Raw genomic sequence first — 108,827 nt, forward strand, 5'->3', positions numbered from 1 at the left:
CCCCGCTGGTGTCGTCGAAGTACAGGTGCGAGTGCGGGTAGGCGATTTCGACGTTTGCGTCTTCGAGCCGTCGCCAGACGTTCGTCTGGACCCTCGAACGTGCGGCGAGCAGTTTGTACGGTTCAGTCACCCAGTACCGGAGCGTCAGCAACACGCCGTGGTCTGCGAAGTTGTTGATGTACACAGTCGGCGAGGCGGGGTATCGAGCCGCGCCGACGCGGATGTCCGGCCCGCCGGAGATAACGTTGTCAACTTCCCGAGCCGCCGCTTCGATGAGGGTCCGCGCGGCGGCGATGTCACTCTCGTACGTGACCAGGACGTCGAGTGACAGCCGTGTCCGTGAGTCCTCCGCCGAGTAATTGATAACGTCCCGCTGGCGGATCTCCCCGTTGGGGATGACGAGAAACGTATTGTCGAGCGTGAACATCTTCGTGTGTCTGAGCGTGATGTCCTCGACGAAGCCTCGCTGGCCAGTGTCGGCGAGTTCGATCATATCACCGATCTCGTAGGGCTGGTCGGCCAGCAGGAACATGCCGGAGATGTAACTGCCGAGGATCGGGGCGAGCACGACACCAACCACGGCCGAGAAGATAGCGACGGACAGACCGATATCCGTTAGCCGCAAGCCGTAGATGTTCAGAATGGTCAACAACGCGAAGATATACACACTGGCACGGATGCCGCGCAGTGCCGTTCGGGTGAGACTTGGCCGCCGGAACTGCTGGGCGACACGTCGCCCGAGTAGGCGGACGAGAAGCCTTGAAACGACGATTGCCAGCCCGACGACGATCAGGGACTCCCCGATGTTCACCACCCACATCGGAATATCGAAGGGCAACAGCCCGCCGATGTCGGTAGCCACTTCGGTCGCGGTTTCGGTCGGTGTCGGAGTGGGTGTCTGTAAGGGCCAGACAGGGCCAAAACGCATGCCATGGAATCGACACCGCCCCGAGAAAAGGGTTCCCCTCCCGAACTACTTATACTGTCAGCTGTAACTATTTCAAGACATCCGCCACCCCGAGGTGGCGAAATTCTTCACAGACTTACAGCCGACAGTATTACCCCTCGCGGCCCGTCTGAAACAATATGTCTCGCAATGACATTTCGGTGATCCTTTCAGACGACCGACCACCGGTCGATACGCTGGCAGTCGGTGTCTCTGAGTACGGTCTAGCCGGCCTCACGGCCGTCGATTATCTCTCCGACCAGGACTCGATGCGAGAGGTCGGTCATCTGCGGACGCCGGGACCGCCGTTCATTACCCCATTCGAGAACGGAACCCCGAGACATCACACGCGGCTGTATGTCGACGAAGCAGCGTCGTTTGCAGTCTTAGTCGGCGAACGGTTCGTGCCACCAGCCCAAGCCAAGTCGCTTGCCAAGGCAATCACGACTGCCGGGGAAAAACTGGACGCTTCGAACATTACGATGCTCACCGGCGTCCCCATCGCGCACGGACCCGACGACCACGCCCCGTTTTACATCGCAACGCCAGCGTATCGGGAAGCGTATCTCGACGATACCGACATCAGGCCGATGGGGAGCGGGTTCCTCGACGGACTGAGTGCGGAGCTTGTCACCATGGGTATCGACGGCTCGCTTTCGACCGGCGTTTTCACAACGCCGACACATCCGCAAGCGCCCGATGCTGCGGCCGCAATCAGACTGCTCACCGCGCTGAAAGAGACCCATGCGATCCAGATCGACACCGGTCCGCTAGAGGCCTTTGCCGCGAATATCGAAGCCCACTATCAGGCACTCGCTGAGCGGATGGAAGCCGCCGATTCCGACCGAATGTCTGATGACCGAATGTATATGTAATTGCTAAAATTTGGAACGTTCATCCATGTTTTCGTGGATTAAAACTATACCAATTCCACATTGTGCGTGAACAATAAAACATTTCGCCGACACCTTTTTCAGCGTACAGCGCGTTCCTTTCCTTGATGACCTCCACCGAAATCTATACGACTAGCGCGGTCGACTCAGACCCACCGCCACAGACGCGGTCCAAGACATCGCTGTTTTGCCCCCACTGCGGTCACGAGAGCGCAGTGACGGGCGACTGGACCGCCGAAGCAACGGAACACAGTCTACAGCTCCGGTGTCCGGACTGTGACACCGTCGTCCAACAGCGGTAGGACCACTACTTGACCTCCTCCCACGCCTTCAGGCGTGGGATTCCCGCGGCACCGCACCGCTAGGTTGGGAGTTTCAGGTTTGTAGCCAGGTCGGCATGACCGGACTCCTGGCGGGGCCAAGCCGCCGTTACTCCTATCCCCGGTATGGGGATTCAGAGTTACCGTGTGTCGGAATCCACAGCCAGCGGCCCGAAAGGGATTCTTTTGGACGTAGCGTGGCCCGAATCCCGATATTATCCGTTTATCTGGGCGGCTGATCCGCCTCGGTGTGGTCATGCATACGGTGTCACCGGTTATAAAACTCCGGCTGAGTGAGGCTACAGGCGAAGCTGCCGGGTTGTCGGCTTCATCCACACCCCTGAAGGGGTGGGCTTTCGCCTTGCTCCCGCTGTAATTACTCCTCATCCTCTGTAGACGAGGGGCCGTCAAGACTCTCAGCGGGCGGATTCACTTTGATGAACTCAACGACGAGATACACCACTGAGATGACGGCCAGTATGAGCAAGAAACCCGCTTCTGAAGAACTCTGCAGACTCACTCCAAGGGTGGAAAGCGTTGCAACGAGTACGGCGGTACACCGACGGATCGTCTGGCGGAGGAGGGCAGTGTCGTCCATACGTGGCTTCTTCACTGCCAGCAACAAGAACCTTCGACCCCGCTTTCCGTCGCCGGGACCCGTCCTGCTGGATGCGGAAAAGACAGCAGTCCGCCTCATACTGTTGGCTGTGACTATTTTAAGATATTCGCCACCCCGGGTGGCGAAATTCTTTACAGACTTACAGCCGACAGTATCAGTACTCGTGGATTCCGTCGTCAGTGACGACCGTATCAAGCAGGTGCGTCGGCGTGGCGTCGTAGGCCGGGTTTGCGACCTCGAACCCCTCCGCGGGCTCCCGGAGTACCTCAGATGGTGACCGGATCTCGTTTTCGAAGGCGAAGGCCCCGTCGACGTACTTTGCGGCGGCCCCGACGACCGTCACCGGCACGTCGTTGTCCGCCGCCGCCGTCGCAATCGGATAGGTGCCGATGCGGTTGTACAGCGTGTCGTCGACGATGCAGTCCATGCCGACGAGCACGCGGTCGACCTGTGACATGAAGTGGCCGGCGGCGCTGTCGACGATGAGCGTGACGTCGACGCCGTCACGGTCAGAGAGGTGTCGCGTCATCTTTCGACCGAGGAAGCGTGGTCGCGACTCCGTCACGTACACCTCGAAGCTGTGGCCGGCCTCGATGGCGTCGTCGATGGCCGCAAGGACGGTCGAGGAGAAGTCGTGGGTCAACAGCACGTCGTCGTCGGCGATCTCCGACACGGCGCGTGCAGCGGCGCGGTCTTTCGACGACTCCACCGAGTCGACAACGTCGTCGATAGCCGCGGTAGTCAGTTCCTTGGCAGTCGCCACATCGTCGGGGTCCGCATCCGAGACAGTGGTCACAATTTTGTGCTGAGTGGTATGGAGAGAGGCGTGTGAGGGGTTCGCCCGCCGGAGGGCGCTGCTGTTCCGGTCGAGCGAGCGGAGGTAGTCCTCGACCGTCGGGTACTCCCTGTCAGTCAGGTCCCGGAGCGCCTGGGCGGCTTTGACTGCGACCACGGAGGAACTGTGGGTCTGCATCTCCGAGATCTCCTCGACAGTCTCGTCTATCATACCGGTGGCTGTGAGTTGAACCGATATGTGTCTTCCCCTCGCCGTCGAACAGCATTTAACGCCGTCTCACATTAGGGGTGATAGACGGTCATGGGACGGTTCAGCACTGACACAGCCGGAATGACAGAGGGCATCGGCGTCGCCGTACTCATCGGACTGACACTACTCGTGACGGCTATCGTCGGGCTGAACGTCCTCGTCATCGAGGACGACGACAGCGGTGGCCCGCAGGCGAATTTCAGCTACGACTACGTCGAGGACAACGAACTGCTCATCGTCACACACGCTCGCGGCGACGAGTTCGAGGCGGGGAACGTCGAATTCGAAGGGCCGAGCAGAACGGTCACCTGGGCGCAGGTGGCGAACCGGGAGCCTGACGCGATGATTGGCCGGGGCGATATCGCACAGTTAAGCAGCGGGAACGCCTACGAGCGGCGGGTGGGTGCCCGGGACACGATTACGATATACCACAACGCGAGCGGGAACCGGACCCAGCTAGACCAGTGGGACGGCGCGAACTGACGGCGGTACTGCTGTAGACCAGTCAGTCCGCCGAAGCGACGGTCTCACGGTCGCTCTGTGCTGGCCGACCGAACCAGTCGTCGAAGGAGAGCGGCCCGGCACCCATCGTAAACACCGCCGAGGCCATTCCGAACAGCGTGATGTGTGCGAGTACCGGGTCGTCAGGCAGGCCGAACAGCGTCGTGGTGAACAGGACAAAGGAGACGGCCGCGGCCCCACGAGTCATGAACCCGAAGATCAAGACCAGACCGACCAGCATCTCGGTCAGGCCGGCCCCGAGCACCCACATCCCGGGGTCGACGGGGACGACGGCGGTGAGGTCGTACTTTTCGACGACCAAGAGCGCCTGGCCGGGGTCGGCGAGTTTCTGGAACAGTCCGAGGTAGATGAACGTCACACCCATGCCGACCCGGACGATGACCGGGACGTACTCGCGGTACGGTGCCGTCGCCGAGTCGAGAAAGCCCTTGAGATAGTGGACCGGGTCGACACGGCCGTAGTAGGTCCCGTCGGTGCTGGCGACCTGCTGGAGCATGTGGTCGGCGCTCGGGCGACCACCGCCCAGAATCAACAGTGCCAGAAAGGCCGGGACGTACTCCATAGCGAGAACGACGCCCGGGTCGACGGTCAGTGCCCACCCGTAAGTCAATAGCCCGATAGTCGTGACGATACGGGTCGCGAGCCCGAACAGGAGTGTGAACCCCAGCCCGATAAACAGGGCACGGACGAGCGGGTTCGTGGTCGGGTCAAACGTTACTGTGGGAGCGAACAGGTATCCCTGGAAGCCAGCGCCGACGAGCGGCAGCCCCACGCTGAGTCGGAGCATCCACGGGACGAGGTCCGCGTAGCCGACGAGTACGTCCCGGAGGATGACGATGTCCGCAATCGTCGGCCGAACCCAGAGGTACGTCGCGAGTCCGACGGTCACGGCCACGCCCGAGATGACGAAAACGGCCGCGTTCACCGGGTTCGACAGCACGGATATCGCAAACGCCACCGCGTCGAGGGCCTCCCCCGGCCCCCCGGTCACGTAGTCGACGTGCGCCGCCGCGGGTCGCGAAAAGAGAGTGAGAACGAGCGCGACAGTTCCGGCGAGACTCGGGATACGCGTCTTCATGCCTGACAATTCGTGGGCTAGCTACCTAATCCTTCGTTCGTTCCCTGCCGGTTCGACAGCCCACCTCTGTAGGCGGTGGAATTATATCTACGCCTCCACTACTTATACGGCAGTGAGCGTCAACATCGAGACACAGATCGTCGAACGCGGGGACGACGAACACGTCGACGCGGCGTGGCGGCTCAAGGAAAACATCCGCGAATCCGACGGGGTCCTGCGACAGCGGCGGGGGTTCTTTCGCGACGCCTACCGACGGTCGACCACCTATCTCTACATCGACCGGTCCAAGGACCGCCTCATCGGCTTCGCCGCGGTTCGACGCGACGGCTACATTCTCTTTCTCGCAGTCGACGACGAGTACAGGGGCCACGGCTTCGGCAAGCGACTCGTCGCTCGCGTCGCCGAGGACTACGGCAGCGTGACCTGCCACGCCCGGGCGACGAATCGGGAGGCTATCGGCTTCTACAAACACATCGGCTTCGAGATCCGGCGGCGCATCGACAACTACTACGAGGACGGCGGCGACGCCTACTACCTCAAGCTCGGCGAGGACTCGATTACGGACAAACTGTCGAAGTTCCTGCGTAGCTAAGCGAACGCTTTTCAAGGGACCTCCCCAACGAGGTAGCCGATGGAAGAGCGGACCCGCGCGTACCTCCGTGGCCGGTTCGGCGATCACTACCGACAGGCGTCCGTAACGCCGCCGCCGGCCGCGAACGAACGTGAATGGGGGTTCATTCCCTGGACCGACGGCCCCGGCGAGACGATGGTCCGCCATCGCTCGCTGCTGGACCTCGGCGAGATCGAGGACTTCCTCGGCCGCCGGAAGCCCCGCCACGTCTACTTCTCCGCGGGCCGCTACGACGAACCGAGCGCCTCGACGATGTCGGACAAGGGCTGGCGCTCCTCGGACCTCGTGTTCGACCTCGACGCCGACCACCTGCCCTCCGTGGTGCTTGGCGAGGACAGCTACGCCGAGATGCTCGCTAAGTGCAAGGACGCACTACTCAGGCTGCTCGACTTTCTGGAGGACGATTTCGGGTTTGAAGACCTGACGGTCGTGTTCTCCGGCGGTCGTGGCTACCACGTCCACGTCCGCGACGAGCGCATCCGTCACCTCGAACGGGACGCGCGCCGGGAGATCGTCGACTACGTCCGCGGTATCGGCCTGGAGTTCGACGAACTGGTCGACGAGGAGTCCGTCGCCGGCACGGCCGGCCGGTCCAGTCCGGCACAGAAGCGGACGCTCTCGACGGAGGGCGGCTGGAGCGCCCGCGCGCACCGGCATATGCTTGCCGTCGTCGACGACCTGCTCGAGATGGACGAGGCGGACGCCCTCGAACAACTGCAGGAGTACGACGGCATCGGCGAGGGGAAGGCGACCGCGGCGCTGAACGCGGCCCGGTCGAACTACGAACAGCTGGAAGCCGGCAACATCGACGTCCACCCCGCGTTCTACCAGCTGGCGAAGATTCTCCTGCACGAAGTTGTCGCGGCGGACAACGCGCCGATAGACGAACCGGTGACGACGGACACGAACCGGCTCATTCGCCTGCCCGGCTCGCTGCACGGCGGCAGCGGGCTGGAAGTCCAGCGCATCGACCGCGGGGATATCGACGCGTTCGACCCGCTGGTCGACCCCGTTCCGGAGACGTTCCGGGGCCACGACATCACCGTCGAGGTGACCGACGGCGGCCTCGTCGAACTGGATGGCGATAGCTTTACACTGGAGGCGGGTAATCAGACTGTACCAGAGCACGTGGGCGTGTTTCTCATGGCCCGCGGGCGTGCTGAGAAGGGGAAGGAATGAACGTAGACGAGCTACAGTCCGTCCAATCGCGGGAACGCCAGACCGACCAGCTCCAGCAGCTGCGCGAGACGTTCTACGAGGACGCCGGGCAGTTCATTCAACAGCTTCGGTCGGAGCGCGACCGCGCGGCCGAGCGCGCCGAGGACCCGTTCGACTCGCCCGAGGTCAACCGCCTGACTGACGATATTAAGACTGCCGAACAGACCGTCGAAGCCGTCTACGAACGGCGCGTCGGCAAGATCGTGAAGATGGCGTCGCTGGCCGCGGCGGACATGCCGACCGAGGACGACGGCCTCACACGCGAGGAGCGGGACCTGTTCGAGACGATGGTCGAGGCTATCGAGTCCAACCGGGGCCACGTCCTTGACGTCATCGCGGGGGAAGCCCCGACCGGCGCGGTCGGCGACGAGCCGAAATCCGACGAGCGACAGGCCCCCGACCCGGAGCCACGCCAAACGGCGAACGAACCGGCAGCCGACACGGCCGACCCGCCCGAGCCGCCATCGACGCCAGACACGGGTGTCGACGCGGCTGACATGATGGGCAGCGGCGGGGACCAGTCGGAGCCCGCGGAGGAACCCGACACACCGACGCCGCCGCCCGACCTGGATACGGGCAGCAATCCCACTGCCGACAGTCAGCCCGACCAAGCAGACGTGCCGGCCGCCGGTGACGACGTGCCGGTTCCTCCGGCCGAGCCCGGCGTTGAGTCCGACCCCGGCCCGGCGGCGGACCCGGCGCACGCCGACAGCGGACCGCAGTCACCAGCCGGTTCAGACACCGCTGGGACCGCCGACGTGGACCGACGGACGGTCCGCATCACGGACGACGTGGGCGAGATATTCGGCGTCGACCAGCGCGAGTACGACCTCTCGACGGACGACGTGGTGACGCTGCCGGCCGACAACGCCGACCCGCTGGTCGAACAGGACGCCGCCGAACCGTTAGAATAAGCCGACGCGATGGGCTGGAACAGGCCGCTGTGCGAAGTACCGCCCGACACTCTGTTCTGTGACAGCGATGGACTATTTGTGGACAGTCGTGCAGTTGATACGTATGAACACGCACGTCCGCATCGTCGTCGCGCTGCTCCTCGGCGTCCTTGCGTTTGCCGTCACGACCGTCTCGGTGACCGCCGGCTTCGAACCGCAGATAGAGTTCTCACTGCTCATCGGCCTCCCGGTAGGCGTGTCGGCCGGTCTGACCGGACTGTTCGCCGGCTACGTCCTGCTGTGGCACCGCGACCGAGCGGCGGCGGGCGAACTCTCCGACCGCGCGGCCCGCCTCCGACTGGCCGCGTTGGCGACCATCGCGGACTTCGTCGTGGTCACTGCGGCCGGCGTTGCGCTCTACGTGTTCGGCAATAGGGGCCTCGGTATCAGCCTGCTCGTCGCGGGGCTCCCGGTGACACTGCCCCTCGCTGCCGCCGTCAGCTACGTCCTGGCCGGTGGCAGCCGTAACGAACAGGGCGGGCTCCGGACGCGGTAACCACGGTCGGAGCAGCAGATTCGGCCGCCGACGCTCGTTACGGCTCCGGGCGCGAGCCGAGCGTGAGTTCGACTGTTTCCTGTGTCCCGTCGCGCTCGACCAGCACGTCGACCGTCTCGCCGGGGCTGGTCTCTAGCGCGAGGAAGCTTCCAAGCGCCTGCCGCGTCGGCGTCGGCGTGTCGTTCATCTGTCTGACCACGTCACCGCCAGTGGGAATCTCCGTCCCCGAAATCGTCGTCTCCCCGTCGCTTCCTTGTAGGACGCCCGCCGCTGGCCCACCACTGACGACACGGGTGATGTACACCCCGGACCCGGGGTCTAAGTTGTTCGCCTCGGCGATCCGCGGCGACACGCTCTGGAGGCCAACACCCATGTACGGATGGTCGTAGTCGCCGGTCTGGATAAGCGACGGCACGACACGCTGGGCGAGCGGGGCCGAGATGGCAAAGGCGACGTTGTCGCCGCCGCCGGAGTTGATGACACCGACCACGTCGCCCTCAAGCGTGACCAGCGGCCCGCCGCTGTTCCCCGGGTTGACCGGTGCGTCGGTCTGGACCGCGTCCGCGATGGAGAAGTTGTTCGCGCTCTGGAGCGTGCGGTCGACGCCGCTGACGATGCCCGCGGACACCGAGCCGGAGAGGCCAAACGGGTTCCCGATAGCGACGACTTCGGTCCCGACTGTCGGCTCGGTCTTCACAAACGAGAGGGGCGTCACGTCCGGTGTCGCGCCGATGCGGAGGACGGCCAGGTCGCTGTACACGTCCGCGCCGACGACGGAAGCGGAACGCCAGCCGGTGTCGGCAAAGCGGACGTAGTACTCGTCCCCGCCCGCGACGACGTGTTCGTTTGTGACGATGTGTTCGTCGTCGATGAGGAAGCCGCTCCCCTGCCCACCACGCGAGTCTTCGGCGTACACCCTGATCGAGACGACGGCATCAGCGACCTCTTGATAGACGTCGGTGTAGACGCTGTCGGACTGCACGACCGCGTCGGCCGCCCCCGACTGGTCGGGGGCGGTACCGTCCGAATTGCTGCTGGTCCCGGGGCTCTGACAGCCAGCCGTGGCCGCGACGGCCGTCCCGAGGGCCCCTAACATCGCCCGGCGCGTGAAAGACTGTTTCATACTGGGGCGTAGGCCTGGGCTGCGAAAAAGGCACGGTCGGGTCTCTCTACCGCACCCGGGTGCTCGATTGCGGTGTGTCGTGACTTTCAGTTCGGCCCCGAAGACGGGCACAAACTACAATCGTCCCGATAGCATACGGGGGGGCATGGCAGAGGATTCATCGGGAACGAAAACGCCGACGCCGGGGTTCGTGTTGCCCGGTCTGCGATGTGGTGTCGAGATGGCACTCGTCGGGACAATCGTACTGCTCATCGGCCTCCCGACCGAGGAGCCGATACGGCTGGGAATCGTCTTCCTGTCGGCCCTACTGGCGATGACTGTGGTACTGTTCTGGGCGGTCGGCCGACATATGCGACGCTGGATCCGCTACGCACAGGGAAAGCCGACCCGGACGACGCCGTTCGACTGAGGGAAGTGTCTGAGCCAGGCCGGCCAACAGTGCGGCCGATGCCGGCTAGGTTAATAACAAAACTGGGTTTATTTATTAATCAATCCCACTTAGAGCGCAGGTTTTAGCAGTTGAATTAATAAGAACGGGTAGCCTAGCACCGGTAATGACGGAGTCCGGCGGCTGTTCGGATGGCGATGGATGTAGTTGCTCGAATGCCGATAATCACCCGACAGCAACGGACTCGCACGATGGGAGCCACATCGCACAGCTGTCCGTCCCGGAGATGGACTGTCCCTCCTGTGCGGGAAAGGTAGAGTCGAGCGTCCGCGAACTGGCGGGCATCGAGGCCGTCGACCCGCAGGTAGCGACGGGTCGGCTCACCGTCGAGTACGACGAGGCCGAGACGGACGTGGACGCGATAGCGGCGCGCGTCGAGGCGGCGGGCTACAGCGTCGCAGACGACGGCGGCGAGACGCTCCGGTTCGGCGTCCCGGAGATGGACTGTGCATCCTGTGCCGGCAAGGTCGAAAGCGCGCTGGGGAGGGTTGACGGTCTCAGAGCCGTCGAAACGCGTCCGACTACCGGGACGGCCGTCGTCACGTACGACCGGAACGCGACGACGGAGGGCGACCTCGTGGCGGCAATCGAGAGCGCCGGGTACGAGGTCACGGAGACGACAGGCGAGGACGACACGGCGACCGGGCAGACGGACGAAAACGGCTCGCTCTGGACCAGTTCGCGGGCGCTGAAGACGTGGGTCAGCGGCGTGTTCGTCGCCGTCGGCCTCCTCTTCGAGTTCCTGCTGGCCGGCGCGAACACGCAGGTCGGAAGCGTCTTCGGGTCGCCACTGCACGTCGCCGACGTTCTGTTTCTCATCGCGGTCGCGACGGGCGGCCAGGAAATCCTGCGTGGCGGCTACTACTCACTGCGCAACCGGAACCTGGACATCGACCTGCTGATGTCCATCGCCATCCTGGGCGCGCTCACCGCCAGTCTGGCCTTCGGCGAGGCGCTGTACTTCGAGGCCGCGACGCTGGCGTTCCTGTTCAGCGTCGCGGAACTGCTGGAGCGCTACTCGATGGACCGCGCCCGAAACTCGCTTGCGGAACTGATGGATCTCTCGCCCGACGAGGCGACGGTCCTGCGGGACGGCGAGGAGGTGACGGTCTCCGTCGACGACGTGCAGGTCGGCGATGTCGTCGTCATCAGGCCCGGCGAGAAGATACCGATGGACGGCGAGGTCATCGACGGGACCAGCGCGGTCAATCAGGCTCCGATCACCGGCGAGAGCGTCCCAGTCGACAAGACCGAGGGCGACGAGGTGTACGCCGGGACAATCAACGAGGAGGGGTATCTGGAAGTACAGGTCACGGCGGCGGCCAGCGACAACACCCTCTCGCGCATCGTTCAGATGGTCGAGGACGCCCAGTCGAACAAGACCGAGCGCGAGCAGTTCGTCGAGCGCTTCTCGGCGTACTACACGCCAGTCGTCGTCGCCTTCGCCGTCCTCGTGACGCTGACGACCCCCGCCGTGCTCGGCGTGGCGTGGTCGACCGCCGTCGTGTACGGCCTGACCCTGCTTGTGCTGGCCTGTCCCTGTGCGTTCGTCATCTCGACGCCCGTTTCGGTCGTCTCGGGCATCACCAGCGCCGCGAAGAACGGCGTGCTCATCAAGGGCGGCAACCACCTCGAAGCGATGGGCGCGGTCGACGTGGTGGCCTTCGACAAGACCGGCACGCTGACGAAAGGCGAACTGACCGTCACCGACGTGATCCCGCTGAACGGGAACACCGAGGATGAAGTCCTGCAGTGCGCCCGTGGGCTCGAACAGCGCAGCGAACACCCCATCGGCGAGGCCATTGTCGCTGAGGCGGGGACCGCTGGCGTGGAGAGCGCCGATGTCGACGACTTCGAGAGCATCACCGGCAAGGGCGTCCGGGCAGACATCGACGGGACGCCCCACTACGCCGGGAAGCCGGGGCTGTTTGACGACCTCGGCTTCGATCTCTCACACGTCCACGCCACTACCGATGGCGGTGTCGTCACGAAAACGGCCCAGCAGCTCTGTGAGCGCAACAACTGCATAGACTTGCTGGAAGACACTGTTCCCGAACTCCAGGCCGAGGGGAAGACGGTCGTCATCGTTGGCACGGAAGACGAGATCGAGGGGATCATCGCCGTCGCCGACGAGGTGCGCCCGGAAGCGGAGGCCACAGTCTCCCGGCTCCGCGACCTGGGCGTCGAACGGACGGTGATGCTCACCGGCGACAACGAGCGCACTGCTGGGGCTATCGCTCGGGAAGTGGGTGTCGACGACTACCGGGCGGAACTCCTGCCGGACGAGAAAGTCGCCGCTATCGACGGCCTCGTCGAGGAGTACGAGGAGGGGGTAGCGATGATCGGAGACGGTATCAACGACGCCCCGGCGCTGGCGAGCGCGACCGTCGGCGTCGCGATGGGGGCCGCCGGAACAGACACGGCCCTCGAAACGGCTGATATCGCCCTCATGAGCGACGACCTCTCGAAGCTCCCGTACCTGTACGAACTGGCCAACGACGCCAACGGCGTCATCCGCCAGAACATCTGGGCCAGTCTCGCGGTCAAGGCCGGCCTTGCACTCGCTGTACCGTTCGGCCTCGTCCCCATCTGGGTCGCCGTGCTCGCGGGCGACGCCGGCATGACGACGGCCGTGACCGGGAACGCGATGCGGCTCTCGCGAATCCGCCCGGACGAAAACGACGAATCCTAGCCCGGCCCGGTGTACTATTAAGTATGCGCCGGGAGTAGCGTGCATCCGACATGGAACTCACATGGTACGGCCATTCGACGTGGCACGTAACAGTCGACGACACCGAATTGCTCATCGACCCGTTCTTCGATAACCCCAAGACGGACACGGACCCCGAGGAACTGGACCCGGACTACGTGTTGCTGACCCACGGCCACGCCGACCACATCGGCGACGTGGACCGCTACGAGGGCTGTGGGCTCGTGGCCACGCCGGAAATCGTCGAGTACTGCGAGGACAACTTCGGTGACTTCGACGCCGTCGGTGGCATGGGGATGAACCTCGGCGGCACCGTCGAAATCGGCGACGCGTTCGTCACGATGCACCGGGCTGACCACACGAACGGCATGGAAACCAGCTACGGCGCGAGCGGCGGGATGCCGGGCGGGTTCATCATCTCCGATACGAAGCCGACACAGGTCAGCGACGCGGAGTCGACGACGTTCTACCACGCCGGCGACACCGGTCTCATGACGGAGATGCGCGACGTCATCGGGCCGTTCCTCGAACCGGACGCTGCGGCGGTGCCGGTCGGCGACCACTTCACGATGGGGCCGATGCAGGCCGCCGTCGCCGTCGACTGGCTGGACGTCGACCACGCGTTCCCGATGCACTACGACACGTTCCCACCAATCGAAATCGAAACGCAAGACTTCGTGAACGAGGTCAAAGGCACCGGTAGCGACGCCGAGGTCCACGTCCTCGACGGCGACGAAACGTTCGAACTCTAGTCCGGTCGTTCCACGTCGGTCACGGTAAACCGCGCGCCGCCCGCCTCGCTGTCATCGACGGACAGCGACCAGCCGTGTTCTTTCGCGATCCGGTTGGCGATGTAGAGCCCGAACCCGCTGTTTTGTTTCTCTGATGCGTACCCCGCTTCGAGCACCCGCTCCGGTGGCGAGACGTCGACACCAGGCCCGTCGTCCGCGACGAAAAAGCCCGAAGACGTGGCACCGACGCGAATCGCGACGTCGGGGCCGCCGTGTTCGACGGCGTTCGAGAGCAGAATCTCGAGAAACAGGCGCATCGACTCCGCGTCCGCCAGCAGTCTCCTGTCCGATGTCACTTCGAGCGATGCGGCTTCGAGCGATAGCGAACTCCACACGTCCCAGACGACCGTCGAGAGCCACTGTTGTTCGGGCTCGAACGCTGGCGAGTCGCTCGACGCCAGCGAGACGACCTTGTCGACGATACCGGAGAGCTGGTCGATAGAACGCTCCACAGCGTCGATGTGTTCGTCGTCGGCCTCGACCTGCGAGAGATGGCCGGTCGACACCTGGAGTTCGTTTCGGAGTTCGTGTGCGGCCAGCAGCGCCACCTTCCGGAGACGTTCGTTCTGTTGTCTGAGGAGACGTTCGCGCTCTTTCTGGTCGGTGATATCCTGCGTGATACCGATGAGGCCGATTAGCTCGTCGGTCTCGTCGTACCAGGGGATCTTCGACGTTTGGAGGTGTTTCCCCATCGACGGCGAGAACTCGTGGACGTCGAGGACGTCGGCCCCGTCGTTGATGACTTGCAGGTCGTCGCCGCGTGCTGCATCCAGATACGTCGCCCCGGCGGGGAGTCCGTCTTCGTCCCGCCGGCCGAGCAGTTCCGGCGGGGCGTACGACGAATCGTTGAGCAACAGATAGTGCCGGTCATCGTCTTTCACGTACAGGTGCTCGGAGTACCGTTCGAACATCGTGGCGAGAATCGTCTCCGGCCGGGAAGCCGGTCGGGCGGCCATCGTCTCGCTGTCTTCGAGTGCTGCACCGACTGCGGCTGCCAGTTCCGGCGACCCAAGATCGCCGTCGACCGTCCGAATGTGATCTCCACGGTCCGCCTCACTGCCGTACATGATCACCGGGAGGTTCGGGTAGAGCCCGGTGGCTGCCGCCGCCAGATGACCGCCCGCCATCCCTCCACACGTCACCGGGACGACGAGGCAGTCAACCGCGGTACGTAGCAGTGTCGTATCGACGCATTCGGGCTCTGTCGTCTCGACCGTTGCGTCGATTGCTGCCTGTTCAAGTGCCGCCCGTAACTGCTCTCCGGCAGTAGTCTCGGCAGCGATGAGGAGGACTGTCGGCGGGGACATCAACACGCCCATGATTTGTCCCGGGATTGTAAATAAGTTTAGCAGTCATGTTGAAAATAAAACAGGATACAACAGCGGAACGACCCCTCCGGCCGATACTGGACACCGCTGCCCGAAGCAACCAGCCGACTTCCGGATTGCCCCGTTACGTGAACTGAAATGCTCGCTATAGGCCCATCTCATGTCACGATGGTTGTCTCCCGACCAGAGAACAGTGGCGTGATATTCGAGACAACGGGCCGTTGACGGGGCAGTCGATAGTCAATACTGACACACACTTGAAAGGATTCACAACATCCGAGTATCCGGGCGGCGTATAGTCAGGTGTGTCCGAAACGTACGTGTGCGCCCGATGCCAGGACGCCGTCGAGCGGAACTTCGAGGTTCGGTCGATCATCAGGACCTGCAGCGAGTGCGGCGAGAACGGTCGGTTCCTCCACAGGTCGCTGGTCGAGTCACTTTCCGAGATCGCCACAGAGGACCAGCCGGACGGCTGGGATCAGATGACACTGGACGAGCGGTTCGAAGCGGCGCTCAAAGAGGGGCTCATCACGGTCACACGGACGTAAGTCTGTGCCGCCACGCTGACGACTCCGTTCGGTTCTGACGGCGCCTAGTTCTGCCGGCGACCTGCTTCGGCGGCGTTCGTCAGTCGACCCGCTACCCGACGTCACTGTCGTCGGTTTCTCACACTGTTGGCTGTGACTACTGTACGATGTTCGTGGTGGCGAAATTCGGGACAGTCTCAGTCCCACTTCGCGCCGGGGTTCGTCACCGCGCCGTTCGCCGCGGAGCCGAAGTCGCTGTGGTACTTCGCCAGCACGCCGCTGTCGTACGTCGGTTCAGGGTCGTAGTCTTCGAGGCGCTGCTCGATCTCCTCGTCGGTGAGGTCGACCGACAGTTCGTGGTCGTCGATGTCGATGGTGACGGTATCGCCGTCCTCCAGCGCGGCGATGGGGCCGCCGACGAACGCCTCGGGGGCGACGTGGCCGATAGAGAAGCCCCGAGTCGCGCCGGAGAAGCGGCCGTCGGTGAACAGCGCCACGTCTTCGGCGTGACCCTGGCCGGCGACGGCTGAGGTCACGCCCAGCATCTCGCGCATGCCGGGGCCGCCCTGTGGCCCCTCGTTGCGGATACAGATCACGTCGCCGGACTCGACGCGGCCTTCCTGCACGTACTCCATAGCCCCCTCCTCCTGTTCGAACACGCGGACCGGACCCTCGTGATGGAGGTGGTCCTCGCCCGTGATCTTGATGACCGAACCGTCGGGCGCGAGGTTGCCCGAGAGGATGCGGATCGCGCCGCGCTCGTGGATCGGGTCCTCGACCGTGTGGAGGTAGTCCACATCGAGGTCTTCGACTGCCGGCGGGTCGATGTGTTCGAGTTCTTCCTCGATTGTGTTGCCAGTGACGGTGAGTGCGTCGCCGTGGAGCAGGCCGGCGTCGTTCAGCGCCTTCAGCACGACCGGGACGCCGCCGACCTCGTGGAGGTCGTTCATGACCTTCTCGCCGCCGGGCTGGAGGTCGGCGATCTTGGGCGTGCGGGCGCTGATCTCGTTGAACGTCTCGATATCGAGGTCGATGCCGGCCTCCGCCGCGAGCGCGAGCAGGTGGAGAACGGCGTTGGTCGACCCGCCGACCGCGACCTGCAGGGCGATGGCGTTCTCGAACGATTCGCGGGTGAGGAAATCCGAGGGGCTGCGGCGTTCCTGCACCACCTCGACGGCGAGTTCGCCGGCCCGGCGGGCCTCCTCGTAGCGGGACTCGTGTTCGGCCGGCGGAGAGGCCGACCCCAGCGGCGCGAAGCCGAGCGCTTCGGAGATAGACGCCATCGTGTTGGCGGTGAACATCCCGCCACAGGAGCCCGCACCGGGGCAGGCGTGGCGTTCCATCTCGTCGAGTTCGCCCTCGCTCATCTCTCCGTCGGCGACCGCGCCCACACCTTCGAAGACGTTCTGGATAGTGACCTCGCGGCCGTCGTGCTCGCCGGGCATGATAGAGCCGCCGTAGAGGAAGACGCTGGGCAGGTCCGTCCGGATTGCGGCCATCATCATCCCGGGCATGTTCTTGTCACAGCCGCCGATGGTAACGATACCGTCCATGCGCTCGCCGAAGGTGACGAGTTCGACGGAGTCTGCGATTATCTCGCGGGAGATGAGCGACGCCTTCATCCCCTCGGTCCCCATCGAGATGGCATCGGAGATTGTGATGGTCCCGAACTCGATCGGCATCCCTTCGGTGTCGTCGATACCCTCGTAGGCAGCGTCAGCCACGTCGTCGAGATGGACGTTACATGGCGTGATGTCGGCGGCGGGGTTCGCGATGCCGATCATCGGCGAGGAGAGGTCCTCGTCGTCGTAGCCCATCGCGCGGAACATCGCGCGGTGGGGGGCTTTCTCGTATCCCTCCGTCACCTCGGTACTCCGCAGGTCCGGGTCTTTTTCCGGACGTTCTTGCCGCTCCTGATTGCTCATATGTGAGCGTCGCCGTGAGCAACCTTAAATAACTTGTACTCGCGCTAACGTCCCACATGAGAGCACGGCGAAACCCACCGGTGACAGCAGGTTCTTTTTCCTCGGGGACTTCCGCCGCGGTATGCCGACGGTCACGACCGCCGCGCGACTCCACTTCGGGTTTCAGAACCTCTCGCTCGCCCACGAGCGCCTCTACGGCGGCGTCGGGCTTGCCCTCGACGAGCCGCGGCTGACCGTCGAGGCGACACGAGCCGACACGGTCCAGTGTGACGACCCGGCGACCGAACCGTACGTCCGACGCGTCGTCGACGCGCTCGGCGTCCCCGGCGCTGCTGTCTCCGTCGAGGAGCGGTTCCCGCGACACGTCGGCCTCGGGAGCGGCACACAGCTCTCGCTGGCGACGCTCATCGCCGTCGTTCGGGCCTACGACCGGACCGCTGACGCACGGACATACGCGCCGCAACTGGGCCGGGGCGGCCGGAGCGGCGTCGGCGTGGCCGCGTTTGAATCGGGTGGGTTCGTCATCGACGGCGGGCACCCGACGGAGCGGTTCACGGCCGAACCCCCAGCGGAAGGCGACTGGGATGTGCCGCCAGTGCTGGCCCATCACCACGTCCCCGCACACTGGCGTTTTGTTATCGTCGTCCCGGACACCGACCCCGGGCAGAGCGGGAGTGCGGAAGACCAGAGTATGCGGCAGGCCGTTGAGCGCGCCGACCCCGGCATCGCCGACGAGATTTCGACGTTACTGACTCGCCGGGTTCTTCCTGCGATTGCTACCAGAGACCACGACGACTTCGGGCAGGCCGCGGCGCGGCTGGGCCGACTCAACGGCGCGTGGTACGCTGACGAACAGGGCGGCGTCTACCGCCCGCCAGCCGGCGCACTCGTCGATTCACTGGCGAGCGCCCCGGTCATCTCCGGGGCCGGCCAGAGCTCTTGGGGGCCAACCGTCTGGGGACTGACGACAGCGGACTACGAATCAGAGGCCCGTGACGCGGGTGTGCTGGCACTCGATGCGGCCGATGTCGACGGAACGGTTCGCGTTGTCGCGCCCCGGAACACCGGTGCGTCGCTGACTGAATAGGGACCAAGCGGCGGGCCGTTCAGTACCAGTCGCCAGAACTAACGACGATGCTTGCAGCCGCCAGTGCGGTTATCAGTCTCGCCAGCGAATCCTCGGCGATGACTGCATTGTTCTCACCGCTGGAACTCCGCGAGACGACAGTCCCGAATCGCGTCATGGTCTCTCCAATGTGCCAGTACTCCTGTGAGGCCCGCGACGGCCTCGCCACCGACTGGCACCGCACCCACCTCGGCTCTCGTGCCGTCGGCGGTGCAGGTCTGGTCATGACTGAAGCGACCGCCGTCGAAGCTCGCGGCCGTATCTCGCCGGAGGACCTGGGTATCTGGAGCGACGAGCACGCGGCGGCGCTGGAACCGATTACAGAGTTCATCACTGAACAGGACAGCGTGCCGGGCATCCAGTTGGCCCACGCCGGGCGGAAAGCCTCTATCGAACGACCGTGGGACGGCCACGACCCGCTCCAACCCGACGACGGCGGCTGGGAAGTCGTCGGACCGAGTGACGACCCCTGGCCGTACGAAGACGGTGAGGCTCCGCCGACAACAGCGCTCGATCAGGACGGCATCGAGGCGGTCATCGACTCGTTCCGCGCCGCCGCCGAGCACGCGCTCGACGCCGGCTTCGAGGTCGCAGAGGTCCACGCCGCCCACGGCTACCTCTTGCATCAGTTCCTCTCGCCGGTGACGAACCACCGCGAGGACGACTACGGCGGCAACTTCGAGGGCCGTACGCGACTGACACGGGAGGTCACCGCTGCCGTCCGCGAGGTCTGGCCCGACGACAAGCCGGTGTTCGTCCGTATCTCGGCGACTGACTGGCTCCCCGACCGCAATTCCTGGACCGTCGAGGACTCCGTGCGACTGTCGGACCGACTCGCCGACATCGGCGTGGACCTCATCGACGTGAGCGGCGGCGGCATCCACCCCGAATCCCGCCCCGACTACGCCGGCCCGAACTACCAGCTCCGGTACGCCGAGCGGATCCGAGAGGAAACGAAGTCAGACATCGCCGTCGGCGCTGTCGGCGGCATCACGACCCCCGAACAGGCCGAAGCCGTTATCGCCAACGACCGGGCCGATATGGCTATCGTCGGCCGCGAACACCTCCGGGACCCGTACTTCACGATGACTGCTGCGAAGGAACTCGACGCGACCGACGAAATAGAGGGGCCGCCACAGTACCGTCGCGCCTGGGGCTTCTAAGGGCCTTAGATCTTGTCGAGATCGAGGTCCACGGCGTACCAGTCGAGCACGAGCAGGAAGGCCGCGCCGACGGCGGCAGCGGCGACAAACGCGATGAGGACATCGGTCGAAAAGCCGACTTCGCCCCGAACCTCCACAACGGGGGCACGCAGTGCGCCGACGACGAGCGCGACGAGGAAGGCAAGCGTCGCCCGCCGGTTGTAATCCAGCGCGCGACGGACGACGCGTGCGATGGTGAACAGGCCGACCAGTCCGCCGACGATGAAGGTCACGACGGGAACGGCCGTCGCGGTCACGTCGTCGACCGAGCCGCCCGTCGCAAGCGCGATGAGCGCGTCGATGAACTCGCTAAGCGCCCTCGTCATTCGGGTGTACTGACCGAGGATGACGAGCAGCAGCGACCCGGAGATGCCAGGGAGGATCATTGCGCTGACGCCGATCATCCCGGCGACGAAGACGAGGAGCAGGCTCCCGCCGGTGCCGTCGCCCCCAGCCGAGATACCCGATACTAGGAAGGCGACGAGGAACCCGACGACGCCCGCCGCGGCTTGGAGTGGCGTCTCGATTGAGAGACCGCGTAGCAGGACGAGCGCGGAGGCGGCGATGAGGCCGAAGAAGAAGCCGAAAAGCAACGCCGGCGTCTCCTGGCTGGCGACGGTGACGATGTGTGTCACGATGACGACGGCGGTGCCGACGCCGGCGACCAGCGCGAGGAGGAACCAGATGTCGAGTTCGAGGAGTTCGGCAAACGCGCCGCGCAAATCAACACCGCCGTCTAGCGGCGTGAGCGCGCGGACGAATCGTATTACGCGGCTCGGCGTAACAGCGGTAATCGCGGCGATGAGTCGCTCGTAGACCCCGGCGATAAGCGCGATTGTGCCCCCGGAAACACCGGGGACCCCGTCCGCACTGCCCATACAGAGGCCGATGAGAAACGTTCGAATCCACGCACGAAGCGGTGGCACCGAGCCCAGAACCGTCGGCGGGTCCTGGTCGGGAGGGGTGGTCATCACTGAACGCTTCCAGCATCACGCTCAAATTCCTTGTGGAGTCACGTCGTATTGTGCTGCTGTCACAACTGCGAGACTGCGGCTGAACAAGTGGTCCGCGACAGCGCTAGCTCCGCTTCGATAGCGTGAGCACGCCGTTCCTGAGTGTCTGGACCGCGCCGGCGGCCGGCAGGTCGACGTCGAACTCCGTCTGGAGGTGCGGGGCGTCGACGGCAACGATGGCTTCCGTCCCGATGATATCGACTGTCACATGGTCGTCGCTGACCTGAAGCGAGTCGAGGTCGACAGCGACCGTCCAGCCGTCGTCGTGGTCGGTGTGCGAGACGTGTAGCGGCGACCGTTCAGTTTGTGCGTCCATTCGTCAATCATGGGTATGTGTTACACACATAAAGGTCCACGTTCGGCGCGTGCCAAAGATCGGTCAGACAGGAACGCTATCCTGCACGTCGCTACACAGCAGGGCCGAGATAGCCCCATGCTTGCAGGCGGTCCCCGTCGCCGTCGATCCACCGCTCGCCGATGTCGTCGCGGTAGTAGCAGTTCGGGATGAGAATGTCGTCGACGCGTTCGTACGCCTGTTCTCGCGCCGCCTGCATCGTTTCGCCCTTGCCTGTGACGACTAGCGGCATCCCACTTTCGCCGGCGACCCGCCACTGCCCGTCGACCGCCGCTCCCGGCTCGCTTCTCTCGCCGGTCGCGCGGTCCGTGCCCGCAACAGACACGCGCTTCGCGTCCTCGATGTGGATGCCCTCGCGGCTGTCGGATCCGAAGACGACCGCGGCGTTGCGGGAGTTCTCGTCGTACGTCTTCTGGTCGTCGAACGGGAACGGCGGGAGGACGACCCGAACCGCGACCTGATACCCGCGGTGGACCTCCAGTTCGGGGTCGCGCCCGTTCGCCAGATCGAGGAAGAACTGGCCTGTTTCTGATTCGAACGACTCCTCTTGGAGCGTGATTGTGGGGTACCCGAACCGCGGCGTGAACTCCAGCGGATAGATACCGTCCTCGTTGACGATGCAGTTGATGTCGATGCTGCCGACGTACCCCTCGTCGGCGAGCCAGCCTTCCACCTTGCCGAGTGTCTCCGCGAACAGTTCGTTCCGGGCGGCCCAGAACATCGAAGTCCCCATCTCGCCGGTCGAGGGACCGATGTTGCCCGGAAACAGCTTCTTGTGCTCGAAGTTGAAGTTGATCGGTTCGACGAACGACTCGCCGTTGAAGAAACCACAGACGGCGATTTCGACGCCGTCGACCTTCCGCTGGAGCTGGAACCCTTTCATCCGGTGGCCCCACGCCTTCTTGTACGCTCGAAGCACATCGACGATGTCGCTGCCGTCGTCCTCGTTCCCGACGTAGAGCAGTCGCTTGACGTTCTGGACTTCCCCGAGCGGTTTGATGACGTACGGCGCAGGGTTCTCCTGGACGTGCTTGATGCCGGCGTCGAAGTCCTCGAAGACGTGATGCTCGATAGTGTTGACACCGTGGTCTTCGAGGACCTCCATCGCGTAGCCGCGGTCCTCTTCGAGCGCATCTGTGTTAGGTGTCCCGCCAACGACGGCGTGGCCTTCGGCCCGGAGTTCCTGTGCGAGTTCGCCGGTGCCGATGTCGCCGCCGACCCAGATGTCGTCGAAGACGACGACATCGGCCCAGTCGAGGTCGCCCCGCCAGTCATCGGTCTTCGGTACGAACCCGTCGGCGATCTCCTGATCGCTGCCGGCTTCGATGTAGTACCGGACGTCGTGTCCCTCCCGGCTGACCTGCCAGGCGATGTCACCGATGAGCGCCGCGTCCAACGAACAAAAGAGGAAATTCGCCATGGCGCGTCTGCGGGCGGGTGCGGGGTAAACGTTTCCTGTCCTGTCGACCACAGGTCATCGCTATCGCGATGGCAGCGAACCGGCCAGTCATACCCGGCTGCTCGATGCCCACTGATCTATTTAAATAAACCCACTTCCGTAAGCCGAACCGTTTTAGTCCCCATCTGTAAATCCCCACGTATGACACGCGACGAACTCGCGTCCGCGAGTGAACTGCTCGAATCGGCGGCCGAAGACACTGACAGCGACGAGGCGAGCGAGCGCCTCGCCGAACTCGCTGCCCAGCTTGACTCCCTTGCGACCGACGAACGCGGCCCGGACCACGGCCGACTCGCCCGCATCCAGTCGGCGCTCAACGACCTCAGCAGTGGCGACGCGGAAGACGTGACCGAAGCCATCGACGACGCCGACGACCAGATCAACGAGTATCGGTCCGACCTCGAAGGGGTCTGAGGCGGCACTCCTGCGCCAACACACGGCTGCCCGGTGACTTTCTGCGACGGAAAGACGGCTTTCGAACCGATGAGTCGCTACGACTCTGTCGCGGTTTCCTCGTCGACCGGCTTGATCCGGTGTGTCACGTCGTTGTTATCGTCCGGGGCCCGCAGATGATACGTGACTTCACGCGGCTCCGTATCGTCGACGTACGGTGTCTTAGCGTCGTGCGTGATACCCGCTGTTTCTCCTGGCTCCAGTACCCTATCAAACCGGCCGACAGGCGCGTAGGCGACGCGTGGGCCGGTTCGGTTGAGTGCGAGGACGTACCGACCTGCGGTGTCGCCCGTGTTCGTGACTGTTATCTCAAGCGTCGGCATGGCTGGCTCAGTGACACGCTCCGGTCCGTCGAGAGTAACGTCGAACGACGGCAACGGTGCTTCGAGTCTGTTCTGAACTGTCTTCGGCATCGTCCACTCCCCGCCGGGCCAAGACAGTCGGGCGTCGCTAGCTGAGCCGGTTTTGGGCAGGTCGAAGACCAGCGGCCCACCGGCCTCGGTGAACTGTCGGCCCCACTCGCCGTCGCGATACAGACCGTTCCTGAACGTCTCGGGGCTGTACGTCGCCCCATCGAATCTGAGCGAGAACGCGCCCCGGTCCACTCCCGAGCCCTCGATGGTCGTCGTGAGCACGAGAAACTGGCCGCCTGTCGGTTCAACGCTGATAGAGTCAGTGCGAGGAATCACGACGCCTGGTGCCACCACGGCGTCCGTGACGGTCACACTGGGCGGCGACCCAATGTCGGTTTCGCTACCGCCTGGTGACGGCATCGGCGTCACTGTCCCGGTGTCCTCGGTTTCACCCTGACATCCTGCACCGGTGATAGCCAGTCCGCAGAGTGCCAGAACGCGACGGCGGTACATGGCTCTGCGTTGCCCTGCCCCGGATAAATGCTTTCAGAAGGTACGGGTTCAGTTTTGACCGACTGATTCCAGTTCGGCCGGAATAGACCTGTCTCCTCGATCTGGGTAGTCTGTGTCGCTGATGAGGCAGGTGATGTCAGATTAAATAACATCTTAATTAATGTTTGTGACTAACCAAAAGCTTTTGACAATTCCATTGGTTTCAGTCAAATGTGTATCAGGTTGGGGGATCGGGTGGCGGTACCATCCCTACGTGGTGATATCAATGAGCAAATCAACGAATGGCCGAACGGCCCCTAAATCGATGCGTCACAAGCAAATACTCGATGTAGCGGCTGAGAACCCCGAGGCATCCATCGCAGAGCTTGCGGCCGAAGTACCGAGTGCAACAGCGGAACTGGTCGAGCGAGTTCTTGAGGAACACGGCGACCCGGCTGAGGCCGACGAGACGGAAACGGCCGCCCAGTCAGAGAGTGAACCGTCGACGGAGTCACAGTCATATCCAGCCCCTGCGGACCTCTCGTCGACAGAACGTGAGACGATCCGAGCAATCCAGAAACACCCCACCGCGTCCCAGCGGGACCTCGCGGAGAAGCTCGGCGTCACTGCCTCGACGGTGAGCAACCGCGTCAACGGGATCGACGGGTTCGACTGGGCGAACCGAGAAGCGTTCGCAAACGCCGTGTTCAGCGACGGAGAAGCCGAATCAGCGACGATCTCGGACGAGGCAGAAACCCAGACACCCGATACCCAATCGCCGGAGTCAACAGACAACCCCGACGGAGCCGACAGTCAAGCGTCAGGCCCTGATACTGCGCCCGACGACGGCGACCGCTCGCCAACGGAAGTCGAGACAGCGGCCGGCGAGGTGAACACCACGCTGACTACGTTCCAGTCAACCGTCGAGGACCTCTCCGCACAGTTGGCTGAACTCGAAGGACAGGTCGAAACCGTCACGGACGGCGGCGGCTCGCCAGAGCCGTTTCAGGAGCCCGAACTCGTTCACAAGGTCGTCCACGCGTGTATGGACTCCGACAAGATATCCGAGGAGGAAGAGCTCCGGATTCTGGATTCGCTGCTCTAGTTGTACTCCCGCCACCGGTGGCCACACTCCTGGCACTTGAAAAAGCGCGTCGGCGGTTCGTCGGCCGACCCGGTCTGTTTGATGGTGTACCACGCTTTCCCGTGTCCGCATTCCTCACAGGTCACGTCGTCAGCCGTGGGCTTCCCTTCGAAGTTCGAGCCCTCCTCGGTCTCTATCAGTTCGTCGCCGCTCTGTTCGTCCGTGCTGACGAACTCGGCCGCGCGGTCCTCGTCTTTGGTAACTCGCGCACCACAGGACTGACAGACCATCTCGTCACCGTCGGCGTGCATCATCGAACCACAGTCGTCGCAGAACTGCATACACGCCCGTCGGACACCGAGGCAAAAAGCCGTTACTGCTCGTCCTCGATCTCGTGTTGCTCGGCGACGACCGGACAGTCCAGTAGCCGGACCGTCTCCATGTCGAGGAACTCCATGATCTCGGTCCCCTCGTTCGTGCAGTGCGCGTTCGGCGGTGCGGAGAAGTGTTCACACTGCTCACAGTAGCGGTGTTTCGATACCTCCGCGTAGCGGCTCTCGGGTGTAGTCTTGTCGTCGCCGTCCTCGGCGATTTCCGCCCACACCTTGTCCGCGTCGATGTGATCGACGTCGACCCGCTCGAACGCGCTCTCGCCGCTCCCGAAGGGGTCCTCGCCGCGCTCGTCCATTCCCGAGAAGGGGTCGTCCGGGTCGGGTGATGACCCCGAAAGGTGACTGTCCGATTCAGGTGCCGAATCTGAACGGAACTCTTCCGTGTCGACAGCCGAGAGCAGGTCGTCAGCATCGGTTGCATCGGGTTCCGCCTCGGACGCACCGTCGGCCGGTTCGTCGCTCGATTCGCTGCCCGGCCAACCGTCGTCGGGTGGCTGGCGTGCGTCTGCCGAGCCGTCCGCGTCGTCAGGCCCCGCACCGAGGCGCTCGAACGGGTCGCCCTCGCGGTCGTCATCCGGGTCGAGCTCTTCGAAGGGGTCTCGCTCGTCGTCACTCATTGGTCTCTCCCGGTTCAAGCTGTGCTGCGGCCACTAGCCGCGCCTTCGAGCGGATAATGCCGCCCTCAGGCCGGACGTCCGACACCGTCGTGTTGCAGTGTGGACACTGGGGTTCGGTCAACAGTCCGATCTCGACCTGCTCGTCACAGTTCGAACAGCGTGCCGTCGAGATGTTCTCCTGGGCCGCGGCGCGTTTCAGCCGGTCGACCGCTTTCTGATTCTGGTCCCGGCCGCCCTGGTCGTCGCGGAGGTCGCTGACGACCCAGGCGACGCGGGTGAGTTTGTCTTCGACATCGTCGAGTCGGCTGTCGATGTCAGCGACTCGCTCGTTCTCTGTTTCGAGCGACTCGGTCACGTCGCCCCGAAGCGCGGCGAGTTCCGCCTCGATATCTTCGATCTCTTGTGTGAGTGCATCGATGCGGTCGAACTCTTCGTGGCCGTGGTCGGCCGGCGCTTTCGCGTCGGCCTCCCGTTTGACCTGCACGACGCGCTCGCGGACGTCTTCGATCTTCGTCTGAAAGTCCGCTTCGAGCGCGTCGAACCGCTCTGCGAGTTGGCGTTCCACCGTGTCGACGATATCGGGGAGCTGGGAACTGACAGCGCTCTCGGTCGCTGCTTCGACTGAGCCGTTCAGCTTCTCGTCCACGGTCGCGGCGACGACGGCATCCAACTCGTCCGCCGATGGCTGAATGAGGTCGTCCATCCCATCGTCCGAGTCGGCCGCTGTCATATATGCGGCCAGCAGTTGCTCCATGACGGCGTCGCGAGGCACGCCGAGCGTCTCGGCCTGCTCGGTCAGCCACTCGTCTAGATCTGCAGATAGCTCGACGTACACTCCTCCGTCATCAGTCGACTCGGAGGACATTACGACACCCTTGACGAACAAGACTGATAAGGGTTTGTCGCCGATTTCAGATACCGAGAGCGGGAGCGAACCGTCAGCACGCGGCTCGTTGTCTTTTTCCGACAGTTACGGGCATCTCTGCTGCCGACTATCGCTACCGAATCTTGCGCACGTCGCTGATATCGAAGCCGGCATCGCCCAGTTCGGTCTCGAACTGCACGATGTCCTCGTCCTCTATCTGCGAGAGGACGCCGCGGAACTGCTGGACGACGAGGGTCCGAGCCCGGGTGGAACCGCCGGACTCCCACGCGAACTCCATCGTGCCGTGGGATGCGTCGACGAGCTGCCCGTGTCGGGTCGACGATATCGTCTCCGGATTGACGTGCAAGAGGATAAGGCCCCCCCACTGGTGGGCTGCCTTCTGGATTCCCTGGACGAGCGAGCTGACGTCCGACCAGCTGACTTCCTCGTCCGTCGCGCTAACGAGGTCAGACAGCGAGTCGATGACGACGAGATTGTTCGCCGCCACGTCGTTCAATACCATCCCGAGCGTGCCGAGCAGGTCATCCCGCTCGTGGCGCGCCCGGAGGTCGGTGATTGACGCGGTCTCCCTGGCGTACCACTCTCGCGGCACCGGACTGATGTGGAAGTACCGCTCCGAGAGGTCGTGAAACTCGACCGCCTGGCTTCCCTTGTCGACCACGTCGTCGTCCATCGCCAGCCGCATCTCGCTGACCAGTTGCGACTCGCTTGTTGTAAAGGAGATGTAGTGGACTTCGTCCGGGGCAACAGCGTCGGCCGAGCGGTCGCCGTAGTAGAGGTCGTGTAGCTCCCCGTCCACCTGTTCGAGCCCGTTGATGAGTGCGCTCGTATGCATGAACTCCCGGGAGCCAGCGCCGGCCTCGCCGGACAGCAGGACGACGCTCCCGGCGGGCGCTCCACCGTTGATGATGGAGTCGAGCTGCCGGATTCCGAACGGGATTCGCTCCATACGTCCACCTACCTACGCGGTCGCTTAAACGCTTGGCCTGTCTCACTGTCGTGGTCGGGAGAGCGACAGCGAGCCCGGAGGTTACCGCCAGACGGCCCGACCGAGCCGCGTCTCCGAGAGGTCGAAGTCGAAGCGGTCCGTCCACAGCAGGCCGGCCCCCAGCAGCGCGGCCAGGCCGACAGGCACCCAGTTCGCATAAAAGAGGTTGATACCGCCCCACAGCAGGACGAAGCTCACCAGGTCATCGAGCATGAACGGGCAGTCCCGGAGCCGCTGTCGGAGCCCTGCGCGGTCGAACCCGAGGTCGAACAGCAGGACGGCGACCGATCCAGAGAGGAGCCAGCCGGTGTAGTTCTGCCACGGGACGCCGTAGAACTGGGGCATCTCGTAGGTCCAGAAACCGATTGCCACGGCGCCAGGATCGAGCACGAGGTCGACGAGCATGACCGTCGCCAGCGTCGCCAGCAGCCGAACCGCGGTTGACGCCGCCCTGTTGCCGAGCAACAGCAGGACGAGCAGGTAGGCGTTCAGGACCAGCGGGAAGAAGAAGACCGGGAGCCCGAACGGCACCTCGCCCAGCAGCATCGGGCCAAGGTCGACGCCGTACGTGAACTCGCCGTAGGGCCAGCCGGTCCGGACACCGACGAGTTCGATGCCGTAGGAGTAGAGCGTCAGCGCGACCAGCGCCAGCCCGGCCCGGCGGTCCACGAGCGGAAAGACACCGGCCACGAGAGGCAACCGCATCACGAACGTTCCGAACAGGACGAAGTAGGGGTTGAACGCGAGCGGGTCGGGCAACAGTCCCTCGGCGCTGGCAAGCAGGGTGACAGCGCCGACGAGCGGGAAAACGACGGCGATGGTAAAGCGGTTCTCGGTGACGAACTGGTCGAACTGCGCGGTCGCGTCGGTCCTTGTCTCGGGTAGCGTCCAGCCCGCTATGGTCCGGTCCTCGCCGCTACCCATACAGCATCACCCACAGCGCGATGAGTGTGAACACCATGCCGACGACGGTGTTGATCGCAGGATACCACCAGTACGCCTCGTCGATGTCGACGCCGATGCCGAGAATCCCGAAGACGAGGCCGGGGTAGACGAGCAGTAGCAGGCCGAATACCCAGTGCGTGTAGGTGAATACGAACGCGGCCGTGAGCCAGCACATCACGCAGTAGTAGTAGGTGTTTGACTCCCCGAGGAACGTCGCCGTCGTCTGGATACCGGCCTCACGGTCGGGTTCGATGTCCGGAATCGCCGAGAAGGTGTGCATCCCCATCGCCCAGAGCCACGCGCCGGCGACCGCCGACGCTGGCGGGGCCGCTCCTTCGATAGCGGCGTAGCCGATGACGCCCGGCAGGATGTACAGCCCGTTCGAGATGGAATCAAGGAACGGCGTCGTCTTGAACCGCAGCGGCGGGGCCGAGTACTCGACAGAGAGCGCAACCCAGGCGAGCAGGGCCACGACCCCGAGCATCGGCAGCCCGAGGACGAACACCAACGCGAGCGCGCCGCTTGCGACGACGATGGCTGTGACGGCGCTGTCACCGCGGTAGCTGACCTCTCGGCCCTCGTCCTTCTTGGGATTGTGCTCGTCGATGTCGGCATCGAAGATGTCGTTGACCCCGTAGAGAAACACGTTCCCGGGAATGGTGAAGTACAGAAACAGCGCGATAGCCAGCGGCGAGAACAGTTCGCCCGGGCCGTCGGCCGCGTAGCTGACGCCGACGATGACCGGGCCGCCGAGGTACAGCCAGAACCGCGGCCGGGAGAGCCGCAACAGGTAGCCCACAAGCGTCTCCTTCGGCGGAATGACGGCGGTAATGCGGTCAGTCGGGAGTTCGGGCATTACTCAGGCGATATCCTCGATGAGCGCCTCTGCGGTGTGTTCGCCGCTGATGAGACACATCGGCACGCCGATGCCGGGCGTCGTGAACGACCCCGTGAAGTAGAGGCCGTCGACGGCCGACGAGCGGTTGTTGGGTCGCAGCAGGGCGGTCTGGCGGAGTGTGTGTGCCAGCCCGAGAGCTGTGCCCTCCGTGGCGTTGTACCGCTCGCCGAAGTCGGAGACGGCGAACTGCTTCTCGTAGACGATGCGGTCGCGCAGGTCGACGCCGGTGTTGTCAGCGATGTCGGCAAGCACCTTCTCGCGGTACTCCTCGCGGATCTCGTCGCCGTCGTGCAGGCCCGGCGCGATTGGGACCAGAACGAACAGGTTCGAGTGCCCGTCTGGGGCGACGGTGTCGTCGGTTTTCGAGGGCACACAGAGGTAGTACGCCGGGTCATCGGGCCACGCGGGCTCGTCGAAGATGTCGTCGAAGTGGGGGTCCCAGTCCGTCGGCAGGACGAGCGTGTGGTGCTTCAGGGGCTCCACGTCGCCCTCGACACCCATGTACATGAGGAAGGCGGACGGTGCGTACGTTTTGTCGTCCCAGTAATCGTCGTCGTACTGGCGCTCGTGGTCGGGCAGGAGTTCCCGTTCGGCGTGGCCGTAGTCGGCGTTGACGACCACTTCGTCGGGGTGGGTCGTGTCGCCGTGGACTGTCTCCACGAGGAATCCATCCTTCCGCCGGGAAATCTCGTCGACTTCGGCGTCGGTCTCGTAGGTGACGCCGAGTTCCTCGCCGAGTTCGACGAGGCCGTCGACGACCGCGCCGACGCCGCCGTCGGGGTAGTAGACGCCGAGGTTGAAATCGACGTGGCTCATCATGTTGTACAGCGCTGGCGTCGTCCGGGGCGAACCGCCGAGGAAGACGAGCGTGTACTGCATTATTTGCTGGAGCTTCGGGTGCTCGAAGTAGTCCTCGACGTGGCTCTGCATCGTGCCGATGAGCTGGAGGCCGACCGGCGCGGCAGTCATCACATCGAGGTCAATCCAGTCGCGCAGCTCCGAGCGGTCCTCGTAGACGAACTTGTTCATCGCCGTCTCGTAGTGACGTTCGCTCGTCGCGAGGTAGTCCCGGAAGGCCTCGCCCGCACCGGGTTCGTACTCCTCGAATTTCTGGGCCATCTGGTCGTTGTCGCCGGTCACGTCGATCTGGTCGCCGTCCTTGAAGAAGACCCGGTAGTGCGGGTCGAGCCCCTGGAGGTCGTAGTAGTCGCGCGGCTCCTTGCCGAAGTACGCGAAGAACCGCTCGAACACGTCGGGCATCAGATACCACGACGGACCCATGTCGAACCGGAACCCGTCCACCTCCAGCCGGGAGGCGCGGCCCCCGAGTTGCTCGTTTTTCTCCAGTAGCGAGACGTCCGCGCCTGCGTCCGCCAGATAGCACGCGGCGGAGAGGCCACCGATGCCGCCACCGACGACAGTTACGTCTTCACCGGACAAGTCACTCATTACTAGTATTGAGGGGCTGGACCGTCAATAAATGAGCGGCCAAACTGCATCGGTATGCCATTCGTGGCCATATGTCGGGCCGCCGAGCGGCTCAGTGGGAGACGTATATGGGGATGGGGGCCAGACTGACACGTATGGAACCTGACCTCGCAGCACTGGACGCATATCTCGATGACGCCGGCGTCGACGGCTACCTCCTCGATGCGGATTCCGAGGTGTCAGACCAGTACTACCTCTCTGGCTTCGACGCGCCGGACCCGTTCATCACGCTGTACGACGGCGACACACATCTCCTCTTCCCGCGGAGTCTGGAGTTCGGTCGCGCCAAGCGTGAATCGCGAGCCGAGACCGTCGAACGGTACGTGGACTTCGACCACCAGAAGAAGGTCGAGGAGTACGGTCCCGAGGAGGCAGTCTCGCACGTCCTCGCGGATTTCCTCGCGGCCTACGATGTGGACAGCGTGGCCGTACCCCCGCGGTTCCCGCTCCGGACTGCGGACGGCCTGCGCGAACGTGGTGTCGACGTGACGGCCGACACCGACGGCATCGTCACGGAGATCCGCGCGACGAAGACCGAGACCGAAGTCGACTACGTCCGGACGGCACAGCGGGCCAACGAGGCGGCGATGCAGGCGGCCGAATCGCTGCTTGAGGCGTCAGAGATTGCCGAGGACGACACGCTCGAAATTGACGGCGAGACGCTGACGAGCGAGCGGGTGAAAGAGGAGATCGAGGTGACGCTGCTCCGGCACGGCTGTTCACTGGACGAGACTATCGTCGCCTGCGGGGCGGACGCTGCGGACCCTCACGACTCTGGGAGCGGGCCGCTCGTCGCCCACGAGCCGGTTATCATCGACATCTTCCCGAAGGACAAGGCGACGAAGTACCACGCCGACATGACGCGGACGTTCGTCAAAGGCGAGCCAAGCGAGACGGTGCGGGAGTGGTACGACCTCACCGAGCGGGCGATGGAAGCGGCGTTCGATGCGCTGGAACCCGGTGCGACCGGCAAAGACGTACACGACGCTGTCTGTGACGTGTACGAGGACGCCGGCGAGCCGACGTTGCGTGATGACGACCGAACGGAGACAGGGTTCATCCACAGCACGGGCCACGGCGTCGGGCTGGACGTCCACGAGCTTCCACGGCTGGCACCGAATGGCGGCGAACTCGAACCGGGACACATCGTCACTATCGAGCCCGGCCTCTATGACCCCGATGTCGGCGGGGTCAGAATCGAAGATATCGCCGTCGTCACTGCCGATGGCTACGAGAACCTGACTGAGTACGAGATTCAGTTCGTCGTCTGAGCCGGTCGTTTCAGCGCCGTTCCATCTGGCCGCCACAGGACAGACAGGCCACGTTAGCGTCTCCAGTCTGGGAAGCAGTTTTATCCTGGCCTCCGTTGGTGACTGCGTTATCTTCTATCAAGATGTTCGTTACCATGACACATTATATTCCGCGGCTCCATCATGAACATTTATTATGGATGGGGCAAAAGGTGGTGATACTCAATGCTTGTATCCGATGTACGCCCCTCACGCGACCCTCACACTGCACTGCCCACAAACCACAGACGCCGGCCGACACGACCCCCAGGATGACAACACGAATCACGACCCCCCGAAACGACGACTCGTACCCGACAACCACGCTGCCCTTCGACGACGCGGAGAGCAAGTCCCGCCGCGCGCCGAAGATGTTCTCGCCGACCAATCACGCCACGATGGGCCAGTTCGACACTGAGGCCACGGACCCGCGGTAAGCTGGGACACAACGCATATCCCGCCGGCACGCTTCCGTGCCGATATGTCCGATTACACCACAGTATCGATTCCGAAGGACCTCGCGGAGCGCGTCGAAGAGACAATCGAAGGGACGAGTTTCTCCAGCACCTCTGACCTCGTTCGGTTCCTGCTCCGGAGTATCGTCGTCCAGCACCAGCGGGAAGGCGAACTGACCGAAGCGCAGTTCCAGGATATCACCGACCAGTTGCGGGACCTGGGCTACTTGGAGTAACCGCTCCGGAGACGGAACGCTACTGCGGATACTTTTCCGGAGGCTCGACGTCGAGAACCGTGACCTCCTGTTCCTGCCCGGATCTGTCGAAGGCTCCGAAGGCGTCGATATCCCACGGCGGGATGCCGACGAAGATCACCTCGTGCAGGTCGTCGGTCTTGCTGACGCCCATGTACCCGTCGGGGTGGGAAACGAATCGGCCCTGTGTCTGGCCGGCCGGCGTTCCAAGGTCGACGCCGAACACCGCCTTCACCGAGGCCCCGGCTGAGGGGAGATAGAAGTCAGTGAACACCGGTGCCTCGTCCGGTAAGTCAGCATCCGGGAGTTCTCCGGCCGGCGTGACGGCCAGCGAAATCGTCACGTCGTCAGGTTCGGCCTCGCTGGCGAGCCGTAACAGCGTCTCGACGAGTCCGCGTGTGACGTAGACCACGCCACACCTTCGCACGGGCCGGGTAAAACAGCGTCGCTTCCGTCGGTTTAGCCGAGCACGAGCGACTTGAGGTTCTTCGCGTACAGGCCCGGCGTCCGGCCTCGCGACCCGCGGAGCGCGTACGCGATGTCCTCGGCGGCACCTTCCATCACACCCTCTCCGTGACCGACCAGGACCCGCTCGGGGTCCAGCCGGGAGAGTTTCTTCGGGGGGAACAGGCGCAACATTGGGTGGACACCGAGTCGCTCGTCACCGGCGAGGAAGTAGTCCGCCGCCCCGACTGCCTCGGGGACGACCAGCGTATCGTCCTCGTCGCCATACAGCGCGGCCTCTTGCCAGAACGTGTTCTTGATAATCTTGTGGACGCCGTAGTCCGTGCCCGGCAGTTGTCGGTGCATGCGTTCAACCGGCGCGTCGATGTCTTCCTCGACACCCGACATCCACTCGGGGATGTACACCGACACGTCGTGTCGGTTCGCAACGGCGGCGCTGTCGCGTTTGTGCCGGTCTAACAGGATGACGACGCCGGCCACGTCGCCGAACTCGGCGAACAGGTCGTCGATACCGTCGACGTCTATCGGGTCGACGACGAACACGCCGGCATCCGTCTTGAGGACGTGACTCGCCCGGACCATCATTTCGTCGGGATACGGAATGTAGCTCACGCCGCGCTCCCAGCGGTTCGTCTCCAGCCACGCCGCCGTTTCGTCCTGCGTGTTGGTTGGCATACGCCTCTGTACGGGCCTGACGTGAATAAATGGTCGAGAACGGGAAACTCGCGTGCTGGGGTTGTTTCGCCTCCGAAACGTCGTCCACAGCGGCTTTGTCGGTGGCGACCGAAGTGCCGATATGCTCTCCTCGCCCGCCTGGCTCACACTGGAGGTGAAGTATCCGGACCGTGCAACAGCGTTCTACGAGGCCTTTCTGGAACTCGACGTACTCTCAGAGAGCCCAGACGAGGCCGTGCTCGCGGCCGGCGACACCGAACTCAGGCTCCGCGCGCCGGGGACGGTTCCGCGCGGCGGGCTCCACACCCACTACGCACTGACCATTCCCGAGCGGGAGTACGACGACTGGTACGGCCGGCTGGACGAGCGCTTCGACCTGGTCGAACACACCTTCGGGGACGCGCGCTCGCTGTACTTCTACGACCCGCAGGGCAACTGCGTGGAACTCGGCGAGCGGGCGGTCGACGGCGATGGCGTCACCGGCCTGTTCGAACTCGTCCTCGAAGTCGAGGACCTGTCCTCGGCCGTGGCGTTCTACACCTCGCTGGGGTTCGACATGGTCGACGACGGCCGCGACGAAGGCCGCGTTCGGCTCTCGACCGGCGACCTCGACCTGGAACTGTGGTCACCGCGGCTCGGCATCGCTGACGCCCGCGGCGGCGTTCACGTCGACTTCGGCGTCGTCGCCGAAGACCCGAAATCGACGGCCAGGGAAGTCGCTGACGACGCGCTTTCGGTCACCTCGGTCGAGGACGGCGTCCGAATCAGGGACCGGGACGGCCACTACCTGACGCTGGTGTCGGCGTAGACAACCGCCGGTGTCGGCGTAGCGGGCCACGATGCTAGCGTAGCGGGCCAGTGGTACCGGGGGTGAATCCGCCGGAAGCGAATATAATGACTACCCCCGTATTAGTAGCTGTATAGACACCTCATAGGCAGGTTCTTTTCGTGTCGGCGGCCACGTTTCACCCGAGGATGTCCCCGACTGACTCCCGAGCCGAACAGGAAGCCCCTGCGAAGGCGACGCTGTTCTGTCCGGACTGTGGGCACCGGAGCAGGTACGACGGCGACTGGATGGTGGTCGAGCACCACGGCGGCACGCACTACCGCTGTCCGGACTGCCACGCCCAGATCACGACCCGACCGAGCCACACTGACAGGGGTTCGCCCCGGTTCTTCGACACCTACTGGCAAGCGTGGGACCGGGGTATCCGCGTATGGCATGGACTGCTGCAGCGATTCCTCTCCCCGTGACCGGTACGTCAGCTATTCTGTCAGCGAAACCCACTATTCCCGCTATTTCCACGTCTGTCTCAAGAAACGCACCGCCCGCAACAAGACAGTTGAAGCACGCAGTCTGGTTCGTCGCTCAATCCAGCCGCTCGGAGTCGATACTGACGCCCGGCGGCGTCACAACCAGAAAGCCGCGGAAGTGCATCAGTTCGCCGCCGGCCTCCCGGACCGGCCGGGCGAACCCGGCGGCGAGTTCGTTCAGGTCGCCTTCGACGTTGAGAACCAGGACCGACCCGTTTTCGATGGTGTTGATCCACTGCTCGGGCGGTTCCGACCCGTCGAGGACGCCCAGCACGACGCGGTTGCTGCCGGCCCCGTCACGGTCCTCGTCCATCTGGTCCTCCACGGCCTGCAGGTCCAGCCCCTCGAAATCGCTCATAGCCACATCCATGCGCGGACGGAGCAAAAATCCTCCCCAAACCGTCTGACGCGCGGCAGTCGCACCGGCGGCGGTCGTGACCGTGTGTCGTGTGCACATATCACCGCCCTATGGACAAGTATAAATAGTGGAAGCATCCAGTTACGGGTGCTTATGTCCAACAACGAGGGCACGTCGGAATCTCCGGCGGATCGAGTTCTTCCAGGGCACACTGGATTCCACGTCTGAGATAACAGACGCACGGATTTTCGACACCACGCTGCGCGATGGTGAGCAGTCACCACGTACGTCGTTCAACTACGAGGACAAACGCGAGATAGCTGCGCTGCTCGACGAGATGGGCACCCACGTCATCGAGGCCGGGTTCCCCGTCAACTCCGATGCAGAGTTCGAGGCAGTGCGCGACATCGCCGAGTCCACGCGAGTGACGACCTGCGGACTGGCGCGTGTGGTCGAGAAAGACATCGAGGCGGCTCTGGATTCCGGTGTGGACATGGTCCACACCTTCGTCTCGACGTCGGACGTACAGTTGCAGGATTCCATGCATGCGACCCGTCAGGAGGCACTCGACACTGCAGTCGACTGTGTCGAGATGATCAAAGACGCGGGCGTCGAGTGCATGTTCTCCCCGATGGACGCGACTCGGACTGACGAGGACTTCCTCGTCGAAGTCATCGAGGCTACGTCCGCGGCGGGGGCGGACTGGATCAACATTCCGGACACTTGTGGGGTCGCCACGCCGCGGCGGTTCTACGACCTCATCGAGATCGTCGACGACTGCACCGACGCCTACATCGACGTGCACACGCACGACGACTTCGGGCTGGCGTCGGCCAACGCCATCTCCGGCTTCGAGGCCGGAGCCAGCCAGGCGCAGGTGTCGGTCAACGGGATCGGCGAACGCGCCGGCAACGCGGCCTACGAAGAGGTCGTGATGGCGCTGGAGTCGCTCTACGACGTCGACACCGGAATTGACACCACCCGCATCACGGAGCTATCGCGGATCGTCGAGGAGAAATCCGACATCGGGGTGCCGGCGAACAAGCCCGTCGTCGGGCGCAACGCCTTCTCCCACGAGAGCGGTATCCACGCCGCCGGCGTCATCGAGAACTCCGACACGTTCGAGCCGGGCGTCATGACCCCCGAGATGGTCGGGGCCACGCGCGAACTCGTGCTCGGCAAGCACACCGGAGCCCATTCGGTTCGGGAGCGGCTCGTCGACGCGGGCTACGACCCGACCGAGGCGGAGGTCCGAGAAGTGACCCGCCGCGTCAAGGAGTACGGCGCGGAGGAACAGGTCACCATGTCGGTGCTCGAACGGTTCGCCGAGGAGATCGGCGTGACCGAGGAAAGCGAGGAGGTCCGGGCGTAGGTCGATGACCTCGCTTCCGGCCGTCACTACGAGTGAGCAGCCACCGGTGAGTACCCGGTTCCGAGCGGCTGTCCGCCAACGGCTATCACAGAACGTTTATTATTCGGGACGAACTGCATTTGGATGTGATGACCGCGGCTGCTGGGCGTCAGGTTCGACCACCCGCCAGCACCGCGACCGCTATTCTCGGCGTGCGTATTGTAGGGGCACTATAGCCCCTCATTTCACATTTTCACCCCCGGCCGAATCGATTCGCCTGAACACCACAGAGTCACCAGTCATGCACGCAGCATACACATCACCGCGGTATCGACCCCGAACACGAACAGACGGAGGGCTGACACGATGAGCGAACGCGCATCCATCCCCAAGGAAGCGGAAGAAACAGAGGAGACCGAACAGGAACCGGTCACAACGGGCGCACAATCGGTCATCCGTGCGCTTGAAAACGCCGGGACTGACTACGTCTTCGGCGTTCAGGGCGGCGCAATCATGCCCGTCTACGACGCGCTGTACGACTCCGACATCAACCACGTCACGATGGCCCACGAACAGGGGGCCTCGCACGCGGCGGACGCGTACGGAATCGTCACCGGCGACCCCGGTGTCTGTTTTGCCACGTCCGGCCCCGGCGCGACGAACCTCGTGACCGGCATCGCCGACGCCAACATGGACTCGGACCCGGTCATCGCGCTGACCGGCCAGGTCCCGACGGAGTTCGTCGGCAACGACGCCTTCCAGGAGACCGACACCGTCGGCATCACCCAGCCTATCACGAAGGAGAGCTACTTCGCCGCCGACTCCGACACCGTCGGCGACGACGTCAGCGAAGCGTTCGCGCTCGCCGACGCCGGCCGGCAGGGGCCGACGCTGGTCGACCTGCCGAAGGACGTGACGCAGGGCGAAACCGAGGTCGAACCCGGTGCCCCCGAGACGCCGGAGACCTACGAGGTGCCCGAGGAAGCAGACGACGAAAACGTTCAGGAAGCCGCCGAGGCGCTGGCCGAAGCCGGCCGCCCCGTCATCCTCTCGGGCGGCGGCGTCATCAAGGCCGACGCCTCCAGCGCGCTCAGGGAGTTCGCCATGGAGTACGATATCCCGGTCATCACGACGATGCCCGGCATCGGCTCCTTCCCCGAGGACCACGAACTCTCACTGGAGTGGGCCGGGATGCACGGCACCGGCTACGCCAACATGGCGATTAGCAACACCGACTGCATGCTGGCTATCGGGACGCGCTTCGACGACCGCCTGACCGGCGGCGTCGACTCCTTTGCCCCCGACGCGGAGGTCATCCACGTCGACATCGACCCCGCGGAAATCAGCAAGAACGTCTACGCTGACTACCCGCTCATCGGCGACGCCCGGAACGTGCTCCGGCAGCTGTTCGACGCGATGCCGCGTGCGCCGGACGCCGACGAGTGGCGCGACCAGTGCCAGACCTGGAAAGATGAGTACCCGATGGACTACGACACGCCCGACGACGAGCCGCTGAAGCCGCAGTACGTCGTCGAGCAGTTCTCGGAGATGACGCCGGACGACACTATCGTCTGTACCGGCGTCGGCCAGCACCAGATGTGGGCCTCCCAGTTCTGGGAGTACACCGAGCCCCGGACGTGGGTCTCCTCCCACGGCCTCGGGACGATGGGCTACGGTGTGCCCGCCGCTATCGGTGCGAAACTCGCCGCGCCGGATCAGGAAGTCGTCTGCTTCGACGGCGACGGATCGTTCTTGATGACCGTCCAGGGCCTCTCGGTCGCCGTTCGGGAGCAACTGGACATCACCTACGTCGTCCTGAACAACGAGGCGGTCGGGATGGTCCGCCAGTGGCAGGACGGCTTCTACGAGGGCCGGCGGATGGCCTCCGAGTACCCGTGGATTCCGCAGTTCGACAAGCTCGCCGAGGCCTTCGGCGCGCGCGGGTTCACGCTCGAATCCTACGAGAACGTCGAGGAAACGATACAGGAAGCACGCGACTACGACGGCCCGAGCGTCATCGACGCCCACATCGACCCCGGGGAGAACGTCTTCCCGATGGTGCCAAGCGGCGGTGACAACGGCCAGTTCGCGCTCAACGAAGACCATCTGGACATGATCTAACAATGACTGGAGGAATGCCAGGCCCCGCGCCGGACGAACGGATGCGCCCGAAGGGCCGACGCAACATGCAGGGCATCCGCGTCGACCCCGAGGCCGAAGTGACACACGAGCCGCGACAGGCGGTGCTGTCAGCGCTGGTCAAGCACCGACCGGGCGTGCTTTCGGAGGTGTCGGCGCTGTTCAGCCGACGCCAGTTCAACATCGAAAGCCTCACCGTCGGGCCAACGGTCGACGACGACACAGCCCGGATGACGATTCTCATCGAGGAACCGGAACCGGGAATCGACCAGGCGAAAAAGCAACTGCGGAAGCTCGTGCCCGTCATCTCGGTCAGGGAACTCGAAGGCGAGGCCGTCCGGCGAGAGCTCGCACTGGTGAAAGTCAGCGGCGAGAAGCCAGACGACGTCAACGCCGTTGCCGACATGTACGACGGCCAGGCCGTCGACGCGTCGACCGATTCGGTCACCGTCGAAATCACGGGCAGCAAGCAGAAAATCGACGCCGCCATCGAGGCGTTCAAGCAGTTCGATGTGCAGGAGATCGTGCGAACCGGGGCCGCCGCACTGGAACGCGGCCCGAAAACACTAGAGAAAGATGTCTGACGAACTTACCACAACAGTCTACTACGACGAGGACGCTGACGTATCGACTATCGACAATGAGACCGTAGCCGTGCTGGGCTACGGCTCACAGGGCCATGCCCACGCGCTGAACCTCCACGAGTCCGGCGTCGACGTAATTGTCGGCCTCCGCGAGGACTCGTCGTCTTGGGCGGACGCCGAGGACGCGGGTCTCCGCGTCGAGACGCCCGACGTGGCCGCCGGCGAGGCGGACCGCGTCGTGATGCTCGTCCCGGACACGATTCAGCCGGCCGTCTACGAGGCCATCGAGGACGAACTGGACGCCGGAGACACGCTCCAGTTCGCACACGGCTTCAACATCCACTACGGCCAGATCGAACCGCCGGAAGACGTGGACGTGACGATGGTCGCGCCGAAGTCGCCCGGCCACCTCGTGCGCCGGACCTACGAGCGCGGCGAGGGGACGCCCGGTCTCATCGCGGTCTATCAGGACGCGACCGGCAACGCCAAGCAAGAGTCGCTGGCCTACGCGAAGGGCATCGGCTGTACCCGCGCCGGCGTCATCGAGACCTCCTTCCAGGAAGAGGTCGAGACGGACCTCTTCGGCGAGCAGGCTGTCCTCTGTGGCGGCGTCACCGAGATGGTCAAGGCCGGCTTCGAGACGCTGGTCGACGCCGGCTACGCGCCGGAGATGGCCTACTTCGAGTGTCTGAACGAGCTGAAGCTCATTGTCGACCTCATGTACGAGGGCGGCCACATGGGCATGTGGAACTCCGTCTCCGATACCGCCGAGTACGGCGGTCTCACCCGCGGTGAAGAGGTCATCGACCGCGAAGGGATGGAGAAAATCCTCGAAGAGATCCAGAACGGCGAGTTCGCTCGCGAGTGGATCAACGAGAACCAGGCCAACCGGCCCGCCTACAAGCAGTACCGCGACGCAGAACAGAACCACCAGATCGAAGCCGTCGGCGAGAACCTGCGCGACCTGTTCGCGTGGGGAGAGGACGCCGACGCAGAGAAGACAGAAGCCCCAGCAGATGACTAAGGAACACACGGATACGATGGACGGCGAACAGAGCGAATCGCGTACGACGATGGGCAGCATCGAGCACACCCACCCCGAGACGAACGGGACCTTCGGCGCGGTGTTTCGCCGCGGCCCGGTCGTGGCCGCCGACGGCGGCGAACGCGACGCGGAGGAGGAGACTGACGAGACGATGGAGGACATCGACCACGAAGCACCCGACGAGGGTGTCACTCGGGCGTACGAGCGCGGAACGGAAGGACGGGACGAGACAGTATGAGCCAGGGAACGCTGTACGACAAGGTATGGGACCAGCACAAGGTCACGACCCTGCCGAACGGCCAGGACCAGCTGTTCGTCGGGCTGCACCTCATCCACGAGGTTACCAGCCCGCAGGCCTTCGGGATGCTCAAAGAGCGCGGGCTTGAGGTCGCGCGCCCGGACCTGACTCACGCGACGGTCGACCACATCGTGCCGACCGCCAATCAGGACCGGCCCTACAGCGACGACGCGGCCGAGACGATGATGGCCGAACTCGAAGAGAACGTCCGGGACGCCGGTATCCAGTTCTCTGACCCAACGACGGGCGACCAGGGTATCGTCCACGTCATCGGCCCGGAGCAGGGTATCACCCAGCCCGGCAAGACCATCGTCTGTGGTGACAGCCACACCTCGACCCACGGCGCGTTCGGCGCGCTCGCGTTCGGTATCGGGACGAGCCAGATCCGCGACGTACTGGCGACCCAGACCATCGCGATGGAGAAACAGAAGGTCCGCAAGATCGAGGTCACCGGCGAACTCGACGAGGGCGTCGAGGCAAAGGACATCATCCTCGAAATTATCCGCCGGCTCGGGACCGAGGGGGGCGTCGGTTACGTGTACGAGTACGCCGGCGAGACCATCGAGAACCTCGACATGGAAGGCCGGATGTCCATCTGTAACATGTCCATCGAGGGCGGCGCTCGCGCGGGCTACGTCAACCCCGACGAGACCACCTACGAGTGGCTCGAAGGCACGGACTACTTCCAGGAGCACCCCGAGAAGTTCGAGGAACTCAAGCCGTACTGGGAGTCCATCCGCTCGGACGACGACGCCGAATACGACGACGTCGTCGAGATCGACGCGAGCGAACTGGACCCCGTCGTCACATGGGGAACCACGCCCGGTCAGGGCATCGGCATCGACGATCCGATTCCAGAGCCCGAGGACTTGGCCGACGACAAGGTCGACACCGCCCGTCGCGCTCAGGAACACATGCGCGTCGAGCCCGGCGAGACGATGGAGGGCTACGACATCGACGTTGCCTTCCTTGGCTCCTGTACCAACGCTCGGCTGCCTGACCTGCGACGGGCGGCCCGCATCGTCAAGGGCCGCGAAGTCGCCGACGACGTGCGAGCGTTCGTCGTCCCCGGCAGCCAGCGCGTCCAGCGCGCCGCCGAGGAAGAAGGCCTGAAGGACATCTTCGAGGAAGCCGGCTTCGAGTGGCGAAACGCCGGCTGTTCGATGTGTCTGGGCATGAACGAGGACCAACTGGAGGGCGACGAGGCCTGTGCCTCCTCCTCCAACCGGAACTTCGTCGGCCGGCAGGGCAGCAAGGACGGCCGGACCGTCCTGATGAACCCACGGATGGTGGCCGCTGCGGCCATCACCGGCGAGGTGTCTGACGTGCGCGACCTAGAGGAGGTGGCTCTGGCATGAGTGACCCCACTGAAGACATCCCGTCGGTCGATTACGTCGAGGGGTCTGGCATCCCGATTCGCGGGAACGACATCGACACGGACCAGATCATCCCGGCGCGGTTCATGAAGGTCGTCACCTTCGACGGGCTGGGCGAGTTCGCCTTCTTCGACCTGCGGTTCGACGACGAGGACAACGAGAAGGACCACCCGTTCAACGAGGAGCGGTTCCAGGACTCGAACGTGATGGTCGTCAACAACAACTTCGGCTGTGGCTCCTCGCGCGAACACGCGCCCCAGGCCCTGATGCGCTGGGGCATCGACGCGATCATCGGAGAGGGCTTCGCCGAGATTTTCGCCGGGAACTGTCTGGCGCTTGGCATCCCGACGGTCACTGCCGACCACGAGACGATCAACGCGCTCCAGCAATGGGTTGATGACAACCCCGACGGCGAGATTGAGGTCGACGTGCGGGCGGAGACAGTCACCTACGGCGACAACGAGATCAACGTCAGCGTCGACCGCGCCCAGCGCGAAGCCCTCGTCGAGGGCAACTGGGACACGACGGCGCTGATGAAGGCCAACCGGAACGCTATCGAGGAGACGGCCTCGCAGTTGCCGTACCTCGACCAGACGCGGTCAGATATCGAAGCGGACGATTAACGCGAGGTCGCCCCGCGACCTCGGTATGCGCGAACGGCATAGCCGTGAGCGCCAGCGGACCACTGTACGTGTTCTCAGCGCGAGCGTCCGGTTCGCAGAAGCGGACGACTAGCGAGGTCGCTTGCGACCTCGAACGCGCGAACGGCAGTGCCGTGAGCGCAGCGCGATCATTTTCCGTTCACGGCCAGGTCGGTAATCCGACGGTCGTGCCACAGGAGAGGTCTGTCCCGGAGATGGCAAGACCAATAGCTGTGCGGGGCGCGTTCTTCCTGCATGGACCAGATTCGGGAGATACACATCGCGCCGCTGGGGCACGAACGCGACCGGATCGCCGAACCGATTCACCAGCACAACGCTGACGACGTGTACCTCCTCACAGCGACGACGGAGCCGTCACGGCTGACGCCGTACCAGCAGGCACTCGTCGAAGAACTGGACGCCAACGGTGTCAGCGTCGACCTGCACTGCGCGGATCTACACGACCTCTACGACGTGCTGGCGGTCGTGACGACGCTGACCGCCGACCATCCGGAAGATATCGTGCGCGTCAACGTCTCCAGCGGGCCGAAAGTGGCGGCTATCGGAAGCGCTATCGCGTGTATGGCGACGGCGGCGACGGCCTACTACGTCCATCCCGAGGAACACGTCCCGCCGATTTCAGCGGAGCCACTCACTCGCGGCATGGAGCGCGCGGAGGTCCTCCCGTCGTACCCCATCGAAGCCATCTCCCGCGATCAGGTCGCAGTACTGGACTATCTCAAGCGGACGAACACGGACACCTACACCGCCAAGAAATCAGACCTCATCGGGTTCGCCGAGGACGCCGGGCTTTCGTTCATCGACGACGCGGACCCGGCAAACGAGAAGGCGAAATTCGCGTTGCTGAACGCCAACATCGTCGACCCACTGGTCGAGGACGGCTACATCGAAGTCAACGATGTCGGCCGGACGAAACAGGTGGAACTGACCGAGACTGGCGAGAACGTCCTCCACGCCTTCCGACACAAACTCTGAGCTAAGCCACCCTCTGCCGTGACCGGCGCTTGGTATCGTTGCTTCGACAGCAGTGGTCCCTGCTGGACCGATAGTATTGATTGTATTTTTTGTATCTGTAGTATCTATGGTGTCAGTAGTTTCCATAGTATTGTGGTAGTAAATACATATTAACCACCACAATACTCGGGTGCGCACGGTCCCTGGCGACGCGCTGTTCCCGTCGCTTCGGCCCTCCACCAGTTCGATGCGCTCGCTGGGGAGCCGTGCCACCGCGCTGCCATCCCTGTCTCGACCCAGAGTCACCCTCTGGCTCGCCGTGTCGAGACGGTCCACCACTGACGCGTTCCACGAGTATGGCGGACCCCGGAGTCAACCGCTTCGGATCCGCTCCGGAAACTCCCGCTCGACTGACGCTGCCACCGCCCGAGCGCTGCGTGTGAGACAGCGAACCGAACCACTTTCACCGGCCGACTACGTGCCTCCTGCTATGACACACGAGATAGCCGTTATTCCCGGCGACGGGATCGGACAGGAGGTCACACCCGCCGCGGTCGAGGTTCTGGAGGCCGTCGATGCCGTCGACTTCGACTTCGTCGAAGGTGCGGCCGGCGACGCAGTGAAGGCAGAAACCGGCGAGGCGCTGCCCGAAGAAACGCGCGATCTGGCGGCCGACGCCGACGCGACGCTGTTCGGCGCGGCCGGCGAGACGGCGGCCGACGTCATCTTGCCCCTCCGGCAGGTCGTCGGCTCCTTTGCCAACGTCCGCCCGGCCCGCTCGTATCCGGGGCTCGACGCCGTCCAGCCCGACACCGATATCGTGTTCATCCGGGAGAACACCGAGGGCGTCTACAAGGGCATCGAGAGCGAAATCTCCGAGGGCGTCACCACCTGCACCCGGGTCATCACCGAGGACGCTTCCGAGAAAATCGCCGAGTACGGCTTCAGCTACGCGAAGGGGAACGGGTACGACGACGTGACGATTGCCCACAAAGCCAACGTCATGCGCACCACGGACGGCCTGTTCCTCGATACGGCCTCGGCGGTCGGCGAGGACCGGGACGCGTCCTACGACACCGCGCTGATGGACGCGCTCGCGATGCACCTCGTGATGAACCCGCAGGACTACGGCGTCGTCATCTGTCCGAACCTCGCCGGCGACATGCTGTCGGACCTCGCCGCTGGCCTCGTCGGCGGCCTCGGTCTGCTGCCGTCGGCCAACATCGGCGAGGAGAACGCGCTGTTCGAGCCGGTCCACGGCTCCGCGCCGGACATCGCCGGCGAGGGTATCGCAAACCCCTCGGCGATGATTCTCTCCGCCGCGATGCTGCTCGACCACCTCGGATACGACGAGCAGGGCGATGCTGTCCGGTCGGCCGTCGAGTCCGTGCTCGACTCGGGTCCCCGAACGCCGGATCTGGGCGGCGACGCATCCACTGAGGACGTGACCGCCGCGGTAATCGACGAGCTGTAGGCAGTTTTCTCGCGTTCTATCCGGGCAGAAACAAGCACGGTCCGATAGAAAGAGGTAAAACCGAAGCGAAACAATCACAGCAGAGAGAATGCTCCCGGCCGAGCGAAAGCGCACTATCGTCCAGTTGGTGACAGAGCGAGACGGCTGTTCAGTGTCGGAACTGGCCGCGGAACTCGAGTTCTCGAAGGCGACGATACGCCGTGACCTCCGGGACCTGGAGTCGCAAGGCCGCATCAAGCGGTCCCACGGCGGCGCAGTACCGGCGTCCTCCGCCGGGACCGAACGACCGTACGGCCAGCGCGAGGTTGACCACTACGCGGAGAAACAGGCCATCGGCGAGCGAGCCGCACAGGAAGTCCGTGAGGGCCATGTGGTCTGTTTCGATGCTGGCTCGACGACGATGGAAGTCGCTCGCGCGATTCCGGACACCGACTACGTCGCGGCGACGAATATGCCGGAACTCGCCACCGAGGTGGCCGAGCGAGACGTCGATGCGAAACTCACCGGTGGAAGTCTCCGACCGCGGACCCGGGCGCTCGTCGGTCCGATGGCCGAGCGAGCCATCGGGCGAATGAACTTCGACCTGTTGTTTCTGGGGACGAACGCCCTCGACAGCGCTGCCGGGCTGTCGACGCCAAATGAAGACGAGGCGGCCGTCAAGGAGATCATGGTCGAGCGCGCCCGCCGGGTCGTGCTGGTCGCCGACGCGTCGAAGTTCGGCGACCGGAGTTTCGTCAGCTTCGCTGATCTGGACCAGGTCGACCTGCTGGTCACTGATGCCAGTCCATCAGGGGCGCTCGCCACGGCACTCGCGGACGCCGACGTGACCGTCGAGGAGGTCAGCACATGATCGTCACCGTCACCTACAACCCCGCCGTCGACCAGACGATTCAGTTCGACGAGCAAATGGCTCCCGATCGTGTGATGCGGGCCGACGAGGCGCAGTTCGACGCGGGCGGGAAGGGCATCAACGCGGCGCAGTTGCTCACCGCGATGGACCGTCCCTGCGTCGCAACGGGACTGCTGGGTGGGTTCACGGGCTCGTTCATCAGAGAGACCCTGCAGGACGACGGCGTCGAGACGGCCTTCGTCGACGTGGACGGAACGACCCGGCTCAACACCACCGCTATCGCGGCCGCGGAGGAGTACAAACTGAACCAGGCCGGGCCGACCGTCGGCGAGTCGGTCGTTGACTCGCTGCTCGAACAGGTGCGGGCACAGTCCCCCGACCGGGTGCTCGTCGGTGGGAGCCTGCCGCCGGGGCTGTCCCCGGCCGCCATCGACCGCATCGCGGCCGGCGGCGACTGGGAGACAATCGTCGACACCGGCGGCGACGTCCTCCGGGAGCTCGACGCCCAGTACGGCCTCTGTAAGCCGAACCGCGCCGAACTCGGCGACGCGACCGGGGCCGACGTCTCCACGGTCGAGGGGTGTGCGGACGCGGCGGAGAAGTTCCGGGAGCGGGGCTTCGACCGCGTGCTGGCCTCTCTCGGCGCGGACGGCGCGGTCCTCGTCGGCGACGCGGGCAACCTGTACGCCGAAGCGCTGGACATCGACGTCGTCGACACCGTCGGGGCCGGCGACGCGCTCCTTTCGGGCGTCCTGAGCGCCTGGGAAGCCGGCGCGGACGACGAGACGGCGCTCCGGACCGGCGTGGCCGTCTCCTCGCAGGTGGTCCAGCAGGCCGGCACGGCCGTTCCCGACCTGGGCGATATCGACTCGCTCCGGGATGGCGTGACGGTCCGACGGCTGTAGCGGGCACAAAAGATTCGTAGAAAGCGGGGACAGCAATTCAGAACTTCTCGAGGTAGTCGTCGACGAACGCACGCACGTCGGCCAGCGACGGCTGGTCCGCGGTCCGGACGAAGTAGCCGGCGACGGCGTTGCCGACGACGACGGCGGCCGCCGGCGGGAGGCCGGCGATGAGCGCGAGCCCCAGTCCGGCGTTGAAGTGGTCGCCGGAACTGGTCGTCAGTTTCGGGTCCGGGACGGCCGGGACGGCGACGCTATCGGTACCGTCCCCGGAGACGGCGACCGACCGCTCGACGCCGTGGCCGACGAACCAGGTCGGTTCCAGCGCCTCGAACACTGCCTCGGCGTCGTCGGCGAACGACCGCTCGGCGTCGCCGGCGTAGGCGTCCGCGAGGACACCCGTTTCAGCACGGTTCGAGGAGATCACCACATCAGTCACCTCGTCCAGCCGCCCGATGGCCTCCCGGCCGGCGCGCAGCCGGTCGGCGTCGAGCTTTCGCACGTCGCCGGGGTCGACAAGCACTGTTTCGGGCGGGTCGTCGATATCGCCCCACAGGTCACGGAGCCCGTCGAAGACCGTCGGCAAGTCCGGCGTCTCGGACCAGTAGCCAGTCCCTAACAGACTCGCGCCGTCGAGCTTCCCGGCCAGTCGGTCGTGGCCGAAGGCCGCGTCGAGTTCGGCCCAGTCCAGCGACATCGTGTCGCCGATCTCGGTGAGCATGAGCTTCCCGTCGTCGAACTCGACGGCGTCGGTGACGCCGGGCTCGCCGATTGAGTGGAGGTCGTACTCGCCGAACTCCGCCTCGAAGGCGTCGTGGACCGGGTCACCGTACATCCCGACCATCACGGGGTCGAACGACCAGCCGCCGAAGGCCCGCGCGAGGTGGCTGGTGTGGCCGCCGGTCCGGCTCCCCTGCTGGAGCCACTCGAAGGAGAGCGAGCTGTCGGCGGCGACGGAGCGGTCGATGCGGTCGCCGAACCCCTCCAGCGTGGCGAGGCGCTCGTGGCTCTCTGGGTCGATGCGGTCCGCGACGACCTCCCGGACGCGGTCGAGGTAGCCGTCGAAGCCGAAGACGACCCGACCGGCGTCGATAGCGTCGGGAAGCGCGTCGCTATCGGGCAACGCTTCGTCTGCCGCGGCGACGGCTCGGCGCGTCTCCTCGTCCATGGCCTACAGGACGTCGTCAGCTGTCGCGTCCTCGAAGATGACGCCTTCGAGCTTGTCCAGGATGTCGTAGGGGTCGTCGCGCTGCCAGACGTTGCGGCCGACGGCGAGGCCGGCGACGCCGACGTCCATACAGTCCTCGACGAGTTCGAGGAAGTCCCGGTCGGAGGTCTTCGAGCCACCGGAGAGCAGGACGCGGTTGTCGGCCGCCGAGCGGACGGCGTGGGCCATCGCCTCCTTGTCACGCGGATACTTGACCTTCGTGAAGTCCGCGCCGAGTTCGAGGCCGATGCGGGCCGCGTAGGCGATGGTCGACGGACTGCGGTGCTCCTTGATGGCCTGTCCGCGCGGGTACGACCACATCGCAATCGGCAGGTCGTGGTCGCGGGCGTTCTCCTGCACCGGGCGGAAGTCCTCGAACATGTCGGTCTCGCGGTTGACGCCCGGATAGACGGTGTACCCGATGGCGTCGGCACCGAGCTCGGCGGCGTAGTCGACCGACCAGTTCTGTGGCGAGTACGGGTCGCCCATCCAGAGGTCCGACCCGCCGTTGAGCTTCGCCAGCAGGTTCACGTCGTCCTCGTAGCTCGGGTAGTACGTCTCGGCGAGGCCCTTGCCGACGGCCAGCGCCGTCACGGCGTCGTGGGTCGCCATCTCGAACACCTCACGCGGGTCGAGGCGCTCCTCGACGCCGCTGAACTGCTTGGGACCGTGTTCCAGCCCGTGGTCGTGGGCCAGCACGAGCGTCTTGTCGTTCCGTACGAGCGGTGAGTCACCCAGTGGTCGCATGTGTCGTGTTTCTACCGAGAACGACCATTAACAGTTTTCGGTTCTGATTTGTTACTACTGTTCGCGTTCGTTTTTGAGCGAGGGCGGGAATTAAGTGTGTTCCAGTGAAAGGTTCGGGTATGCCATCCGTGGAACTGGACGCCGAGACAGTGGACCGCCTCGACGACCTCCGCGTCGAGGACGAATCGTACGACGACATCGTGACGGAACTCATCAACATCTACGAGGCCGAGGAGCTAACGCTGTTCCACGGCGGCGACGAGTACTAACCCTGGGCCTGCTCGCAGACGGACTTCCAGCGCCCGTTCGACTCCAGTTTCTCCTGCAACTGCTCAGCGTACGCCTGTGCGAGGCGTGCCGCTTCTTCCTCCTGTTGTTTGTTGCCGCCGCCGGACCCACCCAGTCCAAGTGCGTCCTTGACTCCCGAGAGGAGGCCGCCCGAGCTCCCGGACTGGTCACCGCCCGGTCCGCCCATCGGCCCCTGGTTGGCGACCCGCTCCATCTCGGGCATGACGCTAGAGAGCTTCGAGGTATCGGCGACGATTCGAGCGGCGTCAGGGTCGCCCGGGTTCTCGATCTCGAACTCGACTGCAGTCATCACGAGCCCCCACTGCTGGCTGGAGAACGACGACGCTTTGACCTGTTCGTTGAACCGCTGGTCGACCGCCATCCGTTCGCCGGCGATGCGGTCGGTCCAGTTTGAATCGCTCATGGACTGGTGTTTGCGGGCCGGCGGTATGAGCGTTTCCCGCTCCGTGCGGTGTTCTACGGTAAAAAGCACCGTTTCTGGGCAGACTGTTACGTCTCCGGCCGACCCACTGCCACGTCTTATTGTCTTCAAAACGGTTCCAATATGTTAAGTTAGCTCACGATATACTTGCATCTCAATGACTACTGAGTTTGGGACAGGGCAGGCGACGGGGGACTCTGGCGATGCCGCAGCTATGGACGCCATACGGGAAGCCATGGACGCCATCTCGGCCAGCGAACCGGACTTCTGTCAGATTTTCTGCTCCCCGACATACGATTACGAGGCGGTGCTGTGGGGCGCTCGGAGTGTTGTCGGTTCAGATACCGAAATCGTGGGCTGTTCGTCCTCTGGAGAGTTCACTGAAGCCGGTTCGGGGAACGGAACTGTCACAGTCGGCGTCGTTTCGTCGGACTCGATGCGGTTCTTCTCCAGCCTCTCGACCGAACTCAGCGCTGATCCCGAGCGCTGTCTGTTCGAAGCCGTTCACGACCTCCCCGCGAGCGAGGACCCTGCTGTCGATGGGTACCCGCATCGAACGCTCATCAACCTTCACGACGGCATGGCCGGAATCGGAAACAAAGTCACTCGACTCACCGAGCAGTACCTCGACGACGAGGAGACGCCTGTCGTCGGGGGGTCTGCGGGCGACGACCTCCAGTTACAGCAGACCCACGTCTTCCGGAACGACCGGATCGAGACGGACGCCGTCGTCCTCGCGCTCATTGCCTCAGAGGACCCGCTCCCGGTGACAGTCAACCACGGCCACGAACCGATCTCCGAGGCGATGACGGTAACCCGAGCAGAGGGGAGCACCGTGTACGAACTCGACGGCAGGCCTGCGTTCGAGGCCTGGCGAGACGCAATTCGAGAGGATGCGATGGAGACGTACGACATCGACGTCGACGAGCTGGAAGCAGGGTCCGAGGATCTCGTCATGTTGCTCGGCCGCTACGAACTCGGTATCGAATCGGAACCGGACGCGGATGCGGACGGACTCGCCTCCCGGATCAAGACCTTCATCGAGAGCAAACTCATCTCGACGAAAGGGTACAACATCCGGTGGCCGGGTCATACAACCGACACCGAGGGGCCGCTGGATTTCGCTGTCACCGTCTCCGAGGGGACGGAAGTGCGGGTGACTCACAGCAACAAATCCGATCAGGTGTATGCCGTCCGGAACGCCGCGACCAACGCCGCAAACGAACTCGGCGGGGGAAGCGTCGCGGGCGGGTTCGTGTACGACTGCGCCTGCCGTGCGATGATACTCGGCGACGACTTCGACGACGCTGTCGACACGATTCACAGCGCTATCGACGCGCCCTTCGCCGGCTTCGAAACCTACGGCGAAGTCTGCTCGGCCGACGAGGATTACACTGGCTATCACAACACGTCCTCAGTCATACTGCTGTTCCCGGAGTGACGACGACAAGCCTACTATCAGCGAAAAATAAACGCCACCCCCTGTTCCTGCCTGCTCAGACGCCGGACTCGATGGTAATTTCGGCGTGGAGTTCGTCCTGCAGCGCCGAATGGACGTGGCAGATGTCCTCAGCGAGTTCCACGATGTCCTGCTCTTCGTCGGCAAGTGACTCCTCGACCTCGACGTGGAAGTCGATGTACTCCAGGTCGTCGTCCTCGTCGAGACCTGCGGCGACCTCGACGTCGACGCTGCCGATGTCCTCGTGCCCGTACTTGTCGGCCGCGACGCGTAGCGCCGGGATGTAACAGGAGGCGTAGTCGGCGGCAAGCACCTCGTTCGGCGACGGACCGTTCTCGCTCAGCGCGTCGACGATAAGCTCCCATTCGCCGTTGATGACGCTTTCTACTGTGTATCCTTCCTCGCACGTACTCTCGACTTCGATATCTGCCATAGCACTCCTGTGGACACAGCCCTCCCCCTAAACATTTCCTGCGTGGCATTTCTGCCTGCGGACGCGAAACGCAGTGACTCACCAGCGTGGCACCGGGCTACCGCGGGTAAACCGGCTGGCCGGGCACTGCCGAAAGATAATACACCTCCAGTCCCTACAAATGAGCAATGGAACACCTCGCCCCGTCGAACGTGCCGGTGTACGCCACGCGGGAACACCAGCGCGAGATCTGGGAACGCTGTCGGGACCGGGGGCAGCCGGTCCTCGCCGTCAGGGACGCGACGCGGGGGTTCATCGTCCGGTACGACCTCCAGCACCTGTCCTACGAACTCTCGGACACCACCGTGCAGGCGCTTCGTGACCGTGTCCGGTCCCGCCGACCGTACCCGACGACCACGGACCCGATATCGGAGACGGAGGGCGTCGGTGGCGAGGCCGGCCCGGTGTCCGGCGAACTCCACGCGGACACCGAACGGGCTGCCAGAGAATTGGCCTCGCACATCTCGGGGTTCGTGCTGGACCGGTCGAACTGGCGGTAGTACCGAAACAACGCGGATGGGGATTTTTCCCACAGCCGTGCCTTGAGTTCGTATGGCAGTCGCCCGACACGAAACCGGTCCGTTCGCGGCCGTGAGTGCCCTTGCTTCGCAGGTCCATCCGGTGTTTATGCTGCCACCACTCGCGACCTCGCTGTTCGGTGGGTTGCTCTCCGGTGGGTTCTGGCCGCCGGTGGCCGCGCTCCACGCGGGTGCGATGTTCTTCGCCGTCTACACGGCTCACGTCAAGGACGGTTACGTCGATTTCCACGTCCGCGGCGAGGACGACGACCACCCGCTCACTGGTTCGGGCTGTCGCATGGCGCTGATCGGCGCAGCCCTCGGCTTCGCGCTCTGTACGGCGGCCATCTGGCTGCTGGTCGGTCCCGGCGCGGCGCTGTTGACGCTTCCGACCTGGGTCATCGGGTACACCCACGCGCCGCAGTTGGACATGAACCCCGTCGGCGCGACGATGGGCTACCCGACGGGCATCGCGCTGGCGTTGCTAGGCGGCTACTACGCTCAGGTGACGACGCTGACACCGCGAGCACTCGGTCTCGCGGCCGTGTTCCTCCTGCTGTTGACCGGCATCAAGATTATCGACGACGAGCAGGACTACGACTACGACCGGTCGATACAGAAACGGACCGTCGCCGTCGTCCTGGGCCACCAACGCGCTCGGCGGCTCGCGTTCGGCCTGTTCGGCGCGGGCCTCCTCGGAATTGTCGGGCTGTCCGTGGCATTGCCCGGGGTTCCGCCAAGCGCCGCGGCGGCTGCGCTCGTCTTCGGGACGGTTGCGGCTATCGCCCAACGAGGCGACCCCGAAACCGCGACGATGCTGCTGATTCGCGGGTCGTATCTCCTGTTGGCCGTCCTCGTCACTGCTGTCTGGTTCCGACCGCTAGCGTGAGTGTGGCTGTTCTGCAAGTCGCTCGCCTCGCAGCTAGCCGCAACTGCACTCGCTCGAACCACACCTCGTCGGTCAGCCTGAAATGTGTGTGAGCATGTGGGTCGCTGAGACGACCAGCGATATCGTCACCATCGAGACGGCCATGACGCTGGCGACAACCGGCGAGAGGTCCCCGGTGAGGCCACCGACTGCGAGCAGCACGGCGGCAATGATCGTACAGACCAGCAGGGCCAGATGGACGAATAGCCACGGACCGATACGTCGCAGTGAATCGAGCAGCGTCTCGACTCCCGACGGCTGTGTCGGCCGGACTCGCTGGCCGGGCTTGTAGTACTCTGTGGCAGTCCCGTAGCCCGTGCTTCCGCCACGAGTCTGGGTGGGCCGCTGTGTCGCTTTCGCCGTTGCCCCGCCCGTCGTCCCTGTGTCGACCCGCTGGTCGACGTACTGCTGTGCGATGTCACTGACACCGCCCGTGGCTGTTCCGCCGTCCGCGCCGCTGTCGACGTGCCTGTTGACGTATGCGTCGTGACCGAGCCGGTCGTATCGCGCTCGCTCGGCCTCGTCCGTGAGCACGTTCTTCGCCTGCGTGAGTCGCTTGAACCGTTCTCCCGCGGCGGGGTCGTCACTCACGTCCGGGTGATGCGCTTTCGTCTGTTCCCGGTAGGCGCGGACTATCGTCTCCTCGGTGGCATCTGGGTCCACCCCCAGAATACCGTAGAACGTCGCTTCCATACACACCCCTGTGTATTTATCCAGTTGGACTAGGCGTATAATAAGGTACCCACTCCCTCACGCTGCGATATCGCTCGTCTGTCGCCGAGTCGCCGGACTGAAACTGCGTGGCCGCCACCGTCTCTGTATGGACGAAGACACCAAAGACTGGGAGACACAGTTGCAAGCGAATCGGGACGAGAAAGACCGGTTCTTCGCGGAGCACCGCCAATCCCCGATTCCGCCGGAAGACCGCGACGACTTCGACGGACTCAGCTACTTCGACCCGGACCACGACTATCGGGTCGAGGCGACGGTTACGGTCCACGAGACGCCGGAGTCAGTCGATCTGGAGACGAGCGACGACCGAACGGTGCGCTATCTCCACGTCGCGACGCTGTCGTTCGACCTCGACGGCGAGTCCCGCGAACTCCACGCGTTCCGGCAGGCCGCCGACGAGTCCCGGACGCTCTTTGTTCCGTTCCGGGACAAGACCACCGGACAGCAGAGCTACGACGGCGGCCGATACATGGAACTGGAACCCGACCGCGACCTGAGCGACGGCGACGAGATTACGCTGGATTTCAACCTCGCGTACTCGCCGTTCTGTGCCTATAGCGACACCTTCTCCTGTCCGCTCCCGCCGGAGTCGAACTGGCTCGACACTGCGGTGACGGCCGGGGAGCGGATCGACTGAGGCGTCTCTGCCGGCAGTCACGACACCAACACCAAACGAATTGTTTACACATCGCCACGACCAAAGCAGTGTATGGCAACGGATTCCCGGGAAGATCCAGTCTTTCAAATGGCCCTGAAGGCCTTCCAGTACGGGTTTACGCTTTTGTCGGCGCTCTGGCTGGGTGGGACAGGACTTGTGTTCGGCTCGGTCCTGCTCCTCACCATCGCTTTTTCGCTGTCACTCGGCACAGGTGTTCAGATAACGCAAGTACAGAGGCTGGTCCTTGGACTGGTAACGATTCAGGGCATCGCCTTCCCGGCTATTGCGTACGCATACATCAAGCTCAGGCCGGTAATCAGGTCGAAGCTCCGCGAACTCATCTCGTATCCGCCAGACACCGGGACGTTCACTATCGGTGTTTCTGTACCGAGTTTCCGCGAGGCCGTCATCGTCGTGCTGGGCTACGCCAGCGCGATGGTCGGACTCGTGGTAGTAGCCGTCATCATCACAACGCTCGTCTCGATGTTCGGCATCGAAACGGCAACCAATCAGGCCGCGGAGATCGGCATGGAGAACCCCGATGTCCTCCTCCTGTTGATTCCCGCCTCGTTCCTCCTCATCGGTCCGGGCGAGGAACTGCTGTTCCGCGGGGTCGTTCAGGGCCGCATTCGGGACTACTTCGGCCCGATTTCGGGCGTCGCCATCGCGAGCGTCATCTTCGCCGGCATTCATTACCCCGCCCTCAGTGGCGGGTCGGTCACGGGCAAACTTGTCGGGGTGTGTGCCCTCCTCATTCCGTCGCTCATCCTCGGTGCAACCTACGAGTACACAGACAACATCGTCGTTCCGTCACTCATCCACGGCGCGTACAACGCCACGCTGTTTACTGGCCTCTACGTCACCGTGAAGTTCAGTGGTGAACTCTCGTCCGCCGCGGGTGTCCTCAGTAACAGCGGGTTCTGACCGGCCCCTGCCCCAGCAGGCCCGTACTATAGTACGTTTGTAAATCATGTGATTGGTTGCCTGGCTTGCACACGCAAGGGAGTTGGTCTTTTTCATGATCGTGTGAAACCTAAAACAGTTCAAACGGGGCTTACAGTGGCGTTATATCCGAACTAACACTTTATCACGCTCTCGACTTTTTACCCAGTAGCAGAACCTGAATCGGAGATATTACTTTGAAATGACAAACGTCTTATTAGCGTTTTTGTACAACATTCAAACAGATGGTTGGTTCAGTGCGCGTCTTACATATCGATGACGAACCGGACTTTGCCGATCTAACTGCGGCATATCTCGAGCGGGCCATGGATTCATTCAGCGTCGACACCGCGATGCGGGTCGACGAGGTCATCACGGACCGCCCGCAGGACACGTATGACTGTATTATCAGCGACTACGATATGCCTGGCATGAACGGGCTGGAGTTCCTCGAACGGATTCGCGAGGACGCACCGAAGCTTCCGTTCATCCTCTACACTGGGAAGGGCAGCGAAGAGATCGCGGCCGAGGCAATCTCCGCAGGTGTCACGGACTATATCCAGAAGGAACCGGGAACGTCCCAGTACACGGTGCTAGCGAACAGGGTGCAAAACGCGGTCGAAGCCCGCAGAGACGAACTGCAAGTCACGCGTGGTCACCGCGCAATGAACGCGGCCTGGGACGGCATCAGCACACTGGACGACGAGGGTCGGTTCACCTATTTGAACGACGCCTACGCAGCCACGTTCGGCTACGAGCGCGACGAGCTTCTGGGCGAACACTGGCAGAAAATCCACTCGGCAGAGAGCCTCAAAACGGTCGATGATGAAATACTCCCGGCTGTCAACGAGAACGGGACGTGGACGGGTGAGACACTGCTCGAACGCGCCGACGGGACACAGTTCATCGGCGAGCACACCGTCGCGAGTATCGCAAATGACGGCTCCGTCTGCGTAGTCCGTGACCGGACTGACCGCGAAGAACTCGACAAACAACTGCGACACGAGCGCGAGCGGTTCCGGCTACTCGTCGATGCGGTCGAGAATTACGCGATGTTTCTGCTCGACCCCGACGGCCTCATCCAGTCGTGGAACGCCGGTGCGAAACAGCTCATGCAGTACGAGGAATCTGATATCCTCGGCGAGCACTTCTCGACGTTTCACACAGAGAAACAGGTGGCCGACGGCATTCCCGACCAACTGCTGCGAGAAGCCGGGGAATGCGGCAAGGCCACCGACCGCGGGCTCCGCGTTCGGAAGGACGGGAGCACGTTCTGGGCAGATGTGGCCATCACTGAACTCCGGGAAAACGGCGACTCCCGTGGCTTTGCGAAAGTGGTCAAGGACATCACGGAGGAGATCGAACGGGAGCGGCTACAGGCGACGGCCGAACGCTACCGAGAGAAACTCTACGAGGTCACGAACGATTTGGATCGCCGGTTCGAACAGCGGTTAGTCGACGTACTGGAACTCGGTGTCGAGTATCTTGCCGTCGATCAGGGCCATCTCGTCGCAATCGATCCCAAGGCGGGCACGCATGAAATAATCGCTACCAGCGGCGAACCGTCTCTCACCGCCCCCGGCGACATCACATCGCTTTCCGAGACCTATTGCCGACGAACCGTCGAATCCGACGGTCTACTCTCTATCTACAACGCCGAGCGACTAGATCTGGATGACGACCCTGCATACCGGCGGTACGGTATCGGCTGTTACCTCGGTGCGAAAATCGAAGTCGACGGCGAGCTGTTCGGGACGGTCTGTTTCGTTGCTCGTGACCCCCGGTCGGAGCCGTTCAGACAGGACGAACAGGCCTTCGTCGAACTGCTCGCCCGCTGGCTCAAATACGAACTGAGCCGACGCGACGGACAGATCCAGTGGCCGCTAAAACCCTAGAATCTGGGAACGATACCGTGTCGGTCAGCGTCTCGGGCTGACCTATGGCGGGCAGGTCAGTCGTCGACTGAGGCCTGTTCGGACTGTCCGGTTTCGGATCCGGAATCGTATCTCACCTCCATGTACAGCAACGCGAAGATGGTGAGTGTTGCGACGGTCTGTACGGCAGCGGTCATCGGCGCCAGCGGAGCGAACATCGCTGCTCCCGCAGCCACCAGTAGCCCGGCGCGACTCGGAATCCTGAGTTGGCCAGAGAAGTAGTTGACAATGGCTGCCACGGCGGCGACGAGACCGATTCCCACGACGACGAACGTAATCGGTGTCGCCGGAACCGACCAGAACAACAGGCTATCGTTGACGACGAAGATGTACGGAAGAACAAACAGCGGCGCCCCGAGCACGAGCGACTTTCCGGCGGTCCGCCAGAAATTCCCGCCTGCGACCCTGGCTGTGACGAGGCAGGCGATGGCAACCGGCGGCGTCAGCGCCGAGAGAATCGCGAAGTAGAACACGAAGAAGTGCGCGGCGAGCAGGTCGACACCGGCCTCGGTCAGTGCCGGTGCGATCAGCAGCACGGCCGTGATGTAGGCCGCGACGGTCGGCATCCCGAGACCAAAGAGAAGCGCCGCGATCATCGCGAACATGAGCAACAGCGCGAGCACGCCTCCCGAGAGTTCAACGAGGCTGGAGGCGAACACCTGCGTGAACCCGGTGAGGTTCAACACACCGACGAAGATGTTCATGACGCCCAGCGACACCGCAATCGGGGCTGCGTTTTCCATCCCGCGGCCCAGGCCGTCCATAGTGTCCACGAAGAAGTCGCGGATTCCGTAGCCATCGCGAAAAAAGATCCCCTGGACGAACGCGGCCGGGAACGCGGACATTATCGAGAGGAACCCTGCGTACAGCGGATCGTACAGGAGAACGACCAGTGCGTACAGGAGAACGGCCAGCGGAACCCACAGCGCGAGCCCCTCGACGAGCAGGTTACGAACCGATATCTGACCGAAGGAAACAGCGGTTGTCGTTCGGCCGAAGATCCTATCGAGTGCGTTTTTCCGATCCCTGTCGACCGTCTCTACGTCGGTCAGTTCTTCCTCGTCAATCTCGCTCGTGAGCCCTTCTTTGACGGTTGTCAGATGAACACCGATAGCGACCGTTCCGTAGAACAGGAGTGCCGGCAGGAATCCGACGACGATAATCTTCAGGTAGCTCGTCCCGGTGATCTCGGCCATTATGAATGCCGCTGCACCCATGATCGGTGGCATAATCTGGCCGCCGCTGGAGGCCACCGCCTCGTAGGCCGCTGCGGTATCTCTGTCGAGCCCGTGGCGCTTGAGCAATGGGATGGTAAACGCGCCCGTCGTCGCCGCGTTGGCGGCCGCGCTGCCGTTGACCGACCCCATACCCATGCTCGCGACCGTCGTCATCTGCGCCAATCCGGACCGGACCCGTTTGCCGATCAGCGTTCCGACCTGGACGAAATACTCCAGCGCGCCGTACGCTTCCAACAGCCCCGCGAGGATCATGAAGATAATAATAAACGTCCCCGAAACCTCGACAATGACGCCGAAGACGCCGCTGCCGAACTCAACTGTCAGACCCTGCACCAGTCGTTCGGCCTGAACTCCATTGTGGTTCAAAATACCCGGGAAATACGGGCCATACAGCGCATAGACAAGGCCAGCTACGCCGACCAGCGACAGCATCGGACCGTAAACCCGCCTGCAGACATCCAACAACAGCAGGATGATCAACAGCCCCATGAACAAGTCGAGGTCGGTGTATATCCCGAGTTGCTCGTAGACGATGCGGTTGAAGGCCGTAAAGAGGTAGACGGCGACGACGGCCGAGAGAGCGGCCTCAAATAGCGTCGCGTAGTTTCCGAACCGCTCCCGGCGCGTCTCGGGTTCGGGGGTATACGCGAGGACAGCCGCCCCGACGAGCATGAATCCGAGGTGGGCGATCTTGTGTTGGTCCTGTTCGAACGGGAACAGCTGGGTGAACCAGAGGTGATAGACCGTCGAGGCGACTCCCAAGGCTATCAGGAACCCGTACTTGGCCATGCGTACCCGGGACGGGTCGACCCAGCTCCCGGTTGTGTGTTCCCCCGTCATGGCTGGCGTTGATGGGGTGGGCGGACGAGAGACAGGTCGCTCGCGTTACCCCTCATACTCCTCAAGTGTGGTCAGTCCGTCCTTCCAGAGGTCCTGCTCCTTGTAATACTTCTCAGCGCCGGGATGGACGGGTGCGTTCGGCGAGGGGAGTAAGAATTCCTGCGCGAAGTCCGGACCGGCGCGAGAGAGCACTGAACTCGCCTCACGGACCGCGTCGATGTCCTCCATGACGGTACGGACGAACTCATAGCCCAACTCCTCAGATACCTCGGCCGGGAAGATAGTTTCATAGCCGACGCCAACTGCCGGAATGGAGTCCATTCGAATGTCCTGCCCGTCCCAGAGGCCGGCCGGCGTTTCGATGTACGTGTAGGGCAGATCGGAGTTGGCTAAATCTGACTCGTCGAACTCCCAGTTGACGACCGCGACGTCGGCCTGTGCGCCGGCTTCCTGCGCCCACCCGGTCAGTACTTCACGGCTGACTCCGTAGACCATCATCATATCGAGACGGCCGTCAGCGAACTGTGCCCCCTGGTCTCCCCAGCTCATCGACTGGAGGTCGTACTTGTCCTCGACGTTGTCGATCCCGGACAGTCGGAACCCGTCAAGGCCCGCGAAGTAGTTCGTCCCGCCGCGCTGACCGAACGCCATCGAGACCGACCCGTCCTGGGGAATGCCCGACACCGACTCGATGCCTTCGAGTGCATCGTCAGTCCGCCTGACGAGGTAGTACTCCAGAGTCATGAACGGTAACACCTGCGTCATCGTCTTCCCGACCGGTTCCCCGTACGGGTCTCCGCCGCTGTTTGAGCGCGCGACTGCCCAGTCGGTACTCTGGGCGATATCGATGTCTCCCTGAGCGATCAACCGAGGGTTTGCGGCGGTCCCGCCGGTCGTCTGGGCGCTCATGCTGATGTCGTCGGACTTTTCCGAGAGCAGCTGTGCCATCGCTACCCCCGACGCGTGAGTCGCCGTCTCCGGCCCTGACGTTCCAATTGTCCAATTTGTACTGCCGCCACTGCCGCCACTACCGCCGCTGTCTCCACCACTGCCGTCACCGCCACTGCCGTCGCCGCCACTATCCCCGTCACCACCAGCGCCGCTACCGCCGTCTCCACTACAACCAGCGAGGCCTGCAAGGCCAGCGGCACCGACCATTTTCAAGAAGCTACGCCGCTCGGAAATCGAACCATCCTGATTGTTTCTGAACATTATCTAAGCTACAACTATGATGTCAACCAATCTATATTTAAATGTTACTGCAAATATCTTTATCATACAGACATCGGCTGCGGAAACAGACAACGCACCCCGAGCAAATTTTCAAATCTCGGGAAATAGTGGCCACTCAGCCGCATTATCGAGACTGTGAAAATCTGAGAGATGTGACTCAACTCGACAGCCCTACTGTTGGGAATACCACTATCAACGGTTCCCGAAGATCCGGCTAACAGGGTGTCATCACGGAGGAATCCATCTCAATGACACACCAGAGCCACTGTGTGTCCGTCCGTATTATGCCAAATGTTGCCACTAGTAGACTCGAAATGTACGCCCGGAACACTAACGTCCGGCATCATCCTCGGCGGTGTGCCACGTCAGCCGGCAAACCCTCGTGCCGGGCGGGTCGCCGGATACGGCGACCGATTGCGCGAGCGGTGGTAGCCGCGAGCGCGGGTGATTATGGCGTAATCACCGAACGCCCAGACGGTGCAACCGTCTGGCGGGTCGTCGATAGACGACCAAGTGCGGTATGAACCGCGGTCATGTCGCGTGCCCGGGTTCTCCGGGTCGTCATCGTCCCGGTGACGGGTCTCAGCCGGGGATTGAAGGCACGCACTAGCAGTTCGCCGGTCGCACACCTAAGGGTGACGTTCAGACGGCGTAGTCGTCCTCGCGCAGTTGGACGTACTTGCCGTTGCGGTAGGAGAACTTCCCCCACTTGTACCCGAGGACCATCTTAATGCCGTTGAGGCCGCCACGGAGCGCCGCGTCGGCCTTGATGCCACGGGCGTCCATCAGGTCGTTGGCGGTGGTAAAGGCCCGGTCCCAGTCGCCGGGCCGCCAGTCCCGGACCATGTCCGCGAAGGTAACGTTCCGGAGGATTTCGTCGCCGATGGCGTCGTGCCAGGCGTCGTTGTACCGTTCGAGGCGGTCGTTCGCGGCGAGGCGACCGGCTATCTTCCCGGTGCGAACGGCGACGTGATCGCCGCCCTCGTGGAACGCCGAGGTGGTCCCCATTGCCCCGCCGGCCACGGCGATGCCGGCACCCACCGGGGACTCTATCGGTCGGGTCGAGGAGATGGGGTACGTCTCCGTCCCTTTCGATTTCCCGCGGTCCTCGACGAGCGGGAAGTCCTCAAGATCGTACGCCTGGAACTCCTGTTCGAGCAGTCGCTCGATGTACTGCCGGCCCTGTGGGATGCTGTCGTCGCTCTCTCTGAGCAGGCCCCACTCGCTGCGGTCGTAGGCGTCGATGTCCAAGCCGATGGGCATCGTCAGACCGATGCGGGCGACGGGGGCGTCGTTCGGGAAAATCCACGGATACGCCGTGTGGCCGGGCATGATGCCCCACCAGAACTCGATGAACTCCGGCGTGAACAGTTCCTCGGGCATCCGTCGGTGCTCCTGATAGGCGATGTGGTTGGCCTTGTTCGAGGGCATGATGTCGGCCATCGTCTGTCCGGCCGGGAGGACCTGGTCGAGCGTCCCGCCAGTGACGGTCCGCTGTGGGCCATCCGCGAGGATCACGTACTCAGCGGCGATATCTTCACCGTTGGCCAGCCGAACGGTGTGTCGTGGCGAACTCCTCAGGTCGGTCTCGACGCCGGTGACGCTGACGCCGACGCGGTAGTCCGAGCCCGCTTCCGTCGCCCGTTCGCGGAGCCAGTCGTCGAACCGCGCCCGGTGGAACGTGATGCCGAAGCCGTCGGCGCTGGAACTGATACCGGTCTCTGTGAGCGTCATCTCCGTTGAGGGGCCATAGAACTTCGCCCCGTCGAGTTCGCTCAGCACAACATCCTCGGGGAACTCCGACCGTGGAATGTCCATGATGTCGAACCAGTAATCGAGCAGCCCGGCGGCGTCCGTCGAGTCCGGCCCCGCCCCCTCGCGGTCGGCTCTGGGGACCCCCTTTTCGAGAAGGACGGCGTCGGCCCCGTGGTCGGCTGCAGCCTCGGCCGCCGACGACCCGGCCGGGCCACCACCCACAATGGCGACGTCTACGTGTTCCATACCCGCTACGGTGTCCCGCGCCCGCTAAAACCTATTGTCTTGCATCGAATCCGCGGTCTGACGACCCTCTGTGTCTGAACTGGAATGCACTGCGCGCTACGGTTCGGACGCTGCGTCGGCGAGTGACACGTCGTGTTGTTCCAGCCGTTCGACGGCCCGCTTGTACGCGTCGCTCTCCGCGAGCGCTGTCGCTCGGACAGCGTCAGCGACTGTGTCTCGTCGGTCGGCAAGTCCCAGGAGTTCCCGACGCTCCGTCTCGTATTCGCACCGGCGCTGAACTGCCGAGAGTACCGACACCAGGGTATCCCGGTCGGCAGGCTTTCTGAGATACGAATCGACGGGAATGTCCAGAATATCCACGTCCGGCTTGACGCTACTGATCATTACGACCGCAGGGGTAACTGACCGCTGTCGGAGCTTTTCGGCGACCGTTTCGCCGCTCAGTTTCGGCATCTGCCGGTCCAGCAGTACCGCATCGATTGAGTCGTCAATCCGCTGTAACCCTGTACGGCCGTCACCGGCCTCTATAACCTCGTATTCTTCCGGAAGCCAAAGTTTGTAGAGCTGTCTATAGTCCGTATCGTCATCGATCACCGCAACGCTCGTCGGTCTCCCCATTCCTTCGAAGTTCTACGTTGGTCATCCTACAAATATGCTAAGATATCGGTATACTATTAGTACAAATTTTACTAATCTAGACTGGTAATTCCTCCGTTCTCTAAATACAAAAATTCTAACAATACTTCCGGCGCGCGGTCACCAGACTGCCGGCACCGTTTTGAGGCCCCCGCGTGGAACAGCCGGTATGACTCCGCACGTCACAGGAGGGGTTCAATGGCCGACATCGTCGTGACCCGATACGACGTTCACGGAATGCCGGTCGACCAGTACGCGGCAGCGCTCCGGGAGCGACTGCCGGAGTGGGACATCGCCATCGCGGAGACGCCCGAAGCCGAGCGCGACCTGATTGCGAACGCAACGGTTCTGACCGGCAACGATGTCTCGCCGGACCTGGTCGATACTGCCGACTCGCTGAAGCTGTTTGCAGGGACATACGCTGGATACGACCACCTCCCGCTCTCGGAACTGGCCGACCGCGACATCGCGCTTACCACGGCCTCCGGCGTCCACGGTCCGAACGTCGCTGAGAACGTCGTCGGGTCGTGGCTCGCCTTCGCTAGGGGCTTTTTCACCGCCCGCCGCCACCAGCGCGACCACGTCTGGCAGTCGTTTCACACCGACGACTTCGCCGGTAGCCGGGTCTGTGTCGTCGGGCTGGGAGAAATCGGCGAGGCCATCGTCGACCGTGTGCAGGGGTTCGACGTGGAGACCGTCGGCGTCCGCTACTCGCCGGAAAAGGGCGGCCCGACCGACGAGGTGTACGGCTTCGACGAGATTCACGAGGCGGTCACTGACACGGAGTACATCGGACTCGCCTGCCCACTCACCGACGAGACGCGCCACCTCATCGACGAGGAGGTGTTCGAGACGATGCCTCCCAGCGCGGTGCTCACCAACGTCGCCCGCGGCCCGGTCGTCGACACCGATGCGCTGGTTACTGCGCTCCAGCGCAACCACATCGGCGGCGCGGCGCTGGACGTGACCGACCCCGAACCGCTGCCCGGCGACCACCCGCTGTGGGACTTCGAGAACGTCCTCATCACGCCCCACAACGCCGGCCACACGCCGAGCTACTACGAGCGGCTGGCCGATATCGTCGCCGAGAACGTCCAGCGGGCAGAGCGAACCGGCGAGTGGGACGGGCTCAGGAACCAGATCGAACTGTAGTCACTGCCGGCTGGCGAGATATCCGGCGCGGGCTTCGTACACCAGATACGAGACAACGGTCACACCGAACACGCCGCCGAGTAGGTGCGCGACTGTAACGCTCCCGAGGCTAGTGCTCCCGACGGTACCCTGCAGCAGTTCGACTACGGCCACTACCGCCGCGAGCCCAATGTACCGCCAGCGGGCCGCGACCGGAAGCGTCTCGCTATCACCTGCCAGCGCGAGATACAGGTGTGTGCCAGCCAGAACGGCGAAGTACGTAGCTGCGACGAGCACGACCGAGGCGACAGGGCCGAGCGGAACCGCCCGGAACAGGAGCGCCCAGACGAGGACAACAGCGCTCACCACCCCGATCTGAAGCTTCGTATCACGTGGGACCATACGCCAGAAGTCGCGTCTGGTCGTGAAAAAATATCGGACTGACTAGCAGTTCTCGTGCGACTCGGAAGAACGGCACTCGGCGACCGTGACCGTTACAGATAGCCGCGCTTCTTGAGCAGTTCGCCGTTCAGCACGCTCGCGCCTGCGGCACCGCGCATCGTGTTGTGTGCGAGGCAGTTGAACTGGACGCCGTCGGTCGTCTCGCGGAACCCACCGACTGCGACGCCCATGCCGTCCTCAACGTTGCGGTCAAGGCGGGGCTGTGGGCGGTCCGGTTCCTCGAACACCGTGATGAGTTTCTCCGGCGAGGACGGCAGGTCGATACCGGTAGCCGACTCCATCGCGGCCTCGGCGTCGGCCGTGGAGATGTCCTCCGCGGTGTCGGCCCAGACGTTTTCGAGGTGGCCGTCGAGCGTCGGGATGCGGTTACAGGAGGCGGCCACGTCCATCTCGTTGCGGTGGACCTCCGCGCCGTCGAACGAACCCAGGAGCTTGCGCGATTCGGTCTCCATCTTCTGCTCTTCGCCGCCGATGTGCGGGATGGCGTTGTCGATGATCTCCATCGACGAGACGCCGGAGTAGCCCGCGCCGGAGACGGCCTGAAGCGTCGAGACACGTACGTCGGTCAGGTCGAACTCTCGGTCGAGGGTGGCCAGCGGCGGGACCATCGTAATCGTCGAGCAGTTCGGGTTCTTCAGGAGCGCGCCGTCCCAGCCACGTTCGTCGCGCTGGACTTCGAGGAGGTCGACGTGGTCGGCGTTGACCTCTGGGATGATGAGCGGCACGTCCTCGTCCATCCGGCCGTTCGAGGAGTTCGAGGAGACGGTGTAGCCGGCCTCGCAGAACTCCGGTTCGACCTCCGCGCCGACGCTCGACGGGAGCGAGGAGAAGATGAGATCGACGTCGTCGGGTACCGAATCCGGGTCGGTGGCGCGGACTTCTAACCCAGCCACGTCCTCGGGAATCGGGGAGTCGACACGCCACTTGGCGGCGTCCTTGTATGTCTCGCCAACGCTTGCGTCGCTGGCCGTCAGTGCTGCGATTTCGAACTCGGGGTGGGGGTCGAGCAGTTGGATAAGTCGCTGCCCGACTGCGCCAGTCGCACCGAGCACACCTACGCGTACAGTCATCGCTTGACACACGGCTATGGGTGGTCAAAACAGTTTGGATACGGAGCGATACCGCTGCCTTCGTAGGATTACTCGACCTCGGTGTCCTCGAAGACCCACTCGATGACGCGAGCCTCCACGAGGTCCCGCTCTTCGACGTAGGGGTCGTCGCGGTTCGCCAGCGTCTCCTCGGCCTCGGCGCGCATCTCCGATTCGATCTCCGTGTGGTCCGGCTCGTCCCGGATGTCGTTCAGCAGCGCTTCGAAGTCTTCCCGGAGGTCGAAGGAAGCGCGAGCGGCGTTACACCGGGATAGCGGGCTCATCCCGGTCTCTAGCACGAGGTCACGTACCGTCTCCCAGTCGGAGTCACAGAAGTAGATTGACACCTCGCCGACGATGTCCTGCCAGGCGATGGGGTCGGCGTGCTTGAGCAGTGGGACCGCGCGCGGCGGCAGGTCCAGACGGGTCTTCGTGTCGGGATTCCCGCACAGACAGCAGGCCTTCTCCGTTTTCCCCGTGTACATGTGAGACAGTTGGGTCGGACGTATTTGGACCCATCGCAGTCGGACCGTAGCTGGCCGGCTATACCGGAATGAACTCGGGGTCCACGTCGTTCAGGCGGTCAGTGTTCGAGACGAACTGATACAGGTCGCTGTAGAGGTCCGTGCACTTCCCGTCGGCGTCGTAGCGGAGCGTGTGCCAGTCGGCGACGACCGCGCAGTAGCGCTTCGCCCGCGTGAGCGCGACGTTCAACCGCCGGGGGCCGTCGACCGGTCGCCCGAGGAACCCGACGTTCCCGTCTGCGTTGCTCCGGACGAGCGAGAGGACGATGGCCGTTCGTTCACCGCCCTGGAACGAGTCGATAGTGTCGACGGTGACGCTGTCCGCATCGTCAGTACGCTCCATGAGTGTTTCACGAATGCGAGACACTTGTGCGCTGTACGGTGTGATGACGCCGATTTCGTTGGCCGGCACGTCCGACAGCAGGTCCTCAACGAGATGCGCGACAAGGCGGGCTTCGGTGGGATTGGACTTGGAGTGCCCGACGGTCTCGACCCGGCCGCCGACGTTGTACCCCTCGATTGCCGGCTGGTCGGGAAGCGGGTCGACGGCCCGCCCGTTCCGCAGCGTTCGGTCGTAGAACCGCCGGTTCGGGAAGTACGCGATGTCCCGGTGCATCCGGTACTGGGTCTGGAGCTGGAGGCCGACACCATCGTAGACGCCGCCGTCAGCGTAGAGATGCTCGAACAGCGAGTGGCCGTAGCTCGACGCCGGCGGTTCGTCGCTCGCGCTGTAGGGCGGGAGCTGTCGGTGGTCGCCGGCGAGCACGGCGCGGTCGGCCCGGACCAGCGGGATACACGACGCCGCACAGGTCGACTGCGTCGCCTCGTCGAGCACGACCAGATCGAACTCCCGGGCGAGCGTGGCGGCGCTGTTGTTCGTCACCGCTACCACGTCGGCCCGCCCGGGTACGTCGCCGTAGGCCCGCCGGACGACGCCGTTCGACGACTGGCCCGCGTTCACGCGGTCGAGGGTGTAGTCGCCGTCGCCGTGCTGGCCGTACGCGTGCAGCGACTGCGGGTCCGCCGTGTCGTCCGTCGACGACCCCGCCACGAGGTTGTCGACGGCCTGGTTCGAGTCGGCACACACTAGCACGTCCTCACCAGCCTGTGCGGCCCGTCGGACGATTTCGACCAGCGTCCGCGTCTTTCCGGTCCCCGGCGGGCCGTGAATACAGAACAGGTCGTCGGCAAGGAGCGCGTGCTCGACGGCCAGTTGCTGCTCCTGATTCAGTTCCGCGTCGAACTGGTCGCTCCGGGCGGCCGCGCCGTTCGAGAAGGTTATCGGCCGGTCGCCGGCGAGCACGTCCCGGAAGCGGTGGTCGGATAGGGCTTCGACTGCGTCTCGTTCGCGGTCGAACGGAACGGGATTGAGCAATGCTGTGAGCCCGTATGTGGCGTCACTGTCGGTGAGCGCGCTTTCGAGCGCCGTCGCACCGTCGACCTCGGCCCAGTTCACCGCGACCCAGACCGACCGGCCGCGGATACGCTCGACTGTCGCCGGCACCGGGAACGGGCCGTTCTCTCGGGTCCCGTCCACGTCGTGAACCAGCACCTCATTTCCCTCGTGGATGCCAAACACCGACTCCACGACAAACGCCCAGTCGCCGTCCTGCCTGGCGGCGACATCCGCGGGCGGGTCGACGTGGAACCGGTATGTGCCGTCGTCTCGGCCCCGCGCATGGAGTTCGGGCACTGCGTCGCCACCGGCCTCGTACACCCTGTCAGGTGAGCGCCGCTCGGCGCGCTCTCGGTTTTGCCGGCGAGTCGCCTCGCGTTCGCGCTCAACGTGGGAACGCAAGCCGTCGAGTAACTCTGCAGACGGGATCGGATTTCGGGCCGGTTCGCTGTCGTCTACTGGCGAGTCGTAGGAGGGTGGGTACGTCTCCGGGACGTAGTCGGAGTGCCAGAAGCGGATCCGGTCGGCCAGCCCCGTGGCTCCGAAGTCGTCCGCGTCGACGAAGTCGCGCTCGCCGTCGCGCTCGAAGACGAATATGCCGCCGTGGAGGGAGTGCTCGGTGAAAGCGACGAACTCGTCGGTGACCCGCGCCGAGTCCGGTTCGTGTAGCGGGATGCAGACCCAGTCCTCCTTGGGATGGGCGAGTCCGTCGTGATGGCCCGCGAACTCGGCGACGGGCCGTGCGGGGATGACATCGCCGCGGTCGTCGAGGGCGTCGTCATCGGGGACACACAGCGTGGCGTCGTCGAGGTCGAAGGACCCGATGACGTGGTCGAACAGGAGCGACATCTACCCCCGATTGTGCCCCGCTGTCGTAAAACAGTACGGCCCACCTCGACAGCCCGTCACACCGGACAGGAACGTTTTAATCGCCGGACCGGCCACACATCGGTATGGATACCGCCGAGCGACTCGATCTGGTGACGCAACACACCACAGAGGTCGTCACCGAGGACGAACTGCGAACGCTGTTCGAGGAGAGCGACCCGTCGGCGTACATCGGCTACGCGCCGACCGGCGAGATGCACATCGGCCACTTCACGACGATGCGAAAGCTCGCGGACTTCCTGCGGGCCGGCGTCGACGTGACGGTCCTCATCGCGGACCTGCACGCCCATCTTGACGACAACAAATCGCCGTTCGACCTACTTGACGCCCGCTCGGCCTACTACGAGACGGCCATCGAGGGCATGATTGAAGCAGCCGGCGCGGACCCCGAAGACGTGACCTTCGTCCGCGGGACCGACTTCCAGCTCGACGAGGAGTACACGCTCGAGATGTACCGGATGGCCGCCGAAACGACTATCTCGCGGACCCAGCGCGCGGCCAGCGAGGTCGTCCGCGAATCTGAGAGCCCGAACCTCGGCGGACTCATCTACCCGCTGATGCAGACGCTTGACGTGAAGGCGCTGGACGCCGACATCGCCTACGGCGGCGTCGACCAGCGCGGCATCTACATGCTCTCGCGCGAAATCCTCCCGAACCACGGCGGCGAGTCGCCGATTTGCCTGTTTGCCCCGCTGTTGTCGGGCCTGTCCGGCGGCAAGATGAGCGCCTCTGATGAGGCGTCGAAGGTCAACCTCACCGACAGCCCGGACGAGGTCGACGAGAAAATCAATCAGGCATACTGCCCGGCCGGCGAGGTTGAGGAGAACGGAGTGCTGGAGTACCTCAACCACCTCGTCTTCCCGGTGCTGGATGTCCGCGGCGAGTCCTTCGTCGTCGAGCGCCCCGAGGAGTACGGCGGGGACCTCACCTACGAGAGCTACGACGAGGTCGAGGCAGACTTCGTCAGCGGCGAACTCCACCCCGCCGACCTGAAGCCGTCGGCCGCCAGCGCGATCTCGGACGTTATCGACCCGGTTCGGGAGCGACTGGCCGACGAGGACGAGCTACTCGCCGAGGCCTACCCCGAAAAGTACGGCGCGGAGTAACGCGGTCGACCGATGCCGTCTCGTGACACTGCTGCCGGCGATGCTGACGGGGAGCCATCGCGGGCCGCCGTCCGCCGGACATACGAGGACATCGGCGATCACTTCTCGAAGACCCGCGAGTACGCCTGGCCGGAGGTCCAGTCGTTCGTCGACGAGTGCGGCAGTGTCGAGACGGCGCTCGATGTCGGCTGCGGCAACGGCCGCCACGCGGAACTGCTCGCCGGGGTCGCTGACCGCGTCGTCGGGCTCGACGCCAGCCGCGCGCTCCTGCGGGCGGCGACCGACCGCGTCGGCGACAGCGTTGCGCTGCTGCAGGGCGATGCGACCCGGCTCCCGCTCACAGCCGGGTCCGTTGACCTCGCGGTGTACGTCGCGACGCTGCATCACCTCCCGTCGCAGGCCGCCCGCCGCGCCAGTCTGGACGAACTGGCCCGCGTCCTCGCACCGGGCGCTCGGGCACTCGTCAGCGCGTGGAGTACGGCCCACGACCGCTTCGACGCCGACCCCGACGCGGACGAGGGCTTTGACACGACCGTCGACTGGACGCTCCCCGGCGGCGAGACGGTCCCGCGGTTCTACCACATCTACGCGCCGGCCGAGTTCGAGCGCGATGTCGCCGACAGCGACCTCCGGCTCGTCTCGATGGAGCTGTCAAGCGGCAACTGTTACGGGGTCGTCGAGCCAGAAGGGAAACGCACTTAATTGCCTTCCATCTATGGATGTGTACGTTCGCACTCGGGCGAAACACAGTCCATCTGGTCTGTGCCCGCACGAGTGAGCGGCGGTGGTGAGCAAATCCAACGGATTTGCGAACGACGCCGCGCGTGAACGAAGACGCGAAGCGATGCGCGGCGGTGGTCTAGTGGTAGGACCTGAGCCTTCCAAGCTCATGGCCCGGGTTCAAATCCCGGTCGCCGCATTTTGCTGTGAGCAAAACCGCGAACAGCAAATGCTGTACAGAGTGATTTGAACTACGGAAATCCGACCGACAGCGAGGATTTGCAGTCGAGTTCAAATCCCGGCGACCACATTCTACAGCAACAAAAACGGCCAGCCGGCGTTATCAGACGTTTTGGACGTCGCCGAGGTCTCTCAGCCGCCTTTGAAGCCAACTGACGCCGTCACTCCGGTTCGACCGCAGCCTGCTCGAACTCTTGCCAGTCGTCGCCCATCCATTCCTGCAGGCGGTCGGTGACGCCGGCGAAGTCCTCGCCGTCCTCGAAGGACTCGACGACGACCCAGCCGTCGCCGTCGCGGTCGTAGCCGAGGCTGTAGCCGCGGTCGCCGTCGATGATGACGACGAACGCGGCCACCACGTCGAGGTCGGGGAAGAACCCGACTGGCGCGAACCCGTAGTCGTCGTGCTGGGCTTCGAGGGCAGAGATTTCGCTCGTCGAGAGCGGTCTGTCCGGCAGTGAGTCAGTCAGTTCGGTCATTACGTCGCAGTCGTGGGGAGAGGACTGAAAGCGTTTCGAGCGGGGCGCGGCCGGGGGACCTCAAAGTGTGAGGCAGACATAACTTCGGCCAACATTGAAGTATTATCATGACTTTTGTTAACATGGAGCTTCCTACGCTCCCGGCGGGAACGACCGTCGTACCATCCGGGATTGGCATCGGCGGACGATCATCGCCGGTGGAGACTGGCCACTCCACCGGCCACGTATCGCTTTGAAACTAACGGCAGACGGAGCAGCTGACACCTCACCCCCACCCCCACCACTTTCCCTGCTCCCGTTTTTCGAGGTGGTTTCGATACAGTAGTCCAAACGTTGACCTGATAGGGCCGGCGAGGGCCGGTGGGGTTTTCTGCCAGTACGTGTAGCGTCGGATATGGACGCCGCGCGGCTCCCTGGAACTAGCGGACCCGAGCAAATAGTCGCGCACGTCGACATGGACTGTTTCTACGCCGCCTGCGAACAGCGGCGGGAGCCGGCACTCAGAGGCGAGCCGCTCGTCGTGGGGATGGGCTACGAGAACGGCGCGACCCACGGGGCCGTCGCGACAGCGAGCTACGAGGCCCGGGCGTACGGTGTCGAGTCGGCGATGGCGATCTCTGAGGCGCTGGAACGGCTCCCACGGAAGGTCGACGCTGTCGACGACCCGGCCCTCGATGTCGAGGATGCTGGGTTCTACCGCCCGGTCGAGATGGACTTCTACGAGTCCGTCGCCGCGGATGTCCGGGACATCCTCCATGCAGAAGCGGCCGTCGTCCGCGAGGTGAGCATCGACGAGGCGTATCTGGATGTGACCGAACAGGTCTCCTGGGAGACCGTCGAGTCGTGGGCACAAGACCTGAAAGACACCATCGAATCGGAGGTGGGCGTGGCGGCGAGCGTCGGCGTCGCGCCGACGATGAGCGCCGCGAAGGTGGCCAGCGACCGCGACAAGCCGGACGGCCTAATCGTCGTCGAACCCGGGGCTGTCCGAGAGTTCTTCGATGACCTCCCCGTCGAGGACGTCCACGGCGTCGGCCCGGTCACCGCCAGGGAACTCGCCTCGCTCGATATCGAAACCGCGGGCGATCTGGCGGCCGCTGACCCGGAACTGCTTGCCGAGCGCTTCGGCGAGCGCGGCCGCGAGATACGCCGCTACGCCCGCGGCGAGGACGAGCGGTCGGTGACACCGAAAGGCGACCCCAAGAGCCTCTCGCGGGAGTCCGCGTTCACCGAAGCGACGGCCGAGATGGAGGCCAAGTGTCGGCAGGTTCGCACCCTCGCCGACGCTGTCGCCGACCGTGCACAGCGAAAGGGCGCGCGCTACCAGACCATCGGCATCAAGGTCGTGACGCCGCCGTTCGACGTGAACACGCGTGCCCGGTCGCTCCCCGGCCCGGTCGAGGAGCCCGACCTTGTCAGGCGCGTCGCGCTCGACCTGCTCGGCGAGTTCGACGACGACCCGGTTCGGAAGGTCGGTGTCCGCGTCTCGAACCTTGATTTCTCGGCCGGCGAGCAGGCCAATCTGGACGGGTTCGGCGGTGGCTCCGGAACCGAGGAGACGACCGATAGCTCCGTCGCCGACAACAGCTCGGAGACGGCTAAAGAACAGGACGAGGAAGGACAGGTCGGTCTCGGAACGTTCGGTGAGAGCGAGGCTGCCGGAGATACGATGGACGAAGATGGAGGCCCCGCTGACACTCACATTTCACTCCCGCCCGGCCAGACCACGCTCGCGGATTTCTAGTTAGGCGACACCGTGTTCCAGATTCTCCAGCAATTTCCCGACGAACAGACCGGCTCGCGGAGAAATAGTGTCGTCTGCTGGGACTGCTGTCGGATGCGCGGCCAGCGTGTCGACGAACCGCTGGCTGTGGGTCATCGCGTGTAACATATCGACTACGTCGACCACCAGTCCTTCGTCGCTGGTGTCCATCCCGGCGTAGCGCTCTTTCTCTGCCTCGGAGTAGGTGATCGTCCAGGCCGGGCCGCCGGCAGCCGCGACGATGTCTTCGAGCGGTGCCACTTCGAGTGGACCGTCGTCACTCCCGACGTACACCGTTCCGTCCTCGACGAACGTCTCGTACCTGTCCATGGACAGCCCCAGCCGAACGAGTGTGTCAAGGTGTCCCACCACAATAGCCGTTACCCCGTCTCGGGCTGACTGGCACCGCTCACGGTCCGTTTCGCGTTCGCATCCCGTCGTACCCGGGACACTGTCGGTCAGCACAACCGGTTTACAACTGTCGTTTGTCAGGGAAGATATGGTCGAGTTCGGACCACGCGACCGCGAGGCGGTCTACAAGTCCATCTACTCGCGACGGGACATTAGACGATTTGCCGCGGACTCCGTTCCCGAGGACGTACTGACACGGGTCCTTGATGCTGCACACAACGCGCCCAGCGTCGGGTTCTCGCAACCGTGGGATTTCGTCGTGATCGAGGACGAGCAGACGAAATCAGCGGTCGCAGCGATTGCCGAACGGGCGATAGCCGCCGCACGCGAAGGCTACGAGGAGCCGCGCAAATCGGATTTCGGCCAGTTGAAACTGGAGGGGATAACCGATGCCCCGGTGAATATCTGTGTTACCTGTGACCCCACTCGCGCTGCGCCACACGTTCTCGGCCGGAACACGATGCGGCGAATGGACGTCTATTCGACGTGTCTCGCCGTACAGAACCTCTGGCTCGCTGCCCGTGCCGAGGGCATCGGTGTCGGCTGGGTCTCGTTTCTGTATCCCCACGAACTCCGTGCGGTGCTGAACATTCCACACCACGTTCAGCCTGTGGCCTACCTCTGTGTCGGCTACCCCGAAGACGGCTTCCCTGCTGAACCGGTACTGCAACGGGAAGGCTGGCGTAATCGCATCGACAGAACGGAACTGGTCCATTACGACGAGTGGGACCCCAGTCGGACGCCCGAAACGAAGTCATAGCGGCGTCGGTAACCGAAGCCCCGTCGGTAGCACACGAGAATTTGAAGCCCGAGCGAGCGAAACCTCGGACTGGCTTCGAACTGCTTGCTGCGTCCAGACCTGTTCCACAGCTGATGGGCGTCTGACGGAGAGTTATGGGGCCTGCGCGTCTCATTCGTGACAGAAACGCATGGCAGAGACCGAACAGATAACTGTCGCGACGACGAGCGCAGGGCCGGGTGGGACCGGGGAGCCGGGCGAGACCGTCAATCTCCCGGTAGTGGAACTGCTGACCGGCCGGGGATTCATCACCGGCAAGAGCGGGTCAGGGAAATCCAACACGGCGAGTGTCATCGCCGAGAAGCTGCTGGACAACGGGTTCGGTCTGCTCATCGTCGATATCGACGGCGAGTACTACGGCCTGAAAGAGGAGTACGAGATCCTCCACGTCGGCGGTGACGAGGAGTGCGACATTCAGGTCACGGAAGACCACGCCGGCAAGATCGCCTCGCTGGCGCTGGAACAGAACGTCCCTATCATTCTGGATATCTCGTCGTTCCTCGACGAGGAGGAGGCAGAGACGCTACTGACCGAGGTCGCCAAGCAACTGTTCGCGAAGGCGAAAAAGCAGAAACAGCCGTTCCTGATGCTCGTCGAGGAGTGCCACGAGTGGATGCCAGAAAAGGGGTCGATGGGCGAGGTCGGGAAGATGCTCATCAAGATCGGGAAGCGTGGCCGGAAACACGGACTGGGAATCGTCGGCATCAGCCAGCGCCCGGCCGACGTGAAGAAAGACTACATCACCCAGTGTGACTGGCTCGTCTGGCACCGCCTGACCTGGAACAACGACACGAAAGTGGTCGGGCGTATCCTCGACAACAAGTACGCCGACGCCGTCGAAGACCTGGACGACGGGGAAGCGTTCATGATGAACGACTGGGCCGAGCAGGTCAGCCGGGTCCAGTTCCACCGCAAACAGACGTTCGACGCCGGCGCGACGCCCGGCCTCGACGACTTCGAGCGCCCGGAACTCAAGTCCGTCAGCGACGACCTCGTCTCCGAACTCGAGACCATCAGCGAGGAACAGCAGGCGACGGAGAACCGCATCAAGGAACTCCGCGAGGAACTGGACAAGAAGAACTCCCGCATCGCCGAACTGGAAGCGGAACTGCAGGATGCCCGGGACCTCTCGCGGATGGCCGAGCAGTTCACCGAGGCGATGCTGAACCAGGCCGACGACTACAACCCCGGCCGGACGGCACAGGAGGAGATGCGCCGCCAGCGCGAACGGTTCGCCGAGCAACCCACGTCGGACGGCGACGCAGACACCAACAGTGAGGCGGACACTGACAGTCCCGACGAGCAGTCTCCGGAACCGGACGAGACGGCCGACGCCACGTCCGGCGGCGGGTTCGGCGACGCGTTCAGTGCCTTTGCCGAGGACGGGGCCGCGATGAACGGCGGCAGCGCCAGTGACGGTGCGGAGACGAACGGTAGCAGTGCGGACGCCGGAGCAGCGATGAACGGCAGCACCAGCGATGACTCAGCGACGAATGCCAGCACTGCGGACGCCGAACCGGTGTCGAACGGTCACGCCGACAACGCTGCTGCGGCGACGAACGGGGCCAGCGCGGACACCGGTGCGGTAGCCGTGCCAGCGAACGACCACACCGAATCGGACGGCGCTACTGAGGCTGATGACGAGGACCTGAGAGCAGCCATCGCCGAAGCCGTCGAAGCCGAGGAGTCGAACGGGGCAACTGGGTCCGCTGAAGACGAGTCCACATCCGACTCCGAGGGGCCCGCCGTCTACGGCGACTTGCGAGCCGACATCGAGGAGTTAGACCGAAAGACCCGCCGAATGCTCGCGTACTACCGCGAGCAGGGCCCTGGAACGCCGCTGAACGCCCACTTCTCGGCTGGCGGCTCCGGCGACCGGACGGCGGCCTACGCGCGAAACAGGGAACTCCGACTCCGCGAACTGGTCGAACACGTCGGCCGCGGGAAGTACGATTCCCGGCTCGCGGCGCTGGTTCGAGAAGAGAGCGACCGCCGACTCGACGACGATGAGGTAGAGTCGGTCGTCTCCCGACTCGAATCGGCGTTTCTGGACGGCAGCGGCGACTGAAAAGGTAGTACCGCGATAACGGCTGTTTTACAGCAACGGTTCGACGAGGTCCTCGAGCGCCGCCCGCGGGTCGTCGGCCTTCGCGACGCCGCTTGCCAGCAGGACGCCGGTCGCGCCGAGGTCGCTCGCGGAGACGAGGTCTTCGCCGGTCGAGATCCCCGCACCACAGAGCACGTCCACGTCGCCGTTGACGCGGGCGGCGGCGTCGACCGCGCCGGTCACGATGTCCGGGTCGGCCTTGCTGACGGGCGTGCCGGTGCCGATGAGTTCCGGCGGCTCGACGGCGACGCCGTCGGGGTCGAGCGCGGCGGCCGCGCCGATCTGTGCGGGGTTGTTCGCACAGACGATGGTTTCGAGGTCCGCGCGGTCGGCGGCGTCGAGCGCACCATCGATGTCCGCGAGCTTGAGTCGGTTCTCGGAGTGGTTCAGGAGGGTCCCGACGGCCCCGGCGTCCGCGGCGGCCTCGGCGAGTGTACTACCGGTGTGGCTGCCGTGCTCGACGGCGCTGACGTGCTGGGCCCACGTCTCGACGCCGGTCTCCGCGACAGCGCCGATCTGTGCGGCCTGTGGCGCGACTGCGACGCGAACGCCGGAGTCGTCGCTGACGTCAGCGGCGGCGGTCGCTACTTCGACTGGGTCACACGGGTACGCCTTCAGATTGACAAGGACGAACATACGAAACGCACCGGCTGCTGTCGGGAAATAGGTTGCGAAGCCGCCGTTTGGCGTGCCTACTACTGCGCCGTCGTTCCATCTCGGTCCACCGCTCGGGGATGACAATTATTACGCTTCGGCCGAGACAAGAAACGAGACAAGCCGTGACAGCAGGGGATGACGACACACCGACCGTTCTGATAGTTGAAGACGAGCAGCATCTGGCCGATCTGTACACCGATTATTTATCCGACCAGTATCACGTTCAGACGGCCTACAGCGGCGAGGAAGGACTGGAACTGCTGTCGCCCGACATCGACGTGGTGCTGCTCGACCGCCGGATGCCGGTCGTCTCCGGCAACGAAGTGCTCGCACAGATCGAGGAAAAAGGCCTTCGATGCCGCGTCGCGATGGTCACCGCTATCGACCCCGACTTCGACATCATCGAGATGCGCGTCGACGACTACCTCGTCAAACCCGTTACTCGCGACGACCTCCAAGAGGTTGTCGACCGACTGTACAAGATCCGGGAGTACAACGACAGACTCCGGACACTCACGTCGAAAAAGCTCAAGCGCAACGTCCTCCGCGTCGAGAAGACCGACCGGGAACTGCAGGACAGCGACCGGTATCAGGAACTTCAGGACGAGATCGAGCGTATCTCGTCGAACGTCGAGTCGCTCGCAGACGAACTCGACGTAGAGAAAGACGACCTCCAGTTGTAACCTAGTCCTTCCGCTTCACGACGTCGCCGAGCGTGTACTCGCCGTCGCTGCTGCCGCCGGACCACTCCGTCTCGTCGGCGCTGCCGCCGGCGCTCAGGGAGATCTCGAGCGCGCTTTCGAGTTTCTTCTGGACGTCGTCGCTGGGCAGGGAGTTACCCTGTTCGAGCTTCCGGATCAGGCTCGCCTTCTCGTTGAGTTGCTTGGCGAGTTCCTCCTGGCTGAGTCCCTGGGACTCCCGGCCCTTGCGGATCCGGTCGTGGTAATCCTGTGCGATCTCGTCCATCTCGTCGAACATATCTCGACGGCGGCCACCGGACCCGCCACCACCCGAGGAACTCGACGAGGAGGACGAACTCGACGACGATGACGAGGAGGACGACGTCGAGTACTTCGTCGACGTAGACGACGTCTCCTCCGTTTTGACCTCCGTGCCGAAGTCGGTACACTCGTCACAGACGTCGAGTTCGGCTCCCTCGATTTTGACGCGGTTCGGAGACGAAACCTCCGTCCCGCACATCTCGCACTGAACCATACCGACGGCTTGGACGGGGCGCGGTTTGAATGTTGCCCTGCGCACGCTGGCGCGGGGAATCCTGTTCTCACGTAGACAGGCTTCCTGTTTCGATGACGTGACTTGCAGACATTCGCTGAAGATCAGCGGTGTCCGTAGCGGTCACAGTCTCCACAGGCGTTGATTCGGGCCATCCCAGCCCTAGTTCAGAAAACCCCCTTTGCAAGACGTTCATCGCTGCATTCGCATCCCTATCTGTCTCAAACCCACATGATGGACAGGAGTGTTCCCGGACCCAGATGGACTTCGATGACTCCACACCACACACCGCACATTCTTTTGTCGTCCCTGCCGCTTCGACCTGCACAACGTGCGTACCGTACACATCGCCCTTGTATTCAAGCAAAGTGATAAACTGTCGCCACGCCGCATCCTGCTTGTTCCGACCGTTTCCATCCGCTCGAAGCATACTCTGAACGTTCAAGTCCTCCACAAACACGGCATCGTACTCCTTGACGAGCCACGTCGTTATTTTGTGCTGGTAGTCCAGTACTTTCCGGTGGATGTCGCGTTTGGCCTTCGCCACTTCGACTCGCTGATTCTCGTAGTTGTTCGACCCATGTTCTTTCCGCGAGAGTTTGCGGTGCGCACGTCGGAGTCGTTCGTATTCGCCTTCGAGGTCGAGCCAATCCACGGTCTTCCCGTCGCTGGTATGGATGTAGTTCAAGATGCCGAGGTCAATACCCACGCTGTTGCTCGGGTTGAGTGAGTCCACATCGGGCTTCTCGGGCAAGTTAGCGTCGTCGATTTCCAACCCAAAGGAAACGAACCACTCACCGGTAGTCTCTTTCTTGAACGTGGCTTCCTTTATTGAGGAATCAGCAGGGATTGGACGGGAGTACCGTATTTTGACCCATCCGACTTTGCTGAAGCGAACGTACGCAAACCCGTCTTGGCCCCTCTTTTCATCGAGGTCGAAACCAGACTGGTTGTACGTCACGCTCCGGTAATCGGTAGGTGCTTGCCGTTTGAGACGACCAACGGTGTGCCCGTTCTCTTTTTGTTTACGAAGGTTCGAGAGGTTTCGGTGGAAGCGGGCAACGGTAGCTTGCGCGGCTTTCGAATACGTTTCCGCGAACACTGGCCATTTTTGCTTCCACTCAGGGAGTTTGTTGTTCTGGTCGAACTCACTCGGCTTAGCATCCACGGGGCTGTTCGTGTAGTCCCATCGGACGTGGTTGTATAGTTGGCGATGAATATCTACCTGATGTTCCAGTTCGTCCGCTACCCCTTCTGTCGGATAGGCACGGTAGCGGTAACTGTGTTCCATCGCTATCCTTGATTGTCGACATGTTTATTTAATGGTTTGTGACATGGAGTTTCGGCTTCATCCCCGTTCATGGTGTGTCGGGGGATTCGCCACGCTGATCAGTATAAATAGTGCACTGGTCGTTCTCAGCGGGATGCCGGTCCGTCAATTGCTGAGCCGATGTTCAGTCGAGCGCCCGCATCGCGTGATAGAACCGCTGGGCGGCGGTGACGTGGCCGACGACGGCGAACACGACCAGCAGCCAGCCGACCAGCGTCAGACCGGTCAGCGTGGTCGGGACGAACGCCGCGACGCCCGTGACAACGCCGACGAGCGCAAGCCGGTCGGCGCGGCCGAGCAGGCCGCCGTACACGCGGTCGAGGCCGACCGCCTGTGCCTGCGTCCCGAGGTAGGAGGTCATCAGAACGCCGGTGACGGCGGCGATGCCCAGTTCCCACTGGCTCACGCCGGCGGCGAGGCCGACGATAATACCGATGTCGGCGTAGCGGTCGAGGACGTGATCCAGCAGGTCACCGCCCGAGGACGCGACGTTCAGCTCCCGTGCAAGCGCGCCGTCCACGAGGTCGAGCCAGCCGTTCAGGAAGACGAGGACAGCTCCACCGAGATACAGCAGGGGTTCCCGCGCCGCGACGGCGTACACCCCGCCCGCTCCGAGGGCCAGCAGGAACGCGATGACGCTGACGCCGTTCGGGGAGAGCCCAGCGACCTTGGCGGCGCTGACGAACGGGCCGAGCGCGCGGTCGGCCAGCGGGCGGAACTTATCGAGCGTCATAGCCAGTCGATGTAGGAGACGGTGCCCGCACTGGGCTCGCGCTCGCCGTCCACGACGGCCCGGATTTCGCTCGCCACCGCGTCGGGGTCCCGGTCCGTCGTCTCGATTTCGCACACCGATTCCATGCCGTGCTCTTCGACGGCTTCCCCGAGAATGACATCGAGCGCTTCCGACTCCGCGTTCTCGTAGGCCTTCGAATCGTCGTCGCCGCGCTCACGAAGCCGCTCGACGATGGTTTCAGGGTGGGATCGCAGCACAATCACCCGGTCGGCGGCGAAATGATGCGCGAGGTGGGATTCGAACAGCACGTCGTCGCGGCCGTCGAGCCACTCGGACAATTTGTCCAGGTCCGCGACGAGGCTCCCGCGGTCCTCGTCGATGCCCGTCGAGAACCCCTCCTCTTTGATGACGTCGTTGAGGTGTAGAACGTCGAGGTCAGTGTCGAGGCGCTCCGTCGCCGTGGTCTTGCCCGTGCCCGGCGTCCCGGTGACAGCGACTCTCACGCCTCGACCACCTCGATGACTTCGTTCAGTACCGAGACGGCGCGCTCCGTGTCTTCGCGTGTCCCGCAGGTGATGCGGATACACTCGGGCAGCCCGAACGAGGAGCAATCGCGGATGATGACGCCCCGCTCCTGGGCGGCGTCCGCGACGGCCGACGCGTCGCCGACCTCCGCGAGAATGAAGTTCCCGGCGCTGTCCCAGGTCGGCGAGTCGAGTTCCTCGGAGAGGTACTCCCGAGCCCACGCGGCGGTGTCGACGGAGCGCTCGACGTGGTCGTCGTCGTCAAGCGCCGCCAGCCCGGCGCGACAGGCGAGTTCGCTGGCCGAAAACGGCGTGTTGATACGTGCGTAGGCGTCGGCCCATTCCTCGGGGACCACCGCGTAGCCGAGGCGAACGCCCGCGAGCCCGTAGGCCTTCGAGAACGTACGCAGGAGCGCGACGTCGTCACGGTCGTCGAGTAACGGCCGCTTGCTCGGCCGGTCGGAGAACTCCCCGTAGGCCTCGTCCACGACGACGAGGGTCTGTTCGTCGGTCTCCTCGGCAATCGTCCGGACCGCGTCGGTCGAAAACTCCGCGCCAGTCGGGTTGTGCGGACTGGTGAGGTAGACGATTCGCTCGCCGTCGTAATCTTTCAGGACGGTGTCGGCGGTCTGGGCGAAGTCGTCGGCCTTCGAGAGCGTGTACTCGTTGACCTCGCCGTGGTGATAGCGGGCGCTCATCGCGTAGTACGCGAAGCCCGGCGACGGGACGAGCACGTCCTGCCCGGGGTCGAGCATGGCTCGGGCGAGGCAGTCCAGCGCGCCGTCGCCGCCGTTGCTCAGCCACACCTGTTCGGGCGTCACGTCCCACATGGCCGCCAGTTCGTCGACGAGGTCGGCGTGGGAAGCCTTCGGATAGGAGTGCATCCGCTCGGCCGACCCGCGAATCGCTTCGACGGCGTCCGGACTTGGCCCGTACATGTTCTCGTTCGACGCTAGCTTCACCATGTCGCCCGGGTCGAGACCGAGTTCCCGGGCGACCTCCTCGATACCGCGACCTGCCCGATAGACAGTGTGAGCGGAGAGGTCCCGTGGTTCCATGGCTGTGCAAAACGGACGGGGCGGCTTAAGCGTGCTCACATCGGGCGTGGCCGTGGCTCCCCAGCCAGACCCGTAGAAATACGCTGGTGGGCTCCCGTGTGAAACCCGTCGAGGACGGGTAAGGCACGGAATAGCACGCTCCCCACCGAAGCCCTGTCAGTCAGTGGTAATGAGCGTTACGGTGATCCACCGTGCAGCCCCGGGACGCCGCCCCCACCGAAAACGGTAACACACCATAGGCCCTGATAGCGTGCAATGCCGCTTCTCATCGATATTCGGAAACTCACGCTCATCACCAGACTCATTCAGGACGGGGCTGAGCAGGTCGCCGACTCGCTGGCGACACTGGCCGGCGTCGACGCCGCCGTCGAGATCAAGAGCCTCTCGTTCGTCCAGCCGGAGGACATCGCCACCGAAATGGGCGGCGGGACCATCTACAGCGCTCGCGTCCGGCTGACAGAGCCGCCCTACGGCGTCTTCCTGATGACGTTCGAGACCGAGACGGCCGCCGAAATCGCGGAGCTGATGACCGGTTCCAGCGTCGACGACGGGTTCACACAGCTCCACGAGTCCGCGCTCCAGGAGATGTGTAACATCCTCACCTCGGGCTTCATCGACGGCATCGCGAACACGCTGAACGCGACCATCAATATGGGGACGCCGACGGTCGTACAGGACGACGCGACCGAGATCGCCGACAAGGCGCTCTCCCATGTCCGCCGGGACTCGCTGACTATCGTGCTCGACTCGCTCGTCGACATCAAGGAGAGCGATGTGGCGTTCTCGCTCCGCATCTTCCTCATCCCCGACCCCGGCTCGTTCGTCCACCTCATCGACCAGCTGGACTACGACACCGACCGGGAAACGCACATCTCTGCCGACACCGACGCAGTCAAAGAACTCGATATGTCAGGTGATGCGGACGCGCTCGATGCCTTCGATTCCTCGGAGTAACCACACCGAACCCACGACGTTGAATAGGGTCGCGTCCAACCGCCGCATATGAGTGTCGTAAACGCGGCTGTCTTCGGGGTTCACCTGATATTCGCCGCGCTGTGGGCTGGAACCGTGTTGTTCATGACTTACGCCGTCCTCCCGACGGCGCTGAACGGCGACTCCTCGCCGGGACCGCTGTTGGCGATTACCGGGAAGCTCAAGACGGTGTCACGGGCGAGCGCACTGCTCCTGTTTCTGACGGGCGGGCATCTGGCAGCGACCCGCTACACCGCCGAGTCGCTGACGGGGACCGGGCGCGGCCACCTCGTCATCACGATGATCGTCCTGTGGTTCATCCTGGCCGGCCTCGTCGAAGTCGGGGCCTCGAAGCTCAGTGACGGCTTCAATCAGCAGAAGGTGCGCGAACCGGCCCGGAACGCACGCCCGTTCCTGCTGGGAGCGTCCGTTGTGTCGATTCTCCTCCTGCTCGACGCCGGCGCGATTCTCGGCCTGTACTGAACGGCCGGCATATCGGTTGCCGATCGCTGTGCAGACAGACCTGTATCAGCAGATACAAATCACCATCCGGCGTACCAGTACCCAATGTGGCCGTGGGGACATCTCGCCGTCGCCTACCTCGTTTACGTCGTCTACACTCGCCTTGACCCGACCCGTCGCCAGACGGCGGCGACGCTGACCGCGCTGGCGGTGGGGTCGCAGTTCCCGGACCTGATCGACAAGCCCCTCGCATGGACGTTCGGTGTCCTGCCGTCAGGGCGGTCGCTCGCCCATTCGGTGTTTACCCTCCTCATCATCGCTGTGGTCTTGCACCGACTCGCTGTCCGATATCGTAGAACGGACCTCTCAAAGGCCTTCACGGTCGGTGCGTTCGCACACACGCTGACCGACATGAGTCCGACAGCGGTAGCGGGGCTACTCGGCGGTGACCTGACACAGCTACAGTGGCTTCGCTTTCTGGTCTGGCCGCTCCGGCCACCGCCGCCGTACGCCAACGACACCTCCTTCGTCGAGCAGTTCGCCTCGCTCTCCGTCGAGCCGTATGTCCTGTTCCAGTTCGGGCTGTTCGGCCTGGCTGTCGCCGTGTGGATCGCCCACGGTGTACCCGGGCTCCGGTCGGTCACTCGGCGAAGCAAGGCTGTGTTCACGGACTTCGCCGATTAAAGCCGTTCGGAAACGTGGTCAGCACACTTCAGCGCCAGCGCGGCGATAGTCAGCGTCGGGTTCATCGACCCGGCGGTGACGAACACCGACGAGGACGCGATTGAGAGATTCGCCACGTCGTGGGTCTGCAACTGTGGGTTGACGACGCTCTTTTCGGGCTCGGTCCCCATCCGCGTCGTGCCCATGTGGTGGTACGCCGGCCCGGTGTCCGCTGGCCCGACCGTCCACGAGATGTCGACGCCCAGCTCCGACAGCACGGCGCGTTGAATCTCGTTCGCACGACTGAGCGACCGTTCCAGTCGCTCACCCCACGACCACTGGATATCTGGAACCGGATTGCCGTGATCGTCTGTCGTCGACGTGTCCAGCGTCACCCGGTTTTCCTTCCGCGGCGGCTGGCCGACCAGCCCGCCCATCGCGATGCTGTTGCCGTAGCTCTCGCGGAGGCTCGACAGCAGCGTATCGCCCCACTCCTCGCCGGAGAGCGCGAGTTCGACCGGCGACGGACCGGCGTAGTTCAGAAACTCCAGTTTGAGGGGTGACAGCGCCTCGTCGGTGGCCCCGACCACCGTCTCGCCGTCCGCGACGCGCTCGACTGCCTGCCCGGGGTCGTCGTAGAACTGGTGGCACTCGCTCGTGAGAAAGCCGACGTGGTTCTGGCGTGTCTCCCGGTCGAGGGTGCCGCCAGCGCCGGCAAACAGGTGGTCCATGAAGTAGTGGCCGACCAGTCCCGAACTGTTCGCCAGTCCGTCCGGGTAGCCGTCGCTCTCCGATAGCAGGAGGAGTCGCGGCGTCTCGACGCCGCCCGCCGCGATGACGAACTCGCGGGCCGTCTGTCGGTGTTCGGTCCCGTCCGGTGTCGCGTAGACGGCTGCTTCGACGCGTCCGTCGGTGTCAGTAACGAGGCGCTGGACCGGCGCGCGGTCGATGACGCGTGCCCCCTCGGCCTCGGCGTCCTCGATGTGGACGCTGGCGTCGTATTTCGCGCCGGAGGGACAGACCGGCTGACAGGTCCCGTAGCCGACACACGGCCCCCGGCCGTCGTATGGTTCGGAGTTCCGGGCGTTGGGCACGGAGTGCATCGTGATGCCCAACCGCTCGCAGGCCTCAGCGAACAGCGAGTCGCTGTACGACGGCGGAAAGCCGGGCAACGGGTACGCACCGTCCCGCGGTGGTGCGAAGGGGTTGTCCGCGTCACCGGCGACCCCCAGCGCCCGCTCGGCATCGGCGTAGTACGGCCGCAGGTCGTCGTAGCTGATCGGCCACGCCGGGTCGTCGGTGTCGTGGCTCCCGTCGAAATCCGAGGGATGCAACCGCATCACCATCCCCTGCCAGTGCAGCGTCGACCCGCCGACCCCTTTCACTCGCGAGATATTCAACGGGTAGTACCGCTCGCCGCTCGCACTGAACGCGTCGCGGTCGCCGCCCATCCCCCAGACTGAGCCGTGGCCGCCGGGCCGGATTGCCTGTTCCATCTGCTGCTCGCGCTTCGACCTGTCGAACCGCGGCCCGGCCTCCAGCACGACCACGTCGCGACCGTCGCTGGCGAGTTGGCTCGCGACGAGTGCCCCTGCCGGCCCGGCCCCGACGACACAGACATCCGCCCGCTCGGACGGCTCCCGGTCCATTTCAGCAGGAGTTAGGTAAGCCTAAACTTATACGTTGGCATCTCAGGCGCTGTGGGGAGTCTGCACAGCAACTGCGACGTATCCCAATTGTATCGCATCCTCTTTGCGCGACGTCACGGTCAGACATATTCGCTCCGCTGCGCGCGACCTCCCTGATTAGAATCCCGCCATGCCGGTTCAGTCACAGACTCGCTTCGCTCGTCGGTTCCCTGCACGGGCGTGGCGGGACTGAGCAAACGCGAAGCATTTGCGAACTACGCGAGACCCGCTGCAGCGGGTCTCGCGGGATTCGAACCGGAGCAAGACGGTCGTCTCGCTTCGCTCGCCGTTGCGACTTGCAGGGTTCGAACTCCGGGCCCGTCGACTCCTCACATCCGTTCGTCGCACGACGGGCGTGGCGGGACTGAGCGAAACCGAAGGTTTCGCGAGGGTCGCCACGGCCGCGAGTGTGTTTCGAGCGGACGCGAGAAACCACGAAGCGGGCGTGGCGGGATTCGAACCGGACCGAGACTCGCTCCGCTCGTCTCGTAGGGTTCGAATCTCCGGGCCGTTTTCACGGCTCGCTGTCGCTCGCCGGAAAACGGGCGTGGCGGGATTCGAACCCGCGTTCTAGGGGTTAGGAACCCCTCGCCCTGGTCCACTAGGCCACACGCCCTATCGGGTGGTCGATTGAGCGGTGAAAAATCCTTTCGTTATCACTACAGACCGCTGAAAACGGAGAAGTGGTCGAGATTACGTCTCGGTTTCCGTCGCCGTCTCGGTCGACTCGGCCGAGTCCACGGTGGATGCATCGGCCCCTTCTGCAGCGCCGCCCTCACGCATCTCTTCGAGTTCCTGCTCGACTTCTTCGCGCCCCTTCTGGAACTCGCCCATGGCTTCGCCGGTCGACCGCGCTAGTTTCGGAATCTTGTTCGCGCCGAACAGCAGGACGGCGATGAGGAGGATGACCATCATCTCCGTCGTCCCGGGCATCCCCGGGAACAGTACTCCGGATGTCCCTAACATTGTATCCGAAGGTTACGTGGTTGCTATTATAACCTTTTTGCTCAGGACGGCCTGGCAGGCGAGTCACTGCCGTCGAGGCCGACTCTCCAGTACTGTCTGGCGTGGCCAGCAGACAGACCGTTAGTCATCACCGAGCCGTGGCGGCTTAGTCTGTCGAAACGGCCTCGCCGGGAACCGACGGCGAGGCCCGACACAGGAGGAGTGGGGAATGGGTGTGGCTCGGAAGTGGCAACACGAGGCACTCGGTCTCTGACTTCCCGGTGTCGCTGGCTTGGGTTGGCACGTCGACAGATACACCGCAGCATGTCCACGGGACTGAGTCGATAGCTGGGGCTGTTCAGGTGACACGATTTCCGTAGCCATGTCCGGCGTCGGATTTGCCTGCGTGCGGGTTCGCACCCGCAGTACCGGCTACACGGTCCTGTCAATTTATTATATTCTGGTTAAGCCACTGCTCATCCTGTCGGCTGTACGTCTGTGAAGAATTTCGCCCGGGGTGAGGAATATCTTGAAATAGTTACAGCCGACAGTATCACCAGCCACAGTGCCGGACAGGTGCACTCTCCGCCCGGGGATATAACTACCGTCGGGCGCTCAGAGAGACCAGATGCCGGCCGATAGTCACACGATGGAAGTCAGGAGCGGGGAAGAGGTAACGATTCGACCGATCAAACCGGTCGGAGAGGACGTCGTTCGGGTCGATATCGAGGCTGATGGGGTGTGGCGACTCGATATCACGCGCGAGGGCGAAATCGCAGACGTCGTCACGACTCGTGACGCCGACGGGACACTCGCGGACCGCGAACTGCCGGAGTGGATCGACGAGGTCACCGCGAAGTTCGCGCAGTTCTGATTCGGGACTCGTCCGCGTCGGAAAGGGTTTTATCTGCCACGACCCAGGTCGCCAGTATGGTATCAGTCGGAGACGCTGCACCCGATTTCACGGCACCGATTGCCAATGGCGACGTTGATGAGATAACGCTATCCGAGGCAGTTGACGATGGGCCGGTCGTGCTCGCGTTCTTCCCGGGCGCGTTCACCAGCGTTTGCAGTCACGAGATGAACTCGTTCCAGGACCGACTCGACGAACTCACCGAGGCGGGGGCGACGCTGTACGGTGTCAGCATCGATACGCCGTTCTCACAGAACGCGTTCCGTGACGAACTGGGACTCGAGTTCGACCTCGTCAGCGACTCCGGGCGCGAAATCGTCGACGCCTACGACATTTCGATGGACTTCGAGGCGCTGGGCGTTCCGAACGTCGCCAAGCGGGCCGTCTTCGTTATCGACGAAGACCGGGAAGTCACGTACGCCTGGGTCAGCGACGACCCTGGCGTCGAACCGGACTACGACGAAGTTATCGACGCCGCCACCTGATCGCGCCGGTGGGGGATTTTTCGCTGTGGGTCGTTTGGGATGTGGTATGAGCGTTGATAGAGACAATGCCAGCGGCCGGATTTACGACCCCGAGGCAGACCACGCGTTCCCGGACGGGCGACTGAACGCAGTTCTCGACACTATTACGACTGACGAGGAGATCCAGGCGTATCTCGAAGCCCAGAACATCAATCCCGTCGCGCGCAAACAGTACAACGACCACGGCGCGAAACACATCGGTATCGTTCGGAACCGAGCACTGTGCCTGTATGACCTCCTCAAGCAGGGCGGCGTCGAGTTCAACGGTGCGGCCGACCACGGCCTCGACGAGGCTGACGAGGCTGTCATCATCGCACTTGCGACGACGCTCCACGACATCGGGCACGTCGTCCACCGCGATTCACACCCGTACTATTCGATCCCGCTGGCGGCTGACATCCTCGATGACATCCTCCCGGAGTTCTACGGCATCCGTCAGGCGGTTCAGGTAAAGGGTGAGGTGCTCCATGCCATTCTCTGCCATCACACCGAGGAAAACCCGCTGACGCTGGAAGCCGGCGTCGTTCGCGTCGCCGACGCGCTGGACATGGAGCGCGGTCGGTCGCGCATTCCGTACAAGCACGGCGGCCGCGGTATCGATACCGTCTCCAGCCAGGCCATCGAGACGGTTACGCTGAGCCCAGGCGACGACTATCCCGTCCTCGTCGAAATTTCGATGAACAACGCGGCCGGCGTCTACCAAGTCGATAATCTTCTGAAAGCCAAACTCAGGGACTCTGGCTTGGAAGAACACGTCCGTATCGTCGCGCTCAACACCCGGGAGGACGGCAATCAGATCGTCGAGCGAATCGAACTCTAAACCGGATCGACACAACGGTTTTGTACCGTGCTTCCCTAGCTATGTCTATGAGTCTCACACCCATGGATGAGCCACGGGGTGCCCGGGCCAGGACGGACGACGGCGACGTGCCGCCACCCTCGCTTTTGGACCGGGTCAGGTACCGCGTGCGCTCAGCCATTGAGACCATTTCGTTTGGGGAGAAATGTTCTGAGTGGCTTGATAGACGTGGTCGAGACAAGCCACAGTCGACGATTCACACCGATGGGTTCGCTGACGACGTCGTTACGCCGCCGGAGTGTCCGTCGATCAGCGACCTTCCGACGCGGTCACGACCGTTTACGTATCCGACCCGAAATCACACGGAAACCAACACTGTCGACCTCATCGCAGTCGAATCTGGAGACCAACTCACTATGACACATCCGGACAACTCTGCGGCGAAGATTTCGTCTGACGTGTGGGAATCTGTCGAGCAGTAAGTGCTTCTACTGTCCCGTTCTTGCGTCGCTGAGCGAACGGTTTCAGACCTTTCTGGCGGCGTTTGAAAATCGGAAACCAGCAGAACGACCGGCCGAGACCGCGGTCAGAGCTCGTACTGCGCGATGTTGCCGGAGCCACAGGCCGGGCAGGTCGAGCTATCCGTTTCGATGGTGGTTCCACAGCGTCGACACTCCAGATGTGACCGCTGTCGAGTCCCCACGACCCGGCGTAATCGCTCGATCATATTGCCAGACAGGGAGCCAGGCCCTATATAATCGGGTAATTCACGGTGAAAGTGAAAACCGCAGGACGTGACGCCGATCCTGATGGCCCGTCTGCCGAGCGTCAGACGCCGCTGTCCCACCGTTCAGCCTGTCCACTCCCCCAGTTACGCGCAGGTTAGCTCACGCCGGTCCCGCTTACCGGCTGCGTACTGAAGCGTCGGGAACAGCACGACTGCGAACAGCCAGAGCAGTATTGATTGGGCCACACTACCCCGGCACGCACGAAAACCGCGCTACTGTCGGCCGAATGGTCCCGGACACTCGTCCGTCCGGGGCACGCCCAGATGTTTTTGTTCGCGCCGACGTAGCCACGCCTGATGACGGGAATAGCCGCAGCCGAGCCCACTGTGACGACGTTCACGTCGACTGTCGAGCGTACCGACACGACCGCTGTCGTGCTAACGGAGACGTACTTCTACGCCGAAGGCGGCGGCCAGCCGGCCGATCGGGGAACTCTCGGTGGCGTTGAAGTCGTCGACGTCCAGCACCGAAACGGCGATATCGTCCACGAACTGGCCGAGCCGCCGGCGTTCGACCCGGGCGAGACGGTCGAAGGCCAGATCGACACGGCGTTTCGGACGTACTGTATGCGTGCCCACACGGCCAGCCACGTCCTCTACGGCGCTGGTCGCCGGCTGCTGTCGGACCTCGGCTACGGCGGCTTCGACATCAGCGCGACGGTCCCGGAAGACGCCGGTGACGACGACTTTGGGCCGGCTATCACCGGGAAGGTGCGGGTAGATTTCGAGACGACGACCGAAATCGACGACGAGACACTCACCGAACTTGAGCGGCTGACTAACCGCGCCGTCTGGGAGTCCTACGACGTGACCTGGGAAGAAATCCCGCGTGACGAGGCACTGGACCGCGACGATATCGCGTTCAATACGAAGACCGAAGAGGGAATCGAGGGCGAGACAGTCCGGGTCGTCACCATCGAAGACTGGGACGTGGCGGCCTGCGGTGGGACACACGTCGGGAACACGCGAGAGATCGGACCGGTGACGGTGCTCGGTCGATCCAATCCCGGCGAGGGGCTGACTCGTGTCGAGTTCGCCGTCGGGCCGCGAGCAATCCGTCAGCGGGCGACCGAGCACGAGCGGGCGATGACTGCCGCCCAGTCGCTGGATACGAACGTTGCGGAGCTCCCGGTTGCTGTCGATAGCCTCCAGTCAGAGCGCGACGACCTCCGGGACACGGTGTCGGCCCTTCGAGAGCGTCTCGTCGATTCTCGTCTCGCTGACCTGCGTGACGAGGCCATCGAGATGGACGGGCAGAAGTGGCTCGTCGGCACAGTCACGGGTCTCGACGCGAACGGACTGGCCGACCGAGCGGAGCAAGCCGTCGGTGATGAGGTCGACGTGGCCGCGCTGGTGGACGCCGACGGCCAGTATCTGGGTGTCGCGACGACAGGCGGCGTCGATGCCGGCGCGGTGGTCGACCGAGTGACGTCGGAGTTCGGTGGCGGTGGCGGCGGGCGGCCGACGGTGGCACAGGGCGGGGGACTCGATGCTGAGGGGGACGATATCGTCGCGTTCCTCCGGGACGTGTCAGCGGCGCCAGACCACGGCGACTGACTCAATCGCCTCGGTTCGGCGTCCCGCTGAACCGGGCGACCTCGTTTCGCAGCGCATCCCGTTTCAACAGCGCGAACCCGACGAGGATACAGGCGAATCCGACACCCGTGTAGACTGTCGGTGTCTCACCGAGGAACAGCAACCCAGTGGCGGCGGCGACGACTGGTGCGGCGTAGGAGACGAGGTTGATCTCGATGGGCCCGAGTCGCTCCAGCAGGTCGAAGTAGATGAGGAAGCCAAGCGCGCTGGCGACGACGACCAGATACAGCAGGGCCAGCACGGCTTCAGCAGTCCACTGGACGTCAGCTATCGACTCGGAGGCCCCGAGGCTGACGCCGTGCATAAGCACCGCACCGAGCAGCATCGACCACGCTTCCATCGTCTCGATCTCTAAGTCGTCGTCGAACCGCCGGGTCAGCACGCTCCCGAGGGCGAACGACGTGGTTGCGAGGAACACCAAGAACAGCGACACGGTTCGGGGGTCCAGAAGGTTCCCCGGATCGGGGTTGCTGAGAACACCGACACCGACGAACCCGATGAGCAGGCCGACGATACCCAGCGCCGTGAGCCGTTCGTCCGGGAGGAACGCGCGGGCGAACCCAGTCGTGAGAATCGGCGAGAGGCTGACGACGATAGCGGCGGCGGCGCTGGTGGTACCCTGCTCGCCGACGAACAGGAAGATGTGGTACGCGGCGATCAGGAGTGAGCCGCCGATACCCACAACGATCCAGTCGGTCCGACTCTTCGGGAGCCACTGGTCGGTGGCGTACACCGCGTAGCCGAGCATCAACAGCCCGGCGAGGTCGTACCGGAACGCCGCAAACAGGACCGGCGGGAAGTACTCCAGCCCGGCTTTGATAGCAGTGAAGGCGCTGCCCCAGGCGACGGCGAGCGCGACGAAGAGGATGGCGTTGCGGAACCGCATTTCCGGTCAGTCGGCCGCCTCGCCGCCGTCGCCCGGCTCGTACGTCTCTGCGATGGCGTCGAGGGCTTCGTGGTGCTCCGTGGTGTGTGGCGCGGTCAGCGGCGAGACACTGACCTTCCCGTCGACGACGGCACGGCGGTCGGTCCCCTCGGGGTCGGGAATGTCGCCCTCAGCCATGTGCTCCCAGATGCGGTCGTGGAGCGTCACGGCGTCGCCTTCCTGGACGGCGTCCATCTCGTACTCGTGCGAGGGTCGCGTGACCGTCATCTGTGCGTCGCCCCACTCGGCAACGGGGGCGTTGATGTTCAGGTAGTCACACTGCTCGAACACGCCGGCGTCGACGGCGTGGTCGGCGAGGTAGGTCGTCGCCCTGGCGGCCTCGCCGTAGCTGTCGCCGTTGGCCTCGATGTCCGCGAAAGCAGCGTCCTCGCGGACCGGGATATACATCGAGACGGCCATCGCCGGCACGTCGAAGAAGGTGGCTTCGACGGCGGCGCTGACGGTCCCCGAGCGGCCGAGGACGTACGCGCCGAGGTTCGCCCCGCGGTTACAGCCCGCGACCACGAGGTCGGTGTCGGTGACGAGTGCTTCGAGCCCCGCCACGACGCAGTCCGAGGGCGTTCCCTCGACGGCGTAGCCGAGCTCGTGCTCGTGGACGGTCACTTCGTGTGAGATAGCTCGGCCGACCGCGCTCTGGTCCTCCGCCGGGGCGACCGCAGTCACGTCGCCGACTGTCGAGAGACCGTCGTACACCGCCCGGAGGCCGGCGCTCTCGATGCCGTCGTCGTTCGTCAGCAGAATCGTCGGCTCGTCCATACGCTCTGTCGGGCCGTCTGCGAGAAAAGCCCACCGCTAGCGGGCACGGTCGACGACCGTCTCGCCGTCGACGACGACGTTGTAGGCCTCCTCGTCGTCGTTCCAGAGCACCAGCGCGTTCTCGAAGGACAGCAGGTCGCCGTAGTCGGCTTTCCGGAGGTCCTCGTTCAGTATCGACGCCTCCGTGAGCACGGCGAAGTGGTCGACCTGCTGGCTCCCGTCGCCCAGCAGATACAGCGGATTTGCGCCCTCCCGCTCGGCGAGGTCGTGGCTGAGTTTCACACCCAGGAAGTTCACCCGGTCGGTGACGTAGTTCTCGGCGTCGGCCATCGGCGCGTGGATGCCCCGGTCCGGCGTCACGTCGTGCTTTCGCTTGCCGTCGGTCCGGAGGACGCTGTAGGCGAACTGCACGTCCGTGTTGACGAACTCGCCCGTCCCGCCCGCGGGGTCGTCGAGGCGCTGTTGCATCGTCGGCACTTCGATGTCGGGCTTGCGGTCGAACGACCACGATTCGCTGTCGGGGGACTGGTGGGGCCAGAGCCGTACCGTCGGCCCGTACACCGTCGCCGGGCCGCCGTCGGCCACCTCGCGCTCGACCTGGCGGAGCTGTATGGCCGTGTTCCGGTCAGCCGGGGCCAGCGCCAGCAACGTTCCGTCGTCGGCAAGCGCCTCGACGTACCGGTAGAGGGTCGCCGCCGCGTCGTCGAGTTCGCTGAGGACGTTGCCGAAGATGATGAGGTCGTAGCCCTCGGCGTTGTTGTCGCCGCCATCGGCACCGCTGCCGCTGTCGTCGCCAGCCCCACCGCTGTCGTCACCGGGAACCGGCGACGACGGGTCGAACTCCTCGGCGAGCGCCCGGTGAATCTCCCAGCGGACGTTCTGACCGCTGTCTTCCAGTAGGCTCTCCAGCACGTCCGCGGCGGCGCTCGGTTCGACGGCGTGATAGTCCAGCAGCGCGTCGTCCGGAAGCAGGTCGCGCAGGGCGAGCGCCGGGCCGCCGACACCGGCCCCGACATCCAGAACTCGGAGCTGTGACGGGAGCAGACCGTCTGCGACGAGGTCCGCAAGGACGTACTTGGCCACAGCGTAGTAGTCGGGCAAGTGATAGACGGCGTAGCCAAGCGCCGTCAGTTCGTCGTACTCGACGGCCTGGCCCTGGAGATACCGCTCCTTGATGTCGCGGATGCGCTCACGGAGTTCGTCACCGCTGTCGCCGCTGTGCCACTCCAGTCCGCCCCACTCTGTCAACAGGTCGATGACCTGCTGTTCGTAGCGGTCTGGGAACCGCTCGACACCGTCGAAATCCACCGAGAACCGTCCCTCGGGTGCCGGAACGAAGGTCCCGTCGTCCTGTTCGACGATGCCCAGATCGAACGCCTCCTCTTGAAGTACCTGCTTGACGACGGCGGGATGGGGCTGGCCCTCGACGTACTCGTGTAGCTCCTCGGGGTCCAGCGGTCGGACGTTACGGAGGTACTGGGCGTTTTCGCGTATCTGCTGGCGTGTATCCTGGTTCATGAAAGTTGCTCGTAGAGCCGTTCGAAGGTGTCCGCGTCGGCATCGGCGATCTGTCGGGCGGCGTCGGCGACCGCGTCTGCGCCGTCGAAGGTGTTCTGGATGTCGGCGTACACCCGCGGGTCGCCGCCGGTGACCTGCTCGACGAGGTCGAACAGGCCAGCCGAAATCGGCGTCTGAAACCGGTCGGGCACGTCGGCGGCGGCCATCGCGAACGCGAGTACGGCCGCGTGGGCACTGGCCTGGACTGTTTCCATGGCTTCGTCGTGTTCCGTCGCTGTCGTCTCGAAGCAGTTGTTGCCGGCCTCGGCGAGTGCGTCGACGACGGCAGCAGCACCGGGACCTGACGCGTCGTTGACGACGGCGACGTTGCCGGGCGCGTTCTCGGGGGCGAACAGCGGGTGGAGACTCAGTCGCTGGCCGTCAGGCATCGCGTCCTGCATCGCTGCGACGGGGCCGGCCATGCTCCCAGTCACATCGACGATTGCACCCGTAGCCAGCGGCGCGAACTCGTGAATGGCCGTCTCGGCGACGGGCATCGGCACCGCGATACAGACGACGTCGAAAGTTTCGGCCGCGTCGCTGGCGACAGCGCGCCCGCCGACTGCGTCGGCAGCGGCTTCGGCGGCCGACTGGTCGAGGTCGGTGAAGGCGACGGACGCGTCGGCGTGGGTCCGGACCGTGCGCGCGAACCACTGGCCCATCGCGCCGGCGCCAACGACGAGGACGTTCATCGGCCCAGCGTAGCCCGTCCCGTCTCAAAAGCCGTTCGGTCACACTCCCACTCACCGCGACACCGCAGGTGACGATGGCAGGGTAGACAGCCGTCGAACAGCCCGCTGTGGTCCGGTTTCCCCCTCCTAAACGCTTATCTGTCGGCCCTGAGAGAACGGTGACATGAAGCGCGTTCGATTCCGTGATACCGCGGGGAACGTCCGGGGAGGCCGCTGGACCGTCGAGGACGGCGACCCCGTCGTCACCGCCGCCGCCGGACCGTACGGCCGTATCGCCTTTGGCGACGAGTCCTACGACCCCGACGAGGTAGACATCCTCCCGCCCTGTGAGCCGACGAAAGTCGTCTGTATCGGGCGCAACTACGCCGACCACGCCGAGGAGATGGACTCGGACCTCCCGGACAGGCCGATGCTGTTCCTCAAAGCCCCGAACGCCGTCGCGTCCCACGGCAAGCACCTCACGATGCCCTCGGGGAAAGAGCGCATCGACTACGAGGCCGAACTCGGCGTCGTCATCGGCGAGCAGTGCCGGAACGTCAGTGAATCGGGCGCGATGGACGTCGTCGCGGGCTACACCTGCGTCAACGATATCTCGAACCGCGACGACCAGCGACAGGAACAGAACTGGGTCCGCGGGAAGGCCTTCGACAACGCCTGTCCCATCGGCCCGCTTGTGGCCACGCCGGAACACGTCCCGGAGGACGCCAGCATTGAACTCCGACTGAACGGCGAGACGAAGCAGTCCTCCTCCCGCGAGCACCTCATCTTCCCAATCCCGGAACTGATCGCGGAGATAACGTCGTACATGACCCTAGAGCCCGGCGACGTCATCGCCACGGGGACGCCCGAAGGCGTCGGACCGATGGAGGACGGCGACGAAGTCGAAGTCGAAATCGAAGGTATCGGCACGCTCAAACACAGCGTCAAGATTCCGTAGGCGGCTGCCACACTAGTTCGGTAGTTATTCCACGACGACTGCGCCTCTCATCCCCAGGCCCTTATGCGGTTTACAGGAGTACAGGTAGGTCCCGGTTTCCGCGAAGGTGTGCTCGTAGGTGTTTCCTTCCTCGGCGACGAGTTCCGAGTTGAGCGGGCCATCGCCTTTTGAGACGATGTTGTGTGGCCCTCCCTCGCCGGTCCACTCCCAGCGGACGGTCGTCTCGGTCGAGATCTTCAGTGCAGGCGGGCCGAACGCGAACTCCCCACCGTTCCCTTCCACACCGGCCGTAACAGTTGCAGTGTCTGTGTCGGTGCGGTCGGCAATGGTGCCGTCGAAGTTACTCGCGGCTGCGAGCCACTCGTCGACAGTTGCATTGCCTGAAGACGGTGGCTCTTTCACAATAATCGCACCTTTCATGCCATCGTCGCGATGGGGTTCGGAGACGTAGCGGTACTCGCCGGGCTCCTCGAAGAAGTAGTGATACATCGTCCCGGACTGGGCGTTCGTCCGACCGCTGTCGAAGGTGCCGTCGAGCGCGACGACGTTCTGCTGGCCGCCGTGTCCCGTCCAGTCCCACCGAACGTTCGTCATTGGTGGAACTTCGATGGCTGGTGGGCTGAACGCCAGTCCACCGTCTGTCTCCTCGCCAAGCATAATTGTTGGTCGGGACTGCGGTCCGTATCTGCGGATCTCGCCGTCGTAGCCGTTGGCGTCGTCGAGCCAGTCGTCGAGGGACTCGGGTGTCGATTCAGGCGTTGCAGTTTCGGTCGCTGTAGCGGTTTCGGTTGCAGTCGCGGTCTCGGTGCCGGTTTCCGCCGCTGGCTCAGAGCTACTCCCCGAGGACACGCACCCGGCGGTAACGGCGAGGGCTGCCAATCCTGTGCCTGCGAGAAACTGTCTGCGAGTGGAGGGCCGTTGCATAGCAAGCTAGTTGTTGTTATTGGATGATAGAAAATGGGGTGTGCCCTTTCCAGATTCTGGAAACAAACGGTCGCCCTTTATCTGAGGGTGTTTTATATTCCCGACACTGGGTGGGAGCTGCTACCGGAGTATCGCAGGACTCCGGAGTCGCAGTATCCCACAGGTTTCACGTCGCTGCCCCGTCATATCGAAATCGAACCGCCCGCAGAACCACCCCCGACCGTCCACCTGAGAGGGTCCCTCCGTGGCACACAACGACGCGAGCGAGACACAGGCGCTGTTCGACGCCCTCGCCGACCCTGACTGTCGCGACATACTCAGGGTGCTCGACGAGCCGCTGCCAGCCAAGGAGGTCGCCTCGGTCTGTGATCTGCCCCAGACAAGCACCTACCGGAAGCTCGAACAGCTGAGCGAGGCCGAACTGGTCGCCGAGGAGACGGAGGTGCGCCCCGACGGCCATCACGCGACGGCGTACGTCCGGGACTGTGGCGGCGTGTTCGTTGGCGTCGATGCCGACGGCGCGTTCGAGATCGACGTTCTGCCGGCCGAGGAGCGGCCGAGCGAACGGCTCGCACTCCTGTGGTCGCGCGTCAGCGAGGAACTATGAACGGAGATATCCCACTCATCGTCATCGGATTCAAGACTGTGACAGTGTTGCTTGGCGGGCTCATCACCTACTTCGCAACCCGCGCGGCACTGAAAACGAGGGCGACCGGACTCACGTATCTCGCCGTCGGATTCGCGACTATCACCGTTGGGTCGCTCATCGCCGGCGTCGCAGACCAACTGTTCGGCCTGAGTACCAACGCTGCACTGATCTTCGAGAACGCGCTCACCGCGGTCGGCTTCGCGGTCATCGCGTACTCGCTGTACGTCACCAGTCGCTCCGCGCTAGTAAAGCGATAAAAACTGGCCGCTAACTATGGGTTATTCGACGACGACTGCGCCGACCATCCCGAGCGCCTTGTGCGGGACACAGTTGTAGAGGTAGGTGCCGGTTTCCTCGAACGTGTACTCGTAGGTGGTTCCTTCCTCTGAGACAGCCGAGCCCGAGTCGAGCGGGCCGTCGCCTTCGGACTTGACGTTGTGGCCGGCCCCTTCACCGGTCCACTCCCAGACGACCGTCGTTCCGGTCGAGACTTTGATCGCGGGCGGATCGAAGGCGAACGCGCCGCCGTTCCCCTCGGCGCCGACTGCAACGGAGACCTCGTTCTGGTCAGTCATCACGACCGTGTTGCCGTCGAAGTTGGACGACTCACCGACGTAGTCCGCCACTTCGCTCGATGCTTCGACGGTCTCCATCCCACCGCTGCTCTCGGTGTCCATCTCCTCGGCTTCAGTGGTAGCCATCTCCTCTGCTTCGGTGGCTTCCGTTTCGCCGCTGCCACCATCGCCGTCGGACCCGCCACAGCCAGCAAGGAGTCCAGCGCCTGATACGGCTGCCGTCGTGCGGATGAACGTCCGCCTGTCGAGGTCGTCTGTCATGCAACTAGAGTTATGACTCTGCACTTATAAGGAAGTCGTTTCTGTCGTTTGGACGGGAACAATAATTGAGGTTTGTACCGCCCTGCGGTGTGGCGATACCAACACAGTTCGGACGGGGATTGATGCGGACTCGGGCCCACAGTACAGCCAATGGGAGTGTCCGTTCACAAATGACCGTCTGGCTCCGGGGCGACCACCTCCTCCGCCGGTCCGGCCCCGTCGACAACCGACCCGACGAGCCGGTGCTCCTGATAGAGGCGCAGTCGTTCGCCCGCAAACTGCCGTACCACCCACACAAGCTGATTCTGCTGTTCAGCGCAATGCGGCATTTTCGCGACGACCTCCGGGACGCCGGTCGGACGGTCCAGTACCGCCAGACGGAGACCTTCGAGGACGGACTGGCGGCACATTTCGAGGCCAATCCGGACGACGCGCTCGTAACTCACCGACCACAGACCGAGTCCGCGCAGGCGCGACTCGAATCACTGGTTGCCGACGCTGGCGGAGCGGTCGAGTTCGTCCCCGACGAACGCTTCCTCTGCCCCCCTTCGCAGTTCGACGGGTGGGTTGGGGACGGACGCTACCGCCACGAGGACTTCTACCGGTTCATGCGCCGAGAAACGGACTATCTGATGGCCGACGGCGACCCGGTCGGCGGCGAGTGGAACTACGACGACCAGAACCGGGAGACGCCACCCGATGAGTGGACCCCGGCGGAGCCACCGCTGTTCGAGCCGGACGACGTGACCCGGGACGTCATCGAGTGGGTCGAGGAAACGTTCGAGGGGAGCTACGACGAGCAGCCCTACGGCGGTGACTGGGCCGATCCCGACCCGTTCCGTTGGCCCGTCACTCGGCGGCAGGCCGTCCGCGCCCTGGACCACTTCGTTACGAGCCGACTACCGGAGTTCGGGCCGTACCAGGACGCGATGCTGGAGGACGAGTGGGCGATGAGCCACAGTCTGCTCTCCACGTCGCTCAATCTGGGACTCCTCGGCCCTGACGAGGTCATTGAACGCGCTATCGCTGCCTACGAGGACGGCGACGCGCCGCTGCACAGCGTGGAGGGGTTCGTCCGGCAGGTGCTCGGGTGGCGCGAGTTCCTCCGGCACGTCTACCGCCGGGAGATGCCGGACCTCGCCGCGGCGAACCAGCTCGGCGCGAGCGAGGCCCTGCCGGACTTCTACTGGGACGGCGACACCGACATGGCATGTCTCTCCGACGTGGTCGACGGCGTCCGGAAGCGGGGCTACTCACACCACATCGAGCGGCTGATGATTCTCGCGAACTTCGGTCTCATTTACGGCGTCGAGCCGGCGCAACTGAACCGCTGGTTCCACGCCGGCTACGTCGACGCCTTCCACTGGGTGACGACGCCGAACGTCGTCGAGATGGGGCTATACGGCGCGGGCGTGTTCGCCACCAAACCCTACGCCTCGTCGGCGAACTACGTGGACAAGATGAGCGACTACTGCTCGGGCTGTCCGTACTACAAGACGAAGACGACCGGCGAGGGTGCCTGTCCGTTCAACGCGCTGTACTGGGACTTCCTGGACCGAAACGAAGATACACTCCGGTCCAACCATCGAATGGGGCTGATGTACAGCCACGTCGACAACAAGAGCGACGAGGAACTCACAGAGATACGCGAGCGAGCCGCAGAGATTCGGGAAATGGCGGCCGCTGGCGACCTCTGAGCGCGACCGTGCCCCGCGAGCGCCGCTCGGCTACTCTTCTCCCTCCACCGTATCGGCCGCCTGCCGCTGTTGCATCTCGTGACGAGTGAACTGCGGCGACGACAGCGCCGATCCGCGGCGTCGGCGGAACGACCACGCGAGAATCCCAAGCACCGCGGCGCTCCCGCCCAGCGCGAGTCCGGCGGGCTGGAGCCCGTTCACGGTGTAGAGGTAGGCACTCACCGGCACGCCGGCGCTGGCGACGATACCGAGCAGGAGCCGCTTGGCGAGCACCCGGCTCAGTCCGTCGGAGTCTTCGAGGACGGTCTTGACGAGCAGTTCTTCGCGCTCGACCCTATCGAGTGCGTTCTCCATCTTCGGCGCTGTCCGCACCGCCGACCGGGTCGAGTCCGTCACCGTCTCCTGGATTTCCGTCTTGATCCGCTCCCGGAGATCGTCCCCAGCGCCCTGCTCCATGACGTACTCGGAGATGATCTCGATGAAGTCGAACTCGGGGTCGAGCGTCCGACAGACGCCTTCGAGGACCGTCGTTACCCGGACCACCAGCGCCAGGTCCTGTGGCAGGCGCATCGGGAACTCGTACAGTTGCGTCTCGAACTGGCCGACTAACTGTTCGATTCGGTACTCGCTGATGTCCTCGCCGCGGAACTGCTCGATCACGATGTCGAACGCCTCTCGCATCACCTCGCGGTCGGCCATCGGGTCCAGCGCGCCCATCTCGACGAAGGCGTCCATCACGCGGTCCACGTCGTCGGTCGCCAGCCCGACGTAGAAATCCAGCAGTTGGTCCTGTGTCCGGGGACCGAGGTAGCCGGTCATCCCGAAATCGTAGAAGACGAGCGTCCCGTCGGGCTGGACCGCCAGATTGCCGGGATGGGGGTCAGCGTGGAAGAGGCCGTCCTCGACGATCATCTGGATGTACACCTCTTCGAGCCGCCGGACGAGTGCCGGCCTGTCGATGCCGAGTTCGTCCAGACGCTCTACGTCGTCGATTTTCACGCCGTCGAGGTACGTCATCGTCAGCACGCGGTCCGTCGAGTGGCTCCCGACGACGTCCGGGATGGCGATGTCGTCGTCGTTTGCGAAGTTGTCGCCGATTTCACGGAGCATTCGCGCCTCGTGGCCGTAGTCCATCTCCCGGCGGACCGTCGTTGCGAACTCTTCGGTGAGATTTTCCAGCGTAAATGCCTGGCCCGGGTCCGCGCCGTAGGTGAGCACGGGCAGCAGCGTCGACAGCACGCGCAGGTCGGATTCGACGCGCGTTCTGATGTTGGGTCGAAGCACTTTCACGGCGACCCGCTGGCCGCCGATCTGTGCCTCGTACACCTGGCCCAGCGAGGCTCCCGAAATGGCTGTCGTGTCGAATGCCTCGAACAGCGTATCGATATCGTCGCCCAGTTCGCGTTCGATAACTGGCTCGATGGTCGCCCACGCGTCAGGTGGGACGTTGTCCTGTAGCTCTGAGAGCACGTCTACGTACGCCCGCGGCAGGGCGTCGGGCCGGGTCGACAGCATCTGCCCGAGTTTGATGAACGCCGGGCCGAGGTCGACGAAAGTATCCTTCAGGTAGCGAGCGCGCCGCATCCGTGTCTCGGGGGTCACTGACCGGGACCGACCGAACAGGAGAAACCGCTTGCGGTCCCGCCCCCACTGCCAAAGCAGCGGGACGAACTGCCAGACGATGACGAGCGCCCGCCAGAGCGCCCGGAGCCTGACGCCGACACCGCCCGGCTGTGACACTGTCCCTCCCGTCGGTTCGTCGGCGACACGCTCCTCAGCAGTCACTGTTCGTAGATGAGGCCCGGCGACAGATGAGTCTGCTGGAGACGGGTCCCGCTCAGCGACGGAGGAAGCCGAGCAGGCGATACTCCGAATCCGGCGTGTACCGGCGGAACGCGAGGCTGTTTGCGAGCACCGACACGGACGAGGCGGCCATCGCGGCAGCGGCCAGCACCGGCTGGAGCAGTCCCAGCGAGGCCAGCGGAATCATCACCGTGTTGTACCCGAGCGCCCAGAACAGGTTCTGCTTGATCTTCCCGAGCGTGGCCTCAGAGACCCGGATGGCCTTCACCACGTCGGCGGGGTCGTCCCGGAGCAGCGTCACGTCGCCGGCCTCGATTGCCACGTCGGTCCCCGAACCAATGGCACAGCCGACGCTCGCGGCCGCCAGCGCGGGCGCGTCGTTGACGCCGTCGCCGACCATCATCGCCTGGTCGCCGTTGGCCTGGAGTTCGTCGATCGCGTCGGCCTTGTCCTCCGGCAGCACGTCGGCCATCACGTTGTCGGGGTCGATACCGACCTCCTCGGCGACGGCGCGGGCGGTCCGCGCGTTGTCGCCGGTGATGAGCCAGACGCCGAGTCCGCGCTCGCGCAGCCCGCTGACGGCCGCCTTCGCGGACTCTTTGACCGTGTCGGCGTCGGCGACGATGCCCAGGAGCCGGTAGTCCGGGTCCTTGTCGCCCTCGGTGTCGTCACCGCCTGCATCTTCGGCCAGCGCGACCAGCATCGCCGTCTTACCCTCGCGTTCGAGCGCGTCCATCCGCTCCTCTGCCGGCGCGGTGTCGACGCCGGCCTCGGACAGCAGTTTCCGGTTGCCGACGAGGACACGGCCGTGGCGCGTCGTCGCTTTCACGCCCTGGCCGGGGACGTTCTCGAACGTGTCGGGGTCTTCGACCTCGACACCGCGCTCCCGTGCGCCCTCGACGATAGCCTCGGCCAGCGGGTGCTCGCTGGCGTGTTCGGCGCTTGCCGCGACTTCGAGCACGAACGCCTCGCTCTGTTCGCGCTCGGGCTTGAGCGCCCCGCCGTCCGCAGCGGGACCGACGACCTCGACATCTGTGAGTTCCATCTCACCTTTCGTCAGCGTCCCCGTCTTGTCGAAGACGACGGTGTCGACCTCGTGGACGCGTTCGAGCACATCGCCGCCCTTGAACAGAACGCCGTTGCGTGCGCCGATTGCCGTCCCGACCATCGTCGCAGCGGGCGTCGCCAGCCCCAGCGCGCAGGGGCAGGCGATGAGCACGGCGGAGGCGAACACGACGACGGCGAACTCGCTCACGCCGACGCCGGCCGGGCCACCCGCGGCCAGTCCCCACAGCGGGAGCGCGTCGACGACGGCGGCCAGCGTCTCCGGCGCGACCGCCCACAGCACCGCCCAGAGGACGGCGTTGGCGATGACTGCCGGGACGAAGTACGCCGAGATGCGGTCGGCGACGTTCTGGATGTCGGGCTGGCGGGACTGGGCCTGCCGGACCCGCTCGGCGATCTGCTGGATGGCGGTCTCCGAGCCGACCTTCGTCGCCTCGACTTCGAGGACGCCGTTCTGGTTCACTGTCGAGCCGATGACCTCGTCGCCCTCGCCTTTCTCGACCGGAACGGACTCGCCGGTCACCATCGACTCGTCGACCGCTGAGTCGCCGTCTACCACGACGCCGTCTGTCGGAATCTTCTCCCCGGGGCGGACTTTCAGCCGGTCGCCGACCCCCACCTCGTCGATGGGAATCTCTTCCTCGCTGCCGTCCTCGCGGACGACCGTCGCCGTGTCGGCCTCCATCTCGAGCAGTTGTTGGATGGCGGCCCCGGCCTGGCTCTTCGAGCGGGCTTCGAGGTAGTTCCCGAGCGTGATGAACACGAGAATCAGCGCGGCCGTGTCGAAGTACAGCCCCGTGCTCGCGATGAGGTCCGCCAGCGCGGCCACTGAGTAGACGTACGCCGTCGAGGAACCCAGGGCGATGAGCACGTCCATGTTCGCCCGGCCGTTGTTGACCAGCGCCTTGTAGGAGTTCTCGTAGAAGGGCTTGCCCAGCAGAATCTGGACCGGCGTCGCGAGCGCGAACGCAACCCATCCCTGTGGCACCCCCAGAACCGTCTCGTCGACGAGGCCGAGCGAGAACAGGTGGTCCGCCATGAACAGCAGGAGTGGGGCCGACAGCACCGCTCCGAACAGCGTGAGCCGGAGCTGTCTTCGCGTCTCCTCGTTACGTGCGGCGGCGCGGCGGTCAGCGCTGGACTGCTCACCGCCGGAGCCGTCACCGCCGTTTTCACTCCCGCTACCCTCTCTGACAGGCGTGTAGCCGGCGGACTCGATGGCGTCGTAGAGGTCCGAACGCGACACGTCGGCCGGGTTGTAGGTGACCTGACCTTCGTCGGTGGCGTAGTTCACGCTGGCTTCGATGACGCCCGCAGTCGCTTTCAGCGCCTCTTCGTTGGTGTCCGCGCAGTTCGCACACGACATATCGGTGATACCGACGGTCACCGTCTCCGTCGCGACGCCGTAGCCGGCGTCCTGGACGGCGGCGACAATATCAGCTAGCGATACCACATCGGGGTCGTACTCGACGCTCCCCTCGTCGGTGGCGTAGTTCGCGTCGACGGACGCAATCCCGTCCAACTCGCCCACCGACTCCTCAATCGTGCCCGCGCAGTTGGCACAGCTCATTCCCGTCAGTTCGAGCCGGGTGGTTCGGTCACTCATCTTGTCTTCCTATACGCCCCTCATGTTCATGCGGTTTGTGCCTTCGATCCGAAGGTCAGATTCGACTAATAGATTCAGAAGTAAACTCAAACAGCCGCTTAGATACTATCCTGAAGTACCACTCGCAGCTCAGACCCTGTCTTTCAGCGACTCGTACTGGTCGACGAACCGTTCCGCACAGGACCCACAGCAGAAGTAGTACCGCTCCCCGTCGAGCGTGCGCTGTTCGCCTTCCTCGTCGACGGAGTTGCCACACTCCGCGCAGTCGGGCGCGAACTCTGCCGTACCCAGTCCGACGGTCCACTCGCTGTCTGCGATCATCCGCACCTCGTAGCGGTCCACGTCCCCGAGGTCGACGTGTTCGGCGAGGAGTTCGCTTGCGTCAGACTGGGAGACGGTTGCCGCCAGCACCACCCGGCCGCCGGCGGTCCGATAGACACGCTCGACGGTGTCAGCGTCGCTGACCGCCGCAGCGATGTCGGCGGCCCGACCCGGCTTCGCGTCTACTTCGATCAGGACCGGCACGCCGGCCTGTAACAGTGAGCGGTCGACATCGACGGTAAACCCCTGTATCAGTCCCATTTCGACGAGCCGGTCGACGCGGTCGGAGACTGCAGGGGCCGAGAGGTCAACTCGTTCGGCGATGTCGCTGTATGGTCGCCTCGCGTCTTCGAGCAGCAACCGGAGGATTTCGTGGTCAGTATCGTCGAGTCCGGGCATATCGGACCAACTTGGAGCGTCGGTTTATGCGTTGTGTCCGCTTGTTCCTGTGCCAAAGATCGCGTTTCAGACAGGAGCAGTGCACTCGATTAGATCCGTCTAATTCTATAGTTAGATAGAAACTATTATATCCTTCTCCGACAGCAACCCACACATGGCAACTAACCAACCCTGTGGCGACCAGCCGTATAGCGTCACCCGCAGGCAGGTACTCAGTGCCGGCGCGGGGAGCCTCGCGTCCGGCTTTGCCGGCTGTCTGACCGGTGGCGGGACGGAAGCGGCATCGAACAGCAGCGACAGCACCAGTGGCGCGGACGGACCGGTCGCGGTGGCGTCTTTCTTCAGTTTCTACGACTTTGCCCGTAAGATCGCACGCGGGACGCCGATAACGGTCGAGAACCTCATTCCGACCGGACTGCACGGCCACGGCTGGGAACCGGACGCCGGCATCACGCGAGATATCATCGACGCGGACGCGTTCATCCACGTCGGCCCGGACTTCCAGCCGTGGGCGGACCGCGCGATTCAGACACTCAAAGACGACAACGTCGATACCGAACTCATCAACGTCCGCGAGGGCATCGAACTCGAATCGCTCGCGGCGAGTCTCGACCGCGACGAAGAGGGCGTCGGACAGAATAGAGCCAGAGACCCCCATTTCTGGCTCGACCCGCGGCGCGCGAAACAGTCGGTCGACAACATCACCGAGGGGCTGGTCGCGCTCGCCCCGGACGCCGAAGACACGCTCCGGGACAACGCCGAGACGTACAACTCTGAGGTCCTCGACCGCATCGACGCGGATTACGCCGAGATTTTCGACCGCGCCGAGAGGAACGTGGTCCAGCTCGCGGCACACAACGCCTTCCAGTACATCGGCTCGCGCTACGGCGTCAAGATGCGCCCGCTCGTGGTCAACCTCGCGGCCAGCGGTGACGTGAAGCCCTCGGACATCACCGAGGCGAAATCGGTCATCGAGGACAACGACATCCGGTACATCGGGGCCGGCGTCTTCGAGACGCGCAAGCCCGCAAAACAGCTCATCGCCGAGACACCGGTCAAAGCCTACTACCCGGTGACACCGTATGCTGGCGTCCGCAAGGAGTGGGTCGAAAACGACTGGGGATACGAGGAAATCGCCTATCGGATAAATATGCCGACGTTCGAGGTCGTTCTGGGTAACAAGGAACCTGAAGACGCTGGTCCCGACGGCTGGAGCGAGACCTGGCGGAACTTCGAATGAAACCGACAATGCGTTCACAACACAGAGACGATGCCGACGAAGCGCCGACCGAATCGAGCGAGAGCCAGCCATCTGTCGTCGAACTCGCGGACGTGTCGTTCGGGTACACGTCCACGCCCGTCGTCGAAGACATCAGTGTCAGTATCGACGCCGGGGAGTACGTCGCCGTGGTCGGCCCGAACGGCTCCGGCAAGTCGACGCTCATGCAGTTGCTGCTCGGCCTGCTGGAGCCCGATGCCGGGACTGCAGAGCTGTTCGGCGTCGACGCAACGGCGTTCGACGACGGCGCCAGAGTCGGCTACGTCGCACAGCGTGCTGGGACGAGCCGGGAAATGCCGATAACGGTCCGCGAAGTGGTGAAGATGGGCCGGTTCCCACACGTCGGGTTCGGCCGTCTCTCCGCGGCCGATTGGCGTATCGTCGACAGAGCCATCGACACAGTCGGGATGTCGGCGTTCGCCGACCGGCGAATCACCCAGCTCTCCGGCGGGCAGCGCCAGCGGGCGTTCATCGCCCGGGCACTCGCTGGTGAGGCCGACCTGCTCGTGCTGGACGAACCGACCGTCGGCGTGGACACCGAATCGGTCGACGCCTTCTACGGACTGCTCGAATCGCTCCACGACGACGGCATCACCGTCCTGCTCATCGAACACGACCTGCAGGCCGTCACCGAACACGCGGAGCGCGTCATCTGCCTGAACGGTGAAATCTACTTCGACGGTCCGTCGGCGGAATTCACCGACAGCGCGGCGCTGGCCAGAGCCTTCGGGACGGGTGCACAGTCGCTGACTGGAGGCAACGGATGACGCTCGCGCTGGCCGCCGGCGGCGTCTACGAGGCGTTCGTCCCGATCCTCGAACTGTGGTACTGGCTCCTGACACAGCTCTACCATCTGACTGGACTGGAACTCATCAACCCTGAGTACACATTCATGTACCGGGCGATACTCGTCGGGCTGTGCGTCGGCGTTATCGCGCCGCTCATCGGGACCTTCCTCGTCCACCGCCAACTCGCGCTCATCGGGGACGCACTCGCCCACACGGCCTTCGCCGGCGTCGCCGTCGGGCTGTTTCTCAACGGCGTCTTCGAGCTGGGCGTCTCGCCGTATCTGACCGCCGTCGTCGTGGCCGTCATCGCAGCGCTGCTCATCGAACTCATCTCCGAGGCGACCGACGCCTACAACGATGTGTCGATGGCAATTGTCCTCTCGACAGGATTCGCGCTGGGGACGGTCCTCATCAGCCTCAACGCCGGCGGACTGGCCGTCGGTATCAATCAGTACCTCTTTGGGAACCTTTCGACCGTCTCTGCCGAGAACGCGGTCATCATGCTCGGGCTGTTCAGCGTCATCGTTGGGACGG

General features: G+C 64.0%; 113 protein-coding genes, 2 tRNA genes and 2 pseudogenes (2 of these 117 cut by a window edge). 62 read left to right on the forward strand and 55 right to left on the reverse strand.

Translation table 11 applies throughout. From position 1 onward, the window contains the following. Positions 1-928: the 5' portion of a mechanosensitive ion channel family protein gene (locus ACNO8S_RS04685; protein WP_050037774.1), read on the reverse strand. The gene continues 122 nt to the left of window position 1, outside the view; 928 of the gene's 1,050 nt are visible here — the first part of the coding sequence; it begins with the start codon at positions 926-928; the stop codon falls past the left edge of the window. Positions 929-1,086: 158 nt separating this feature from the next. Between ACNO8S_RS04685 and ACNO8S_RS04690 the strand changes: the two genes are divergently transcribed. After that, positions 1,087-1,821 carry a proteasome assembly chaperone family protein gene (locus ACNO8S_RS04690; RefSeq protein ID WP_420182562.1) on the forward strand — a complete coding sequence of 245 codons (735 nt, stop codon included), beginning with the start codon at positions 1,087-1,089 and terminating at the stop codon, positions 1,819-1,821. 125 nt (positions 1,822-1,946) lie between these two features. Next, complete coding sequence (locus ACNO8S_RS04695; protein ID WP_008310046.1) at positions 1,947-2,141, forward strand: hypothetical protein; 195 nt, start codon at positions 1,947-1,949, stop codon at positions 2,139-2,141. Positions 2,142-2,535: 394 nt separating this feature from the next. On the opposite strand, the gene ACNO8S_RS04700 is transcribed toward ACNO8S_RS04695, so the two are convergent. After that, entirely contained in the window at positions 2,536-2,757 is a 222-nt protein-coding gene (locus ACNO8S_RS04700; protein WP_420182563.1) for a hypothetical protein, read from the reverse strand. A gap of 175 nt (positions 2,758-2,932) precedes the next feature. Further along, positions 2,933-3,784 (reverse strand): translation initiation factor eIF-2B, encoded by an 852-nt coding sequence (locus tag ACNO8S_RS04705; RefSeq protein WP_420182564.1) that lies wholly within the window; start codon positions 3,782-3,784, stop codon positions 2,933-2,935. Positions 3,785-3,874: 90 nt separating this feature from the next. Here ACNO8S_RS04705 and ACNO8S_RS04710 point away from each other — a divergent pair, with 90 nt between their 5' ends. After that, positions 3,875-4,306: a type IV pilin gene (locus ACNO8S_RS04710; protein WP_023843188.1), complete on the forward strand. Its 432-nt coding sequence runs from the start codon at positions 3,875-3,877 to the stop codon at positions 4,304-4,306. Between the two features lie 22 nt (positions 4,307-4,328). Here the strand turns inward: ACNO8S_RS04710 and ACNO8S_RS04715 are convergent, their stop codons facing one another. Next, positions 4,329-5,423 (reverse strand): DoxX family protein, encoded by a 1,095-nt coding sequence (locus ACNO8S_RS04715; protein WP_050037777.1) that lies wholly within the window; start codon positions 5,421-5,423, stop codon positions 4,329-4,331. Positions 5,424-5,535: 112 nt separating this feature from the next. Between ACNO8S_RS04715 and ACNO8S_RS04720 the strand changes: the two genes are divergently transcribed. From ACNO8S_RS04720 to ACNO8S_RS04735, 4 genes are all read left to right on the forward strand, one after another. After that, entirely contained in the window at positions 5,536-6,015 is a 480-nt protein-coding gene (locus ACNO8S_RS04720) for a GNAT family N-acetyltransferase (protein ID WP_008310038.1), read from the forward strand. A gap of 39 nt (positions 6,016-6,054) precedes the next feature. Further along, positions 6,055-7,233: a DNA primase small subunit PriS gene (gene priS, locus ACNO8S_RS04725; RefSeq protein WP_191449667.1), complete on the forward strand. Its 1,179-nt coding sequence runs from the start codon at positions 6,055-6,057 to the stop codon at positions 7,231-7,233. Continuing rightward, positions 7,230-8,186 carry a hypothetical protein gene (locus tag ACNO8S_RS04730; protein WP_420182565.1) on the forward strand — a complete coding sequence of 319 codons (957 nt, stop codon included), beginning with the start codon at positions 7,230-7,232 and terminating at the stop codon, positions 8,184-8,186. Before priS ends, ACNO8S_RS04730 begins: the two co-directional genes overlap by 4 nt. Positions 8,187-8,289: 103 nt before the next feature. After that, on the forward strand, positions 8,290-8,721 hold the full coding sequence (locus ACNO8S_RS04735) for a hypothetical protein (RefSeq protein WP_044951753.1): 432 nt from the start codon (positions 8,290-8,292) through the stop codon (positions 8,719-8,721). A gap of 37 nt (positions 8,722-8,758) precedes the next feature. Here ACNO8S_RS04735 and ACNO8S_RS04740 read toward each other — a convergent pair whose 3' ends face one another. Next, positions 8,759-9,844 (reverse strand): S1C family serine protease, encoded by a 1,086-nt coding sequence (locus ACNO8S_RS04740; protein WP_420182566.1) that lies wholly within the window; start codon positions 9,842-9,844, stop codon positions 8,759-8,761. Positions 9,845-9,989: 145 nt separating this feature from the next. On the opposite strand from ACNO8S_RS04740, the gene ACNO8S_RS04745 reads away from it, so the two are divergent. The 3 genes from ACNO8S_RS04745 to ACNO8S_RS04755 all read left to right on the forward strand — a co-directional run bounded on the left by ACNO8S_RS04745 (position 9,990) and on the right by ACNO8S_RS04755 (position 13,754). Next, positions 9,990-10,253 (forward strand): hypothetical protein, encoded by a 264-nt coding sequence (locus ACNO8S_RS04745; RefSeq protein ID WP_014039944.1) that lies wholly within the window; start codon positions 9,990-9,992, stop codon positions 10,251-10,253. A 145-nt stretch (positions 10,254-10,398) separates the two neighbouring features. Continuing rightward, on the forward strand, positions 10,399-12,984 hold the full coding sequence (locus ACNO8S_RS04750; RefSeq protein WP_420182567.1) for a heavy metal translocating P-type ATPase: 2,586 nt from the start codon (positions 10,399-10,401) through the stop codon (positions 12,982-12,984). 50 nt (positions 12,985-13,034) lie between these two features. After that, positions 13,035-13,754: a metal-dependent hydrolase gene (locus ACNO8S_RS04755; protein WP_014039946.1), complete on the forward strand. Its 720-nt coding sequence runs from the start codon at positions 13,035-13,037 to the stop codon at positions 13,752-13,754. Here the strand turns inward: ACNO8S_RS04755 and ACNO8S_RS04760 are convergent. Continuing rightward, entirely contained in the window at positions 13,751-15,100 is a 1,350-nt protein-coding gene (locus ACNO8S_RS04760; protein ID WP_044952180.1) for a PAS domain-containing sensor histidine kinase, read from the reverse strand. The genes ACNO8S_RS04755 and ACNO8S_RS04760 overlap by 4 nt on opposite strands. A 326-nt stretch (positions 15,101-15,426) precedes the next feature. On the opposite strand from ACNO8S_RS04760, the gene ACNO8S_RS04765 reads away from it, so the two are divergent. Further along, positions 15,427-15,669: a hypothetical protein gene (locus ACNO8S_RS04765; RefSeq protein ID WP_023843189.1), complete on the forward strand. Its 243-nt coding sequence runs from the start codon at positions 15,427-15,429 to the stop codon at positions 15,667-15,669. A gap of 176 nt (positions 15,670-15,845) precedes the next feature. Here the strand turns inward: ACNO8S_RS04765 and ilvD are convergent, their stop codons facing one another. Beyond that, positions 15,846-17,573: a dihydroxy-acid dehydratase gene (ilvD, locus tag ACNO8S_RS04770; RefSeq protein WP_064288443.1), complete on the reverse strand. Its 1,728-nt coding sequence runs from the start codon at positions 17,571-17,573 to the stop codon at positions 15,846-15,848. Between the two features lie 121 nt (positions 17,574-17,694). Between ilvD and ACNO8S_RS04775 the strand changes: the two genes are divergently transcribed. Then, positions 17,695-18,660 carry a beta-ribofuranosylaminobenzene 5'-phosphate synthase family protein gene (locus tag ACNO8S_RS04775; protein ID WP_420182568.1) on the forward strand — a complete coding sequence of 322 codons (966 nt, stop codon included), beginning with the start codon at positions 17,695-17,697 and terminating at the stop codon, positions 18,658-18,660. A 98-nt stretch (positions 18,661-18,758) separates the two neighbouring features. Next, positions 18,759-19,862 (forward strand): NADH:flavin oxidoreductase/NADH oxidase, encoded by a 1,104-nt coding sequence (locus ACNO8S_RS04780; protein WP_420182569.1) that lies wholly within the window; start codon positions 18,759-18,761, stop codon positions 19,860-19,862. 5 nt (positions 19,863-19,867) lie between these two features. Here ACNO8S_RS04780 and ACNO8S_RS04785 read toward each other — a convergent pair whose 3' ends face one another. The 3 genes from ACNO8S_RS04785 to ACNO8S_RS04795 all read right to left on the reverse strand — a co-directional run bounded on the left by ACNO8S_RS04785 (position 19,868) and on the right by ACNO8S_RS04795 (position 22,689). Then, positions 19,868-20,872, reverse strand: a complete 1,005-nt coding sequence (locus ACNO8S_RS04785) for a DUF368 domain-containing protein (protein ID WP_420182570.1) — start codon at positions 20,870-20,872, stop codon at positions 19,868-19,870. Positions 20,873-20,978: 106 nt separating this feature from the next. Beyond that, the gene (locus ACNO8S_RS04790; protein ID WP_008310015.1) at positions 20,979-21,230 is read right to left on the reverse strand and encodes a DUF7127 family protein; all 252 of its coding nucleotides are present in this window, start codon (positions 21,228-21,230) and stop codon (positions 20,979-20,981) included. A 91-nt stretch (positions 21,231-21,321) separates the two neighbouring features. Next, complete coding sequence (locus ACNO8S_RS04795; RefSeq protein WP_420182571.1) at positions 21,322-22,689, reverse strand: phosphoribosylamine--glycine ligase; 1,368 nt, start codon at positions 22,687-22,689, stop codon at positions 21,322-21,324. Between the two features lie 180 nt (positions 22,690-22,869). Between ACNO8S_RS04795 and ACNO8S_RS04800 the strand changes: the two genes are divergently transcribed. Continuing rightward, positions 22,870-23,142, forward strand: coding sequence for a DUF7553 family protein (locus tag ACNO8S_RS04800; RefSeq protein WP_008310011.1), 273 nt, complete (start codon positions 22,870-22,872; stop codon positions 23,140-23,142). Between the two features lie 77 nt (positions 23,143-23,219). On the opposite strand, the gene ACNO8S_RS04805 is transcribed toward ACNO8S_RS04800, so the two are convergent. Then, complete coding sequence (locus ACNO8S_RS04805) at positions 23,220-24,047, reverse strand: hypothetical protein (protein WP_420182572.1); 828 nt, start codon at positions 24,045-24,047, stop codon at positions 23,220-23,222. A gap of 304 nt (positions 24,048-24,351) precedes the next feature. On the opposite strand from ACNO8S_RS04805, the gene ACNO8S_RS04810 reads away from it, so the two are divergent. After that, positions 24,352-25,131: a winged helix-turn-helix domain-containing protein gene (locus ACNO8S_RS04810; RefSeq protein ID WP_014039956.1), complete on the forward strand. Its 780-nt coding sequence runs from the start codon at positions 24,352-24,354 to the stop codon at positions 25,129-25,131. On the opposite strand, the gene ACNO8S_RS04815 is transcribed toward ACNO8S_RS04810, so the two are convergent. The 7 genes from ACNO8S_RS04815 to crtD form a co-directional block, all read right to left on the reverse strand. After that, a complete protein-coding gene (locus ACNO8S_RS04815; protein WP_014039957.1) occupies positions 25,128-25,451 on the reverse strand; it encodes a transcription factor S in 324 nt (107 codons plus the stop codon). The two genes, ACNO8S_RS04810 and ACNO8S_RS04815, sit on opposite strands and share 4 nt — an antisense overlap. A 32-nt stretch (positions 25,452-25,483) precedes the next feature. Further along, positions 25,484-26,119 carry a hypothetical protein gene (locus tag ACNO8S_RS04820; protein WP_129754983.1) on the reverse strand — a complete coding sequence of 212 codons (636 nt, stop codon included), beginning with the start codon at positions 26,117-26,119 and terminating at the stop codon, positions 25,484-25,486. After that, the gene (locus tag ACNO8S_RS04825; RefSeq protein WP_129754984.1) at positions 26,112-26,984 is read right to left on the reverse strand and encodes a hypothetical protein; all 873 of its coding nucleotides are present in this window, start codon (positions 26,982-26,984) and stop codon (positions 26,112-26,114) included. The genes ACNO8S_RS04820 and ACNO8S_RS04825 overlap by 8 nt, the downstream gene beginning before the upstream one ends. Before the next feature lie 133 nt (positions 26,985-27,117). After that, positions 27,118-27,954, reverse strand: a complete 837-nt coding sequence (locus tag ACNO8S_RS04830; protein ID WP_014039960.1) for an RAD55 family ATPase — start codon at positions 27,952-27,954, stop codon at positions 27,118-27,120. 81 nt (positions 27,955-28,035) lie between these two features. Beyond that, the gene (gene cruF / locus ACNO8S_RS04835) at positions 28,036-28,917 is read right to left on the reverse strand and encodes a bisanhydrobacterioruberin hydratase (RefSeq protein WP_014039961.1); all 882 of its coding nucleotides are present in this window, start codon (positions 28,915-28,917) and stop codon (positions 28,036-28,038) included. Continuing rightward, a complete protein-coding gene (locus ACNO8S_RS04840; RefSeq protein ID WP_129754985.1) occupies positions 28,910-29,794 on the reverse strand; it encodes a prenyltransferase in 885 nt (294 codons plus the stop codon). Before ACNO8S_RS04840 ends, cruF begins: the two co-directional genes overlap by 8 nt. Before the next feature lie 3 nt (positions 29,795-29,797). Beyond that, a complete protein-coding gene (gene crtD / locus ACNO8S_RS04845; protein ID WP_064288450.1) occupies positions 29,798-31,285 on the reverse strand; it encodes a carotenoid 3,4-desaturase in 1,488 nt (495 codons plus the stop codon). 134 nt (positions 31,286-31,419) lie between these two features. Here crtD and ACNO8S_RS04850 point away from each other — a divergent pair, with 134 nt between their 5' ends. The 3 genes from ACNO8S_RS04850 to ACNO8S_RS04860 all read left to right on the forward strand — a co-directional run bounded on the left by ACNO8S_RS04850 (position 31,420) and on the right by ACNO8S_RS04860 (position 33,304). After that, the gene (locus tag ACNO8S_RS04850) at positions 31,420-32,595 is read left to right on the forward strand and encodes a M24 family metallopeptidase (protein WP_146417405.1); all 1,176 of its coding nucleotides are present in this window, start codon (positions 31,420-31,422) and stop codon (positions 32,593-32,595) included. Between the two features lie 290 nt (positions 32,596-32,885). Then, on the forward strand, positions 32,886-33,050 hold the full coding sequence (locus ACNO8S_RS04855) for a hypothetical protein (RefSeq protein ID WP_008309989.1): 165 nt from the start codon (positions 32,886-32,888) through the stop codon (positions 33,048-33,050). A 44-nt stretch (positions 33,051-33,094) separates the two neighbouring features. Further along, positions 33,095-33,304: a ribbon-helix-helix domain-containing protein gene (locus ACNO8S_RS04860; protein WP_008309988.1), complete on the forward strand. Its 210-nt coding sequence runs from the start codon at positions 33,095-33,097 to the stop codon at positions 33,302-33,304. Positions 33,305-33,323: 19 nt separating this feature from the next. On the opposite strand, the gene ACNO8S_RS04865 is transcribed toward ACNO8S_RS04860, so the two are convergent. Then, positions 33,324-33,734 carry a hypothetical protein gene (locus tag ACNO8S_RS04865; RefSeq protein ID WP_151103170.1) on the reverse strand — a complete coding sequence of 137 codons (411 nt, stop codon included), beginning with the start codon at positions 33,732-33,734 and terminating at the stop codon, positions 33,324-33,326. Between the two features lie 47 nt (positions 33,735-33,781). Next, positions 33,782-34,462 (reverse strand): hypothetical protein, encoded by a 681-nt coding sequence (locus ACNO8S_RS04870; RefSeq protein ID WP_014039966.1) that lies wholly within the window; start codon positions 34,460-34,462, stop codon positions 33,782-33,784. 121 nt (positions 34,463-34,583) lie between these two features. On the opposite strand from ACNO8S_RS04870, the gene ACNO8S_RS04875 reads away from it, so the two are divergent. Together ACNO8S_RS04875 and ACNO8S_RS04880 are read left to right on the forward strand one after the other, a co-directional pair. Then, the gene (locus tag ACNO8S_RS04875) at positions 34,584-35,270 is read left to right on the forward strand and encodes a VOC family protein (RefSeq protein WP_044952185.1); all 687 of its coding nucleotides are present in this window, start codon (positions 34,584-34,586) and stop codon (positions 35,268-35,270) included. A gap of 167 nt (positions 35,271-35,437) precedes the next feature. Beyond that, positions 35,438-35,716, forward strand: coding sequence for a hypothetical protein (locus ACNO8S_RS04880; protein ID WP_420182573.1), 279 nt, complete (start codon positions 35,438-35,440; stop codon positions 35,714-35,716). Positions 35,717-35,831: 115 nt separating this feature from the next. On the opposite strand, the gene ACNO8S_RS04885 is transcribed toward ACNO8S_RS04880, so the two are convergent. After that, a complete protein-coding gene (locus tag ACNO8S_RS04885; RefSeq protein WP_044951757.1) occupies positions 35,832-36,134 on the reverse strand; it encodes a DUF5779 family protein in 303 nt (100 codons plus the stop codon). A gap of 127 nt (positions 36,135-36,261) precedes the next feature. On the opposite strand from ACNO8S_RS04885, the gene ACNO8S_RS04890 reads away from it, so the two are divergent. The 11 genes from ACNO8S_RS04890 (at position 36,262) to pfkB (ending at position 47,772) form a co-directional block, all read left to right on the forward strand. Beyond that, a complete protein-coding gene (locus ACNO8S_RS04890; protein ID WP_014039970.1) occupies positions 36,262-37,506 on the forward strand; it encodes a LeuA family protein in 1,245 nt (414 codons plus the stop codon). Positions 37,507-37,851: 345 nt separating this feature from the next. After that, entirely contained in the window at positions 37,852-39,606 is a 1,755-nt protein-coding gene (gene ilvB / locus ACNO8S_RS04895) for a biosynthetic-type acetolactate synthase large subunit (RefSeq protein WP_420182574.1), read from the forward strand. A gap of 14 nt (positions 39,607-39,620) precedes the next feature. Next, the gene (ilvN, locus tag ACNO8S_RS04900; protein WP_008309974.1) at positions 39,621-40,208 is read left to right on the forward strand and encodes an acetolactate synthase small subunit; all 588 of its coding nucleotides are present in this window, start codon (positions 39,621-39,623) and stop codon (positions 40,206-40,208) included. Continuing rightward, entirely contained in the window at positions 40,201-41,232 is a 1,032-nt protein-coding gene (gene ilvC, locus ACNO8S_RS04905) for a ketol-acid reductoisomerase (RefSeq protein ID WP_050037790.1), read from the forward strand. The genes ilvN and ilvC overlap by 8 nt, the downstream gene beginning before the upstream one ends. Continuing rightward, the gene (locus ACNO8S_RS04910; RefSeq protein WP_023843192.1) at positions 41,225-41,491 is read left to right on the forward strand and encodes a hypothetical protein; all 267 of its coding nucleotides are present in this window, start codon (positions 41,225-41,227) and stop codon (positions 41,489-41,491) included. Before ilvC ends, ACNO8S_RS04910 begins: the two co-directional genes overlap by 8 nt. Continuing rightward, complete coding sequence (leuC, locus tag ACNO8S_RS04915) at positions 41,488-42,909, forward strand: 3-isopropylmalate dehydratase large subunit (RefSeq protein ID WP_064288455.1); 1,422 nt, start codon at positions 41,488-41,490, stop codon at positions 42,907-42,909. Before ACNO8S_RS04910 ends, leuC begins: the two co-directional genes overlap by 4 nt. Continuing rightward, positions 42,906-43,550, forward strand: a complete 645-nt coding sequence (leuD, locus tag ACNO8S_RS04920) for a 3-isopropylmalate dehydratase small subunit (RefSeq protein ID WP_014039975.1) — start codon at positions 42,906-42,908, stop codon at positions 43,548-43,550. The genes leuC and leuD overlap by 4 nt, the downstream gene beginning before the upstream one ends. 273 nt (positions 43,551-43,823) lie before the next feature. Further along, positions 43,824-44,564: a DUF6293 family protein gene (locus ACNO8S_RS04925; protein ID WP_014039976.1), complete on the forward strand. Its 741-nt coding sequence runs from the start codon at positions 43,824-43,826 to the stop codon at positions 44,562-44,564. 469 nt (positions 44,565-45,033) lie between these two features. After that, positions 45,034-46,017: an isocitrate/isopropylmalate dehydrogenase family protein gene (locus ACNO8S_RS04930; protein ID WP_420182575.1), complete on the forward strand. Its 984-nt coding sequence runs from the start codon at positions 45,034-45,036 to the stop codon at positions 46,015-46,017. Between the two features lie 88 nt (positions 46,018-46,105). Then, the gene (gene glpR, locus ACNO8S_RS04935) at positions 46,106-46,867 is read left to right on the forward strand and encodes an HTH-type transcriptional regulator GlpR (RefSeq protein WP_014039978.1); all 762 of its coding nucleotides are present in this window, start codon (positions 46,106-46,108) and stop codon (positions 46,865-46,867) included. Continuing rightward, entirely contained in the window at positions 46,864-47,772 is a 909-nt protein-coding gene (gene pfkB / locus ACNO8S_RS04940; protein WP_420182576.1) for a 1-phosphofructokinase, read from the forward strand. The genes glpR and pfkB overlap by 4 nt, the downstream gene beginning before the upstream one ends. Positions 47,773-47,809: 37 nt before the next feature. Here pfkB and ACNO8S_RS04945 read toward each other — a convergent pair whose 3' ends face one another. Both ACNO8S_RS04945 and ACNO8S_RS04950 read right to left on the reverse strand, forming a co-directional pair. After that, positions 47,810-48,937, reverse strand: coding sequence for a hypothetical protein (locus ACNO8S_RS04945; RefSeq protein ID WP_420182577.1), 1,128 nt, complete (start codon positions 48,935-48,937; stop codon positions 47,810-47,812). Positions 48,938-48,940: 3 nt separating this feature from the next. Then, positions 48,941-49,723 (reverse strand): class I fructose-bisphosphate aldolase, encoded by a 783-nt coding sequence (locus ACNO8S_RS04950; RefSeq protein WP_004962592.1) that lies wholly within the window; start codon positions 49,721-49,723, stop codon positions 48,941-48,943. 119 nt (positions 49,724-49,842) lie between these two features. On the opposite strand from ACNO8S_RS04950, the gene ACNO8S_RS04955 reads away from it, so the two are divergent. After that, positions 49,843-49,992 (forward strand): DUF7557 family protein, encoded by a 150-nt coding sequence (locus tag ACNO8S_RS04955; RefSeq protein ID WP_008309953.1) that lies wholly within the window; start codon positions 49,843-49,845, stop codon positions 49,990-49,992. Here the strand turns inward: ACNO8S_RS04955 and ACNO8S_RS04960 are convergent. Then, complete coding sequence (locus ACNO8S_RS04960; protein WP_050037794.1) at positions 49,989-50,435, reverse strand: DUF5799 family protein; 447 nt, start codon at positions 50,433-50,435, stop codon at positions 49,989-49,991. The two genes, ACNO8S_RS04955 and ACNO8S_RS04960, sit on opposite strands and share 4 nt — an antisense overlap. A 175-nt stretch (positions 50,436-50,610) precedes the next feature. Between ACNO8S_RS04960 and ACNO8S_RS04965 the strand changes: the two genes are divergently transcribed. Beyond that, complete coding sequence (locus tag ACNO8S_RS04965) at positions 50,611-51,894, forward strand: FIST signal transduction protein (RefSeq protein WP_420182578.1); 1,284 nt, start codon at positions 50,611-50,613, stop codon at positions 51,892-51,894. Between the two features lie 55 nt (positions 51,895-51,949). On the opposite strand, the gene ACNO8S_RS04970 is transcribed toward ACNO8S_RS04965, so the two are convergent. Continuing rightward, positions 51,950-52,345: an OsmC family protein gene (locus ACNO8S_RS04970; protein ID WP_050007744.1), complete on the reverse strand. Its 396-nt coding sequence runs from the start codon at positions 52,343-52,345 to the stop codon at positions 51,950-51,952. 167 nt (positions 52,346-52,512) lie between these two features. Between ACNO8S_RS04970 and ACNO8S_RS04975 the strand changes: the two genes are divergently transcribed. Together ACNO8S_RS04975 and ACNO8S_RS04980 are read left to right on the forward strand one after the other, a co-directional pair. Continuing rightward, entirely contained in the window at positions 52,513-52,884 is a 372-nt protein-coding gene (locus ACNO8S_RS04975; RefSeq protein WP_129754994.1) for a hypothetical protein, read from the forward strand. Between the two features lie 52 nt (positions 52,885-52,936). Beyond that, positions 52,937-53,791, forward strand: a complete 855-nt coding sequence (locus ACNO8S_RS04980; RefSeq protein WP_023843193.1) for a UbiA family prenyltransferase — start codon at positions 52,937-52,939, stop codon at positions 53,789-53,791. Between the two features lie 72 nt (positions 53,792-53,863). Here ACNO8S_RS04980 and ACNO8S_RS04985 read toward each other — a convergent pair whose 3' ends face one another. Then, entirely contained in the window at positions 53,864-54,523 is a 660-nt protein-coding gene (locus ACNO8S_RS04985; protein WP_014039985.1) for a DnaJ domain-containing protein, read from the reverse strand. A gap of 127 nt (positions 54,524-54,650) precedes the next feature. On the opposite strand from ACNO8S_RS04985, the gene ACNO8S_RS04990 reads away from it, so the two are divergent. The 3 genes from ACNO8S_RS04990 (at position 54,651) to ACNO8S_RS05000 (ending at position 58,057) form a co-directional block, all read left to right on the forward strand. Continuing rightward, on the forward strand, positions 54,651-55,199 hold the full coding sequence (locus ACNO8S_RS04990; RefSeq protein WP_008309944.1) for a DUF1684 domain-containing protein: 549 nt from the start codon (positions 54,651-54,653) through the stop codon (positions 55,197-55,199). Positions 55,200-55,271: 72 nt separating this feature from the next. Continuing rightward, positions 55,272-56,144 (forward strand): CPBP family intramembrane glutamic endopeptidase, encoded by an 873-nt coding sequence (locus tag ACNO8S_RS04995; RefSeq protein WP_064288460.1) that lies wholly within the window; start codon positions 55,272-55,274, stop codon positions 56,142-56,144. A 263-nt stretch (positions 56,145-56,407) separates the two neighbouring features. After that, positions 56,408-58,057, forward strand: a complete 1,650-nt coding sequence (locus tag ACNO8S_RS05000; RefSeq protein ID WP_064288461.1) for a PAS domain S-box protein — start codon at positions 56,408-56,410, stop codon at positions 58,055-58,057. Between the two features lie 56 nt (positions 58,058-58,113). On the opposite strand, the gene ACNO8S_RS05005 is transcribed toward ACNO8S_RS05000, so the two are convergent. The 4 genes from ACNO8S_RS05005 to ACNO8S_RS05020 all read right to left on the reverse strand — a co-directional run bounded on the left by ACNO8S_RS05005 (position 58,114) and on the right by ACNO8S_RS05020 (position 64,026). Beyond that, positions 58,114-60,174, reverse strand: a complete 2,061-nt coding sequence (locus tag ACNO8S_RS05005; RefSeq protein ID WP_420182579.1) for a TRAP transporter permease — start codon at positions 60,172-60,174, stop codon at positions 58,114-58,116. Between the two features lie 45 nt (positions 60,175-60,219). After that, a complete protein-coding gene (locus tag ACNO8S_RS05010) occupies positions 60,220-61,332 on the reverse strand; it encodes a TAXI family TRAP transporter solute-binding subunit (RefSeq protein ID WP_420182580.1) in 1,113 nt (370 codons plus the stop codon). A 717-nt stretch (positions 61,333-62,049) separates the two neighbouring features. Next, a complete protein-coding gene (locus ACNO8S_RS05015; RefSeq protein ID WP_420182581.1) occupies positions 62,050-63,408 on the reverse strand; it encodes an NAD(P)/FAD-dependent oxidoreductase in 1,359 nt (452 codons plus the stop codon). 96 nt (positions 63,409-63,504) lie between these two features. Then, positions 63,505-64,026 (reverse strand): response regulator transcription factor, encoded by a 522-nt coding sequence (locus ACNO8S_RS05020; protein WP_023843195.1) that lies wholly within the window; start codon positions 64,024-64,026, stop codon positions 63,505-63,507. 216 nt (positions 64,027-64,242) lie between these two features. Here ACNO8S_RS05020 and ACNO8S_RS05025 point away from each other — a divergent pair, with 216 nt between their 5' ends. Beyond that, positions 64,243-65,196: a D-2-hydroxyacid dehydrogenase gene (locus ACNO8S_RS05025; protein WP_420182582.1), complete on the forward strand. Its 954-nt coding sequence runs from the start codon at positions 64,243-64,245 to the stop codon at positions 65,194-65,196. On the opposite strand, the gene ACNO8S_RS05030 is transcribed toward ACNO8S_RS05025, so the two are convergent. The 4 genes from ACNO8S_RS05030 to ACNO8S_RS05045 form a co-directional block, all read right to left on the reverse strand. Further along, the gene (locus ACNO8S_RS05030) at positions 65,197-65,577 is read right to left on the reverse strand and encodes a hypothetical protein (RefSeq protein WP_191449687.1); all 381 of its coding nucleotides are present in this window, start codon (positions 65,575-65,577) and stop codon (positions 65,197-65,199) included. A 92-nt stretch (positions 65,578-65,669) separates the two neighbouring features. Further along, complete coding sequence (gene asd / locus ACNO8S_RS05035; protein ID WP_420182583.1) at positions 65,670-66,707, reverse strand: aspartate-semialdehyde dehydrogenase; 1,038 nt, start codon at positions 66,705-66,707, stop codon at positions 65,670-65,672. Positions 66,708-66,775: 68 nt separating this feature from the next. Next, a complete protein-coding gene (locus ACNO8S_RS05040; protein ID WP_420182584.1) occupies positions 66,776-67,210 on the reverse strand; it encodes a hypothetical protein in 435 nt (144 codons plus the stop codon). A 58-nt stretch (positions 67,211-67,268) separates the two neighbouring features. Then, positions 67,269-69,494 carry an AAA domain-containing protein gene (locus ACNO8S_RS05045; RefSeq protein ID WP_420182585.1) on the reverse strand — a complete coding sequence of 742 codons (2,226 nt, stop codon included), beginning with the start codon at positions 69,492-69,494 and terminating at the stop codon, positions 67,269-67,271. A 104-nt stretch (positions 69,495-69,598) separates the two neighbouring features. On the opposite strand from ACNO8S_RS05045, the gene ACNO8S_RS05050 reads away from it, so the two are divergent. The 3 genes from ACNO8S_RS05050 to ACNO8S_RS05060 all read left to right on the forward strand — a co-directional run bounded on the left by ACNO8S_RS05050 (position 69,599) and on the right by ACNO8S_RS05060 (position 71,558). Continuing rightward, the gene (locus tag ACNO8S_RS05050; protein ID WP_151103186.1) at positions 69,599-70,639 is read left to right on the forward strand and encodes a tyrosine--tRNA ligase; all 1,041 of its coding nucleotides are present in this window, start codon (positions 69,599-69,601) and stop codon (positions 70,637-70,639) included. 12 nt (positions 70,640-70,651) lie between these two features. After that, a complete protein-coding gene (locus tag ACNO8S_RS05055) occupies positions 70,652-71,341 on the forward strand; it encodes a class I SAM-dependent methyltransferase (RefSeq protein ID WP_420182586.1) in 690 nt (229 codons plus the stop codon). A 146-nt stretch (positions 71,342-71,487) separates the two neighbouring features. Then, a tRNA-Gly gene (locus ACNO8S_RS05060) sits at positions 71,488-71,558 on the forward strand. 202 nt (positions 71,559-71,760) lie between these two features. On the opposite strand, the gene ACNO8S_RS05065 is transcribed toward ACNO8S_RS05060, so the two are convergent. Next, positions 71,761-72,075 (reverse strand): hypothetical protein, encoded by a 315-nt coding sequence (locus tag ACNO8S_RS05065; RefSeq protein WP_014039998.1) that lies wholly within the window; start codon positions 72,073-72,075, stop codon positions 71,761-71,763. Positions 72,076-72,469: 394 nt separating this feature from the next. Here ACNO8S_RS05065 and dinB point away from each other — a divergent pair, with 394 nt between their 5' ends. Next, positions 72,470-73,819: a DNA polymerase IV gene (gene dinB, locus ACNO8S_RS05070; RefSeq protein WP_014039999.1), complete on the forward strand. Its 1,350-nt coding sequence runs from the start codon at positions 72,470-72,472 to the stop codon at positions 73,817-73,819. On the opposite strand, the gene ACNO8S_RS05075 is transcribed toward dinB, so the two are convergent. Beyond that, entirely contained in the window at positions 73,820-74,167 is a 348-nt protein-coding gene (locus tag ACNO8S_RS05075) for a hypothetical protein (RefSeq protein ID WP_044952195.1), read from the reverse strand. 169 nt (positions 74,168-74,336) lie between these two features. Here ACNO8S_RS05075 and bluB point away from each other — a divergent pair, with 169 nt between their 5' ends. Together bluB and ACNO8S_RS05085 are read left to right on the forward strand one after the other, a co-directional pair. Next, on the forward strand, positions 74,337-75,008 hold the full coding sequence (gene bluB, locus ACNO8S_RS05080; protein WP_014040001.1) for a 5,6-dimethylbenzimidazole synthase: 672 nt from the start codon (positions 74,337-74,339) through the stop codon (positions 75,006-75,008). 169 nt (positions 75,009-75,177) lie between these two features. Further along, positions 75,178-77,115, forward strand: a complete 1,938-nt coding sequence (locus ACNO8S_RS05085; RefSeq protein ID WP_146417388.1) for a helicase HerA domain-containing protein — start codon at positions 75,178-75,180, stop codon at positions 77,113-77,115. A gap of 27 nt (positions 77,116-77,142) precedes the next feature. Here the strand turns inward: ACNO8S_RS05085 and tpiA are convergent, their stop codons facing one another. After that, positions 77,143-77,790 carry a triose-phosphate isomerase gene (tpiA, locus tag ACNO8S_RS05090; RefSeq protein WP_004515640.1) on the reverse strand — a complete coding sequence of 216 codons (648 nt, stop codon included), beginning with the start codon at positions 77,788-77,790 and terminating at the stop codon, positions 77,143-77,145. A 98-nt stretch (positions 77,791-77,888) separates the two neighbouring features. Between tpiA and ACNO8S_RS05095 the strand changes: the two genes are divergently transcribed. After that, positions 77,889-78,494, forward strand: coding sequence for a response regulator (locus tag ACNO8S_RS05095; RefSeq protein WP_023843197.1), 606 nt, complete (start codon positions 77,889-77,891; stop codon positions 78,492-78,494). Position 78,495: 1 nt separating this feature from the next. Here the strand turns inward: ACNO8S_RS05095 and ACNO8S_RS05100 are convergent, their stop codons facing one another. The 5 genes from ACNO8S_RS05100 to hisC all read right to left on the reverse strand — a co-directional run bounded on the left by ACNO8S_RS05100 (position 78,496) and on the right by hisC (position 82,689). Further along, positions 78,496-79,026, reverse strand: coding sequence for a multiprotein bridging factor aMBF1 (locus ACNO8S_RS05100; protein WP_023843198.1), 531 nt, complete (start codon positions 79,024-79,026; stop codon positions 78,496-78,498). A 67-nt stretch (positions 79,027-79,093) separates the two neighbouring features. Then, positions 79,094-80,335 carry an RNA-guided endonuclease InsQ/TnpB family protein gene (locus ACNO8S_RS05105; protein ID WP_050037808.1) on the reverse strand — a complete coding sequence of 414 codons (1,242 nt, stop codon included), beginning with the start codon at positions 80,333-80,335 and terminating at the stop codon, positions 79,094-79,096. Positions 80,336-80,498: 163 nt separating this feature from the next. Next, positions 80,499-81,107 carry a CDP-alcohol phosphatidyltransferase family protein gene (locus ACNO8S_RS05110; RefSeq protein ID WP_129755051.1) on the reverse strand — a complete coding sequence of 203 codons (609 nt, stop codon included), beginning with the start codon at positions 81,105-81,107 and terminating at the stop codon, positions 80,499-80,501. Then, entirely contained in the window at positions 81,104-81,610 is a 507-nt protein-coding gene (locus ACNO8S_RS05115) for an adenylate kinase family protein (RefSeq protein ID WP_050037810.1), read from the reverse strand. Before ACNO8S_RS05115 ends, ACNO8S_RS05110 begins: the two co-directional genes overlap by 4 nt. Continuing rightward, a complete protein-coding gene (gene hisC / locus ACNO8S_RS05120) occupies positions 81,607-82,689 on the reverse strand; it encodes a histidinol-phosphate transaminase (protein ID WP_050037811.1) in 1,083 nt (360 codons plus the stop codon). The genes ACNO8S_RS05115 and hisC overlap by 4 nt, the downstream gene beginning before the upstream one ends. Before the next feature lie 255 nt (positions 82,690-82,944). Here hisC and ACNO8S_RS05125 point away from each other — a divergent pair, with 255 nt between their 5' ends. The 3 genes from ACNO8S_RS05125 to ACNO8S_RS05135 all read left to right on the forward strand — a co-directional run bounded on the left by ACNO8S_RS05125 (position 82,945) and on the right by ACNO8S_RS05135 (position 84,807). Continuing rightward, positions 82,945-83,643 (forward strand): chemotaxis protein CheC, encoded by a 699-nt coding sequence (locus tag ACNO8S_RS05125; protein WP_050037812.1) that lies wholly within the window; start codon positions 82,945-82,947, stop codon positions 83,641-83,643. A 48-nt stretch (positions 83,644-83,691) separates the two neighbouring features. Further along, positions 83,692-84,144: a hypothetical protein gene (locus ACNO8S_RS05130; RefSeq protein ID WP_008309881.1), complete on the forward strand. Its 453-nt coding sequence runs from the start codon at positions 83,692-83,694 to the stop codon at positions 84,142-84,144. 84 nt (positions 84,145-84,228) lie between these two features. Next, on the forward strand, positions 84,229-84,807 hold the full coding sequence (locus ACNO8S_RS05135) for a metal-dependent hydrolase (RefSeq protein WP_050007376.1): 579 nt from the start codon (positions 84,229-84,231) through the stop codon (positions 84,805-84,807). On the opposite strand, the gene ACNO8S_RS05140 is transcribed toward ACNO8S_RS05135, so the two are convergent. Further along, the gene (locus ACNO8S_RS05140; protein ID WP_369802671.1) at positions 84,804-86,120 is read right to left on the reverse strand and encodes a GMC family oxidoreductase; all 1,317 of its coding nucleotides are present in this window, start codon (positions 86,118-86,120) and stop codon (positions 84,804-84,806) included. The genes ACNO8S_RS05135 and ACNO8S_RS05140 overlap by 4 nt on opposite strands. On the opposite strand from ACNO8S_RS05140, the pseudogene ACNO8S_RS05145 reads away from it, so the two are divergent. Continuing rightward, positions 86,007-86,249: pseudogene (locus ACNO8S_RS05145) on the forward strand (hypothetical protein); the annotation flags it as partial. The gene ACNO8S_RS05140 and the pseudogene ACNO8S_RS05145 sit on opposite strands and share 114 nt — an antisense overlap. 99 nt (positions 86,250-86,348) lie before the next feature. Here ACNO8S_RS05145 and ACNO8S_RS05150 read toward each other — a convergent pair. The 3 genes and pseudogenes from ACNO8S_RS05150 to ACNO8S_RS05160 form a co-directional block, all read right to left on the reverse strand. Next, positions 86,349-86,435, reverse strand: a pseudogene (locus ACNO8S_RS05150) (hypothetical protein); the annotation flags it as partial. 581 nt (positions 86,436-87,016) lie between these two features. Next, positions 87,017-87,090 (reverse strand) — tRNA-Arg (locus ACNO8S_RS05155). A gap of 77 nt (positions 87,091-87,167) precedes the next feature. Further along, positions 87,168-87,407, reverse strand: a complete 240-nt coding sequence (locus ACNO8S_RS05160) for a twin-arginine translocase TatA/TatE family subunit (protein WP_014040012.1) — start codon at positions 87,405-87,407, stop codon at positions 87,168-87,170. A 640-nt stretch (positions 87,408-88,047) separates the two neighbouring features. Here ACNO8S_RS05160 and ACNO8S_RS05165 point away from each other — a divergent pair. The 5 genes from ACNO8S_RS05165 to ACNO8S_RS05185 all read left to right on the forward strand — a co-directional run bounded on the left by ACNO8S_RS05165 (position 88,048) and on the right by ACNO8S_RS05185 (position 91,999). Further along, positions 88,048-88,293, forward strand: coding sequence for a hypothetical protein (locus ACNO8S_RS05165; protein WP_004515651.1), 246 nt, complete (start codon positions 88,048-88,050; stop codon positions 88,291-88,293). A gap of 56 nt (positions 88,294-88,349) precedes the next feature. Next, positions 88,350-88,817, forward strand: coding sequence for a peroxiredoxin (locus ACNO8S_RS05170; protein WP_014040014.1), 468 nt, complete (start codon positions 88,350-88,352; stop codon positions 88,815-88,817). Between the two features lie 46 nt (positions 88,818-88,863). Next, a complete protein-coding gene (locus ACNO8S_RS05175; protein WP_014040015.1) occupies positions 88,864-89,676 on the forward strand; it encodes an HD domain-containing protein in 813 nt (270 codons plus the stop codon). Positions 89,677-89,738: 62 nt separating this feature from the next. Then, complete coding sequence (locus ACNO8S_RS05180) at positions 89,739-90,137, forward strand: hypothetical protein (RefSeq protein ID WP_044952198.1); 399 nt, start codon at positions 89,739-89,741, stop codon at positions 90,135-90,137. A 602-nt stretch (positions 90,138-90,739) separates the two neighbouring features. After that, the gene (locus ACNO8S_RS05185; protein ID WP_420182587.1) at positions 90,740-91,999 is read left to right on the forward strand and encodes an alanyl-tRNA editing protein; all 1,260 of its coding nucleotides are present in this window, start codon (positions 90,740-90,742) and stop codon (positions 91,997-91,999) included. 1 nt (position 92,000) lies between these two features. Here the strand turns inward: ACNO8S_RS05185 and ACNO8S_RS05190 are convergent, their stop codons facing one another. From ACNO8S_RS05190 to ACNO8S_RS05205, 4 genes are read right to left on the reverse strand one after another with little or no spacing between them, the layout of a single operon-like run. Then, complete coding sequence (locus ACNO8S_RS05190; protein ID WP_146417382.1) at positions 92,001-92,924, reverse strand: DMT family transporter; 924 nt, start codon at positions 92,922-92,924, stop codon at positions 92,001-92,003. A gap of 6 nt (positions 92,925-92,930) precedes the next feature. Then, positions 92,931-93,740, reverse strand: coding sequence for a 5'/3'-nucleotidase SurE (gene surE / locus ACNO8S_RS05195; protein WP_014040019.1), 810 nt, complete (start codon positions 93,738-93,740; stop codon positions 92,931-92,933). Positions 93,741-93,776: 36 nt separating this feature from the next. Continuing rightward, positions 93,777-95,258: a small ribosomal subunit Rsm22 family protein gene (locus ACNO8S_RS05200; RefSeq protein WP_420182588.1), complete on the reverse strand. Its 1,482-nt coding sequence runs from the start codon at positions 95,256-95,258 to the stop codon at positions 93,777-93,779. Continuing rightward, a complete protein-coding gene (locus ACNO8S_RS05205; protein WP_420182589.1) occupies positions 95,255-95,989 on the reverse strand; it encodes a prephenate dehydrogenase/arogenate dehydrogenase family protein in 735 nt (244 codons plus the stop codon). The genes ACNO8S_RS05200 and ACNO8S_RS05205 overlap by 4 nt, the downstream gene beginning before the upstream one ends. Positions 95,990-96,152: 163 nt before the next feature. Here ACNO8S_RS05205 and ACNO8S_RS05210 point away from each other — a divergent pair, with 163 nt between their 5' ends. Then, positions 96,153-96,926, forward strand: coding sequence for a fumarylacetoacetate hydrolase family protein (locus tag ACNO8S_RS05210; protein WP_420182590.1), 774 nt, complete (start codon positions 96,153-96,155; stop codon positions 96,924-96,926). 24 nt (positions 96,927-96,950) lie between these two features. Here the strand turns inward: ACNO8S_RS05210 and ACNO8S_RS05215 are convergent, their stop codons facing one another. Next, on the reverse strand, positions 96,951-97,775 hold the full coding sequence (locus tag ACNO8S_RS05215) for a halocyanin domain-containing protein (RefSeq protein WP_165353788.1): 825 nt from the start codon (positions 97,773-97,775) through the stop codon (positions 96,951-96,953). A gap of 319 nt (positions 97,776-98,094) precedes the next feature. Here ACNO8S_RS05215 and ACNO8S_RS05220 point away from each other — a divergent pair, with 319 nt between their 5' ends. Then, entirely contained in the window at positions 98,095-98,457 is a 363-nt protein-coding gene (locus ACNO8S_RS05220; protein WP_014040024.1) for a winged helix-turn-helix domain-containing protein, read from the forward strand. Next, on the forward strand, positions 98,454-98,756 hold the full coding sequence (locus tag ACNO8S_RS05225; protein ID WP_014040025.1) for a DUF7521 family protein: 303 nt from the start codon (positions 98,454-98,456) through the stop codon (positions 98,754-98,756). The genes ACNO8S_RS05220 and ACNO8S_RS05225 overlap by 4 nt, the downstream gene beginning before the upstream one ends. A gap of 21 nt (positions 98,757-98,777) precedes the next feature. On the opposite strand, the gene ACNO8S_RS05230 is transcribed toward ACNO8S_RS05225, so the two are convergent. Further along, positions 98,778-99,335: a halocyanin domain-containing protein gene (locus ACNO8S_RS05230; RefSeq protein ID WP_420182591.1), complete on the reverse strand. Its 558-nt coding sequence runs from the start codon at positions 99,333-99,335 to the stop codon at positions 98,778-98,780. A 170-nt stretch (positions 99,336-99,505) separates the two neighbouring features. Here ACNO8S_RS05230 and ACNO8S_RS05235 point away from each other — a divergent pair, with 170 nt between their 5' ends. Then, positions 99,506-101,032, forward strand: a complete 1,527-nt coding sequence (locus ACNO8S_RS05235) for a cryptochrome/photolyase family protein (protein ID WP_050037820.1) — start codon at positions 99,506-99,508, stop codon at positions 101,030-101,032. A 30-nt stretch (positions 101,033-101,062) separates the two neighbouring features. Here the strand turns inward: ACNO8S_RS05235 and ACNO8S_RS05240 are convergent, their stop codons facing one another. The 3 genes from ACNO8S_RS05240 to ACNO8S_RS05250 all read right to left on the reverse strand — a co-directional run bounded on the left by ACNO8S_RS05240 (position 101,063) and on the right by ACNO8S_RS05250 (position 106,226). Then, positions 101,063-102,817 (reverse strand): ABC1 kinase family protein, encoded by a 1,755-nt coding sequence (locus tag ACNO8S_RS05240; protein ID WP_420182592.1) that lies wholly within the window; start codon positions 102,815-102,817, stop codon positions 101,063-101,065. A gap of 52 nt (positions 102,818-102,869) precedes the next feature. Then, positions 102,870-105,506: a heavy metal translocating P-type ATPase gene (locus tag ACNO8S_RS05245; protein ID WP_420182593.1), complete on the reverse strand. Its 2,637-nt coding sequence runs from the start codon at positions 105,504-105,506 to the stop codon at positions 102,870-102,872. 129 nt (positions 105,507-105,635) lie between these two features. Beyond that, a complete protein-coding gene (locus ACNO8S_RS05250) occupies positions 105,636-106,226 on the reverse strand; it encodes a winged helix-turn-helix transcriptional regulator (RefSeq protein ID WP_014040030.1) in 591 nt (196 codons plus the stop codon). A 154-nt stretch (positions 106,227-106,380) separates the two neighbouring features. Between ACNO8S_RS05250 and ACNO8S_RS05255 the strand changes: the two genes are divergently transcribed. The 3 genes in view from ACNO8S_RS05255 to ACNO8S_RS05265 are tightly spaced (at most 8 nt apart) and all read left to right on the forward strand, a layout consistent with a single transcriptional unit that may run on beyond the window. Further along, positions 106,381-107,466, forward strand: coding sequence for a metal ABC transporter substrate-binding protein (locus ACNO8S_RS05255; protein WP_014040031.1), 1,086 nt, complete (start codon positions 106,381-106,383; stop codon positions 107,464-107,466). Positions 107,467-107,474: 8 nt separating this feature from the next. Continuing rightward, entirely contained in the window at positions 107,475-108,272 is a 798-nt protein-coding gene (locus tag ACNO8S_RS05260) for a metal ABC transporter ATP-binding protein (protein ID WP_014040032.1), read from the forward strand. After that, positions 108,269-108,827, forward strand: partial view of a metal ABC transporter permease gene (locus ACNO8S_RS05265; RefSeq protein ID WP_014040033.1) — the 5' portion only. The gene runs 416 nt beyond the window's last position; the window shows 559 of its 975 coding nt (coding positions 1-559); the start codon lies at positions 108,269-108,271; its stop codon lies off the right edge, out of view. The genes ACNO8S_RS05260 and ACNO8S_RS05265 overlap by 4 nt, the downstream gene beginning before the upstream one ends.

The sequence above is a fragment of the Haloarcula sp. KBTZ06 genome (assembly GCF_048595605.1).
GTDB classification, from domain to species: domain Archaea; phylum Halobacteriota; class Halobacteria; order Halobacteriales; family Haloarculaceae; genus Haloarcula; species Haloarcula hispanica.

What these genes read in the sequence shown, in the direction of transcription:
- ACNO8S_RS04710 (WP_023843188.1), top strand. Translation starts at nt 3,875, where the DNA reads ATGGGACGGTTCAGCACTGACACAGCCGGAATGACAGAGGGCATCGGC.
- ilvN (WP_008309974.1), top strand. Translation starts at nt 39,621, where the DNA reads ATGCCAGGCCCCGCGCCGGACGAACGGATGCGCCCGAAGGGCCGACGC.
- surE (WP_014040019.1), bottom strand. Translation starts at nt 93,740, where the DNA reads ATGGACGAGCCGACGATTCTGCTGACGAACGACGACGGCATCGAGAGC.
- ACNO8S_RS05165 (WP_004515651.1), top strand. Translation starts at nt 88,048, where the DNA reads ATGCCGGCCGATAGTCACACGATGGAAGTCAGGAGCGGGGAAGAGGTA.
- ACNO8S_RS04990 (WP_008309944.1), top strand. Translation starts at nt 54,651, where the DNA reads ATGGACGAAGACACCAAAGACTGGGAGACACAGTTGCAAGCGAATCGG.
- ACNO8S_RS04810 (WP_014039956.1), top strand. Translation starts at nt 24,352, where the DNA reads ATGCGTCACAAGCAAATACTCGATGTAGCGGCTGAGAACCCCGAGGCA.
- ACNO8S_RS04925 (WP_014039976.1), top strand. Translation starts at nt 43,824, where the DNA reads ATGGACCAGATTCGGGAGATACACATCGCGCCGCTGGGGCACGAACGC.
- ACNO8S_RS04945 (WP_420182577.1), bottom strand. Translation starts at nt 48,937, where the DNA reads ATGGACGAGGAGACGCGCCGAGCCGTCGCCGCGGCAGACGAAGCGTTG.
- ACNO8S_RS05110 (WP_129755051.1), bottom strand. Translation starts at nt 81,107, where the DNA reads ATGACGCTCGATAAGTTCCGCCCGCTGGCCGACCGCGCGCTCGGCCCG.
- hisC (WP_050037811.1), bottom strand. Translation starts at nt 82,689, where the DNA reads ATGGAACCACGGGACCTCTCCGCTCACACTGTCTATCGGGCAGGTCGC.
- ACNO8S_RS05025 (WP_420182582.1), top strand. Translation starts at nt 64,243, where the DNA reads ATGGCCGACATCGTCGTGACCCGATACGACGTTCACGGAATGCCGGTC.
- ACNO8S_RS04930 (WP_420182575.1), top strand. Translation starts at nt 45,034, where the DNA reads ATGACACACGAGATAGCCGTTATTCCCGGCGACGGGATCGGACAGGAG.
- ACNO8S_RS04980 (WP_023843193.1), top strand. Translation starts at nt 52,937, where the DNA reads ATGGCAGTCGCCCGACACGAAACCGGTCCGTTCGCGGCCGTGAGTGCC.
- ACNO8S_RS05075 (WP_044952195.1), bottom strand. Translation starts at nt 74,167, where the DNA reads ATGGACAGGTACGAGACGTTCGTCGAGGACGGAACGGTGTACGTCGGG.
- leuD (WP_014039975.1), top strand. Translation starts at nt 42,906, where the DNA reads ATGAGTGACCCCACTGAAGACATCCCGTCGGTCGATTACGTCGAGGGG.
- ACNO8S_RS05065 (WP_014039998.1), bottom strand. Translation starts at nt 72,075, where the DNA reads ATGACCGAACTGACTGACTCACTGCCGGACAGACCGCTCTCGACGAGC.
- ACNO8S_RS04760 (WP_044952180.1), bottom strand. Translation starts at nt 15,100, where the DNA reads ATGTCCCCGCCGACAGTCCTCCTCATCGCTGCCGAGACTACTGCCGGA.
- ACNO8S_RS05175 (WP_014040015.1), top strand. Translation starts at nt 88,864, where the DNA reads ATGAGCGTTGATAGAGACAATGCCAGCGGCCGGATTTACGACCCCGAG.
- ACNO8S_RS05105 (WP_050037808.1), bottom strand. Translation starts at nt 80,335, where the DNA reads ATGGAACACAGTTACCGCTACCGTGCCTATCCGACAGAAGGGGTAGCG.
- ACNO8S_RS04745 (WP_014039944.1), top strand. Translation starts at nt 9,990, where the DNA reads ATGGCAGAGGATTCATCGGGAACGAAAACGCCGACGCCGGGGTTCGTG.
- ACNO8S_RS05255 (WP_014040031.1), top strand. Translation starts at nt 106,381, where the DNA reads ATGGCAACTAACCAACCCTGTGGCGACCAGCCGTATAGCGTCACCCGC.
- ACNO8S_RS04855 (WP_008309989.1), top strand. Translation starts at nt 32,886, where the DNA reads ATGACAACACGAATCACGACCCCCCGAAACGACGACTCGTACCCGACA.
- ACNO8S_RS04785 (WP_420182570.1), bottom strand. Translation starts at nt 20,872, where the DNA reads ATGACCACCCCTCCCGACCAGGACCCGCCGACGGTTCTGGGCTCGGTG.
- ACNO8S_RS04825 (WP_129754984.1), bottom strand. Translation starts at nt 26,984, where the DNA reads ATGTCCTCCGAGTCGACTGATGACGGAGGAGTGTACGTCGAGCTATCT.
- ACNO8S_RS05160 (WP_014040012.1), bottom strand. Translation starts at nt 87,407, where the DNA reads ATGCCCGGGACGACGGAGATGATGGTCATCCTCCTCATCGCCGTCCTG.
- ACNO8S_RS04755 (WP_014039946.1), top strand. Translation starts at nt 13,035, where the DNA reads ATGGAACTCACATGGTACGGCCATTCGACGTGGCACGTAACAGTCGAC.
- ACNO8S_RS05245 (WP_420182593.1), bottom strand. Translation starts at nt 105,506, where the DNA reads ATGAGTGACCGAACCACCCGGCTCGAACTGACGGGAATGAGCTGTGCC.
- ilvD (WP_064288443.1), bottom strand. Translation starts at nt 17,573, where the DNA reads ATGAGCAATCAGGAGCGGCAAGAACGTCCGGAAAAAGACCCGGACCTG.
- ACNO8S_RS05100 (WP_023843198.1), bottom strand. Translation starts at nt 79,026, where the DNA reads ATGGTTCAGTGCGAGATGTGCGGGACGGAGGTTTCGTCTCCGAACCGC.
- ACNO8S_RS04850 (WP_146417405.1), top strand. Translation starts at nt 31,420, where the DNA reads ATGGAACCTGACCTCGCAGCACTGGACGCATATCTCGATGACGCCGGC.
- ACNO8S_RS04730 (WP_420182565.1), top strand. Translation starts at nt 7,230, where the DNA reads ATGAACGTAGACGAGCTACAGTCCGTCCAATCGCGGGAACGCCAGACC.
- ACNO8S_RS05170 (WP_014040014.1), top strand. Translation starts at nt 88,350, where the DNA reads ATGGTATCAGTCGGAGACGCTGCACCCGATTTCACGGCACCGATTGCC.
- ACNO8S_RS04705 (WP_420182564.1), bottom strand. Translation starts at nt 3,784, where the DNA reads ATGATAGACGAGACTGTCGAGGAGATCTCGGAGATGCAGACCCACAGT.
- ACNO8S_RS04965 (WP_420182578.1), top strand. Translation starts at nt 50,611, where the DNA reads ATGACTACTGAGTTTGGGACAGGGCAGGCGACGGGGGACTCTGGCGAT.
- ACNO8S_RS04815 (WP_014039957.1), bottom strand. Translation starts at nt 25,451, where the DNA reads ATGCAGTTCTGCGACGACTGTGGTTCGATGATGCACGCCGACGGTGAC.
- ACNO8S_RS04700 (WP_420182563.1), bottom strand. Translation starts at nt 2,757, where the DNA reads ATGGACGACACTGCCCTCCTCCGCCAGACGATCCGTCGGTGTACCGCC.
- glpR (WP_014039978.1), top strand. Translation starts at nt 46,106, where the DNA reads ATGCTCCCGGCCGAGCGAAAGCGCACTATCGTCCAGTTGGTGACAGAG.
- tpiA (WP_004515640.1), bottom strand. Translation starts at nt 77,790, where the DNA reads ATGTTCGTCCTTGTCAATCTGAAGGCGTACCCGTGTGACCCAGTCGAA.
- ACNO8S_RS04715 (WP_050037777.1), bottom strand. Translation starts at nt 5,423, where the DNA reads ATGAAGACGCGTATCCCGAGTCTCGCCGGAACTGTCGCGCTCGTTCTC.
- ACNO8S_RS05005 (WP_420182579.1), bottom strand. Translation starts at nt 60,174, where the DNA reads ATGACGGGGGAACACACAACCGGGAGCTGGGTCGACCCGTCCCGGGTA.
- ACNO8S_RS04950 (WP_004962592.1), bottom strand. Translation starts at nt 49,723, where the DNA reads ATGCGACCACTGGGTGACTCACCGCTCGTACGGAACGACAAGACGCTC.
- ACNO8S_RS05045 (WP_420182585.1), bottom strand. Translation starts at nt 69,494, where the DNA reads ATGTCGCTCCTGTTCGACCACGTCATCGGGTCCTTCGACCTCGACGAC.
- ACNO8S_RS04885 (WP_044951757.1), bottom strand. Translation starts at nt 36,134, where the DNA reads ATGAGCGATTTCGAGGGGCTGGACCTGCAGGCCGTGGAGGACCAGATG.
- ACNO8S_RS05095 (WP_023843197.1), top strand. Translation starts at nt 77,889, where the DNA reads ATGACAATTATTACGCTTCGGCCGAGACAAGAAACGAGACAAGCCGTG.
- ACNO8S_RS05235 (WP_050037820.1), top strand. Translation starts at nt 99,506, where the DNA reads ATGACCGTCTGGCTCCGGGGCGACCACCTCCTCCGCCGGTCCGGCCCC.
- bluB (WP_014040001.1), top strand. Translation starts at nt 74,337, where the DNA reads ATGGTCGAGTTCGGACCACGCGACCGCGAGGCGGTCTACAAGTCCATC.
- ACNO8S_RS05230 (WP_420182591.1), bottom strand. Translation starts at nt 99,335, where the DNA reads ATGACAGACGACCTCGACAGGCGGACGTTCATCCGCACGACGGCAGCC.
- ACNO8S_RS05015 (WP_420182581.1), bottom strand. Translation starts at nt 63,408, where the DNA reads ATGGAACACGTAGACGTCGCCATTGTGGGTGGTGGCCCGGCCGGGTCG.
- ACNO8S_RS05190 (WP_146417382.1), bottom strand. Translation starts at nt 92,924, where the DNA reads ATGCGGTTCCGCAACGCCATCCTCTTCGTCGCGCTCGCCGTCGCCTGG.
- ACNO8S_RS05055 (WP_420182586.1), top strand. Translation starts at nt 70,652, where the DNA reads ATGCCGTCTCGTGACACTGCTGCCGGCGATGCTGACGGGGAGCCATCG.
- ACNO8S_RS04740 (WP_420182566.1), bottom strand. Translation starts at nt 9,844, where the DNA reads ATGAAACAGTCTTTCACGCGCCGGGCGATGTTAGGGGCCCTCGGGACG.
- ilvB (WP_420182574.1), top strand. Translation starts at nt 37,852, where the DNA reads ATGAGCGAACGCGCATCCATCCCCAAGGAAGCGGAAGAAACAGAGGAG.
- ACNO8S_RS05250 (WP_014040030.1), bottom strand. Translation starts at nt 106,226, where the DNA reads ATGCCCGGACTCGACGATACTGACCACGAAATCCTCCGGTTGCTGCTC.
- ACNO8S_RS05010 (WP_420182580.1), bottom strand. Translation starts at nt 61,332, where the DNA reads ATGGTCGGTGCCGCTGGCCTTGCAGGCCTCGCTGGTTGTAGTGGAGAC.
- ACNO8S_RS05135 (WP_050007376.1), top strand. Translation starts at nt 84,229, where the DNA reads ATGTGGCCGTGGGGACATCTCGCCGTCGCCTACCTCGTTTACGTCGTC.
- ACNO8S_RS04995 (WP_064288460.1), top strand. Translation starts at nt 55,272, where the DNA reads ATGGCAACGGATTCCCGGGAAGATCCAGTCTTTCAAATGGCCCTGAAG.
- ACNO8S_RS05000 (WP_064288461.1), top strand. Translation starts at nt 56,408, where the DNA reads ATGGTTGGTTCAGTGCGCGTCTTACATATCGATGACGAACCGGACTTT.
- ACNO8S_RS05125 (WP_050037812.1), top strand. Translation starts at nt 82,945, where the DNA reads ATGCCGCTTCTCATCGATATTCGGAAACTCACGCTCATCACCAGACTC.
- ACNO8S_RS04870 (WP_014039966.1), bottom strand. Translation starts at nt 34,462, where the DNA reads ATGCCAACCAACACGCAGGACGAAACGGCGGCGTGGCTGGAGACGAAC.
- ACNO8S_RS04820 (WP_129754983.1), bottom strand. Translation starts at nt 26,119, where the DNA reads ATGAGTGACGACGAGCGAGACCCCTTCGAAGAGCTCGACCCGGATGAC.
- ACNO8S_RS05225 (WP_014040025.1), top strand. Translation starts at nt 98,454, where the DNA reads ATGAACGGAGATATCCCACTCATCGTCATCGGATTCAAGACTGTGACA.
- ACNO8S_RS04790 (WP_008310015.1), bottom strand. Translation starts at nt 21,230, where the DNA reads ATGGACGCACAAACTGAACGGTCGCCGCTACACGTCTCGCACACCGAC.
- ACNO8S_RS04805 (WP_420182572.1), bottom strand. Translation starts at nt 24,047, where the DNA reads ATGTACCGCCGTCGCGTTCTGGCACTCTGCGGACTGGCTATCACCGGT.
- ACNO8S_RS04970 (WP_050007744.1), bottom strand. Translation starts at nt 52,345, where the DNA reads ATGGCAGATATCGAAGTCGAGAGTACGTGCGAGGAAGGATACACAGTA.
- ACNO8S_RS05040 (WP_420182584.1), bottom strand. Translation starts at nt 67,210, where the DNA reads ATGTACACGGGGAAAACGGAGAAGGCCTGCTGTCTGTGCGGGAATCCC.
- pfkB (WP_420182576.1), top strand. Translation starts at nt 46,864, where the DNA reads ATGATCGTCACCGTCACCTACAACCCCGCCGTCGACCAGACGATTCAG.
- ACNO8S_RS04840 (WP_129754985.1), bottom strand. Translation starts at nt 29,794, where the DNA reads ATGCCCGAACTCCCGACTGACCGCATTACCGCCGTCATTCCGCCGAAG.
- ACNO8S_RS04735 (WP_044951753.1), top strand. Translation starts at nt 8,290, where the DNA reads ATGAACACGCACGTCCGCATCGTCGTCGCGCTGCTCCTCGGCGTCCTT.
- ACNO8S_RS05180 (WP_044952198.1), top strand. Translation starts at nt 89,739, where the DNA reads ATGGATGAGCCACGGGGTGCCCGGGCCAGGACGGACGACGGCGACGTG.
- ACNO8S_RS04955 (WP_008309953.1), top strand. Translation starts at nt 49,843, where the DNA reads ATGCCATCCGTGGAACTGGACGCCGAGACAGTGGACCGCCTCGACGAC.
- ACNO8S_RS05030 (WP_191449687.1), bottom strand. Translation starts at nt 65,577, where the DNA reads ATGGTCCCACGTGATACGAAGCTTCAGATCGGGGTGGTGAGCGCTGTT.
- ACNO8S_RS05185 (WP_420182587.1), top strand. Translation starts at nt 90,740, where the DNA reads ATGACGGGAATAGCCGCAGCCGAGCCCACTGTGACGACGTTCACGTCG.
- ACNO8S_RS04860 (WP_008309988.1), top strand. Translation starts at nt 33,095, where the DNA reads ATGTCCGATTACACCACAGTATCGATTCCGAAGGACCTCGCGGAGCGC.
- ACNO8S_RS04780 (WP_420182569.1), top strand. Translation starts at nt 18,759, where the DNA reads ATGACTGCATTGTTCTCACCGCTGGAACTCCGCGAGACGACAGTCCCG.
- ACNO8S_RS04690 (WP_420182562.1), top strand. Translation starts at nt 1,087, where the DNA reads ATGTCTCGCAATGACATTTCGGTGATCCTTTCAGACGACCGACCACCG.
- ACNO8S_RS05050 (WP_151103186.1), top strand. Translation starts at nt 69,599, where the DNA reads ATGGATACCGCCGAGCGACTCGATCTGGTGACGCAACACACCACAGAG.
- ACNO8S_RS05085 (WP_146417388.1), top strand. Translation starts at nt 75,178, where the DNA reads ATGGCAGAGACCGAACAGATAACTGTCGCGACGACGAGCGCAGGGCCG.
- ACNO8S_RS05210 (WP_420182590.1), top strand. Translation starts at nt 96,153, where the DNA reads ATGAAGCGCGTTCGATTCCGTGATACCGCGGGGAACGTCCGGGGAGGC.
- asd (WP_420182583.1), bottom strand. Translation starts at nt 66,707, where the DNA reads ATGACTGTACGCGTAGGTGTGCTCGGTGCGACTGGCGCAGTCGGGCAG.
- cruF (WP_014039961.1), bottom strand. Translation starts at nt 28,917, where the DNA reads ATGGGTAGCGGCGAGGACCGGACCATAGCGGGCTGGACGCTACCCGAG.
- ACNO8S_RS04830 (WP_014039960.1), bottom strand. Translation starts at nt 27,954, where the DNA reads ATGGAGCGAATCCCGTTCGGAATCCGGCAGCTCGACTCCATCATCAAC.
- ACNO8S_RS05130 (WP_008309881.1), top strand. Translation starts at nt 83,692, where the DNA reads ATGAGTGTCGTAAACGCGGCTGTCTTCGGGGTTCACCTGATATTCGCC.
- ACNO8S_RS04975 (WP_129754994.1), top strand. Translation starts at nt 52,513, where the DNA reads ATGGAACACCTCGCCCCGTCGAACGTGCCGGTGTACGCCACGCGGGAA.
- dinB (WP_014039999.1), top strand. Translation starts at nt 72,470, where the DNA reads ATGGACGCCGCGCGGCTCCCTGGAACTAGCGGACCCGAGCAAATAGTC.
- ACNO8S_RS04880 (WP_420182573.1), top strand. Translation starts at nt 35,438, where the DNA reads ATGTCCCCGACTGACTCCCGAGCCGAACAGGAAGCCCCTGCGAAGGCG.
- ACNO8S_RS05260 (WP_014040032.1), top strand. Translation starts at nt 107,475, where the DNA reads ATGCGTTCACAACACAGAGACGATGCCGACGAAGCGCCGACCGAATCG.
- ACNO8S_RS04910 (WP_023843192.1), top strand. Translation starts at nt 41,225, where the DNA reads ATGACTAAGGAACACACGGATACGATGGACGGCGAACAGAGCGAATCG.
- ACNO8S_RS05200 (WP_420182588.1), bottom strand. Translation starts at nt 95,258, where the DNA reads ATGAACCAGGATACACGCCAGCAGATACGCGAAAACGCCCAGTACCTC.
- ACNO8S_RS05020 (WP_023843195.1), bottom strand. Translation starts at nt 64,026, where the DNA reads ATGGGGAGACCGACGAGCGTTGCGGTGATCGATGACGATACGGACTAT.
- ACNO8S_RS04775 (WP_420182568.1), top strand. Translation starts at nt 17,695, where the DNA reads ATGCCGACGGTCACGACCGCCGCGCGACTCCACTTCGGGTTTCAGAAC.
- ACNO8S_RS05205 (WP_420182589.1), bottom strand. Translation starts at nt 95,989, where the DNA reads ATGAACGTCCTCGTCGTTGGCGCCGGCGCGATGGGCCAGTGGTTCGCG.
- priS (WP_191449667.1), top strand. Translation starts at nt 6,055, where the DNA reads ATGGAAGAGCGGACCCGCGCGTACCTCCGTGGCCGGTTCGGCGATCAC.
- ACNO8S_RS04795 (WP_420182571.1), bottom strand. Translation starts at nt 22,689, where the DNA reads ATGGCGAATTTCCTCTTTTGTTCGTTGGACGCGGCGCTCATCGGTGAC.
- ACNO8S_RS04960 (WP_050037794.1), bottom strand. Translation starts at nt 50,435, where the DNA reads ATGAGCGATTCAAACTGGACCGACCGCATCGCCGGCGAACGGATGGCG.
- ACNO8S_RS04750 (WP_420182567.1), top strand. Translation starts at nt 10,399, where the DNA reads ATGACGGAGTCCGGCGGCTGTTCGGATGGCGATGGATGTAGTTGCTCG.
- ACNO8S_RS04800 (WP_008310011.1), top strand. Translation starts at nt 22,870, where the DNA reads ATGACACGCGACGAACTCGCGTCCGCGAGTGAACTGCTCGAATCGGCG.
- ACNO8S_RS04695 (WP_008310046.1), top strand. Translation starts at nt 1,947, where the DNA reads ATGACCTCCACCGAAATCTATACGACTAGCGCGGTCGACTCAGACCCA.
- ACNO8S_RS04875 (WP_044952185.1), top strand. Translation starts at nt 34,584, where the DNA reads ATGCTCTCCTCGCCCGCCTGGCTCACACTGGAGGTGAAGTATCCGGAC.
- crtD (WP_064288450.1), bottom strand. Translation starts at nt 31,285, where the DNA reads ATGAGTGACTTGTCCGGTGAAGACGTAACTGTCGTCGGTGGCGGCATC.
- ACNO8S_RS04985 (WP_014039985.1), bottom strand. Translation starts at nt 54,523, where the DNA reads ATGGAAGCGACGTTCTACGGTATTCTGGGGGTGGACCCAGATGCCACC.
- ilvC (WP_050037790.1), top strand. Translation starts at nt 40,201, where the DNA reads ATGTCTGACGAACTTACCACAACAGTCTACTACGACGAGGACGCTGAC.
- leuC (WP_064288455.1), top strand. Translation starts at nt 41,488, where the DNA reads ATGAGCCAGGGAACGCTGTACGACAAGGTATGGGACCAGCACAAGGTC.